We start from the raw sequence: 97,488 nt of genomic DNA on the forward strand, positions 1-97,488 counted from the left end.
AGGCTTCCAACGATAACAGCTATAAGAGATAGACTAAAGCCTGGAATCATTTCATACAAATGAGCCGATAGTCCAGTAAGAATCCATATAATAACGGTTAAACCACCTACAACCATACCTGATAATGCACCCCACTTAGTCATTCTCTTCCAGTAAAGACTAAGTAAAAGCATTGGCCCAAAAGCAGAACCAAAGCCCGCCCATGCTTGACCTACTATATTAAGAATAGTTTTGTTTGGAACATATGCAAATATTACTGCAAAAGCTGCAATTATAAGGACAGATATTCTTCCAACAAACATTTGAGTTTTCTCTGTTGCTTCTTTATTAAGAAACGTAAGATAAAAATCCTTTGTTATAGAGCTTGAACAAACCAAAAGCTGAGAAGAAATAGTACTCATAATGGCAGCAAGTACTGCTGAAAGTATTATCCCAGTAACAAAGGGATGGAATAGTATATCTCCAAGGCGAAGAAAAACCATTTCAGGATCTTTTAATGGTTGGCTTATAGATGTAAAATATACAAGCCCTATAAGTCCACTCGCCATAGACCCGAGAAGTCCAATGGTCATCCAGCCTATTCCTATCCTTCTTGCTGATTTAAGTTCTTTTGCAGATTTAATAGCCATAAAACGAACTATAATATGAGGCTGACCAAAGTAACCAAGGCCCCATGCTAAAAATCCTACAATTGTAGATAAACTTGTTCCACGAAGTACATCAAATAATGCAGGGTCAATATGTTTTACCTTGTTAACAAAAGTACCAGGATCTATTCCCAGATTTGTATAGGCTGCAATAGGCACGATAACTAGTACAATAAACATAAGACTGCCTTGAAAAAAATCTGTTAAAGTTACAGCTAAAAAGCCTCCAAAATATGTATATATTACAACTATAGATAATGTCACTACTACGCCAGAAGTATATGTGAATCCAAACAAGTCCCTAAATAATTTTCCACCAGCGACAATACCAGAGGAAACGTATAATGTAAAGAAAACAAGTATTATTATGCCTGATACAATCCTTAGCATTTTAGAGTTATCTTTGAATCTATTTTCAAGATAATCTGGTACAGTTAAAGAATCACTAGCAACTTCAGTATATATTCTAAATCTTGGAGCAAGCAAGCGATAATTAAGATAGGCCCCTATAGTTAATCCGACACTAAGCCAAATGCTTGAAATGCCTGTAGCATATACAGCGCCAGGTAGGCCCATAAGCATCCATCCACTCATGTCACTGGCACCAGCAGATAAGGCTGTAACCATAGGCCCTAAACTTCTTCCTCCAATCATATAATCAGAAATATTATTGGTTTTTCTGTAGGAATAGTATCCTATTACAAGTAAGATGATTAAGTATAAAACTATTGCTAAAAGTGAGTAAAATTTCATTCAGATTCTCCTTTATTCTAATTTAGGTTTTATAATGTGCATAAAATGTAGAAATATATAAATATATTATCATATTTATGGAAAAATTGGAACAATAATAGTAAAGTGTAATCAAAAAATCACCTATAAAATATACAGGTGATTTTCTGGTTATATTACTTGCTTCCATTATATTTTATTAAAATATCTGCAATTTTTTTATTTTCACAAAGATCTAATGGAGTGTAGCCTGTGGAATTTGTTGAATTTATGTCAAAGCCTAAATTTATTAGTGAGTTTAAAAATTCTTCGAAATGTTCATCAAAACAGTTGATATAATCATCGTGAAGAAGAGTGTTTTTGTATTTATCACGTATATTTATATCTGCTCCATATTCTACAAGTAAATTCAGAAGTTCCACAGAATAATTAAAGCTACAGTAAAATACAGGAGTTTTACCAGATATGTTGATTTCATTAACTTTAGCACCTTTTTTAAGTAGCATAGTTATTACATCTATGTGAGGTTTTATTCTTGCACAAAGTTTATGAAGAGGGGTTTCTAAGAGATCACTATTATGAGCGTTAATATTGGCACCGTTATCTATTAGAAGTTCAATTGTTTTAAAATAATTATTTTGGCAATTATCAATAGCATAATAAAGTATGTTTTCAAGTTTAAAATCAGGATTTGAATCTTTAGCGTTATTTAAATAATCTCTTATGGCATCTACGTTGCCCTCATCTATAAATCTATAAACTGATTTAGGTTTTGCCGCAAATAAACCTTCGAATATTTTCATGTTGCACCTCCTGTTAATTTTATATCTAATATTATTTTAACATAGCAAGGCTTAAATGAAAATTAATATAATTAGAAAGACACTTTTGCCATAAAAGTCCTAATTATATTAATTTGATAAGTTGATTATCATCTGATTTACGTTTTAATTTTGACGGAGGATAGCCATAATATTTTTTAAAAAGTTTGCTAAAGTGATACATGTCAGGATAACCGACAGATAAAGCTATTTTTTTTATAGATTGGTCTCCAATTTCAAGGGAGTGTTTTGCTTTTGAAAGTCTGAGTTTTATTAAATAATTTATCGGTGAAGTACCAGTACTTTCTTTAAAAAGCTTAGAAATATAAGCGGGACTAAGGTACATGGTTTGCGATATTACTTCTAAAGAAAGACTATGCATAAAATTTTCGTTTATAAATTCTAAAACTGTATTCACTATAGTAATGTTATCATAGTTTTCAAGATTTAATATTCCTTTTTGTTTTAGAGCCGAGCTTTCAAAAGTTGCGTTAAAAAGAATGGAAAGAAGTTTAATACCCAGACCTTTTAGAGATAATTGTAGGGCTGGTTGGTTTTTACTTTGCTCTGAAATAATGTCTGAACAGAGTTTTAGAAGTTCATTTTCATATTTGGATACATTAATAATAGGTGATACATGATTTTCAAGAAAATGATCTGGCAAAAGTCCTTTTATGTGAAGGTTTTCATAACCTACGTGAAATTCATGAATTTCACTACCTCTGGGAAGAACTTTTCCGTGATATGCATGAGGGTTGAAAACAAGCAGGTCCCCCTTTTTGACAATGTGTGGAACACCACTAATATTGTATGTACATGTGCCTGATAAAACATATATTATGGATAGAAAATCATGGCAATGATAGGCAACATCACTTTTATCATTGAATTTTTTTGTAAAAGTATATAACATTTTCGGGTTGAAATCATCTAAATCAATTTTCAAATTGCACATAATCTACCTCTGTAAAATTATTCTATATTTTAATTATATTATAAGTCATTATAAGTAAATAATCAAAGCATAATTAAATCTTTATTCTATAAAATAAGAATTGACATTAAATTAGTATGGATAGTACATTTTATTATATGAGCATACACATGATAATAGTATAGAGAAAAAAATATGGGGTGGTAATTATGGCTTTTAGATGGGTGTGGAAGTATGCAAAAAAATACAATATTAAAATAATAATAGGTTTTATACTAGTTATTATATGTTCTGCTATGAATATGGTGGGACCATATTTATCTGGAACAATTGTAGATAAGGTTATTATGGGAAAAGAAAGTAATATATTAATTCCGTTATTAGGAGTTATTACAGCAGTAATATTGCTTAGGTCTACATTAAGGTATATTTTTTTGATTCTACTCGAAAATATGTCTCAAGATTCTATATTTGATATTAGAAATGATATTTATAGTAATCTTCAGAAACTTGATTTTGACTTTTTTGATAAAACTAGTACTGGAGATATAATGAATAAAATGACAGGTGATATCGATGCAGTAAGGCATTTTCTTGCATGGGTATGCTATAACGTTTTAGAGAATTCATTTATATTTTTGTTTGGAATAGCAATTATGTTTTCAATTAATTATAAACTTACATTGATTTTACTTATGTTTACACCTCCAATAGCTTATTTTGCAAGAAAGCTAGCAATAGATGTAAAACCAACTTTTTTTAATGTAAGGCAGCAGTTCTCAAAACTTAACTCAGTAGCACAAGAGAACATAAGTGGTAATAGAGTAGTAAAAGCTTTTGCTAAGGAAGAATTTGAAATTGGAAAATTTGGAAAAGAAAATGATGAATTTAGAAAAAGAAATATTGATTCTGCAAAAGTCTGGGGAAAATACCTTCCTATTATAGATTCGTTATCTATAAGTCTTAATATAGTAATTATTCTTGTAGGTGGAATTATGGTAATTAACCAAAACATAACCATAGGAAATTTGGTTACTTTTAATGCTATGATATTTACAATAAATAATCCAATGAGAATGGCAGGTTGGTTAATTAATGATATTCAAAGGTTTTCAGCGTCCGGTGAGAAAATAATCGAGCTTATGAATACTAAACCTAAAATTAAAAACTCGGAAAATCAAGTGGAAGAAGATAGAATAAAAGGTAATATAGAGTTTAAAAATGTAAACTTTAATTATGGGGATGAAGAAGTACTTGAGAATATAAATTTGAAAGTAAGCCCTGGGCAAACCATTGCAATAATAGGACATACGGGTTCTGGTAAGTCTACTTTCGTGAGTTTGTTATGTAGATTTTATGAATGCACAAAAGGAGAAATATTAGTTGATGGTTATGATATAAAAGATTTTAATTTAAGGCGTTTACGAAAAAATATAGCGGTAGCTATGCAAGATATATTTCTTTTTTCAGATACTATCGAGGGAAATATAGCATATGGGTTGCCTACAGCATCAATGGATGAAGTTAGATGGGCAGCTGGCATTGCTGGCGCTGATGATTTCATAAACAAGATGGAGGAAGGATATGATACGATTGTTGGTGAGAGAGGAGTGGGACTTTCTGGGGGGCAAAAGCAAAGGATTTCACTTGCGAGAGCTCTACTAAAAAATCCATCCATAATAATACTTGATGATACTACCTCTAGCCTTGATATACAAACAGAAAATAATATAAGACATTCACTGGACAAATATTTTAAGGATAAGACTACATTTATTATTGCACATAGGATATCTTCGGTAAAAAATGCAGATATGATATTAGTACTCAATAATGGAAGAATTGTAGAAAGAGGAACTCATAGTGAATTGCTCGTAAAGAAGGGTGAATATTATAATGTGTATATTAACCAATTTGGTAATTTTGATGATGCAAAGGGGAAGGAGGTAGGTTAAAAGTGGCTAGAAATAAGTATGATGTAGATGAAAAATTAGAATCAGAATTTAATATGGGACACGTTAAAAGACTTATGAGATATGTTATACCTTATAAGAAAAAAATGGTTATAACTATAGTAATTATGCTAATAGCATCAGTTGCAAATCTAATTGGGCCATACCTTATTAAGGTTGCACTGGATAGTAAGATACCAAGTAAAGATGTAACGGGGCTTATAATACTTAGTTTGATATATTTAGTTACAGTAATTATTAATGGAGTTTGTTTAAACATAAAAATAAAGTCTATGACAGATATAGGACAAAGTGTAATTTTAAACATAAGAAAAGATTTATTTGAGCACCTACAAAAACTTCCATTTAGTTATTATGATAGCAGACCGCATGGTAAGATATTAGTAAGGGTAGTTAATTATGTAAATTCATTAAGCGACCTTTTATCAAATGGTATCATTAATTTAATTACAGATAGTTTTAGTTTGATTGTAATTATTGTATTTATGTTTTTAATAGATGTTAGACTTACACTGATTGGTCTTGTGGGACTTCCAATACTCGTAGGAGCTGCTTTTACTATTAAGTCACTTCAAAGAAAAGCATTTCAGGTCTTAAGTAGTAAATCATCAAATGTAAATGCGTATATTCATGAGAGTATATGTGGTATGAAGGTTACTCAATCTTTTTCTAGAGAAAAAGAAAATTTAAAAATATTTAATGAACTTAGTGATAATTACAGGAAAGCTTGGATGCACGCTATAAAAATTCAATTCTTAATGGGACCTTTTGTTGATAACATTGGAAATTTAGTTGTGGTTGCAGTTTACATTATGGGAGTGACATGGATTGCAAATGGGTCTATAACAATAGGTGTACTTATTGCCTTCATAGCATATATAGGCAGGTTCTGGGGACCAATAAATAATATTGCAAACACATATAATGCTATTATAAATAACATGGCTTATTTGGAAAGAATATTTGAAACTATGGATGAGGAGCCTAATGTTAAAGATTTACAAGATGCATATGAAATGCCTAAAATAAAGGGCTTGGTAGAATTTAAAAATGTTAACTTTTGTTACGATGATGGTCAAAGAATCTTAAATGATGTAAACTTCAAAGCAAATAAAGGAGAGTCAATAGCACTAGTAGGTCCTACGGGTGCAGGTAAAACTACTATAATTAATCTTATAAGCAGATTTTATGACCTTGAGAGTGGAGAGGTGCTTATAGATGGAGTGAATGTTCGGGATGTATTACTTAATTCATTAAGAAAACAGATGGGTATTATGCTTCAAGATTCATTTATATTCTCAGGCACTATAATGGACAATATAAGATATGGCAAGCTTGATGCAACGGATAAAGAAGTTGTTGCTGCGGCTAGAGTAGTTAGAGCTCATGAATTTATAACTACATTAAGTGAAGGATACAATACCCAGGTGAATGAAAGAGGGTCAAGACTATCAGCTGGTCAAAGGCAGTTAATATCTTTTGCAAGAGCATTACTTGCAGACCCAAGAATTTTAATTTTAGATGAAGCAACTTCAAGTATAGATACAGAGACAGAAATGTTACTTCAAAAAGGGCTTGAAGAACTTCTAAAAGGAAGAACTTCATTTATAATAGCTCATAGGCTTTCTACTATAAAAAATTCAGATAGAATAATGTATATTGATCATGGAAGCATTGTTGAATCGGGAAGTCATGATGAACTTATGAAATATAAAGGTGAATATTATGATCTTTATATGAGTCAATATAAGATGCTTGAAGCTATATAAAAGGGTTGAAAAGTAAAATGGGATTGAAGTTAACTTCAATCCCATTTTACTTTATATAATACAGTTTAATGACGTATAGGAAAGAGGTAGTATTAAATTTAAATTAGCATATTTAAATGTTTACATTATAATATATTATAAGTAAATATATTATAAAATTCAATTTTATAGTAAATTTTATAGTACTTTAGACGATAGTAGAAAGTGGGCTAAGATATAACTATGAAAAAACAAAGAAACATTGCAAGTTAATTATTTTTAATATCAAAACAAAAGATATATTTAGTTACACCAAGGAGGAATTACATAAATGGAAAATGTAAGAATTTTAAAGGTAGAAATTTATCATCCTGAGAATGAGGTATTTAATAGTTTTTATCTGAAGCATTTTAAATCTCAAGGAAAAGACATTGAAGGCTTGTTAAAAGCTTTTGGGCGAGATAAGAGATATATAATCGATGATGATAATGAAAATACTGTTACTATGGGTATAAAAGTAGCTAATAAAGTATTGAAAAATGCAGGGCTAGAAGGAAAGGATATTGATATGGTTATGTTTTCATCTCAATTTCCTGAATATACATTTCCAAGTCAATCGCTAATAGTACATAATGCAATAGATGGGAAAGAAGATTGTATGTGTATGGATACAAATACAAATTGTGCAGGAATGCTTGTTACTGTTGAGCAGACGATAAGAGCTATGATGGGAAATCCTCATGTAAAACGAGCTTTAGTGATAGGGTCTGATTATACTTCGATACATTGTAGGGACGACGATGAACTAACTTACCCTAATTTTGCAGATGGGGCTGCCGCTATTATTTTAGAAAAGACAGAAGAGGGCGGGTTTATAGATAGTATGTGCAAAAGTGATGGGGCTACATGGGAGGCAGTTAAATATCCAGCTTGTGGTATGTCAAAAGTATATAAAGAAGAATTATCAGTTAGAGATAGAAGATTACAATGGACACCTTTTGAAGGTTTATTTATAATTGACAAAGCAGTAACTTCAATTCATGCCTTACTAAATAGGAATGGTTTAAAAATAGAAGAAATAAATAGCTATTGCTTTTCTCAATATTCAAAAGCATTTTCAAACCTTGGTTCAGAAAAATTAGGTGTAGATATAAACAAGTTTATTTATATAGGCGATGCATATGGATATACAGGAACAAGCAGTCCATTTATATCATTTTATGAGGGAATTAAAACTGGTAGGATAAAAAGAGGAGACATTGTTTGCCTCTGGACAGTTGCAATTAATTGGACTATTTGTACTATGCTTTTAATTATTTTACTGTAGCAGTTGAAAGCCCAGCTTCCTTACAGAGTCTTTGAAGTTGCATTTTTAGTACTATATTTTTTGTACAATCAAATATAATGTTCTTAAAACCCTCTTTTTTATACATTTCTAAACAACCTCTTAACATATTGGTCATATCGACACCTGATTTAGTATCTTTTCCTGAAACTTTTAGCTCTTTGCAATCAAATTGAAGTTCATATTCTTTTGCATTAATAGGTTTAAGAATTGTTGTGTAATCGCGTACAAAGTCATCAGCATCAGCAGGACCGAATGAACCAAAAGCCTTTGCAAATAGTATTTGTTTTGTTTTGTCTAAAGTCAATTCATATTTCTTATCGTTAGCTGTTGTCATATAAAACACATCCTTATTATATAATTATAAACTTAAGTTAGTAATCATTTACTCTATTTATAATAATATTCTATTTTAGTACAATTTTCAACAAAAAAATACATTTTATATTAAATTTTTTTAAAATAAAAGATTATATTAATGTTTAAGGAAAAGATACGTTTTATACTAAACTTATTTCAATAGTTGTAATACATTTTGGGCCTGTTGATTAGATTGCGATAACATAGCTTGGGCTACTTGATATAGAATACTATTTTTTGAGTATTCCATCATTTCTTTTGCAATATCTACGTCTCTTATTCTAGATTCTGCAGACTGTAGATTTTCAGCAGTAATATCATTTATTGAGATTACGTGTTCTAATCTATTTGTGTATGCACCTAACGTTCCTCTAAAAGAAGAAGTTTTTTCAATTGCTTTCTGTACACTTTTTATTGCATTAGAAGCATTTTCTAGAGTTGATATATTAACATCACCTAAATTTAATGCAGTTCCAGTCATAGATTCTAGATTTATAGTCATTGATTGATTAGAATTAGCACCTATTTGTAGTACAAGTTCATTATTATCCTTACCCAATAAAGGGATAGTATTAAATTCAGTTTGCTTCGCACTTCTTGTAATTTCTTCTTTTAGTTGTTCAAACTCTTTATTTAATTGAGATCTATCATCATCAGAGTTTGTTCCTGTAGCTGCTTGAACAGCTAATTCATTCATTCTTTGCAGCATAGAATGCGTTTCATTTAGTGCTCCCTCAGCTGTTTGAAGTAATGAAATACCATCCTCGGCATTTCTGGAGGCTTGCTCTAATCCTCTAATTTGACCTCTCATCTTTTCAGAAATAGCAAGACCAGCTGGATCATCTGCTGCTCTATTTATTCTTAGGCCTGAAGATAATCTTTCCATAGATCTACCCATTTTATTTTGAAGAATAGACATTTGTCTACAGGCAAACATTGCGCTAATATTATGACCAATTATCATAAAGAATTCCTCCGTTAAACTTACTTTTAATACTTTATATATATTTTATTCATAATTATACCATTAATTAATTTATCGTATGATCTTCAAATATCTTTAGGGGGTATAGTTAATATACGTATAAAAATATGTGACATGATTGATATTAAGTCTAGGGTGTAGCTTTAGGCTTCATTCACAGGGTATTTAACATGGGAGATATGTATCTGAAATTTCACTAGTAAGTGCCACCCACATGGCAAGTGGCATCTTTAAAATAAAGCCGTAATGTAAGGCAAAGCCGAATAATGCAAAAGACATTATTCGGTTTTTACTTTTCTAACTTACACCTAAAGATATATACTTTTTCGTTTTTTAGTATTTCTTTCATGTTTTCTGATATGAAATTAAAAGTTGTTGTACTTCCATCATTTTGTATAAATGCAGCTAAATTAATATTTTAGACTTAATTAATATTATATATGGAAAGTAATAAATGTAGTTAATTTAACTTAGCTATTAATAATACTCTATTCATGTTATCATATAATTATAGATGTGGGCAATTATGGCTTAGATTGATTTTATTTATAAAATAAAAAAGTCGGAAATCTGTAAAGCTGTAAAGATGTAAAGTCTCTAAGGGAATATTAGTAATTTTTATTTAATAAAATATAAATATGTTAGTGATAAAGAATTTTCGCTAAATGGGGGATGAGATAAGCTTGAAGAAGTTATCAAAGATATTATCAATACTACTTATGGTGGCATTACTTGTAACAATTAATTTCAATGCATATGCTAAATCAAGGTCTGGTGGATTTAAATCAAGTGGTAGTCATAGTAGTTCAAGTAGTAAAAGTTCGAGTAGTAGCAGTAGTGGAGGATTTAAATCAAGTAATAGTTATACAAAACCTTCAACTGCAACAACAGATAAAACATCACCATCGAGTGATAAATCAACAAGTACAAGTAGTAATAGTGAAACCAAAACACCAATTGTAGGTAGTAATAATAATTATAGTAACAATAATCATAGAAGTTTTATACCAATGATGTTTTTTGGAAATTCATTTGGTAGTTCGATATTTAGGTATGCAGGTTTAATTGTTATTTTATTAATAATGTTCTATGCGTATAGATTTATTAAAAGAAAACGTAAATAAAAGGTAAGGGTGGGTTAAAAAAATAATGGGTAATGAAAAAGAATATTTAAGTAAAATGAGTGATACTTATGTAAAAGCTCATGGTGATTTATTTTTAAAAATATATTCTAATGAATTTCGTGATGATACATTAAAGAATAAAGTTAAAGCGTTAAAATTCGAGAAAATATCTTTGGAGTTTATTGATATAATAAACAAATCTATTAAAGAGTCTAATAAGTTAATGCATTTTGTTGTAGATGATACTAAAGAGGTCAGCGATTATTATAATAAGTATAGAGGTCAATTAGATCAAGTTCAAAATTGTTCTAAGTGTGAATGTATAGATTGCGCATATGAGTGTAACTTTAGTTCTTGTGGCAATTGTTTATCAGGGTGCAGAGTTAAGACTTGTGATAAAAAAGAAAATTGTATAATAGAAAGCACTAAGACACTTGAATTATACGATGATAATAAAGAAAGAAATGTTGAATTTCAGATATTAGCAATAGTAGAAAGCAAATCATATGATAAAAAGTATATACTATTACAAGAAAAGGAAAATGAGGATAATAAACAAATGTATATTATGACCGATGGAATTTCAGATACTGAGTATATAAATATAGAGAATGAGGAAGAACTGGAAAATATAGCTGGACTATTCATGGAGAGTTAGTATACAATGTAGACAATCATTAAAGAGAATAAGGAGGAATATAAACAATGGGAATATTTGATAGATTAGGTAATAGTCTAAAAGCAGGAGTTAACAAAATAATAGATGCAAATGAGGATACAGCAGCGCTTATAGACCAAGCCATAAGAGATAAAGATGCATCTTTAAATGAAGCAAAGACTAAATCAGCTGTAGTTTTTGGAAATGTAAAAAGACTTGAAAGAGAAATGAATTCAGCGAAAGAAGATATGACTAATTGGGAATCTAAAATAAAACTAGCTATAGAAAAAGGTAATGATGAATTAGCTAGCAAAGCAATTGCTAAACAAAAAGAATGTGAAGCTACTAGTGTTTCATTATCAAAATCTTATAATTCAGCTAAAATTACTGCAGATAGTTTGAAGAAAAGTTTGGTAGATTTAGAAGATGACTTAAAAGATTTAAGAGGCAAGAGAGACGGCTTAATAGCTAGACTTAAAACAGCAGAGGCTGCAGAGGAAGTTAATGCAATTACAGCTAATATTAAAACAAAAGGTAATAGTATTGATTTAGATAGATTAGAACGTAAGATAGAGGAAAAAGAATGTTTAGCAGAAGGTTTAGGAGAACTCAAAGTTGATTCTTTAGAGGATGAATTTGAGGCTCTAGAAAAAACATCTGTAAACGATGATTTAGCGGCTTATAAAGCTAAATATGCTAAACAATAATTAACAATAAATAAAGACATGTCAATATTTCTAATAGAAATGTTGACATGTCTTTTTTTTGTTCTTTTATTATCCCATGAAACTCAATTGCTATATAATTACTGAAAAAAGTGATAACACCTATGGTGATGGATAAAAGTTTGAGCATATAGCTATGTACTTATTTAGAACTAACAAACTTTAAAAGAGACTAAAAGTATTTTTCACTTCTCTGTTGGTATTGCATAAAATAAGCATACTAAGCCTCCTATAACAATTAATAAACCTAAAATTGCGGATAGCTTCATACTTTTCACCCCTTTTTATTTTAATCTTATCTACCTATTGATATAAGAAATATTTTAATTGATAATAATCGAAGCAGTATAATGACGAGTTACATAGTAGTTAACAGTATTTTAATTCCAACGAGTGCTAGAACTGGAGTTGTAACACACAGAGAAATTAAGATAGCCTGAATCCATGATATTTCAGGACCGTTTTTGTATTTAGATTCCATGACAAATTGACCCCATTTCTTCATTAAATACTATATTTTTATAACAATTTTATAATGATACAAATTCATCTTACTATATATACCATTTAATATAAAGAATACCATAAAATCAACTCCATTGCAATATATTTGTAAGAAATGTAAATTTATTAAACTATTTTAAGTGTGTTTTTAGGTATTAAAACCTAGAAAACAAGAAATTATTATTAACATAAAATTTATACTTTTGATGTTATACTAGTATCTTTGTATACATTTACAACGCTATGGTATATAGTACTAATTGAAGTAACTTTAATAGTGCTATATAAATTAATAGCGCTTATACAACTTAATTATAGCCTTTTTTGCTGGATATAGTTTTGAAATATATAGGAATAAGATTCTTGATAGAGTTTTAACATTTCATTGCAGGAATGTTAGGTTCTGTTAAAGAATAATATGTATTATAATAAAATATAAAGTGGGAGATGAAATTATGGATTTTAAAATACCAAGTTTAGATTGGCTTTCTGATACTTCAGTTTTTGCTGTTAACAGAATTGAGGCTCACTCAGATCATAAATATTATTTGACAAAAGAAGAAGAAGCAATTGGCGAAATGGATCTTCGTCAAAGTTTGAATGGAAATTGGAAGTTTAGTTTTGCGGTAAATCCAAGCTCTAGAATTAAAAAATTTTATGAACCAGAATTTGATTGTCATTGTTTTAAGGATATAGAAGTTCCTGCACATATACAACTTCAAGGTTATGATAAACTTCAATATATAAATACCATGTACCCTTGGGATGGTCATAGCGAGTTATTACCACCTGAGGTATCTAAAGAATATAATCCTGTTGGAAGTTATGTAAAGTATTTTGATATTGATGAAAATATTAAAGGAGGGCCTGTATATATTTCTTTTCAAGGAGTGGAAAACGCATTTTACCTTTGGTTAAATGGTGAATTTATAGGGTATAGCGAGGATAGCTTTACTCCAGCAGAGTTTGATTTAACTAATTATATTAAAGATGGAGAAAATAAGCTGGCTGTGGAGGTATATAAGAGATCAACTGGAAGCTGGCTAGAAGATCAAGATTTTTGGCGTTTTTCAGGTATATTTAGGGATGTGTATTTATATTCTATTCCAGAAACTCATATTCAAGACTTATTTGTGAAAACAGACCTAGACAAGTCTTATAAAAATGCAGTTTTAAATCTAGATTTAAAAATAAAGGGAGAAATTAATTCTACCATTGATTTAGAACTTATGGATAAAGATGGAATAGTGGTGGCGAAAGATATAGGAACATCTTTAGCAAGTATCATATCATTAGATTTAAATGTTAATAGCGTAGAGCTTTGGAGCGCTGAAAATCCATATCTTTATACCTTATTTGCTTTAATTCGAGGACTTGATGGAAAAATTGTGGAAGTAGTCAGTCAAAAGGTTGGATTTAGAAGTTTTGAAATGATAAATAAGATTATGACCATAAATGGCAAACGTATAGTGTTTAAGGGCATAAATCGTCATGAATTTAACTGTAGAAAAGGTAGAGCTATTACTAAAGAAGATATGTTATGGGATATAAAATTCTTAAAGCAAAATAATATAAATGCTGTGAGAACTTCTCATTATCCTAATCAAACACATTGGTATGAGCTTTGTGATGAATATGGCATATATTTAATAGATGAAACAAACCTCGAAACTCATGGATCTTGGCAAAAGATGGGCAAAATCAAGCCTGATTGGGTTATTCCTGGCAGTAAAAAACAGTGGTTAGACATTGTACTTGATAGGGCAACGTCTATGCTTGAAAGGGATAAAAATCATCCGTCCATTTTAATATGGTCTTGTGGGAATGAATCCTTTGGTGGAGAAAATATATATAAGATGTCAAAGTATTTTAGAGAAAAAGATCCCTCAAGATTAGTTCATTATGAAGGTGTATTCCAGGATAGGAGTTTTAACGAAACTAGCGATATGGAAAGTAGAATGTATGCTAAGGTTTTTGAAATTGAAGAGTATTTAAATAATGCTCCAGAAAAACCATATATAAGCTGTGAATACATGCACGCCATGGGAAATTCATGTGGAGCACTGCATAAATATGTGGAGCTAGAAAGCAAATATCAGCTTTACCAAGGTGGTTTTATTTGGGATTATATAGACCAATTTATAATTAAAAAGGATAAGTTTAATCAGGAAGTTATGGCTTATGGCGGAGATTTTGATGATAGACCTACAGATTATAACTTCTGTGGCGATGGAATAGTTTATGCAGATAGAAAACCTTCTCCAAAGGTGCAAGAAGTAAAAAAACTTTATCAAAATATAAAATTAATTACTGGCAGAGATGGAGTTTTGGTTAAAAATGAAAATCTGTTTATAGATACTTCTGATTATATTTTAGAGTATTGCCTAGATCTTAATGGAAAAGAAATTTACAAAGATGTTATAACAGTTATTGTTAATCCTTGTGAAGAAAAATATGTAAGGCTTAAACTTCCGCAGGTGAAAACTTTTGGGGAATATGTTTTGAATGTTTCATTTAAACTTAAAAATAAAAATATTTGGGCAGAGGCTTTGCATGTTGTAGCATTTGATCAGTATGTATTTGATGTAGAGGGAACTATTGATACTAAAAAGTTAACTAAGATTCAAGTTGTCCATGGAGATGTAAATATTGGAGTTAAAAATGATGATTTTAGTGTCTTATTTTCAAAACAAGAAGGTGGAATGGTATCTCTTAGATATGATGGCATAGAAATGATAACTAGGGCACCAATGCCTATTTATTGGAGAGCTATGACGGATAATGATAAGGGAACTAATCATGGATTTAGGTGTGGACAATGGCTTCAAGCAAGTATGTTCCAAAGTTGCATCGATGTCCAGGTAATTGAAGATGATTATAGCATTATCGTAGAATATACATACGCACTTCTAGCAGGAATACAGGCTGAAGTTAAGATAGCCTATACTGTATATTCTAATGGTGAAATTAAAGTAAGTTGCGATTATAAAGGTATTAAAGGAATGCCTGAACTTCCTATATTTGGAATGGCATTTAAATTATCATCAGATTATGATAATTTCAAGTGGTATGGCAAGGGACCAGAAGAAAATTATGTGGATAGGCTTCATGGAGCAACACTTGGAATTTTCGAAAAATCAGTGAAAGAAAATGTTGCTGGGTATATTGTACCTCAGGAAAGTGGAAATCATACTGGAGTTAGATGGGCTAAGATAAAAGATAAAAATAGATTTGGTATTGAGTTTGAAGCAAGCAAGGTACCATTTGAATTAGGAGTATCTCCATATACAGCATGCGAGCTTCAAAATGCATATCATCACAATGAACTACCCAGAGTTAACTATACAGTAGTTACAATTGCAGCAAAGCAAATGGGAGTAGGTGGAGATGATAGCTGGGGAGCGCCAGTTCACGAAGAATATCTTATAGATTCCTCAAAGGATATTCACTTTGAATTTATAATGAGAAAATGTTTAGAATAGCGAATGTCAATAATGTAGTGACCTAGGAAATGACTTAATTGATTCACTTAAAAACCTTCTATACTGTTAGGCTTTGACACTTAACATTGTATAGGAGGTTTTTTATTGGGTCTTTATTTTTTATAGTATTACAATAAAAATTTTCCGTATATAACAATTTGACTATAATTATAAAACAATTCACATATTATAAAATTTCTTATATTTAAGTTATAAAATTATGTAGTATAATAAGGAACACAAACATATAAAATACATTAAGGGGTGGGAATGATGGAAAATTCAGAAAGTATAATATCAATAAAAAATTTACAAATGAGTTATGGTAACAAGTTAGTGCTTAATGGTATAAATTTGGAGATTCCACGCGGACAAATTATAGGATATATAGGGACTAATGGTGCTGGTAAAAGCACTACTATAAAAATAATGTTAGGTATATTAGAAGGATACTCTGGAACGGTTGAAATACTTGGACAAGATATTAGTAATGGAAGTATAGAGTATAAAAAGAAAATAGGTTATGTACCAGAACTTGCTGATATATATGAAAATTTAACTGCTTATGAGTATATAAGCTTTTTAGGTGGAATATATGGTCTAGAAGAGAAAAAACTTATAGAGAGATCAGAAAAGCTAATGGGACTGTTTGCAATGGACAATGTTATAAATTCTAGAATATCCTCATATTCAAAAGGCATGAAGCAAAAGCTACTTATAATATGCAGTTTAATTCATAACCCTGATATATTATTTTTTGATGAACCTTTAAGTGGACTGGATGCTAATAGTGTTATGGTATTTAAAGAGGTTATGAAAACTCTTGCAAAGGGAGGGAAAACAATATTTTATTCATCGCATATAATGGATGTTGTAGAAAAGGTAAGTGATAGAATAATACTATTAAATGCTGGACGAATAGTTGCTGATGGTAGTTTTGAGGAATTAAATAATAATCAAATGGAGGGTTCACTTGAGGAAATATTTAATCAGTTAACAGGGTTTAATGAGCATACAGCAATTGCTGAAGAATTTGTTTCTTTGGTTGAAGAGGTGTAGGTATGAAAAATTTCACGGTTCTTAAGATATTAGATAAATTCCAATTTATATATGTAAAATTAGGAGTTAACTATAAAGTTATGAGAATGATTCTACAGATAAAATTAACAATGGATGGCAGGCGGGTAAGCAATGTCATGGGAAAAAATAAAAAGAGTGACGAGAGCCGAGATAAAAATAATTATTTAAGTTTGCTTATGTTTAATGCTGTTATAAGTATTTTTATTGGTCTAATAATGAATAGTGATATGCCTGCTATGAAAGCTACAAATATTGTAATAGGTATAAATTTATTTATGATGATTTCACTTATGATATCTGATTTTTCAGCAGTATTATTAGATGTAACAGAGAAAAGTATATTATTACCAAAACCTATAGATAATAAAACTTTTAATGCAGCGAAAACTACCCATATATGTATATATTTATCAGGACTGACCCTGTCATTAAATTTAATACCACTCCTTATTGGCACAATAAAATATGGGGCTTTATTTTTCATAGTATTTTTTATAGAAAATATCCTTTCGGTTTTAATAGTTATAACTTTAACATCTTTATTGTACACCTTAGTTTTAAAGTTTTTTGATGGAGAAAAACTAAAAGATATAATAAACTATTTCCAAATATTATTAGCTTTTGTATTTGCATTTGGATATCAATTAGTTGCTAGAGTTTTTAATGTTTCAAATATGAATAGTGAATATATACCTAAGCTTTGGCATGTAATATTACCATCCATGTGGTTTGCAGCGCCATTTGGAATATTGATAGATGGTAATAAACAACCTATATTAATGTACTTACTAGTACTTGCGGTAGTGGGGCCGATTGTTTTAATTATGCTTTATTTTAAAAAGGTAGTACCATATTTTGAAAAGAACCTTGAAAAATTAAATTCTAAAGGAGGAACAGTAAGCAGAAGGAGTGAAAATAGAAAAGAATTTATAGCTGGACTTGTTTGCAAGGATAATATTGAAAAGAGTATGTTTAAATTTACTCAAAATATGATAGCTACAGAACGAAACCTAAAGCTGAAGGTATATCCAACCCTTGCAATGGCAGTATTTATGCCAGTTCTATTTATGTTCATGGACAGAAATGGTAAATCGCTTTTGGATAATATTCAAAATGGTTTTGGTGGGAAGATTCATTTATTAATATATATAAGTATATTCTTATTATGTTTTTGTACAGCATTTATAAATAATAGTGATAGTTTTAAGGGAGCTTTTATATACAAGGTATTACCGATAGAGAATCCGGGAGTAATATTAAAAGGAGCAGTAAAAGGAACTATATTTAAACTTATAATACCACTATATTTGCTGGATTCTATTGTATTCCTAATACTTAAAGGTCCATCGATAATTATAGACTTAGTGGTAATGTTTTTAGTTCTTTTAATATTATCGTTAGTATATTTTAAATTATCAAATAAGGCAATGCCGTTTAGTGTAAAATTTGCAACAACAGATAGTGGAAAACTTATAATGCCATCGATAATAACTAGCTTGCTACTTGGCATATTTGCTGGAATTCATATAGCTATTAGAAATAATATAATATTTATATGTGTTTACGGAATAGTGCTTTTAATAGTTAATGTAATACTCTGGAAAACTAGTTTTAATGTAAGTTGGAAGGATATAGAAATATAAAATCTAAATAACATACGAGGGGGAATGTAAATGAGAGGTATTGATGATTATCTGAGGCTACAAGAGGAGACAAATAATGAAATTCATCTCATCTTATTAGACTTAGAAACAGTAGAGAAAAAAGAGAAAGAGTTAGTATACTTAGAGAATAAAAAAATATTAGAAAAACTTGAGGCTTATAACCTAGGTGTGACAGATAAAACTAGAAATGAGTTTGTTGCTTTAAAAAATAGAATTGTTGCAATTACTGTGTCAAACGAAACTAAAAAGTTAGGATTGACTACAGAAATATCAAATTTATTCCAAATGGTAAGCAATTTAGAGATGAAGCTAGTTGGACTAGAAACAAAAATTAGTGAGGTTACTACTTTTCAAACACATACTCTTAAGGAACCTACTAATGTTCCACAACATTTAAAAGAAGAAAATATAAATCATACTTCAATTAAAAAGCCAGAAGGAAATAGTCTGAAATTAGGTATAGGAGCATTAAACTTAATTGGTATAATTTTAATCCTTATATCTCTTTCTACATTTGGTAGGGTTGTTTATGTGAATTTTATGTCAAAAGAGATGAAGGGGTTAACCCTATTTGTAATACCTATATTAATTTTATTATTTAGTGAATTATACCTACTCAGGAAGAATTACAAATTTTCAAAAGGTATAACGGCCCTTGGAATATCTGGTTTATATATAGCAGTAATAATAAATTATTTAGAACTTGAAAATATTTCAGGCATAATAACGCTGGTTATCACGGCATTAATAACTGCTGGGGCAATTTATTTAAGTTATAAAAAGGAATCAAATTTACTCAGAATTGTAACTTTAATAGGAGCATATATATGTTTAGTACCTGTAGACAAGATATCATCGGGGCAGTCATATACTTTACTTATAATATTAATATTTATAAATATATTAAATATATATTTTCCGCTACAGGAAATTAAAAGTAAAGAAATAAACGTATCATTTGAATTTTACACATCAATGTTAGCATTAATCTCTACTATAATTATTGGGGTAAATTTTGATAAGTATGTGTTGACACTATTATATATACTAATAACTCTTATATATAGTGTGCAATTTATGATTACTTGTAAAAGAAAAGAAAGTACACTTAACTCGATAGGGATACTAATGTATTTTATAATATATCCTTTCTCATCACTATCAATATATATAGACACGACTATTTGGTATGTACCTTTGCTTGCTTACTGTATTATTGGAATTGCAATATTATTAAGGCTAAAAAACTCATCAAAATGGACGGGTTATGTGGGCGTTGTAATAACTTGCTTAGACATACTTTTTAGATTAAATATAGATTTACACGGCCAATATAGTATCGTCACTATAAGTGTAATATCTGTTTTAGTTTTAAGTACACTTATGGTTTGGTTAAAGGATAAAAACATTTTTTTAAGAGTTACTCTAATAGGATTAGTGGGTTTAAGTATGTTAAATTGTTTAATTAATATAAATAAGTCTATTAGTATAATATATTTAGTATTATATGCAGCTATAATCTATTGTAGTAAAGAGTTTAAAAATAATATAGTGATTATAATGTTTAAATATTTTTATTTGCTAATTATAGCAGGGTGGGTATTTAATGAGATAAATAATATAGATATATTTAATAATCTACAATCATTCATAGTGCTTAGTATATTTGTTATATACACAGTTGTAATAAACAAATTTGATGTATTAAAGCATGATAACATAAAGATAATGAATTTTATAAGTTTATGTTTTATAGTTTTCTTATGCATTATCTCAGGTTTATATGGAAATATACAATTTTATTTAACTACAATGCTTATAATATATATTTTAGTATCTATGTTTACTGATGAATATATAGATAACACTAGATTCAATTTCAATAATGTGTTAATCGGAGCATTGTTATCAACTTATATTGTAGTGAGATTAAGTTTTATAGTTGATGTAGTATATGAATTTAAACAACTAATGCTTAGTATATCACTTATGTTAGTTGCTTTTGGTAGTGTATTTTTAGGGTTTAAAATAAATAATCCTCAGCTTAGAAAATATGGCTTAATATTATCGCTTATAACTTGTGCTAAATTAATGCTCATAGATTTCTATTCATTTAATTTTATAATTAAGACACTAGTATTTATGATCGTTGGGATAATTGCATTGTTAATATCTTACACATTTTCAAAGCTTGAAAAGGAGCATAAAAACAAATAAAAACAAAATATATTTATATGAGTTTGAATGTGGAAAAGAATATCCGCATACATATAATATAATATACGATTTAATAATATGAAGGAAGCAGGGTGAATTATGAGTGCAAATAAAAACTGGAATATATTTTTTGATGATGAGGTTAAGGAATTAACAAAAATGAATCTACCAGACCCAGAAACCTTAGATTATTATGAGAGGACTAGAAATAGAGAAATTTTTTGGAACTTTGATATTGATGATAGTTTGGTTGATTTTTCTTTAATGATTATAAAGTGGAATAAACAGGATAAAGGTAAATCGCCTGAGGAGAGAACTCCAATTAAGATATTTATAAATTCTAATGGAGGTGAATTACCTGCGGTGCTCAATTTCATAAATGTTATACAACTTTCTAAAACACCAGTGTATACAATAGGCCTCGGAAAAACTTACAGTTCGGGTGGATTAATGCTACTTGCTGGTTCAAAAGGCCACAGATATGTATTTCAGGATACAACAGCACTAATCCATTCTGGTAGTACAGGGGCTATGGGTAATACAGATAAGGTTTTAGATAATTTTGAATTTACTCAAAGACAAGAAAAAAGAGTTAAAGATTTTATTGTTGCAAATACAAATATTACAGATAAACTCTATACAAAAAATTATAGAAAAGATTGGTGGTTAATGTCTGATGAAATCATTTCACTAGGACTTGCAGATAAAATTGTGACTGATTTAGAGGAGATATTTTAACTCCATAATATTAGAAATTGTTTATAACTAGGGATACTCAACTATAGAGTATTTCATAGTTATAAATATAATGGGACAAGCAAAAGTGTTAAAAAAACAGGAGGTTTAATAATGAAGTTAAATAAAATTCATCATATAGCTATTATTTGTTCAAATTATGAAAGGTCTAAAAAATTCTATGTTAATATTTTAGGATTACATATAATTAAAGAGGTATACAGAAAAGATAGACAGTCATATAAACTTGACTTGGGCGTTTCTGGAAATTATCAAATAGAATTATTTTCTTTTAAGCAATCACCTAAAAGGCCTAGTTACCCTGAAGCAAGAGGATTAAGGCATCTTGCTTTTGAGGTGGATAGTATTGATGCAGCAATAGCAGAACTTAATGATAAAAATGTTATTACTGAGGATATTAGAATTGATGAGATTACGGGAAAAAGATTTACTTTTTTTAGTGATCCAGATGATTTACCTATAGAATTATATGAAAAATAGAAATAAAACATTAAAATAACTCTTTAGGTTACATGTACAAATAAAAAGATCCCTAAAAATAAAAATTTAGGGGTCTTTTTTAATAACTGATAAACAATAAGTTATTAAACATATTAATTGTCTCTATTAAATAAGGTCATTTTTATTGGTAATGTGCCAATATATATCTAATTTAGTAAAAGTTTATGATATAATAAGATTGTTATAAAATAAGACTATGGTGAGTATTAATTTTTAAATTTCAACTTGCCACTTGCCACGTGGGTGGCACCATGATTAAAGGGGATACCAATGAATGTGTTAATAGTAGAGGATGATATGCTGCAGAGAAAAAGTTTGAAAAAGATGATACAGCAAATAGATAAAGGTATAAATATATATGAATCTGTTGATAAAGATGAGGCTTTAGAAATTACAAGCATCTATAGTATAGATGTTTTTTATGTGGATATATGTTTAAATAGTTCATCTGGAGTAGATTTCGCAATAGAGGTTAGAAAGATACCAAAATATGAGTTTAGTTTTATTATTTTCTTAACAACTCATGTTGAATATTTAACTAAGGCATTTAAAGAAGTGCATTGTTATGATTATATTCTAAAACCATATGATATGGCAGATGTAGTGAATATGACAAAACACTTTAAAGCGCATATTGAAAATATAAATAAGAAGCCCGAAGTAAAAAGATATGTAATAATTGAAGTTAAAAGTGGTGTCAATGTAAAAATATATGTTGATGAGACAATTTTTATAGAGGTATATCTTCGTAAATGTATGATACATACAGTAAATGGTGTTTTTAAAGTTAATAACTTACCGCTTAGTAAAATCCTTAAGATTATAAATTGTAACAATATAGTTCAGTGTCATAAATCTTTTGCGGTTAACGTTAACTATATAAAGAAAATTGAGAATGTAGATAGTAAATTGAGTGAAATTTATTTCGAGAATTATGATGAAAATGCTCCTTTAGGTTATAAATTTAAAAATGCAATAATGGAACAATTTCAGTAATTAAATTGAATTTGTTATGAAAAGGAGCGTGTGGGATGATAGTTGTGCTACAATATGCCTTAGTTAGTTTTATTGAATTGTTTATCTTTATGTTATTATGGTCCAAATTTTGCCTTAAGGATGAAAATAATTGGTTGAAAAATATATTTGTAATACTAATAGAAATAATTATACTAATCATAATAAACAAAACAAATGTTTATGTGGATTTTCTTATTCGATGTGCGAGTATGATTATTTTTATGAAAATTATGTATAAGAGATCATTTATAAGGACAATAGTGGAATTTATAGTATTATCGTGTGTAAATATGATTTTACAAATAATTCTAATTAGTTGCGCAAATTTAGTTGGATTTTCGTATTCTGGTAAATCTGTAATGAGAATTGTTTTTCTTTCGATAGAATTACTTTGTACCATTATTATAACAAGATGCGACTTTAGTAAAATAGCAAAGAAAGTTATCAAATTGGACTCTAAGATACTATATTATTTTGTAATTAATTTAGGGTTATATATTATATTTTCTAAATTTATATGGGAATATAATAAAAATATAATATTAGATAATCTCTTAGTATACATTTTTATTATAGTATCAATGATATCGTTAAATATATTTTTATATTATTATATAATTAAAATAAGTGAGGATAAAAAGGTTTTAGAAGTTCAAAACATGTACAAGCCTATATTACTTGATATAGTAGAAGAGACAAGGCGGAGACAACATGATTTTAAAAATTATTTAAACACTATAAATGCAATAGTACAAGTAAGTAGTGAAAAAGAAGTTAAAAATGAATTGAAAAAGTATATTATGTCACTTAAATATTCAAATGAAATTATAGAAGACATCATATATATAGACAATATTATAATTAAGGCTATAATATACAACAAACTCTGTGAGGCAGATAGATTAAATGTTAAATTCTTATTTAATGTGACTAATAATTCATTGGATAATAGTTTAAATGATTATGAAATTTCAGATATACTAAATAATCTGCTTGATAATGCTTTTCAAGCTGTTAAAAATGGCAAGAAGGATAAGATTGTTATATTAAATATATGTGAAGAAGGAAATGATAATATTGTAGAGGTTAAGAATAGTGGAAGAACAATAAAACCAGACAATATAGAAAACATATTTAAAAGAGGATTTTCAACTAAAAAAGGTGATAATAGAGGATATGGTCTTTTCAATATTAAAGAAATAGCTAAAAAAAGAGGGAGTGATATTCAATTATCATTTGAAGATGGTTATACTGTTTTTAAAATGTCATTTAATCAAATATCTAAAAGAAATAAAAACTTGAAGATAAGTAAAATAAGTTCTTGATTTTCAACTTGCTATTTGGCATGTGGGTAGCACTGATACTTCCGTTTATGATGAAAAATGTACGTTATGGGGATTTTATCTTGTTTTATATAAAAATTAGAGTAAAATCTAACTGTAAAGTTAAGTTACATAAGGAGGCATATTATGACTAATGAAGTATTAAAAATCGATAATCTTAAAAAAATAATTGGTAAGCGTACAATAGTTTCAGATATTTGTTTTGAACTTGAAAAAGGAGAAATATTTGGGTTTCTAGGACCTAATGGAGCTGGAAAATCCACTACTATTAAGATGATAGTTGGATTATCAAAAATTACTGAGGGAAGTATTTACGTGGGTGGATGCTCGGTAAAAGATGATTTTAAAGGAGCAATGCGCAATATTGGGTGCATAGTTGAAAATCCAGACATGTATAAATATATGTCTGGCATTGATAATCTTAAAATATTTGCAAAAATATATGAAGGTGTAGATGAGGCACGAATAAATGAGGTGGTGAAAATTGTTGACCTTGAAAGGGCAATAAAGGATAAGGTAAAAACTTACTCATTAGGTATGAAGCAGCGGTTAGGAATTGCTCAAGCACTACTTCATAGTCCTAAACTTCTTATACTTGATGAACCTACAAATGGGCTTGATCCAGCAGGAATTAAGGCAATGCGAGAGCTGCTTCGAAAGTTAGCATCAGAGACTGGTCTTACAGTACTTGTATCTAGCCATATATTAGGTGAAATGCAGCAGATGTGCGACCGTGTTGGGATAATAAATAAAGGTAAAATTATAACGATAAAATCAGTTGAAGAACTCCTTAACATGACAAAGGTTGATGATAAAACAATTATAGTATTAGAATCGGATGATAATGATAGGGCCGTTTCACTTCTAACAAGCATTAATATAAATAGTAGTCTATTAGGTGATGGAGTACATATTGAAACAACGAAAGAGCGTGTACCTGAAATAGTTACAACATTAACAACTGCTGGTATTGCTATTTTGGGTATGGATAAACAAGAGACACAATCACTTGAAGATGTATTTATGAAGCTTACAGGGGAGGGCAAATAAAATGGGTAGTTTTTTTACACTTGTTTCAGTAGAAAATACAAAATTGTGGAAAAGAGTTTCTGCGAAAGTAATGTTTTTAATAATGATTATACTTATATTGGCAGCAACTGGTATTTATAAATATTACACTGTATCTCAGAAGATTCCAAATGAAGTTAAGGTTTCGCAGAATTGGAAACAAGAATTGCAAGCTAAGGTGGCACTTCAAAAAATTCAGCTAAAACAGGCTGAGGATGGTAAGAGTAATGTGGAAAAAGCATTTACGGGATCACTTAAAAAGGGGATCGCTGAAGGTGAGTACAGACTTAGTAATAATATCAAACCAGAATCACAAAAGAGTGTTTGGACAAGAAGTACAGAGTTTTCTGCTAATGCCAATTATAGTGGACTTATTGCGCTTTTTGTAATAATAGCGTGTTCAGCCTTAGTTGCAGGCGAATTTTCAGAAGGCACAATGAAAATGATGATATCAAGGCCTTATAAACGTTATGAAATCCTTTCTGCAAAATTAGTAGCTACAATAATTTATGGTCTTGAACTTTTGGTAGCAACATTTTTATTGAACTTTATAATGATGGGTGTACTATTTGGGTTTAATGGAATAGGTGCTAAGGAAATGTTATGGACAAGTAGCAGTATAATGTATATCCCAGCAGCATTAAAAACAATTATTGTATTTTTACTTGATTATCTTCAAGTACTTGTATATGTAATAATAGCGTTCGCAATTTCAGCGATATCCCGTTCTCGATCAATGGCTACAGGATTTTCTTTGTTCTTGCTTTTCGTTGGGAGTACTATAATAAATATGGTAGCTATGTATTTCAGTTGGGGTAAATATCTTCCACTTGGAATGTCTAATTTCTCTAGATTTGTTACTTCAGGATCACCCATTGCCGGAACAACACTTGCTTTTGCTTTAGGTTTATCCGCTATATATTCCATAATATTCGCTTTTGTGGGTTATTATGTTTTTGAAAAACGAGATATTTAAATATTTTAAGAAAAATGATTGAATGCTTAAAGATGAAATGATAAGTATAGATATTGTAAAAGATAATAATGGAAAGTGAAATAAGCAGAAAAATTAAACTGGTACCTATAGCTAATATACTTTTTAAAGTGTTTAGTCTGTAGGTGCCATTTTAATTAATTTGCTTATTTTTTATTATAAAGTTTCAGCACCGCAGAGGATGATTTAACAAAAGTTCCTATATATATTAGGAAATGTAATCGTTTTAAAGTAATTGTATGTATTATAATGCAAAACACTTTTAACCATAAATTAGAAATAAATGTAATAAATTATAAAAATAATTATAATTTTGAATATATTTTTTGAATAATTGAATATGATGATGATAAACCATTATAAGAAGTTGTAAACAAATGATGAATTATAAAAGAATTTCGGTTTGGATATATGTTGAAATATGTCAATATCACTATATAATAAGAGTAATAGTAGTTGGTTACAACTAATATGGAGGTATTTTGTGTAGAAATATATACAATAAAAAGGAAAGAAAGAATGCTGAAAGTATAATAAATATTTAGTGAGGGATGGGTTTTATGAAGAAAGTTTTAATTACAGATGATGCAACATTTATGAGGATGTCATTGAAAAGTATGCTTGAAAAGTGTGGATTCGAAATAGTTGGAGAGGCTGAAAATGGATTAGTAGCGATAGAAAAATATAAGATTCTTAAACCGGATATCATAACCCTTGATATTACAATGCCAATAATGGATGGGCTGGCTGCATTAAAAAATATAAAGGCATTTGATAAAAATGCTAAAGTTATTATGATTTCTGCTATGGGGCAAGAGTCGATTGTTAGAGAAGCTATAATTTCAGGTGCAATGGGGTTTGTAATAAAACCATTTACCCAAGAAACAATAACAAAAGCTTTTAATAAATTCTAATAAATTCAAATAGAATTATCAATATTTAAAAGTGAAAAATTTCACAAACATGGATAATTGAGGGGGAACAAATTATGAAATGGTTTTATAATATGAAACTTAGCAAAAAGTTAACGTTTGGATTTATTATTGTTGCAGTATTTGCAGGGGCAATAGGGATAGTTGGTATTTTTAGCCTTAAGGCAACACAAACAAAATCGGAAAATATCATTACTAACTATGGAAATTCACAAGGTGAATTAGGCTTTATATCTGAAGCATTTCAAAAAACTAGAACAGTCGCAAGGGACCTTATAATAGAAACTAAGGATACTAATTATAAAAAATATCAAGATCAAATAGTTGTAAATGACCAAATAATAGTTAAATATATGGCAGAGTTTAAAAAAACTGAAAAAACTCAAGATGAACTTTTGAACTATGCTAAATTAGAAAAATCAATAAGTGATTATAACACTTTTCGTGATAAAGTTATAACATTAGCTATTAATAATAAAAATGCACAAGCTTATATATTATTAAAGAGTGAAGCTGGAACACTCGGGGAAATAGCAGCAAAAAATATTGATGACAATATAGAGCAAAATTTAACAATTGGAAGTCAACTAACTAAGGACGCACAAAATTCATCAAATCGAATAATAGTAATACTTATTATTATCGTTGCATTGTCAGTGATTTTATCGTTATTACTTGGGTATTTTATATCAAGGATAATAGGAAATTCAATTAAAAAATTACTTGTAGCTGCAGATAATATTTCAGAAGGTAACCTAGATGTTGAGGTAGATATAGATACTAAAGATGAAGTTGGGGATTTAGCAAAATCATTTAGTAAAATCATTGTAGCTATAAAATCACTTACAAGTGATGCAAATATGCTAGCAGATGCAGCAGTATTAGGTAATCTAGATACAAGAGCAGACATATCTAAACATAGTGGAGATTACAGGAAAATAGTAGAAGGAGTAAATAGTACTCTTGATACTATTACTGAGCCAATTAATGAATCAAGAAGAGTACTAGCAAAGATGGCATTAAATGACCATACTTTGAGTATGACGGGGTGTTATAAAGGAGCTATGAAGGACTTTGCAGAAGATATTAATTCTGTTCATGCTAGAATTTCAGCTGTAGTAAAATTGTTAGTGGAAATATCTGTTGGCGATATAAAAGGGCTTGAAGGACTTATAAGTGTTGGCAAAAGGTCTGAGAATGATGAATTAATGCCTTCAATGATAGTAATGATGTCAACAATTCAAGATCTTGTAGCAGAAGCAAGTATGATAGCAGACTGCGCAGCAAGAGGTAATCTCGAAACAAGGGGTGATATTTCAAAATTCAAGGGTGGATATCGTGAAGTTATAGAAGGCTTTAACAAGGCACTTGATGCTATGGAGGATCCAATTAACGAATCAGCAGATGTATTAAAGAAAATGGCAAATGGAGACTTAACTATTAGTATGACTGGTAATTATCAAGGTAGTTATTTAGTCATAAAGGATTCTTTGAACCATACTTTAGAGGCATTTAATGAACTATTAGGAAGTATTACTGACGCATCTGATGAGGTTTTATCTGGATCGAACCAAGTATCTGATGGTAGTCAGGCATTATCACAGGGAACCACAGAACAAGCAAGCTCCATAGAAGAATTAACTGCTTCAATAACACAAGTAGCAGCTCAGACTAAGCAAAATGCAGTCAATGCTAGTCAAGCAAATGAACTGGCACTTAATGCTAAGGAAGGAGCAGTGCTTGGAAATTCTCATATGAAAGAGCTGCTTAAATCTATGGGGGATATAAATGAGTCATCATCAAATATATCAAAAATAATTAAAGTTATTGATGATATTGCTTTTCAAACTAATATGTTAGCATTAAACGCTGCAGTTGAAGCAGCAAGAGCAGGACAACATGGTAAAGGGTTTGCGGTTGTTGCCGAGGAAGTAAGAAATCTTGCAGCAAGAAGTACTAATGCAGCTAAGGAAACTGCAGACTTAATTGAAGGGTCTATTAAGAAAGTGGAGGATGGAACAAAAATTGCGAATGATACTGCAGAATCTCTTGATGAAATAGTTGTAGGGGTATCTAAGGCGGCAACTCTAGTTGGGGAAATAGCAGCGGCTTCAAATGAGCAAGCAACTGCGATATATCAGATAAATAAGGGCATAGAGCAAGTTTCAGATGTTGTTCAAACTAATTCGGCAACCGCAGAGGAAAGCGCTGCATCTAGTGAGGAGCTATCAAGCCAAGCTTCATTACTTAAGAGCATGGTAGGAAAATTTAATCTAAAAAGAGGAATGGCTTCAAATTATAATAAAGTATCTTTAGGATCACGAAAGAATCAAACTCGATTGGAAAACAGATCGTTTGCTTATGATGAGGTTACAGTAACTAAAAACAAACCTAAAATATCATTGAGTAATGAGGAATTTGGAAAATATTAAAAGAATATTTGTTAATCAACTATGAAGGATGAAAAATATTAATTCAAGTATTTATACAATATTCTAAACAAAGGAGGAGGTAGCGTTTATGTCAAATGATGGAACAACTAGAGAACCAATGCTTGAAATATATCTATTTGAAGCTACGCAACTGATGGAGCAGCTTGAAGAGATTAGTATCGAATGTGAAAAAAATAAAAGTATGGATACAGAACATATAAATGAAATCTTTAGAATAATGCATACCATAAAGAGTTCATCAGCTATGATGATGTTTAATAATATATCTGTTTTAGCACATTCAATGGAGGATTTATTTTATTTTATTAGAGAAAATAAAGCAGTAAATATAGATTTTGAGAGCTTGTTTGATTTAGTGCTTTTAGGTATTGATTTTATAAAAGGTGAGGTTTCAAAAATTGAAAATGATGAGAAGGCTGACGGATCTAGTGAAGAATTAGTGCTGAAAAGTTCAAAGCTTCTAAGTGCTATGAAAGAAGCTAATATTGTTATAAGCGATATTATAGAAACCCATACAGTGGAAGATAGTAATTATATTATAAGTGCTTATGAAAATCAGGATTTAGAGGCTAGGCAGAAATACACTGTAAGAATTTTTTATGAAGATGGTTGTGAGATGGAAAATGTACGCGCATATACTGTAATTCATAATCTTAAGGATATAGTATCCGAGATGTACTACATTCCTGAAGATATAATAGAGAGTAATGACAGTGTAGAAATTATTCGTAAAAATGGTTTTCTAGTAGGATTTGCTACTTCTATAGATTATGAAAAAGTTGCAGAAAAACTAAATGAAATTATTTTCTTGAAAGATTTGGAACTTCTTCAAGTGGAAGAATATCCAGAAGAAATTAAAAAGGTAAAGGCCAAAAGCATAATTCAACTTGAAGGGCCGCTAGAGAAGATAGAGCCTTTTGGGGATAAAGAACTTATTCAAATAGAATCTATTCAAATTGATCAAGTAGAGAAAGTAGATACAAATAAAGAAGAAGTTGAGCATATTACTAAAGTAGCAAAACAGCAAAGTATAATAAGTGTAAATATTTCTAAATTGGATATGCTTTTAGATTTAGTAGGTGAAATTGTTATATCAGAGGCAATGGTTACAAAAAATCCGGATTTAGAGGGTCTTTCCCTAGATAATTTTAATAAAGCTTCTAGGCAACTTAGAAAACTTACTAATGAATTACAAGATGTTGTAATGTCTATACGAATGGTACCAGTATCTATGACTTTTCACAAAATGAATAGAATAGTAAGGGATATGAGCAAAAAATTAAATAAAGAGGTTGAACTAGAAATTATAGGTGAGGAGACAGAGGTAGATAAAAATATAATTGATCATATATCAGATCCACTTATGCATCTAGTGCGGAATTCATTAGATCATGGTATAGAAGATAAAGAGGAGAGAATAGTTTCCGGCAAACCTCCAATTGGAAAAATTACCTTGGAGGCGAAAAATGCTGGCGGTGATGTATTTATCATTGTCCGCGATGATGGACGTGGTCTTGATAAAAGCAAAATATATGAAAAGGCTAAACTTCAAGGATTAGTTACAAGACCTGAGGAGGAACTAACCGATAAAGAAATTTTTGCGTTTATTCTGTTGCCTGGATTTTCTACTAATGAAAGTGTTACAGAATACTCAGGACGTGGAGTTGGTATGGATGTAGTCAAAAAAAACATTGATAGTATTGGCGGATCAATATCAATCGAAAGTATGATTGGACGTGGAAGTGTAATATCTATTAAAATTCCTTTAACGCTAGCGATAATTGATGGACTTGAGGTAGCTGTTGGAATTTCTAAATACACAATACCTATTACATCAATTAAGGAGTCATTTAAACCAAAAGAGAATGAAGTAATTGCAGATAGTGATGGAAATGAAATGATAATGATAAGGGGAGAAGCATATCCAATATATAGGCTTCATCGATTATTTAATGTAAATACAAAGGTAACCACGCCAACTGATGGGATAATGGTGCTTGTAGAAGACAATACGAAATCTGCATGTTTGTTTGTAGATTCATTAATTGGAGAACAACAGGTTGTTGTTAAGGAACTACCCAACTATATTAAGAAAGCCAAAGGAATTGCTGGATGTACAATCCTTGGAGATGGAAATATAAGTCTCATTATAGATGTGAATGGAATTTTAGATAGATAAAATTTTAAAAAAGGTGGTTAAAAAAATGGCGGAAATTTTAGAAGAAATTATGGAAACAGCTGAGGATACTCAAAGGGGAAAATTTTTAACATTTTCTGTTGGCAAGGAGTCTTATGGTATTGAAATTAAGTTTGTAACAGAAATAATTGGTATACAGGAAATAACAGAAGTACCTGAATTACCTGATTATGTAAAAGGAATTATAAATCTTCGTGGAAAGATTATACCTGTTATTGATGTAAGACTTAGATTTAGAAAAGAGCCGAAAGATTATAATGATAGGACATGCATAGTTGTAATTAATATTAAGGAAACTGTTGTTGGACTTATTGTGGATAATGTAGCAGAAGTAATTAATATAGACGATAGTAATATTGTTCCACCACCACAAATGAAAACAGGTTTTCATAATCGTTATGTTAGGGGAATAGGGAAAGTAGGAAATGAAGTTAAGCTTTTGCTTGATTGTGACAAGTTACTTAATGATGAAGAATTAGATAAAATTATTGAAACAGTATAAAAGGGGGAATAATAAATGAAGTTATTTAACAATTTTAAAATAGGTGCAAAAATATTATGTGGATTTTTTATGGTTGCAATCATCGCTATAATAATTGGAATAACAGGGATTATTAATTTAAATACTATATCGAACAAGGACACTGAAATGTATGAAAAAATGACAGTTCCCATGAGTAATCTTTATAATATGAATCATGTTTTTCAAAATACTAGGTCAAATTTGAGAGATATGATTATGTCGTCTAATGCAAAAGAGATGCTGGAGTTTGAGAGACAAATAAACGACAATAATGCAAGTTTCACTAAAGATTCTAATGAATTTAAAACAACTACCATAAGTGTAGCAGGTAAAGAACTTATAAAAAACACTGATGATTCTGTACTCGCTTATGAGAAAGTAGCCGCTGATATAATATCACTTGCAAAACAAAACAAGGATGCACAAGCAATAGTTTTGATGAATAGTGAAGGTGTAAAAACAAATGATTTACTTGCACAAAACATGAAAAAGATGTCAGAAGCAAAGATTGCTCTTGCTAAAGCAGCTTCTAATTCAAATGCAGCGACTGCAAGCAGTTCAATAAAGTTAATGTTAATTTTTATAATAATTGGAGCGACACTTGCAATTGGTTTAGGGATAATAATTTCAAAATCAATTACTAAACCAATAAAGAAGTTAGTTGATTATGCGGATAGAATTGCACTTGGGGATGTTGACATAGAAATTACTGAATCGTCAAAGGATGAGACAGGAACTTTAATGGATGCTTTTAAGAAAATGGTTGAGAATATACGTGAAAATGCAGCAGCGGCAGAGAGTATATCTAAAGGAGATTTTAATGTAGTGATAAATCCTAAATCTGATAAGGATGTACTTGCAAAAAGCTTAATTCTAGTTGTTTCCTCGGTTAAAAATCTTGAAAAAGAAACAAATATGTTAATAAAGTCATGTGTTGAAGGGAAATTAGCTACAAGAGGAGATGCTGATAACTTTAACGGAGCGTATAAAAATATAGTGGAAGGTATAAATAATATATTAGATGCCGTTATCGAACCGATTAAAGAAGCATCATCAGTACTTCAGGAAATGGCAAATGGTAACTTAAAGGTAAGTATGAAGGGTGATTACAAAGGGGATCATGCAGATATTAAAAATGCATTAAATGACACTATAAATTCTTTATCCTCTTATGTAACTGAAATTTCAGAGGTTTTAGGTGAAATGTCTAATTCTAATCTTAAATTATCAATAAACAATGAATATAAAGGTGATTTTGCACAAATTAAGGATGCATTAAACCTTATAGTTCAATCTTTTAATGAAGTATTTACGGAAATAAATAATGCTGCAGACCAAGTATCGGCAGGCTCAAACCAAGTTTCAGATGGAAGCCAGGCATTGTCTCAGGGAACAACAGAGCAAGCAAGTTCTATAGAAGAATTAACTGCATCTATAACGCAGGTAGCAGCTCAGACTAAGCAGAATGCAGTAAGTGCTAGCCAAGCAAATGAACTTGCACTTAATGCTAAAGATGGAGCAGTACTTGGAAATTCTCATATGAAAGAGATGCTTAAATCTATGGAGGATATAAATGAGTCATCATCTAATATTTCAAAAATAATTAAGGTTATTGATGATATTGCATTCCAGACCAATATGTTAGCTTTAAACGCTGCAGTGGAAGCTGCAAGAGCAGGGCAACATGGGAAAGGTTTTGCGGTAGTTGCGGAGGAAGTAAGAAATCTTGCAGCAAGAAGTACTAATGCAGCTAAGCAAACTGCAGATTTAATTGAAGGGTCTATTAAGAAAGTTGAGTTTGGAACAAAAATTGCAAACAATACTGCGGAATCTCTTAATGAAATAGTTATAGGGGTATCTAAAGCAGCAACTCTAGTTGGAGAGATTGCGGCAGCTTCAAATGAACAGGCAACTGCAATATACCAAATTAATAAGGGCATAGAACAAGTTTCAGATGTTGTGCAAACTAATTCGGCAACTGCAGAGCAAAGTGCAGCAGCTAGCGAAGAACTTTCAAGTCAGGCATCTATGCTTAAAAATATGGTAGGAAAGTTTAGATTAAAAAGAAGTGACTTGACATCTTATAGTGAAGTAGCTTTAAAATCTCATAAAAATATAAATTCGCCTAAAAACAAATCTATAGCACATTCTGAGGCAGCAGCAACTAAAGATAAACCTAGAATATCTCTTAGCAATAATGATTTTGGTAAATACTAAAAAATATATTAAGGCCATGGTTTGTAGTTCTAATATAGACCATGGTTTTTAATAAAAATAAAGGTGATATGATGATAAAATTAAAGGAAAGCGAATTTAAAGAACTTACAGGTTATATGAAAGCAAATTATGGAATCAATCTTACAGAAAAAAAGTTTCTTATAGAGGGGCGCCTTAGCAATATGATTATAGAAAAAGGATTTGCTAATTTTTCGGATTACCTAAAATTCGTTTTTAATGATCCTTCAGGAAATGAAATTAGTCTACTTATAAACAAGTTAACTACCAATCATACTTATTTTATGAGAGAAGTCGAGCATTTTAATTATTTTAGGGATACTGTTATGCATTACTTAGAGTCAACTTGTAAAAATAAAGATTTAAGAATATGGAGCGCAGGATGTTCTAGTGGTGAGGAGCCATATACCCTAGCCATGATAATAGCAGATTATTTTGGAAATCAAAAGCCTATGTGGAATACTAAAGTACTGGCTACAGATATATCCCAAAAGGTACTAGGAGTAGCGCAAATGGGTGTTTATTCAAGTGAGGCTGTAGATACAATACCTAAATATTGGAGACTTAAATATTTCAGTAAAGTTGATGATGAAAATTATCAGATTGGCCAGGAAATAAAAGATGAAGTAATATATAGAAATTTTAATTTGATGACTGAGGTTTTCCCTTTTAAAAAAAAGTTCCATGTTATATTTTGTAGAAACGTAATGATATATTTTGAGCCAAAAACAAAGATGGAATTAATAAAGAAATTTTATGACATGACCGAAATAGGCGGTTATCTTTTTTTAGGCCATTCTGAGTCCGTAAATAAAAATGAAACTAATTATAAATATATTATGCCAGCTGTTTACAGGAAAGGATAGGTAATAATGAGTATATTAAAAAAAATAAGGGTGTTAGTTGTCGATGATTCGCTACTCTTTAGAGAAACGATAGCTAGAGGAATAGGTGCAGATAGGGGTATAGAAGTAGTTGGAACTGCAGGGGATGCATTCCAGGCAAGGGATAAAATAATAGAGTTTGAGCCGGATGTTATGACTTTAGATGTAGAAATGCCAAAGATGAATGGTATTGAATTTTTGAAAAGGCTTATACCTCAATATCCTATACCAGTTGTGGTAGTAAGTGCCGTAAGTGATAATGTTTTTGATGCTTTGAATGCTGGTGCAGTAGATTTTGTTACAAAAATTAATTCAATAAATGGTAGTAGCAAGGAAGTTTTTATAAATGAATTAATTATAAAAATAAAAATAGCTTCAATGGCTAAGGTAGGAAATATCAAAAAAGACATTATAAATAAAAAACGTACTGATAAAATAAACTCAAGAAGCGGTGATACAATAATTGCTATTGGCGCATCTACCGGTGGAACACAAGCTATTCTTGAAGTAGTTAAGGGATTTCCTATAGATATGCCTGGTATTTTAATAACACAGCATATGCCTCCTGTATTTACAAAAATGTATGCTGATAGGTTAAATAATCTTTGCCTAATGGATGTGAAGGAAGCTGAAACTGGTGATATAGTTCTTCCAGGGAAAATTCTTATTGCACCAGGAGATAGACATATGGAATTAATGCGTCGTGGAAATAATTATTACGTGGAATGCTCTACTGGTGATAAGGTGAATGGACATTGCCCATCAGTAGATGTACTATTTAATTCAGTTGCAGAGAAAGCAGGAAGTGCGGCAATTGGTATTATTCTAACGGGAATGGGCTATGATGGGGCAAAAGGTCTTATGAAAATGAAGCAAAGAGGGGCTTATACTATAGGTCAAGATGAAAAGTCAAGTGTTGTCTACGGAATGCCAAAGGTAGCTTTTGACATTGGAGGGGTTATTAAGCAGGCATCTTTAAAAAATATACCTCAGTTAATTTATTCAATTATAGAAAATGGAAGGTAATAGAGTAAATGGAACATATAGAGATGATTGTTTACATAAACTTTAGAATACTTTAAAAAAAATATTGACAAAAAAAAGGTCATAAAGTATACTAATCTAAAACATGGAAATAAATTTGAATATTGTGAAAACTGTGATAGGGAAAGTAGACATTCTTCATATTCTTAGAGAGTGGGGACGGTGTAAACCCATAAATGGTTAATGTTGAAACTCACCCTTGAGTTGTAAGCTGAAATTATATGGTTTATATATTATATATAAACCATATAGGGTAAGCCGTGCCGGTGTATATAATTATACACCGTTATAAAACGAAGATATAAAAATGGGTGGTACCGCGATAGACTTTTCGCCCCAATGGGATGAGGTCTTTTTTTTATACTCAAAATTCTAATTTATATAAAATTGAAGGAGGTACAAAAATGAAAGCTGCGGTCGCAATAATTCAATGTTTACAAGAAGAAAAGGTGAAAATAGTGTTTGGTTATCCAGGAGTTCCAGTTGGTCCGTTATATGAGGCATTAAGGAAATCAGATATAGAACATATATTGGTAAGACATGAACAGGCGGCAGGACATAGTGCTAGTGGGTATGCTAGGGCAACAAGGTCTATAGGCGTATGTATTGCAACTTCAGGACCTGGTGCTATTAATCTTATAACGGGCATTGCAACTGCATATGCAGACTCTATACCAATGATTGCAATAACTGGGCAAGTTAGAACAGACCTAATTGGAAAAGATGTTTTTCAAGAAGCGGATATAATTGGAGCAACAGACTCTTTCACAAAACATAGTTATTTAGTTAAAGATGCAAAAGATATACCAAGAATTATGAAAGAGGCGTTTTATATAGCAAGAACTGGAAGACCAGGTCCGGTACTTGTTGATATACCATTAGATATTCAAAATACAGAAATAGAATTCGAATATCCAAGTGAAATTAGTATAAGAGGTTACAAACCTACTATTAATGGGAATAAAAGGCAAATAAAAAAAGCATTAGAAAAGATTAAAAATAGCTGTAAACCTCTTATTTGTGTGGGAGGGGGAGTCATGTCCGCCAAGGCTGAAAAGGAGTTAATAAAATTTATAGAAAAATCTAAGATTCCCATGGTACACACATTAATGGGTAAGGATGGAATTCCATCAAAATATCTTTATAATGTTGGATTAATTGGATCACATGGTTTTAAATATGCAAATAAAGCAGTAGCTGAGGCAGATGTTCTAATTCTTGTTGGTACAAGAGTTGCAGATAGAGCAACAGGTGGATCTAAGAGTTTTGGAAAAATGGCAGACATTATCCATATTGATGTTGACCCGGCAGAGATAGGTAAAAATCTTAGTGCTCTTATTCCAGTAGTTGGGGATTGTAAAAAAATATTACAAGAACTTACTGATGGAGTAACGCAAATCGATACAAAAATGTGGATGGATCAAATTACAACGTGGAAAAAAGAATATGTTAAAATTAGGAAAACTGGCGCAAAAGTAAATCCGCAATATGCTTTAGAGCTTTTATCACAAATGATAGAAGAAGATGCCTTGATTACTGCAGACGTAGGGCAAAATCAAATTTGGACCTCACATTATCTTGATATGGTTGGTAACAGAAGATTTTTAACTAGTGGGGGACTTGGAACAATGGGATATTCCATACCGGCCTCAGTTGGATGTAAGTTTGCTTTTCCAAAGAGACGTGTTGTTGCAGTAATGGGAGATGGAAGTTTTCAAATGAGTATGTCTGAGCTTGGAACTATAAAACAAAATCATTTGAATATAATATTCTTATTATTTAACAATTCAAATCTTGGTATGGTTCGGGAGTATCAAAGCAATGTATATAAAAATACTTACGGTGTGAGTTTATGTGAAAATCCTGATTTTGTGAAACTTGTAGAATCTTATGGACTTTGTGGAAAAAGAGTTAACTCTAATTCAGAATTAAAAGGAGTTCTTGAAGAAGCGATGTCAAGTAATAAAACTTTTTTGATAGAATGTATTGTAAGCGAAGAAGAGAGTACCTTATAGAAGGGAGTGTAAATTATGAATAAATACATTTTATCTATTTTAGTTGAAAATCATTCAGGGGTTTTAAGCAAAATGGCCGGTTTATTCACACGTAGAGGTTATAATATTGATAGTTTAACTGTTAGTATTACAGATGATCCTACTATTTCGCGTATGACAATTGTAGTAAGCGGAGATGAACAAATTACTGAACAGATTGTAAAACAATTGAATAAACTTATAGATGTAATAAAAATATTAGAGTTAAGTCCTGAAAAATCCGTTTCTAGAGAAGTGGCACTTATAAAAGTGGCGCTTGACCAAAGTACTAGATCTTTTATTATAGAAACGGTAAATATATTTAAATGTAATATTGTAGAGATGAATGCAAAGAGTATTATAATTGAGATAACTGGAAATGAAGAGAAGGTATCTTCATTCATTGAGTTAATGAGGCCTTATGGAATTAAGGAAGTTGTCCGTACAGGACTTGCAGTGTTGCAAAGACGATCAGAAACAGATTAGTAATAATTTATAAAAAACGTGTAATCGCTCCATTCTCATGATAACCTAATCTGAAATTTCTCGCATTTTACGTATTAAGATCTAATGTGGTGTAATATAGTATAGAGTGTTATCGAATAATTTTCAATTGAAAATAAAATTTAAAAAATATAGTAGAAAGTTTTAGTAACTACTTTGTGAGAGGTGATATTTTGGATAATAAAAAATTGATTCAGTTTAAAAAAACAATTCCTAAAAAATTAAGCAGTTTTATAGACCCAGAGCTATTTGTTAAATTTGAAGTTAAGCGAGGGCTTAGAGATATTGATGGGCGTGGAGTACTTGTGGGTTTAACGGAAATTAGTCAAGTAAATTCTTCTATAGTTAAGAATAATAAGACAATTCCAACTCCCGGTGTTTTAAAATATAGAGGCATAAATATTGAAAGTTTAGTGGATGGCTTTCTAAAAGACGGTCGTTTGGGATTTGAAGAGACTTGTTATTTATTACTTTTTAGTGATCTTCCGAGTAAAGGAGAACTTAAAAATTTTACGGATTTGCTTTCTAAATATCGAAATCTCCCTGATGATTTTGTACGAGATATGATACTGAAAATGCCGAGTAAAAATATAATGAACTCACTAGCAAGAAGTATATTAGCACTTTATAGTATAGACGATAAAGCAGAAGATACTTCTCCAAGTAATGTTTTGGAGCAGTGCATGAGGCTTATTGCATGTTTCCCACTTATGGTGGTTTATGGTTATCAGGCGTTATCACATTATCATAACAATAATAATTTAATTATTCGTAGTCCACTTGATGATTTAAGTACTGCTGAGAATATTTTGTACATGCTTCGTGATGATAGTAAATACACAAAACTTGAAGCTACAATACTTGACCTTGCATTAGTGCTTCACGCAGAGCATGGTGGTGGGAATAACTCCACATTTGTTACACATGTAATAACATCATCAGGCTCTGATACTTATTCAGTAATAGCTGCTGCACTTGGTTCTTTAAAAGGGCCAAGACATGGTGGTGCGAACATAAAAGTTGTTCAAATGTTTGAAGATATGAAAGAAAAAGTAAGCGATTGGAAAGATGATGCAGAGATTGAAAAATATCTATTAAAGATATTAACTAAAGAGGCTTTTGATAAATCAGGACTAATTTATGGAATGGGTCATGCTGTTTATTCTATATCTGATCCAAGGGCTGTTATTTTTAAAAAATACGTTGGAAGACTTGCAAAGGCAAAAGGTTTAGAGGATGAATATAACCTTTATGCAAGGGTAGAAGAACTAGCACCTATTGTAATTGCAAGTGTTCGAAAGATTTATAAAGGTGTAAGTGCTAACGTAGATTTTTACTCAGGATTTGTATACAGAATGCTTGGTATACCAGATGAAATGTTCACCCCTATTTTTGCTGTAGCAAGAATAGCTGGCTGGAGTGCTCATAGGCTTGAGGAAATAATAAACAATGGTAAAATTATTAGACCTGCATATAAATGCGTTGCGGGAAGTAGTACTTATGTTCCATTAAACGATAGATAATAATACTTCTTAACTATCTAAACAATAAAAAGAAGGACAACCAAACTGTCATAGCGGCAGAGGAGTTATCCTTCTTTTATTGAGTAAGACTATTACTACCTAATGTTTTAACGAGACTTAAATATAGAATTCTAAGGGAGAAAATTTATGACTAATATATTTAATATTTTAATAGGATTATTTGTTTTTTTTATATTGTGGGCTTTAATTGAAGCTCAAGTTTATAGAGTACGAAGAATTAAAATTAAAAATAGTAAGATACCAAAAGGATTTAACAATTTTAAAATAATTTTTATATCTGATATGCACTATGGAAGAGGCTTTAGCAGCAAAAGATTAATAAATATAGTTAATAAAATCAATAAAATAGAGCCAGATATTATAATAATAGGAGGCGATTATTTAGATATTTCAGTGAAAAGTAAGAGGGATGTAAGCAGGTATTTAGATAAGGAGCTACAAGTACTAAAAAAATTAAAAGCTAAGTTAGGGATTTTTACTGTCCTCGGAAATCATGACTATTTTAAGGGGAAAGATTATTTACTGAAGAAACTTAATTCCAATTCATTTAAGATACTTAAAAATGGGAAAGACTTGATAAGTAAAGAAGGCGACACTATAGAACTAATAGGCGTGGATGATTTACTTGAAGGAAATCCAGAAGCTAATTTATTAAAACAAACGAGCGATAATTTTACTATTGCTATATCACATAACCCAGATTTTTTCAGTGATTATAAAGATGTTATTAATTATGACTTGGGTTTTGCAGGGCATACTCATGGAGGGCAAGTAACTATTTTTGGATTATATGCGCCGTATACAGCTTCTAAATATGGTCAAATGTATTGCAAGAAGATAATTCATGAGGAAAATAGAGATATATTATTAACTAATGGCATAGGTAATGGAATGTTACCTATAAGATTTTTCGCTATTCCAGAAATTGTAGAAATTGATTTAGAAGTCTAGGATATTAGAAAGTGTGTAAAAAAAAACTATAGTATAAACATTTTTTCAAATGATTATACTATAGGTAACAGTTTGAATATTTATATTCATTAATAAATTTAAACATGTATTTCTTTGACTATGCTACTATTTCTTTAAGCAATTTTGAAAAGTATGCTGCATGTGATTTTTCTTCTTCAAGTATAGTGGATAATATTCCTGTAACATCATTTTGAGATACTTTCTCGTACATTTGTGTATAAATACTTATTGTAAGTTGTTCTGTTTTAAGTGAATAAGTAAGTGCTGCTTTTAAATCTTTGAAAGCATCCTTTGGTTGATCTTTTTTATTAAAGACTTGATTTTCAATTAAATTTTTCAAGTATTTTGTTACTTCGATATCAAAGAGATAGGTAGAATCCATTTCATTACCAGTACTTAAATCATTAAAAAGTTTTGTAAACCTTTCTTTATGAATAAATTCTTGACCGGCAGCAGCCAATAAAAATTCCTTAGTTTTTCCTTTAGTATAATTAGCTCCATTGATGTAAAAATCATACCCTTCTTCCTCCATTAATATGGCAATTTTCAACATTTCAAGACCGCTAAAAGTAGTATTTGTCATAATATCGCTCCTTTCTATTTTGCTTAATAGTATGTTGAACATAAAGTTCTTTAGATTAATATTAACTCTCATCTAATATTAACTTTCTTATAATAAATATTCAAGACTATTTTGTAAATTTATTTTTAATTTATCGTTTTAGGTTAAAATAAAATGATAGTTATATTTGTACATTTTTCTTATGTATTTTTATAGGCATATATAATTTATAAAAATCAGCCGCCGTAAGGATTAAAGGTGGCCAATAATAGTTAATTATATCAATTATAATAAAAACCCCCTCATATAGATTTTACTTTATTATTAATATAGTATTATTAGTGCAGTAGTGTGTTACTATAAGCGAAATTTAATTAAATCATCTCCTGGGTCGCTGCAATAGCTTTGAAAAAGATGCATTGAAGACTTCAGTAGGAGACTTTCCTTCTGAAATGTCGTTAAATGCAAGTTGAACTCCTTAATTTTTATGATATACTTGAAGCTGTAACTTTATGAGGCTCAAAAGCAAGAAGTAAAAAGTCTAAGTTGAATTTATTAATAAACTAAAAAGATAGTTATACTTATTATAATGGAGGAATTATTATGAAAACGAATGAATTGCCAAAGTATTTTAAAGAAATTGATGACGAACTGTGGTTTGAAGAAGTTGAAGTTGAGAAAAAAGATTTGAAAATTAGTTATAAGGTCAATAAATGTTTTTCTTATTCAAAATCCCCTTATCAAGAGGTAGCATTAATTGATACCAATGCATTTGGTCCTTGCCTTGTGCTTGATGGTGTAATGCAGACTACATCTGCTGATGGATTTATATATAATGAAATGATTACACATATTCCAGTACTTACTCATAAAAACCCAAAAAATGTTTTGGTAATTGGTGGAGGCGACTGTGGAGCGGTAAGAGAACTATCAAAGTATGAGGAGCTTGAGACAATTGATATGGTGGAGCTTGATGAATTGGTAACAGAGGAATGCATAAAATTTCTTCCAGAAATAAGTGGAGGTCCAAGTTTCGATAAAAGAATCAATTTTAAGTTCGGAGATGGAGTTGAATATGTAAAGAAGACTGATATTAAATATGATATAGTAATGGTTGACTCACCAGATCCTGAGGGCCCTGCTAAAGATTTGTTTGGAGAAGAATTTTATAAAAATGTAAAAAGAACATTAAAAACGGATGGAGTAATGGTATGTCAGAGTGAATCTCCAATGATTCATCGTAACATAATAGAGAATACAAGAAAAATATTAAAAAACAATTTTAAAATAGTAAAAACATATATTGCTTTTGTTCCAACTTATCCAGGTGGTATATGGAGTTTTACAATGGCATCAGATGTGTATGATCCTAGTAATATGGACGCAAATAGATTACCACTAGAAACTCGTTATTTAACAAAAAAAATTGTAAAATCTTGTTTTGATCTTCCAAATTTCATAAGTGATCTTAAATAAATCACTTAGCATGTTATTGCATTAAGTATATAGGGGTTAAAATGACAACATTAAGGACGGAATACAAAAGTCTGGTTTAAAGAAAGATCTTACAGCAAAAGATATAGCGGATTTAGGTATAGGTGCTGTTAGTAGAGTAGGAATAATATTAAGAGTAATGGCATATCATCTAATATAAAATGGTATGTTATTATTTGTTTTTTTAGCTCTAACGAATTTTAAAAATTAAATATATTATAAATACTTACAATTATAGAAAAAGATTGCTTTTTTCTATAATTTGATGTAATATAATCTCATAAAAAGAAATCGATTTCATTATTTTGTGTACCGGTTTCGTTAATTGGTTTATATAAAGGGAGCAGGGAGTATTATGAAAAAAGAAACGAATTTGATAACAATAAGCGATGTAGCAAAAGCTTCTGGAGTTTCTAAAACTACTGTTTCAAGATATTTAAATGGTAAGTTTGAGTATATGTCTGAGGACACAGGAAAACGGATACAAGGTGTTATAGAAGAATACCAGTATAGACCGAGTAATGTTGCAAAAACTTTAAAATCTAACAAAAGTGGACTTGTTGGTGTAATAATTGCAGATATTGCCAGTCAGTCGTCTTCTATATTACTTAAAGGAATAGGTGATGTTTGCACTTCTCATGGATATCAAGTGCTTATATCAAATGTTGACAATGATCCAGCAAAGGAAAGAGAATATATACATTCTTTAATGGATAATAGAGTAGAAGGAATCATAGTAAATACTACTGGTTATAATGAAGATTTTTTAGTTAATATTAATGAAACAAGAGTCCCTATTGTACTTGCAGATAGAACTATGGATGAATTAAAAATAGATTCAGTTACTACAAATAACCATAAAATGACATTCGATACAATAAAGTTTCTAGTGGAAAAAGGTTATGAAAATATTGCTTTCTTTACCGAAAATCCTATAAATAATAGCGTTAGGTTAAATCGTAGGCAGGGGTATCTAGATGCAATGAAAGAATTACTTAATATAGATGCTGAAAAATTAATATATACAATTAATCCTGCTGATAAAAAAAGCTGTGCTAAAGCAATTGAGGATTTTAATAGCTTATATAAAAATAATATGAAGGCAATATTTACGGTAAATGGAGTTATTCTCTTAAGTGTTCTTAAAGGAATACAACAATGTAACTATAAAATACCAGAAGATTTTTATGTTTGTGGTTATGAAGACTGGGGATGGGCAACGCTTGTTTATTCACAAATGCCAGTTATAGCACAGGATACTTATAAAATCGGTGTTGAATCAGCTAAGATGCTTATAAAAAGAATTAATGGTAAGGCAGATCCAAAGCCAAGGTATAAAGAATTAGACGATGTACTAATAATAAAATCTAGATAACTTATGTAATATGATAAGTTATCTAGATTTGGTTCTCTGTTAATCGGTTTCCAAAGGTTTTAACTATTTAAAATTATTTTATTTATCAATGAGTATTAAAAAATAAATATTATAGAGGGGGGTTTGAATATGTTACAAACAGTAATTGGTATTCTTTTATTATTGAGTTATGTTATATTTGCTATATATGCTGCAAAAGGCGGAAATCTTATGATAGGGTTCTTTGTAATGGCAGTTTTATGGTGTGTTCTTGGTTCAATAGCTGGGGTTGTTAATTGGGATACAATTAACGCAAAAGTATTCCAAGGAGGACCAGAAGGATATGGCGGTACTGTCGTTATCATTATATTTGGTAGTTGGTTTGGTCGCGTTATGCTTGAGACTGGTATAGCTAAAACAATTATCACAAAGGCAGTTGAATTAGGTGGTGACAATCCTGCAGTAGCAACAATACTACTTGTATTAGTTACATCTATTATATTTACAAGCTCATATGGAGCAGGTGCTGTTATTGCAATAGGAGTTATTGTTTTTCCTATAATGTTGTCACTTGGTATTCCAAAACCTGTAGCAGTAAGTGCCTTTGTTATGGCTGTTGGTGCAGGTATGTACCTAAATATGGCACAATTATCACAAATGGTTGTTCTAGTTCCAGGTTACAAACTAACAGATGGTTACTATACTTTTGGGTTTATGGCATTTGGCGTACAACTTGTAGTAATAATAATTATGATTTTGATTAGTACTCGTAAATCTAAACTTAATCATGCATGGGCAGCACAGTCAAATGTAAATGGTGATTCGGGAAATGGATCAAATTTATTATCACTTTTGACTCCATTAATTCCAGTTGTATTATCTATATTCTTTGGATGGAAGTCGATACCATCACTTATTCTTGCCATATTATTTGCGTTTGTAACTACTGGGAAGATTAAAAATTTCACAAAATTTACATCAGTTGTACAAAAAACTTTTTATGATGGAGTTTGTGATGTTGCAATGGTGTTTGCATTCCTATTTTTCTTGCAAATGTTTGTAAAATCAGCAGGTGCATGTTCAGTTTTATTAAAACCAATAATATCGCCACTTGTTCCTCATAATTCATTTATACTCTTTCTAGGGTTTGGTGTATTTTCAATACTTGGATTATTCCGTGGGCCATTAACAGCATGGGGCGCAGGAACGGCAACACTCGCAATGATGCAAAGTACTGGAATGTATTCAGCAGCAGTATTATTCCCACTATTTTATATACCATCAGTATCCATGAATATATCATGTTGCCCAACACAATCATGGAACCTATGGTCAATTAATTTTGTTAAAATTAATGTTAAGCAGTTTATGAGGTCTATAACATTCTGGGGGTGGCTTGTATGTTTAATAAATTCAATGCTTGCTTACTTTATATTGGTATAAATGTAAAATTTAAAAAATTAACAATAATTTTTATATTATAATAGGAGGAATTTTATGGGAAAGAGACTTGTAAGGGTAGGAATAGATGTTGGTGGAACACATACAAAAGCAGTTGCTATTGATAATGCAACCCATGAGATTATAGGTGAAGCAATAGTAATGACATCCCATGAAGATAAGATGGGGGTTGCTGCAGGTGTTATTGAATGTTTTGAGAGCTGTCTTAAAAAGAATGATATCGCACCGGAGGATGTTGTTTTTATAGCTCACAGCACAACACAAGCGACTAATGCATTACTTGAAGGTGATGTTGCAGAGGTAGGAATTATTGGAATGGGGAAAGGTGGTCTTGAAGGAATTCTCGCAAAACGTCAAACTAATATTAAAGATATAGATTTAGGAACAGGTGGAGTTATAAAAATACATCAAAACTATATAAAAGAAAAGGATGTTAACACAGAGAATATTGAAAAAAGTATAAATGAACTTATAAAGCAAGGAGCCTCAGTAATAGTTGCATCTAAGGCTTTTGGTGTTGATAGTATGAGGGAAGAGCAAATAGTTAAGGAGGTAGCTGAAAAACACAATTTTTTAGTTAGTGTGGCCTCAGAAATAAGTAAGTTATATGGTCTTACAAGAAGAACAAGAACTGCTGCTATAAACTCCAGTATACTGCCCAAAATGCTTAACACAGCAATTAGCACGGAGGAGAGTGTTCGAAAGACTGGAATAAAAGTTCCGCTTATGATCATGCGTGGTGATGGTGGAGTTATGAATATAAAAGAAATGAAGAAACGTCCAGTACTTACAATGTTATCAGGACCAGCCGCAAGTGTTATCGGCGCATTAATGTACCTAAGAGCTTCTAATGGAATATATTTTGAAGTAGGTGGTACAAGTACTAATATTGGTGTAATTAAAAATGGACGCCCGGCTGTAGATTATTCAATAGTAGGTGGCCATAGAACATATATTAGTTCACTTGATGTTAGGGTCCTTGGAGTTGCAGGTGGAAGTATGGTACGTGCAAGTAATAATTTATTAGTTGATATAGGTCCAAGAAGTGCTCATATAGGTGGACTTTCTTATTCAGTATTTACACCAGAGGACGTGATCGTGGATCCAAAGCTTGAGTTTTTTGCTCCAAAAGAAGGAGATCCAGAAGATTACATAGCTATAAAGCTTAAAAATGGTAAACGCGTCGCAATTACTAATAGTTGTGCTGCCAACGTACTTGGACTTATACCTAAAGATGATTATGCTCACGGAAATGTTAACTCTGCGCGTAAAGCTATGGAGCCATTAGCAAAATACTGTAATATTTCTGTTGAAGAGCTTGCAACGCAAATACTTCAGAAAGCTTATGAGAAGATTGATCCTGTTATAAAGGAATTTGTAGAAAAATATAAACTAGAAGGTGATCAAGTTTCACTTGTTGGTGTTGGTGGTGGAGCTGCATCCTTAATTCCATTTTGTGCAGACAAAATGAAAATAAAATATAATATTCCAGAACATGCAGAGGTTATATCGTCAATAGGTGTTGCATTATCAATGGTTCGAGACGTTGTCGAAAGAGTTATTCCAACGCCAACTACAGAAGATATAATTGCCATTAAAAGAGAAGCAACAAATCTTGCAATAAAGAGTGGAGCGTTGGCCGAGAGTATTGAGGTTCATATAGAAATTGATACTCAAAGCTCAAAAGTTACTGCAATAGCACTTGGTTCAACAGAAGTTAAAACAACAGATCTTCTTGCCACTTGTAGTGAAGAGAAAATAAGAGAACTTGCATCGGAGTCAATGAGTGTAACCCCAAAAGACTTAAAACTTGAAGCAAAATCGGATGTGTTTTATGCTTTAACATGTGAAAAAAACGGAAAGAATATGATTCGCCTTATAGATAAAAAAGGTTTTATAAAAATACAAAGAGGTAATGCTCATGTACTAACTTGTAATATAACAAATGTTAAGGAAAATGTTGAAAAGCTTTGGGATTCAGAAATTACGTTCAAAAGCCAAATGGCATTTACTCCAGATATCTATATGTGCATAGGGGGAAAAGTTTTAGATTATGCAGGTGTACAGAGTATTGAACAGTTATTTATGATTATGGACACAGAACTTATAGGAATAAGTCCAGAAGAAAAGATAATTATTGTGGCGGCAAAGTATGATTAAAGATATGGTTCATGAATTACTTAAATTTGATGAAAGTAAATGGGAGACATATGCATATTCTCGTGAACCTCTAAAAGGTAAGCTTAATCAAATCCAAAAGAGTGAATATAAAAAAGGCGCAGAAACTTGTGGACGCGATATAGCTATTGAACTTATAGATAAATATGGAATATTAACTCCTAGAGAGTATGCTAAAAAATTAGGAGTAACAGTAATTAGTTCCATAGGGCAGGAGCATGGCGAATATACTATGTTTGCGAAGTTTAATGAGCCAAGTACCATAACTGTTTTTAAGCAGGTAGTAGATAAGGCTAATGAACTTATAAGGGCAGAAGGTTTAGAAAAATGTTTAGGAAATGTTAATGTTTATGATGTGCTAGTTGCACATGAATTATTTCACAATTTCGAATGCAGCCAGCCAGAAATATATACAAACCAGGTTAAAATAAAACTTTGGTCACTGGGCCCATATAAGCATATGTCAAAGCTTGCATGCCTTCCAGAGCTCGGAGCTATGGCACTTGTAAAGAAACTTCTAAATACAGAGTATTCACCATATATATTTGATGTGGTTTTTTTATATACTTATAATAAAAGAAAATCTAAGGAATTATTTGAATCTATATGTAAGCTAAACTAGCATATAACATGCCTTGGGGGTAGATATCATGAATTTAATTAAAATATTAAGTTGTGCTATATTAGTGGCTTCAATAATATTTGTTATTAATATTATTAAGTCTAAAAAGGATGAGCCGGAAACCTCAGAATTAGCACGCTTAAAGGAAACACCAGTTACGGCTGGAGGTGCTGTAATTGCTTATATTTTGAGCATTATACTCCTTATATTCCAATTTGTTAACCCAAATATTTCAGGAGCCTCAAGTACAGCACATTTATATGGTTTTGGACTTTATGTATCATGTACTCTCCTTGGTAGTTACATAATACTATACACTTTTGTAAAAGAGGAGATTGCAACTAAGGACAAGTTAATAATGGTATCTGTTTTTAACAATACCAAAATCATAAAATGGGATGATGTTTCAAAAGTTGAGTCCACTTTCCCTAAAAAATTAAAAATAAGCTGTAAAAATGGTCATAAAGTAACAATAAGCGGAGAAAAAAATGAGATGAAAAAGTTATTAAAAGTTGCTGTTAAAAAGATAGAGCCAGAGATAGGGGAAGATATACTATTAGCTTCAATAAATAAAATCAAATAAAGGGTTAGTAAAGAGGCCTTCAGTTAAACAACTGAAGGCCTCTTTAGCTAAAGATAATTAATATTTTCATTTTGAATATTAACTATTTCCGCATCAGTATTATTTTCTATAAAAGTTATAATATGTTCCATTGTGGAATCTAATTGTGAGGAGCTTCCACATATTGCAGCAATACCTATAACTATTGTTTGATGAATATCTTGTTCATCTACTTCTGATACTGATATATTAAATTTATTTTTTAGTTTTTGAATTATACTTTTTACAACCATTCTCTTTTCTTTTAAGGAGTGTGACCATGATGCTCTTAGGGTGACTTTCATAGATAAGATTTTCATATACTTCTCACCGCCAATTTTATTATAAGTATAATTTAGTATCAATTCGTCTATCGTAGTCTGACCAATTACCAGGTTCTGTTTTATCCTTCATTTGAGAAATTTTATTCATAGTAGCATCTGTGGAATCAGCAAAATTAACTATAAATGATTCTTCCATTTTCATTCCTCTTGGAGAACCAAATTCAGGCTTTCCGTGATGCTGAACTAAACATCCCTTTATCCTAGTAATAAAATCTTCAGAATAAAGTGATTCATTCTCTCGAATAGCTCTATCTAATAACTCTACTCCAATAACAATATGACCTTCCATTTCTCCTCTAAGGGTATATTTAAAAGGACCATCATAATATAATTCATAAATCTTCCCGATATCATGAAGTTTTGCTGCAAGTACCGCTATCTCAGTTCGTTTACATTCATATCTTTCACAAAGTGTAGCAGTTAAATACATAACATTTAATGTATGTTCTGCAAGACCACCTATATAATTATGATGCATAGATACTCCACCTATTCCTCTTTGAAATTTATCTAAGAATAGTTCATTCTTAAAGAAATAGTCATTTAAGGCTTTACCTTCATTTGAAATAATGTACTTATTTGTAAGAGTGTCCATTTCATTCATAATATCTTCAATAGGTCTCTTTACAGTTGGTAGATAATCTGATAAATTATAATCTAAAATAAATTTATATTTTTTGACATCTAAGTTTTTATCTTTAAATCCTTCAACTTCTATGACGCTTCCTTCTGTAATATCACCATTTTTGCTAGGTATATTAGCTTTTACTTCTCCACTCTTATCTACCAATATGCAGACAAATTTAGAAGCATCTTTGAACATTATTTTCATTACCATTAATGAAATTTTTATATTAGTTCCACTTTTTATATCGTTTAAAAAATTCTCTTTTGTAATCATATGATCCTCCAAATTAAATTTATTTTTCTAATTAAGTAAGTGTTAAAATCTATTTGCGCTTATTACTGTACCATATTTAATTCTATCTGACTAATTTTAATTAAGTAATTATAATCTTTATAGAGAGATTACGATAATAACTATAGGAAAAAGGTATTAATTTCATAATTCATGGCAAAATAAAGGAAAAAAATATTGTTAATATAAATAAGGAGAGGATTTAATGCAGAACCAGAAAAGTCTAAAGGTTATTCCTTTAGGAGGACTAGGAGAAATAGGGAAGAATATAACGGCTATTGAATACGCGGATGAAATCATTGTTATAGACTGTGGTGTGTCATTTCCGGATGAGGAAATGTATGGTGTAGATTTAGTAATTCCGGATATAACTTATTTGAAAAATAATGAGAAAAAGGTAAAAGGATTTTTCCTAACTCATGGTCATGAAGATCATATAGGCTCGTTGCCATTCATTCTAAAACAATTGAATGTACCTATTTATGGTACTAAGCTAACATTAGGATTAATTGAAAATAAACTAAGGGAACACAATATATTGCAATATTGCGAGCTTCATATTGTAAATGCTGGGGAAACAATAGAACTACAAAATTTTAAAATTGAGTTTATAAGAGTTACCCACAGCATAGCTGATTCTTGTGCTATTGCTATCCATTCGCCAATAGGCGTTATATTACATACTGGTGATTTTAAAATCGATTATACCCCAATTGATGGACTCGTAATGGACTTAGAACGAATCTCTAATCTAGGTAAAGATGGCGTTCTGCTTCTTATGGCTGACAGCACAAATGTTGAGCGCGAAGGGCACTCAATTTCTGAAAAAACTATCGGAAAAACTCTAACTAGAATATTTTCTAGTGCAAAGGGTAGAGTTATTGTAGCCACATTTGCTTCAAATATTCATAGGATTCAACAGATTGCAGACGCGTCTGTGAAATATAATAGAAAAATTGTTTTTAGTGGAAGGAGTATGGACAATATATCACAGGTAGCTATAGATCTTGGATATCTTCATATACCAGAAGATTACCTTATTGACATAGATGAAATGTGTAATTACGAAAATAAAGATATTACAATAATAACTACGGGAAGTCAAGGAGAACCTATGGCAGGACTTGCTAGGATGGCTTTTTCTACTCATAGAAAAATAACTATAGAACCAGAGGACTTATTTATTATTTCAGCATCTCCAATTCCAGGTAATGAAAAACTTATTTCTAGGGTGATAAATGAGTTATTCAAAAGGGGAGCAGAGGTGATTTATGAGGATTTAGAAGAAGTACATGTATCCGGGCATGCATATCAGGAAGAATTGAAATTAATTCATGCATTAGTTCATCCTAAATATTTTATGCCAGTCCATGGTGAATTTAGACATTTAAAAAAACATGGGAATTTAGCACAAAAATTAGGTATGAAAGGTAAAGATATATTTACTATGGAGACAGGGCAAGTTTTAGAAATTACAAAAGATGAAGCGAAGATTACAGGGAGGGTACATACTGGATCCGTATTTGTTGATGGACTTGGGGTGGGAGACGTTGGAAGCATAGTAATTAGAGATAGGAAACACTTAGCGGAAGATGGGATGCTCACAGTAGTGGTTACCTTAGAGAGGGAAACTTATAGTATTATTGCAGGACCTGATATAATCACTCGGGGATTTGTATATGCAAAAGAGTCAGATGAATTGATTAGTGAAGTAAAAGAGATTGTTAGGATTGAACTTAATAAGTGCTTAGAGAATAAAGTTATTGAATGGAATGTATTAAAATTTAATATGAAAAAATCTGTAGAGCGATATTTATATGAAAAAACAAATCGTAGGCCAATTATTCTTCCGATTATCATGGAGGTATAATATTATCACAGGTGCTTTTGTTTCACTAGTATATTAAGGTTTTAAATAGTTAAAACTAGCTAAGTGAAAATATTAGAGTTTGTTTATTACTATTTTTAACATTAAAATAAGGAGGATTTTTAATGAACAAATTTCAAAAAAAAATTGAAGATGTAATGGAATCAATAGAAGAATCAAATTTCTATAAGTGTCAAACAAGAAGAGATTTAAAAAAAGTAGCAAAAGCATTAGTTGAAACAAATGGAACTGTACCTGATTTTTCAAAGTATAATTTAGATACAAAACATTGGAAGAGTGCTGAAAAATATATTTAAATACTCTAATTAAGAGCCACTATAAAATTTATAGTGGCTCTTAATTTAAAATTAATACTTCTTGTTTAGAATAAATGGTCAAACTAGGTAAATATACTTGAAATTTTAGTCATAAAAGTATAAAATGAATGACATAATAATAAATACTGTCGGATTAGGGGGCAACTATATGAATTTTTTTTATGTAATAGGTAAAGAAACAGTTGTAAATAGTTATGTTTGAAATTAAAATACCTGCCACAAGTGCAAATATGGGGCCAGGACTTGATACTCTCGGGGTTGCGTTTAAACTTTATAATAGGTTTATAGTTGAAGAGATAGAATCTGGACTTGAAATTTTTGGTTGTAATAAGGAATTTGCAAACAATAATAACTTAGTTTATACTTCAATGTTAAAAACCTTTAAAAAACTCCAAAAGGATCCCAAAAGTGTTAGATTAACTTTTAAAACGGAAATACCTGTTAGTGGAGGGCTTGGAAGTAGTGCTACATGTATATTGGCAGGGATTACGGCTGCTAATAGGTTATGTGGAGATATTTTAACAAAACAAGAGGTTTTAAATTATGCTTGTGAAATTGAAGGACATCCGGATAATATTACTCCTGCAATGATTGGTGGCATGACTGTTTCAATTATGAATGAGGGAGTTAACCATTATAATAAAATTCCGATTAATGGGAGTATAAAATTTTGCGCACTAATCCCTAAGCTACAGTTATCAACTAAGTCTTCAAGAGCAGTGCTACCAGAAACAATACCGTTTAAAGATGCTGTGTATAATGTAGGTATGGTTTCGATGCTTATTGTATCACTTGTTAATGGTGATTATGAAGGTGTAAAGCTTGCTTGCAAAGATAAACTTCATCAGCCATATAGAATGGGGTTAATAAAAAATTACTCGCAAATTTCAAGTTTTGTTAAAGAAAGTGAAGCTTTAGGCGTATTTCTTAGTGGTGCTGGACCAACAATTATGGTAATGCTTAAAAAAGATGATAGTAATACTGAAGGAAAACTAAAAGAATTTTTAAAGGGTTTATCAGGAAGTTGGGAAACTCTAAATTTAGAAATTGATGAGGATGGTTTGAATATAGAAAATATTTAAATAATAATTTTATTACATAATAATTCACTTGCAACTTACGTTACGTAATGATGTATATTTACCTTATACAATTTATATTTATAAAATGTACAAAAAGTAGGAGGTTTTTATAATGATACCTTTATGTATACCAGAAATTAGAGGCAATGAGTTAAAATACGTTAAAGACTGTATAGATACTAATTGGGTATCTTCAGTAGGAAGTTATGTTAATTTATTTGAAGAAAAATTTAGTGAATATGTAGGCAGCAAAAGTGCTGTAGTTACAATGAATGGTACGGCTGCGCTTCAACTTGCATTGTTAACCCTTGGAATAGGAGAGGGAGACGAGGTTATAGTCCCATCGCTTACATTTATATCTCCGGTTAATACAATAAAATATGTAGGTGCAGAACCAGTATTTGTAGATGTATGCCGTGACACATTTGTTATGGATGCTTCTAAAATAGAAGAGTTAATAACACCTAAAACAAAGGCTATAATGCCAGTGCATATTTATGGTCATCCTGTAGATATGGTTAAAGTAATGCAAATAGCGAAAAAACATAATTTATTTGTTATAGAAGATGCAACGGAATCGCTAGGGTCTACTTGCAATGGCAAAATGGCAGGAACTATAGGTGATATAGGTTGTTTTAGTTTTAATGGTAATAAGCTTATAACTACTGGAGCAGGTGGAATGCTTGTAACTAACAATTTAGAGTACGGCAAGCGGGCAAAATTTTTGTCTACTCAAGCAAAAGTAGTTACGCAAAATAAAGCGTTTTACCATTCAGAAATAGGATACAATATGAGAATGCCAAATCTTTTAGCTGCATTTGGAGTAGCTCAACTTGAAAATGTTAAAGAATATTTAAAAATTAAAAGAGAAAATGCAGTGTATTATAACCAGCTTCTAGGTGAAATTAAAGGAATTACATTGCCAGTTGAAAGAGAAAATGTTGAAAACTGCTACTGGTTATATTCAATCCTAGTTGAAGATGAATATGGTATAACTCGTGATGAGCTTATACAAAAATTAAATGCAGGTAAAATAGAGGCAAGACCTTTCTTTATGCCTATCCATGATATGCCTCCATATAAGGGGAGTAAACACGGTGATTTAACTGTTACAAATGAACTTTACGCACGAGGAATAAATCTTCCAAGTTCTGTAGGGCTTACAAAAGAAGAGATTAGCAAGGTATGTGAAACAATAAAAAATAGTGTAGATTAAATTAGGGTTTAGAAAATAAGGGAGCAACAACATTATGGATAATAAATTCATGGTGTTGTTGCTCCCTTTATGTATGGTTTAATTTAAATTGTAGTTGTAATGAAAATGAAGATTTTATACCTAGCGCTTTTGTTGTTAAATACATTTTAAGTTTTTATTGTGATCTTCGTTATAATAATTTTTTTGTAAACCGTTTATTGACTTAATTAAGGCAAGGTGTAATAATTAAAGTAACGTTTACAATAGGTAGGGTATTATAAGTAAACGGTATAATAAAATATTATAGTTTATTAAAGACTATATAAAATAACCATATATAAATACACCAAGGGGGAATTATATATGACAAAAGTTATGAAAACAATGGATGGAAATGAAGCTTGTGCCTATGTATCATACGCTTTTACAGAGGTAGCAACAATTTATCCAATAACACCATCTTCACCAATGGCTGAGCATGTAGACGAATGGTCGGCTTATGGAAAGAAAAACATTTTTGGTCAAACAGTAAAATTAGTAGAGATGGAATCAGAAGCAGGGGCTATAGGCGCAGTTCATGGGTCTCTTGAGGCAGGAGCTTTAACTACATCGTATACGGCATCACAAGGGTTGCTTTTAATGGTTCCTACAATGTATAGAATTGCAGGACAATTAAAGCCCGGAGTTTTACATGTTAGTGCTCGTACAGTAGGTACTCACGCACTTTCAATTTTTGGGGATCATTCAGACGTAATGTCTTGCCGCCAAACAGGTTTTGCAATGATGTCTACAGCAAGTGTACAAGAAGTTATGGATTTATCTGGTGTTGCACATTTAAGTGCAATTAAAGGACGTGTACCATTTTTACACTTCTTTGATGGTTTTAGAACTTCTCATGAAATTCAAAAAATTGAATGCCTTGAATATGATGATTTAGCTAAACTTATAGATCAAGATGCTCTTAAGGCATTTAGGAAAAATTCTTTGAATCCTGAAAGACCTATTCAACGTAGCACAGTACAAAATCCTGATATCTTCTTCCAGGCACGTGAGGCAAGTAATAGGTTTTATGATGCTATTCCTGGTATTGTAGAAAATTATATGAATGATATTAATAAAATTACAAATAGAAATTACAAACTATTTAATTACTATGGTGCAACTGATGCTGACCGAGTAATTATCGCTATGGGTTCTGTATGTGGAGCAATAGAGGAAACAATAGATTATTTAAATGCAAATGGTCAAAAAGTCGGTCTTGTTAAAGTGCATCTATTCAGACCATTTTCAGTGGAGCATTTGTTAAAGGCAATTCCTGAAACAGTTAAAAACATTGCTGTTTTAGATAGGACTAAAGAACCAGGAGCAGCAGGTGAACCACTATTTGAAGATGTGTGTACTGCTTACGTAAACAAGGAAGTTCGTCCAAAACTTTATGGAGGACGTTATGGATTATCATCTAAAGATACAACACCTGCTCAAATAGTTGCGGTATACGAAAATCTTAAACAAAGTACACCTAAAAATCACTTTACTGTTGGAATTAATGATGATGTAACACATCATTCAATCCTTGTTGGTGAAGAACTTAATGTGTTATCAAAAGGAACAATTAGTTGCAAGTTTTGGGGACTTGGTTCAGATGGTACAGTAGGAGCAAACAAAAACTCAATAAAGATTATTGGTGATCATACGGATATGTTTGTTCAAGCTTATTTCGTTTTTGATACAAAAAAGTCAGGAGGAGTAACACAATCGCACTTGCGTTTTGGAAAAGAGCCTATACGATCAAGTTATCTTGTAAAAGGAGCAGATTTTATTGCATGTCATAATTTTTCATATTTAGAGAAGTATGATATAATTTCTGATTTAAAATATGGAAAAACATTTTTATTGAATTGTTGTTGGAAGGGTGAAGAATTAGAAAAATATCTTCCAAGTAAAGTAAAACAATATATTGCTAAAAATAACATAGAGTTTTATACAATTGATGCTTCGCGTATTGCTAAAGAACTCGGTTTAGGTAGACGTTCCAATACTGTGCTTCAAGCTGCTTTCTTCAAATTAGCGAACATTATACCAATAGATGATGCAGTGGAGTATATGAAGAAATCTATATACAAAAGTTATAGTAAAAAAGGTGATATTATTGTTAATATGAACTATGGGGCAGTAGACAAAGGCATTGAAGGTTTAGTAAAAGTAGAAGTTCCGAGTATCTGGGTTAATGAGGTCGAGGAAGATTCAGAAGGTACTGTAGATGTTCCTGATTTTATTAAAAATATTCTTATACCTGTTAATGCTCAAAAGGGAGATAGTATTCCAGTAAGTGCTTTTATAGGAATGGAGGATGGTACGGCACCACTAGGTACATCAGCCTTCGAGAAGAGAGGCATAGCTACAGAGGTTCCATCATGGAATGTAGATAATTGTATTCAGTGTAATCAATGTTCATTTGTGTGTCCACATGCTGCAATAAGACCATTTTTGCTAAGTAGTGATGAAGTAGAAAATGCACCAAATGGATTTAAATTAAAGAAAGCCATGGGAAAAGGCCTTGAAGATTATAAATATAGAATACAAGTTGACACATTAGATTGTACAGGTTGTGGAATTTGTTCTAATGTTTGTCCTGCTAAAGAAAAAGCTCTTACAATGGAACCTATCGAGAAGGAGCAAAAGGAGATGGATAACTGGTATTATGCATTATCATTATCTAAGAAAGAAAATTGTGGTGACATTACTACTGTAAAAGGAAGTCAGTTTGAGAAGCCGTTACTTGAGTTTTCTGGGGCTTGTGCAGGATGTGGCGAAACCCCTTATGCTAAGGTAATTACACAATTGTATGGAGATAGGATGTATCTTGCTAGTGCAACAGGTTGTTGCCAGGCTTGGGGTGCGGCATCACCATGCGTGCCATATACAACAAATTCAGAAGGTCACGGACCAGCTTGGTCGAACTCATTATTTGAAAACAATGCAGAATTTAGTCTTGGTATGTGCTTAGCAGTGAACCAACAAAGGGAGCTATTAAAGTCAAAAGTAGAGAAAATTATTAATTTAACAAATGATTCAAATGTAAAGTCATCACTTAAGGATTGGATTGACAATTATAGTAATGGAAAAACATCAAAAGTTATAAGTAAGAAGGTAATTGAAGTATTAGAAAAAGCAAACTTAAGTAAAGAACTTAGGGAACTAGCAAATGAAATACTTGTAAGTAAAGAACACCTTGCTAAAAAGTCAATGTGGATGTATGGAGGAGATGGTTGGGCATATGATATTGGGTTTGGTGGTCTAGATCATGTTCTATCAAGGGGGGAGGACGTAAATATAATTGTATTTGATACAGAAGTTTATTCAAATACTGGTGGTCAATCATCGAAAGCAACCCCAATAGGTGCTGTTGCTCAATTTGCAGCATCTGGCAAAAAGTTTAATAAGAAAGATTTAGGCATGATGGCAATGAGTTACGGTAATGTTTACGTAGCACAAGTAGCTATGGGAGGAAGTAAAAGTCAATTCCTTAAAGCAGTTGTTGAGGCTGAAAATTATCCTGGTTCATCACTTATTATCGCTTATGCTCCATGTATAAGTCATGGGTTAAAAGGAGGTATGAGTACTACTCAGGCAAATACCAAACGTGCTGTTGAAGTAGGATATTGGCACCTTTATAGGTGCAATCCAGCTCTTGAGAAGGAAGGAAAGAATCCATTTATTTTAGATTCAAAGGAGCCAACAGGGAGTTTTCGCGAGTTCTTACTTGGTGAAGTACGTTATTCATCGTTGCTAAGAACTTTCCCTGAGAATGCTGAGGAGTTATTCGCAGCTGCAGAAAAAGCATCAAACAAAAGGTACCAGAATTATAGAAGACTTGCCAGTAACTAATGTATTTAAGTCTTCAGGTAAAACAATATATGAATAACAAAAATAAACCTTACTCATTTTATGAGTAAAGTTTATTTTTGTTATGCTAAATTATATTAACTATTAACCGCAATTTTATTGATTTCTTCTATATATTTATTAGCTTTTATAGGGTTATATTGACCCTCCCATTTGGATATAACTACGCAAGCAAGTGAATTGCCAACTACATTAACTGCAGTTCTTGCCATATCTAAGATACGATCTATACCTGCTATGAATGCTAGTCCCTCTATTGGAATACCGACAGAACCTAATGTAGCTAGGAGTACTACAAAAGATACCCCTGGAACTCCGGCTATACCTTTTGAAGTAACCATTAATACAACCATTAGATTAATCTGCGTAAGGAGGGGTAAGTGGATACCATATAATTGAACAATAAAAAGTGCGGCTATATAGTTTTAAAGCTTTTGTATTTTTCGCCTTAGTGTATATTATAAAGATGTACTATGTCTATACAATTAGTATTTTATCTTGGTGTTTTAGGTTTCGCTCCCCAGCATTTGTCACAATTTAGGCAACAATGAGAGGCAAAGTTATTACAGTGCCCATTCTTAATTTGATTAGGTAAGCCTGTAACTTTTTTTGACTTTTTCATCCACTTGAACATATTTTTTATTTCATTTTTTCCTTGCTTATCTAAAAGTATATTAGAGTCTATGATGTACCACCCCTTAATATTTTTTAATTTAATTACTATGCTATACAGTATAATACTTTTACTTATAAGATGCAGTAACAATTGATACCGAGGTTAATAATGAGATTTGTAGAAAAATAAAGTAATGAGTAGTATAATACTAATAATTAGTCTAATTTTAAAATTATATTAAAAATATTGACATATAACAGTATAATGCTATAAAAAAACAATTAGGAGGAACCATATGATTGAACTTGCTACTTTTCTTGTTGATGATCATGATGTGCCAGCGCTTCGCAATGTCATTTTACATCTTGCTAGCATTGGATACTGCGAAAGAAAAATTTGTGAGCGTCTAGGCCTCTCAGATTTAACTGAAATTATATGGCGTGCTCTGCCAATTTATCGTGAAGAACAACTGGCTACGCGTGATGCACTAAATTCAGCTATAGATTTTTTTTTCTTGCAGGGTATAATTTCGATAGATGAACTTAACCAAGTATTTGATAATAAGGAACGGGATATCCTCATTAAGGTGGGACTCATTTTAGTCCATAATAAAAAGTGTTATGCACGTGCTTCACTATATCCTGTTGGGAATTGTTTAGTTTTTTCGGACCATGCTTGGCCCCAATTACCACATCCTGGATTCCTAAATGTCCCATATGATCAAGTAATGTATGTTGGCATCGACAGCCGTTGGTTAGCGCGAACTACTGTACGTCACACTGCGAGTTCGACTCTAGATCTTTGTACTGGATCTGGTGTTCATGCTCTTTTAGCAAGTTCGCACTCCAAGAGAGTGGTTGCTGTGGATATTAATCCTCGTGCCGCTCGATGTACTTATTTTAACTCAAAAGCATTAGGTTTAACTAATATTGAAGTTGTGGTTGGGGATCTCTTTGAACCTGTTTATGATGAGAAATTCGATCTTATTACAGCTAATCCACCATTTGTTCCATCTCCAGTAGACACGCTCAGGTATCGTGATGGTGGAAACTCAGGTGAAGATATTTTACAAAGAATTGTAGTTGGATTACCGAATCATCTAGCTCATGGTGGGAGTGCGCAGATCATTACTGAACTTGGCGAATGTATGAACGAACCGCTGTCTAGCAGATTACGTGTATGGCTAGGTGGTGCCAAGATGGACATTTTAATTCTTCGTCTTAGTGTTCATTCTGCTGCAAGCTACTCAATAGGACATGCTAATGGTGATGAGGACTACGATGCTTTTTTTAATTCGGTGCACGATTGGTCCAGCAATTTAAGAAAGCAGGGTTATACTCAAGTAGTTTCGGTTCTTATTACAATTAAGTGGAGTGATACTACACTAGGTGAACCTTGGACCCGTGTTGAGGAATTGCAACCACCACATAATAACGCTGGCAAAGAGGTAGAGGCATTATTTATTCAAGAAAGGTTATCGCGAAAACTAAATTTATATGAGATACTTAAGCAAAGTAAGATGCGTCGTGCGGGGCCAATAGGGCTAACTGAGGCTCGATTGCTTGGAAGTGAATTACGAGCGAATTCTCAGGCTAATTTATTAGGAAGTGAGTTACCAATTTTTAAATGGCTTAATCATGTTGAAGAAGAAATCTTAGTTCTTATGGAGAAACCATTGACACTTACTGAAATTATTGTGATTACACAAGAACTTAACTTTCAGGAGGAAGATGTAATCTTGGCAATTAGATCACTCATAAGAAATGGATTCATTATAATGACTTAGGTCGAAAACAACCTATCAAATAATATAGTGTGTTGGTTTGAGTTTAGTGAAATCGATTGTAGAATTGCATGGTGGTAGTATATATGTGCAGAGTAAATTTGGGGAAGGTAGCACATTTACAATAAGACTCCCGGCAGGCAAGGTGCTTGATGAAAATATAATATATAGTAATATTGCGAAAAATGGAAATGAAATTATACGAGTGGAGTTTTCAGACATTTATTCGTAAATCATATTATTGATTAAAGGCAGTTAAGATATAATTCTTAACTGCCTGGTATGGAGCTACTTTGTAATAACTTCATGAATTAATGTTGGCTTAGTTGCATGATCACTAATAGAAATATTTTCATATATTTTTTTTCTTACATCTTCTATATTTTCACGGTTTGCGTAGATAGTTACAAGAGTTTCACCCTTTTCTACCTTGTCACCAACTTTTTTGCGTAACATTAATCCTACTGCTAAATCAATTTTGTCCTCTTTTGTTGCCCTACCTGCACCAAGTAACATTGCTGCAATACCAATCTCATCAGCTACCATATTAGATACAAAACCACTAGTTAAAGCAGGGACATCAATTTTATATTTAGCTTGTGGTAATTTTTCTGGGTTATCCACAATTGATTCGTCTCCACCTTGATTTTTAATGAATACTTTAAATTTGTCTATTGCTTTACCATTTTCTATTACTTCAAGAAGCGTTTTTCTAGCTTCCTCTAATGTTTTTGCTTTTTTAGCAAGTACTACCATTTGACTTCCAAGTGTTAGGACAAGTTCTGTAAGATCTTCTGGACCTTCTCCTCTTAATGTATCAATGGCTTCTTTTACCTCAAGTGCATTACCAATTGCAAATCCTAAAGGTTGTGACATGTCAGAGATTATCGCCATAGTATTTCTTCCTACATTATTACCAATTTGCACCATTGCATGTGCTAAATTTTCTGCATCTTTATCTGTTTTCATGAAAGCTCCTGCGCCTGTTTTAACATCAAGGACTATTGCATTAGCTCCTGATGCAATTTTTTTGCTCATAATAGAACTAGCTATTAGTGGAATTGAGTTAACAGTTCCAGTTACATCACGAAGTGCGTATAATTTTTTGTCTGCAGGAGTTAAGTTCCCTGTTTGACCAATAACAGCAACTTTGTCACGGTTAACTAATTCAATAAATTTATCATTTGTAATCTCTACATGGAAACCACTAATAGATTCTAATTTATCAATAGTTCCACCAGTATGTCCAAGTCCTCGTCCAGACATTTTAGCAACAGGTATATCTAAAGCAGCAACAAGGGGAGCGAGTACTAGTGTTGTTGTATCGCCTACACCACCTGTTGAGTGTTTATCTACTTTTATACCTTCGATTTTTGATAAATCAATAGTTTCTCCGGAATTAACCATAGCCATAGTCAAATCTGCTCTCTCACGATCATTCATATCTTGAAAATAAATAGCCATTGCAAGCGAACTTGCTTGGTAATCAGGAATAGTTCCTTTAGTATAACCTTCTATAAAAAAATTAATTTCTTTTGTTGTTAGTTCTTTACCATCACGTTTTTTTGAAATTACATCTACCATTCTCATTTTATTACCATCCTTTTTATTTTGATTTTATAACATTAATATTATTATATGGTTATATTATACAATTAAACCAACAACAGTTGCTGTTAATACACTAACTAAGGTTGCACCAAATAGCAGTTTTAAACCAAACCGAGCAACAACATTCCCTTGTTTTTCATTGAGTCCTTTTACTGCTCCAGAAATAATTCCAATCGATGAAAAATTAGCGAAAGAAACTAAAAATACAGAAACAATAGCGGTTGTCCGCGTTGTTAAATGTATAGTACTAGTTGCCAAACTAGTCATTGCAACAAATTCATTTGATACTAATTTCGTTGCCATTATACTTGCGGCAGGTATTGCTTCCCTTAAAGGTACACCCATTAAAATCGCAAATGGTGAGAATACATAGCCAAGTAAATTTTGAAAAGAAATACCGAAAATACCCTTGAAAATCATATTAATCATAGCAATTATGGCTACAAATCCAATAAGCATTGCTCCAACTATGATAGCTACTTTGAAACCATCCATAATGTATTCACCAAGCATTTCAAAGAAGGATTGTTTTTTTTCTTCTTGAACTATTAATATATCTTCCTCTGTGGTTACTGTATATGGATTTATAATTGAAGATATAATAAATCCACCAAATAAGTTTAAAACAAGTGCAGTTACAACATATCTAGGTTTAATAAGAACCATATAAGAGCCAACTATCGACATAGATACCGTAGACATTGCTGATGCACAAAGTGTATAAAGTCTATGCTCTGGTAATAGACCAAGTTCTTTTTTTACAGAAATAAATACCTCTGATTGACCAAGAATAGCAGCGGCTACTCCGTTATAAGATTCTAGTTTACCCATACCGTTAATTTTACTTAAGCCGAGGCCTATATATTTAATTATAAAAGGAAGTATTTTAAAGTGTTGTAGAATTCCGATTAAAGCAGAAATAAATACTATTGGTAAAAGCACACCTATAAAAAATGTAAATTGATTTGCGTTAACTAATCCACCAAATACAAAATTTACGCCCTCACCAGCACATTTAAGTAATAGTTGAAAACCATTTGCTATTCCACCCACTAGGAAATTACCAACACCAGTATTTAGCAATATAAATCCAAGTATGAATTGTAAAATAACCATTACAACGATAGGTCGGTATTTTACCTTTTTTTTATCAGTACTAGTAAACCATGCAAGTCCTAAGACAACAATTAATCCGAGAATTCCAATAATATATTTCATTTTAATGTTACACCCCTTAAATATCATAGTTTAATATAATAAAATCATACAACGATTACATTAAAGATAATGCAAAAATGAAATAATTTTATTGAATTTTAAAATAATTTGAAAATGTAGTCCTTATCTATAGTTAGTAAAATCATAAATATAAAACTACATGGTTTTTAGCAATATTCATTTTAAACCTCCTCTTATGCCTTATCAATAATAAAGCTTATTTGCACATTTGTAAAGTTGTGGGTGAAATTATGCAATATATATATAATATATTCTGTATTTTTTATTAATTTAAGAAGTTGTAAAAAAACTCATAAACACGTGTTAATAGAATATAATGTAAGAATTAGAGGTAATTGACGCTTATATGATTATTGATATATTTAAATATTTTATATAAAATAGAATTGTACAAACATAGGGGGGATGAACAATGAAATTTGGTTATTTTGATGATGAAAAAAAAGAGTATGTTATTACTACACCTAAGACTCCGTATCCATGGATTAATTATCTTGGAACAGATGATTTTTTCTCGCTAATTTCAAATACTAGTGGTGGCTACTGCTTTTATAAGGATGCGAGGCTTCGAAGGTTAACTAGATATAGATATAATAGTGCACCAGTTGATAGTGGGGGAAGATATTATTATATAAATGATGGTGGCGACGTTTGGACACCAGGATATATGCCAGTGAAAACTGAATTAGATTCTTATGAATGTAGGCATGGACTTGGTTATACTAAAATTAAAAGCGCAAGAAATGGCATTGAAGTAGAGCAATTAATGTTTGTCCCTTTAAAGTATCATGGAGAAGTTAACCAACTTAAAATAAAAAATACATCAAATGATATTAAGGAAATTAAGATTTTTTCATTCATAGAGTTTTGTTTATGGAATGCTTATGACGATATGACTAATTTCCAGAGAAATTTTAGTACTGGTGAAGTTGAAATAGATAATTCTGTAATTTATCATAAAACAGAATATAGAGAAAGACGTAATCATTATTCATTTTACGGCGTTAATACAGATATAGATGGGTTTGATAGTGACAGAGAGTCATTCCTTGGATTATATAATGGATTTGATTCACCACAAACAGTTATGAAAGGTAAATCTAATAATTCTGTAGCGAGTGGATGGTCACCTGTAGCATCACATAGTAAAACATTAAGACTTAAACCTGGAGAAGAAACAAGTTTGATCTTTATAATTGGATATGTAGAAAATGAGGAAGAAGACAAGTGGGAAAGCCCTGGAGTTATTAATAAGAGTATTGCTAAAGAGATGATAGCAAGGTTTAGTACGGATATTCAAGTAGAAGAGGGATTAGAAGCTTTAAGTAAATATTGGCTTAATTTATTATCAAAATATAGTATAAAAACGGATGATGATAAGCTAAATCGTATGGTTAATATATGGAATCCCTATCAATGCATGGTAACGTTTAATATGTCTAGAAGTGCGTCATATTTTGAATCTGGAATCGGAAGAGGCATGGGATTTAGAGATTCTAATCAGGATTTACTTGGATTTGTGCATCAGATTCCAGGTAGGGCGAGAGAAAGAATACTGGATATAGCCGCAACACAATTTGAGGATGGTGGAGCTTATCACCAATATCAACCATTAACTAAAAAGGGTAACTATGAAGTTGGCGGAGGATTTAATGATGATCCGTTATGGTTAATATTAGGCACTGCAGCCTATATAAAAGAAACAGGAGATTTTAATATACTGAATGAACTTGTGGCTTTCAATTGTGATGATAGCATAAAAGATACACTAATGGAACATTTAAAACGTTCTTTCTATCATGTTGTAAATAATCTTGGACCTAATGGACTTCCTCTAATTGGAAGAGCTGATTGGAATGATTGTTTGAATTTAAATTGTTTTTCCACAGAACCAGATGAATCATTTCAAACATTTGGAGATCCAGATGGAAGGGTTGCTGAATCTGTTCTAATAGCTGGAATGTTTGTGTTTATAGGACCGGAATATGTAGAATTATGCAAAAGATTTGACCTGATTTCAGAAGCTACAATAGCGCAGAATCACATTGATAAAATGAGGAAAACAGTTATAGAAAAAGGCTTTGACGGTGAATGGTTTTTAAGGGCATATGATGCTTTTGGAAATAAGGTGGGTAGCAAGGATAACGATGAGGGACAGATATATATCGAATCACAAGGGTTCTGTGTAATGGCAGGCATTGGGGTAGAAGAAGGTTTAGCTTTAAAAGCATTAGATTCTGTTAAGGAAAAATTAGATACTAAGTATGGAACAATGCTTTTGACACCAGCTTATACAAAGTACGATTTAAACATTGGTGAAATTACATCTTATCCAGCAGGTTACAAAGAAAATGCTGGGATATTCTGTCACAACAATCCATGGATAATGATTGCTGAAACAGTTTTAGGTAGAGGGGATAGGGCATATGATGTATATAAGAAAATAGCTCCAGCCTTTATTGAAGACATAAGTGAGATTCATAGAACTGAGCCATATGTTTATTCACAAATGATAGCAGGGAAGGATGCATCAAGGCAAGGTGAAGCTAAGAATTCTTGGCTTACAGGAACTGCTGCATGGAACTATTTTGCAATTACTCAATTTATTCTAGGGGTGAAGCCAGAGTATGATGGGCTTCGTGTAAATCCATGCATTCCAAAAGAGTGGAGTGGTTTTGAGATTGAGAGAACGTACAGAGGAGATATATATAATATTAAAATTAATAATAAGGAACATATTTGTAAGGGTGTTAAATTAATTACAGTGGATGGAAAAGCGATACAAGGAGATATATTACCTGTATTTGGTGATGGATGCGCACATAAAATAGAAATAGAAATGGGCAATTAACAATTTAAGGAGGGGTTCTCTCCTCATTCTTTTGAAATAGAAGGGCTAAGTGCTAGTTATCTAAATAGTGCGTTAACTGATTCTAAAACAGATAAAAATGGATATATATTATAGAGGGACCAATTAATAGCGTAATGTAAATATCAGATAATGTTAAGTTTGAAAGACTTAAAGACATATTAGATAGTTTTAAATTCTAAAAAAATGTAAACGATTCTGCAAGAAAATGAGCAATTCGGATGTAAATGGAGTAAATTATGTTAAAACATGGTTATTTGAGGAAATGTAGACATATTATAATTTGAAAAGCATGAAAAATTATAGTACTATTACATTATAAACACGCGTTTAAATTCTAAAAAGAGGTGCGGAATGAATAGTATAGATATTGCAAAAATAGCAGGAGTTTCAAGAAGCACCGTTTCAAGGGTAATTAACAATTATGATAATGTTCCAGACGAAACTAGAAAAAAGATTCAGCAGATAATAAAGGAAAATAATTATGTACCACATGCATCTGCTAGAATGCTTGCTGGGGTTAAAAACAGAATAATTGGTCTTTTTATAATTGATATGAAGGCGGATACTAATGGTAAGCAGGTTACTAGTAGTTCTTACTTTACACCATTTACCGGATCGGTTATCGAAAATGCAAGCAAAATGGGTTATAACGTACTTGTTTCTATAGTAAGTAAACAAAAGGATTATAAAAAAGTGAAAGAAATTTTCTATAATAAGACGGTGTCTGGTGGAATATTTATAGGAGAAAAAAATGGAGAGCCAGAAATAAAAGAAATTATAAATTCTGGCTGTAGGGTTGCATTATTAGATCAAGCGGTGAAATCAGATGAAGAAGTTTATAAGAAATGTATAATTGTAAATGCTGATAACTACTACGGTGCATATAAAGCTACTAATTATTTAATTGGACTTGGGCATTCGAGTATTGCACATATAGTAGGAATATCTGAAAACTTATCAGGTATAGAAAGATTTAATGCTTATAAAAACGCATTAACAGATGCGGGGATTTCTGTAAAAAGTAATTTAATTGTTAAAGGTGATTTTACAATCAATGGAGGATATAATGCTACAAAAAAACTTCTCCAAAAGGAAATACCTACTGCAATATTTTGTGGAAATGATATGATGGCAATAGGAGCTATGCAGGCTATTGAAGAAGCGAATCTAAATGTTCCAGAAGATATATCTATAGTTGGATTTGACGATATAGAGGTTGCAAGATATATAAATCCAGCGCTTACAACTGTAAGGATGAAACTGCTTGAAATGGCATCGATTGCAACAAATACTCTAATAACATCAATCGAGAGTAATTCAAATTTTTCAGCGAATTATACGTTACCTATTGACTTGATTGAAAGAAATTCGTGTAAGGCTCTAAAATAAATTAGTTTACATGCAGCGACCCAGGAGATGATTAATCCATATTAAACGCGAGTTTATTAGAAGTCGGTTGATATTATAATATTCTTTTTATGAATGTTATTTATTAATAGATAGAAGATTTAAGGGGGGACAATAATGAAAAAAAATTATTTGAAGAAATTTGCATTGTTAACTTTATCAACAATAATGGCTACTTCAATGTTAGCTGGTTGTGGATCAAGTACGGCTACAAAAACAGATTCAGGCTCAAAAACAGCAACTACAGGGGCTGCTAAAGCACCAGCGGACTATACGGGAACTATAAAGATATGGTCATGGAATACTGAACTTAAAGATTTAGGTATTATAGCTAAGTTTAACAAAGTTTATCCAAACCTTAAAGTTCAACTTGTTTCAATACCAAATGATAATAGTGCATATGTAACTAAAATATCTTCTACAATGAGTGCTGGCGTTGGTGGACCGGATGTTTTTTTAGCAGAATCTGCTTATGTGAAGAAATTTACAAACCTAGACTTTTATGAGGATTTGACAAAGTCGCCTTATAATGCAGAGACACTTACAAGTAAAATGGTACCGTATACTGTAGAGCTAGGACGTAATGAAGGAGATAAGTCTATTAGAGCTTTAACTTGGCAGGCAACACCTGGTGGATTCTTCTATAAGAGAAGTATAGCTAAACAGTATCTTGGAACAGATGACCCTGCTGCTATTCAAAAAATGATGGCAACAACAGAGGACTTTATCAAATTAGGTGAGACTCTTAAAACGAAGAGTAATGGATCGGTTAAGTTATTAGCTGGATATAATGAATTAGTAAATGTAGCTATTGGTAGCCGTACGCAAGGGTGGGTAAAGGATGGTAAGTTAGTTATTGATACTAAAATGATGGATTATATCGATCAAGCAACTAAAATTAGAAAAGATGGTTTAGATGCTAAGTTTACTCAATGGACACCAGCATGGACTGGATCTATGTCAGATAAAACAACATTTGGATATATGCTTCCAACCTGGGGACTTCCTTTTACTTTAGGAATAAATGCTCCAAAAGAAACAGGCAATTATGCATTTGTAAAAGCTCCAACACCATACTATTGGGGTGGAACTTGGCTTGGAGTATCTAGTAAGAGTACACAAAAAGATAATGCTTGGCAGTTTGTTAAGTATATAACTACAAATACAGATTTTATGGAAGCACAGGCAAAAGATAAAGGTGACTTCATGAATAACGTAGATGTTCAAGCTAAATTATCAAGTACAGATGCAGGAAACAATTCATACTTAAAAGGTGAAAACGTTTATAAAGTATACACGGAACTTGTTAAAGGCATTGATGGTAAATTGTTTACACAATATGATGATACAATTAACAATGCTTGGAATAAACAAATTGACTTATTAATAATAGGTAAAACAGCTTCAAAAGAGGATTTCCTTAAAAAATTTAAAGCTGATGTAGTAAATGCATATCCGGATATTAAAGTAGATTAGTTAGATGACATGTAAAAGTAAATAGTAGTTAGCCTTATTAACTGTTTTTAGTAAATAAGGCTAATTTAAAAATAGGGGGTGTCACTTTGGTTAAAGGTAAAATTAATAGAGAAAAGTATGGATTATTATTTATTGCTCCATTTTTTATAACATTTCTTATTTTTCAATTGTATCCTATGATTTATTCATTATATGTTAGTTTTATTAAATGGGATGGCATGTCAAAAAACATTAAATTTGTAGGTCTTGCAAATTATTCAAGATTATTTGCAGATCCTGTTTTTTTAAAGTCCATAGCTAATACCTGGATTATGTGGTTATGTGGGGGTATTCCTCAATTGATTTTAGCGTTAATTTTAGCCGTAGTATTAAATGAAGCAAGATTAAAAGGAAAAGATATTTTTAGAGCAGTATATTTCTTTCCCAATCTAGTTACTGCAACCTCGATTGGTATATTATTTGCATTTTTATTTGATTGGCAGGCAGGGTCAGTAAATAAAATATTGATGAATATTCATTTAATAAAAGAACCAATAAACTTTCTTATGAGTGAAAATTACTCTAGAGGCATAGTGTCACTTACTTCCTTTTGGATGTGGTTTGGATATAGCATGATAATATTTATGGCTGGAATTAAGAATATTCCCGAAGAACTTTATGAAGCTGCAACTGTTGATGGTGCATCTAAAAGACAAAGGTTTTGGTCAATAACAATTCCTTTATTAAGGCCAACGATATTATTTTCTGTTATAACATCATTAATTGGAGGAATGCAATCTTTTGATATACCATATGCTTTATCACAAGGAGCTGGAGATCCTAATAATGCAACTACGACAATGGTAATGTATCTTTATAGAACTGCATTTGTAAACAATAACTATGGATATGGTGCTGCTGTAGGGTATGCATTATTTGTAATAATACTTGTATTTGCAATATTATCATTCAAATTTATAAATAGAAATGCTGATAATTACGAATAAAGGGGGTAGAGATGGAACATAATAATGTGTTAAAAAATGATAGTAAAGAAATAGGCGAAATCATTAGTAAAACGGTTTTGTATATAGCGCTTATAGCGCTTGCCATATTATGTTTTTTACCATTTTTTATAATGATAATTAATGCTACTCATACTAATGGTGAAATCGCTACAACCTTGTCTTTAAGACCAGGCACTGCATTAATTGCAAATTATCATAGATTACTAGAAAGTCAACCTATATGGAATGGTCTACTAAATAGTATAGTTATAGCAATTGCAGTTACAGCAGTAAGTGGTTATTTTAGTGCATTAACTGCCTATGGTTTTTCGAAATTTAGATTTAAAGGGAATAAAATTCTCTTTTGGGTACTACTTGGTACAATGATGATACCTACACAATTAGGTATGATAGGATTATTTCAATTGGTAAAAAAGCTTGGCTTACTCGATTCATATTGGCCTTTAATAATACCAGCTATAGCAACTCCGGCATCGGTATTCTTTATTAAAGGATATACAGATGGTGCAATAAGCAGGTCACTTATAGAAGCTGCTAGAATAGATGGGTGCACTGAGCTTAAAATATTTAATAGGATAGTATTACCTTTAATATTCCCAAGTGTTGCTACAATGTCTATATTCACATTTATTCAAACTTGGAATAATTTCTTAATACCTCTTATATTGTTATTTGATCCTAATAAGTTTACACTTCCGATAATGGTAATGCTTGCTAGAGGAACATATAAGACAGAATATGGTGCGGTTTTCACAGGTGTTGCGATTTCTATTGTACCTATAATGATAGCATTTATTTTCTTATCAAAGAAAATAGTAGGAGGACTAACAGTAGGTGGAGTAAAAGGATAATGATTTTATTGAAAATGGAAACTAAAAAATGAACTACTGAAATATATTTATATATATTTCAGTAGCTTTTTTTTCGTAAAAAGTTTTAGAAAAATTCAAAAATAACACAAAAATAACATAATCATTTGATAGTTGATACATAATTATTTGTTATTATAAATACATAGTAAATAATTAAATTTATTTCTTAATTGGAAGGGAACTTTAATCAAATTTTAATCTAAATTTAACATTCATGATATATTATGGATATCGTAAGGTTAATTAAGTTTGAAATTAAGATATTATAAGGAGGGCTAATAGGATGCTTATTATTGACAACATCTTAATTATAATAATAGCGTTAATATTTATTATTTTAATTCTAATATTTATAACTGGAAATAATAAAAAATCTTATATTGTTAGAGAATTTTATTCACTTGGTACCTCTAACCATTTAAAAGCATATGGGAAGAAAGCAACAAAAGCTATTGAAGAATCTATTATAAAGGTGTGCGAGATAGATAATAAGATGTCAGTATTCAAAAATGATAGCGAAATTTCAAAAATAAGTATAAATGCTGGAAATAAGCCACAAATAGTTAGTAATGATACTTATTATGTTATTCAAAAGGCGATAAAGTATTGTACGCTATCGGAAGGAGCTTTTGATATAACAATAAAACCTATAGTTGCATTATGGGGTATTGGAAAAGAAGGGCAACAGATCCCGAGTAGTAATGAAGTTAAGGAGAAGCTTAAAATTGTAAACTACAAGGACATAGTAATAGATAAAAACGATAGATCTATTTTTCTAAAAAATAAGAAACAAGAAATTGATGTTGGAGGTATTGCGAAAGGATATGCTGCAGACGAAGTTAAAAATGTAATGATTAAAAATGGCATTAAGAGTGCACTTATAAATCTTGGAGGAAACATATTAACTATTGGTAAAAAAATTGATGGAACACCATGGAGTGTTGGTATTCAAGATCCATTTAAAACTCGTGGTGAATTTGCTTTAATAATTAGTGTTATTAATAAATCAGTAGTTACTTCAGGAAATTATGAAAGGTATTTCGAAGTAGAAGGTAAAAGATTTCACCATATAATAAATCCAAGTACAGGGTATCCATCAGAAAGTGATATTGTAGGTGCTACGATAATCTCTGATAACTCTATTGATGGTGATGGGCTATCTACAGGTGTGTATATTATGGGTGTGCAAAAGGCTATTAAGTTAATAGAAGAGATAGAGGGCGTAGATGCCATATTAATAACTAAAAGTAAGGAGATCTATGTTACATCAGGCATGGAAGGGAAATTTACAATTACGTGTGATGGGTTTGTATATAAAAATAGGATTTAAAAGGGGATATAAAATGCTAAAAAAGATAAAGAAAATACAAATATTTAGACATATAATACAACTTATTATGTTTGTTTTATCACCGGGTTTATTTATATTAGCTTTTTCAGAACTAAAAAGTATTTATACTATGATTATTAAAGGCAATTTCAATTTTATAACAGCTTTTCCTAGTTTAATTGAGTTCACAACAGTTATAATTGTAACTATTTTCCTTGGCAGATTCTTTTGTGGCTGGGTTTGTGCATTTGGAACGTATAATGATTTCCTTTATTTATTATCAAAAAAAGTATTTAAGATTAATTTTAAAGTAAATGAAGAAGTAGATAAAGTTTTAAAATACGTGAAATACGTAGTTCTATTATTACTTGTAATTGTTGTTTGGACTATGGGAAGTAAAGTTCTTGATACAACTAGTCCTTGGGATGCTTTTGCACAAATAACAAATTTTCCTCAGGTATTATCTGATTATACTATTGGAGTGGCGCTTTTACTTTTAATAACAATAGGTGCTCTCTTTGTAGAAAGATTTTTCTGTAGATATTTATGTCCTTTAGGAGCTGTTTTTAATATATTCTCAAGAATAGGAATACTTAAAATTAAAAAGCCTACTGATAAATGTGGAAAGTGTAGATTGTGCAGCAATAATTGTTCAATGGGATTATCACTTTACAAAGCTCAGAGTGTATGTGGTGGAGATTGTATTAACTGTTTTAAATGCATCGAAGCATGTCCAAGAAGTAATACTAAGGTAAATGTTCTTGGTGAGAATGTAAATCCGCAGCTTGCAAGTAGTGTATCAATAGCCGCAATGGTAGGACTTTATGCTGTTAATAATTTAGGAGCAGCTACATTAAAAAATAGTGGATTGGCTACAGTGAGTAATACTACAACAACTACTGATTCAAGTTCAACAACAGCTAGTACTGATGATAAAAGTACAAATACAGCAAGCACAGCGACTACTTCAAATACTTATAAAGATGGGACTTATACAGGATCGGGTAGTGGGTTTCATGGTGGTACAACGCAGATGTCAGTTACAATAAAAGACAATAAAATAACTAAAGTTGAAACAGTATCAAATGGAGACACTCCTGATTTTTACGCAAGAGCAGAAAGTACGATAATTTCTCAAATAATATCGACCCAATCAACAACAGTAGATACAGTTTCTGGTGCTACTTATAGTAGTGAAGGTATTATTAGCGCAACACAGGAGGCTTTAAGTAAGGCTAAAGCATAGGATAAGAATATGGCAAAATCAAAATTGGTATATCGTAAATAAAATAGAAAAGTTAAAGGCTCTAGCAAAATTGCTAGAGCCTTTAATTATTAGCATGTAGAAAAGAATTGGTCACCTTTTTATTAACTTATCTGGGAAATATCAATATAAAATTTGACAAAAGAAATGTAATATGTAAAAATAAAGTATAGAATTGGCAGTAATGAGGAAGTCATACAAATATTCAATAGATAAAACAAAGGAGCGAGAATATGGAAGTTGTGCAACAAACCAATCGAACCATGTTATTTGAAGAAATAAATCCACAGAAATTAGATATAATTACTGTAATAGGTGACACAAAAGGTTTAAATAGTTTAAATGACGATAAAATAAAAGAAATAAATGAATGTTTTTTAGTGAAAAGTTTTGACGAGTTCTTAGACAAGTTTTCACCTGTAATATATTCGTTTTACAATGCTAGTAATCAGAAAGTTATGTATACTCTCAAAAAACCTGAAAATCTTTCTAAAGAGTATATTACTGAGATTCCAATAAACCAATCAAATGATTTTTTGAAGATGCTTTTTACTCTAATTGATGCTAAAAGTGCTCAAGGAGTTGCTAATGTTGATTTCAAATTCGAGAACTTATTAGATATGATATCTCCTAAAAAAGTAATGGATGATATAAAGCAATCAAGAAAAGAAATACAGTATATTTATAGTAAATATGAGGGGTTAGAAGAGGGTGACCCTAGTAAATTAGATTTAGCGGACAAGCTTAACTATATGTTTGAGGAAGCAAGTTGTAATTATAACAATATTATGGCTATGTTGCCACTAGCCATTGAAGATATAAAGACTAGACTGCTCCTTGGTGAAGAAGATAATAAAGCAGATAATTCAAAGTTTATAATAGGGGCTTTGAGTATGGGCGAAAATGGAGAATTAAAGGTTTTAGAAGCACCTAAAAACGAAGAAACAGCGCTTGTTACTTTAGATGACAATGCTAATATAGGACTTATAAAGGCGTTCGAAGATGATTACGATGTTGTAAATGATACAAAGACAGGTTATGTAAAGGATCTAGTTATAAGAACATTTTGTCCACTAGTATCAACTATGGAAAGTAGGGTGAATTTAGAATTAGAAGTTACAAACTACAACACATATTTGGAATTTTACAAAAATGCTAAAGATGATTTTGTGAAAACAGTTAAACCATTAGTTGAAAAGCTAGTAGGGGTGAAGATGTTTTTTAATCAATATAAAACAAAAAATAAAGGTATGCAACCAACTTTATTAGTTAGTAATACAACTGTAAATAGATTGGTAAATTCCAAGAATATATCAAGACTTATTACATACTTAAATACAGTAAATGATAAAAATGATTTCACTAATACTATTTGGTTTGGAATTGCTCCATCCATAGAACTAGAAAGCCATAGTAAGAGCAAAGTTAAAAGGCAAAGATTCAAAGGGAATGAGCAAGTCGAAAAATCAGACACAACTTCAATGGAAGATTTAGCATTACTTTTATCTACTATTAGAAATTATAGGATACAAACATTCTTTAGCTTTCAAACTGGTGAGGATACTACATTTAACCACGTAGCTACTGAGGGTATAGATAGATTTATGGATAAATGTGCACCTTTGATGCGCAATGATTTTAGCGAGTTCGCAATACCTTGCGTACCTAACTTTACAATTATACCTAAGGATAAGTCTGGAGTTATTATTGATAAAAAGATGCTTATTACAGATGGTGGAACGGCTCAATTATCAAAAGAAAAGGAAGACATTTTAAAACTTTGGATAGAAGGGGTATATATAGGGAGTTCTTATATTGCTGCTGGAATTGTAGCATCATATCAATGTCCAGAATTTTTACGCGAATCGTACAAAAATGTCTCTTATGAATATCCAGGCATTAGGTTTGATATAGAAGCAGCAGATAATTCCTTAAGAGTTACAACAACTTTAGCAAAAGAGATATCAGGTTTCACAAACGAAATAAAAAATTCCATAAACAGAAAGAACTTTGGATTTATTTTTTCTTCTGAAAATGCTCAAGTAAATGGGAAAGATGTAAAACACATTACCGTATATAAAGCAAGAAGTTTACTAGCAAATGGAAATGATTTTGAATCAATTTACAAGACAACAGTAACAACTTATATCGAAAGAATGTTAAGGTTTCATACTAATGATTTTAAAGAAGATAACATTGTTAAATTCTTTAGTAATAATCCTAGTAGCATAAAAAGCAAGTGGGTTACAAACAAAGGATATATAAATTCTATTATTCAAGAGGGCGATGACATTAGCTTTTTAATAGATGAAAAAAGTGGTACTTGCAATATTAATATAGTATTTAATGGCAATGTTAAAAACCTAGAGGTTGAGATAACAAGAAATTCAATAATTGGATAAGATATTGTTGCATTAAATATTTAATTAAGAATTTTATGTGGTAGTTTGAAATGGCAGTATTACTGCTATTTCTAAATTATAAATATTACGAAAAACAGGGGGAAAAAAAATGGGATTTAAATTAAAAGTTGAAGGTGCTGAAACAATTGATTTAGGCATCGAAAACATACTAACAGTCGAATTCAACACAGATACTCCAGATGATTCTAATGCACGTTCTACGGACCTTGGAACATCACTATCAATCAAAGGAAAAATATTAACACCAGTTGATGGAGAGGCAGCTGACAGTACTATTAAGTTAGCAAAATGGTCACTTGTTCCATCCGAAAAAGCAGATTGTTATAGAAAAGTAACAGTGGATGTTATTTCTGCATCACAAGTGGTAAGACAAATTAATTTGCCAAATGCTTTTGTTGTAAGTTATGCAGAAAGCTATGGTGATGAAGAAGGCGTAGGAACATTTATCCTAGAACTAAAACAGAAAAAAGATAAGACAACAATGGTGAAATTCCAAGGTGGATTCGGAGAGTAATAACTGATTGAAAGGCGAATAATTATGTATGAACTTATTAAGTATGGCTCAGTAGTAGTAAGCTTTTTTAGTATTATTTATTTGATTGTATATTCAATAAAGAGTAAAAAAGCAAAATCATAAAAGGGAGTGTGTAAATTATGGGCTTTAAAGTAGTAATTGAAGGCGCAGAAAAGATAGAACTCGGAGTTGAAAGCGTAAAAAAAATAGTTTTAAAAACTGATACACCAAAAGATTCAAATGCACGTTCAAAAGATGTAGGAAGCACTATGGTGATTAGTGGTAAAATATTAACTGCATTAGATGGAGAAGGATTTGATAGTACAAGACAAATGGGAGTTTGGTCATTAGTACCAGCAGAAAAAGCAGATTGTTATAGAAAAATTACTGTTGATGTACTCTCAGCAGATCAAATTATAAGAAAAATATTTTTCCCAAATGCCTTTGTAGTAGATTATAAAGAACATTACGGAGATACAGAGGGTGTAGGAACATTTGAACTTGTTATAAAACAGAAAAAGGACAAGCTAGATAAGATAACATTAGCTGGGGGATTTAGCGCTTAAAACACAAAAAACTATTAACTTATACATGTTGTAATGGTCAGATTAACACGACCATTGCACCTGTATAAGTTAAATTTTAATAAAGACTTCTCTATGAGATTTTAATAAGGTGAGGAAATACATGAAGAATTTTTATGAAATATTACAGGTTTCACCTAAGGCAACTAAGGATGAAATTAAAAAGGTATATAGAAGTTTGGTTAAGAAGTACCATCCAGATACTAATATTAATGATAATACTTTAGGTGCAAAGTTCCAAGAAATTAATGAAGCTTATAGCATTTTAAGTGATGAAAAGTTAAAAAAGCAGTATGATGAAAAATTGTATAACATTAAACAGAATACTAGTAAACAAAATAAGAATACTGAAAGTAAAGGCAACAAAAAAGATAATAGAAATGTAGACAATAATATGGAGAATATTCATAATAAATTCGAAGAATTTTTTGGGTTTAGTGCTAATACTGATAATGTAAAAAAAGACTTTCTTCATGAGAAAGAAAAAAATCCTATTGATACAAGCCAATTATTCAACAACTTTTTCAAAAATAAATAGAAGTAACGGAGTGAATTACTTTGAATAATTTAAATTTAAATAATAAAAAAGAGAATAAAATGTTGTTAGCAAGTATGGGGATAATAAATTTATCTATAGGTGTAATTCTTTCGCTAGTTTGTGTTTTACTTTTTATAACAATAAAGTCAATGTTGATAAAAAGTATTCTTGCTACTGTAGGAGTAGTAATTGCACTTATAGGTTTTATAAGGTTATTTCAAAAACATTATAAAAAAGATTTAACAAATGTATATTCAATTAATGAAATAGCGTTAGTGAATGAAGAAAATGAAATTATTAAGAGATGGGAAACTTCAAAAAAAACAGGAATAATTATAGGTAGAAATACTAATCAAAAGAGAGTAGATATTGATTTGAGTGAATCGATATATTCAAATTTCATTGAAGAAGAACATGCAGTAATAAATTTCGCAGGAGGAGTATGGTATTTAGAAGATATATATTCTGATAGTGGCGTAAGCATAAAAAGGATAGAAGATGGCAAGTTATATAGATTAGTAAATAATAGTCCCTGCAAGGTAAGAAAAGGGGATATATTATTTATTGGGAAAACAAAGCTTTTACTCAGATGAAATGGGGGATATAAATGGGCCTTACAAGATGTAAAAATGGACATATGTTTAGTGAAAGACGATATGGAACAGTATGCCCATATTGCAATATAGAAACCGCATCAAAAGCAAATAATGAGTCTAAATTGGCAGAAAAATTTGATGTTGAAACTGATCTTTTATATCAGGAAATTGAACCACTTTGTGGGTGGCTTGTATGCATTGAAGGAGCAAGAGTTGGAAAAGATTATAAGATAAAAACTGGAAAGAACTTTATTGGAAGAGCAGATGATATGGACATACAGATATTGGGTGATAACAATGTATGTAGAAGGAATCATGCAATAGTTGTATATGATCCAAAGAAAAAAAACTATGTGTTATTACCAGGAGAATCTTCCGGAATAGCATATCTCAACGGAGAAGCAATTTATATACCAGTTCAATTATCAGGGTATGATGTTATCGAGCTTGGTAAAAGTAAATTTATTTTTGTTCCCTTCTGTGGAGATAACTTTGAGTGGGAAGATAATGGTTAGAGGTAGCTTATCATGATAGAATTTGCTGAAAAAAATTATTATATGGTTGTTTTTATTTTATTAATTATAATATTAGTTCTAGTAGGCCTAAAAAATATACTTATAAAAATAATAGATAAATCTTATATAAAAATAGAAAGCGCAGCAACAATTGGAAACGAAGAAATTTATGAGGATCATATGGAAACTATATGTTCGCCACAGGGAACTCTAGCTGTTTTAGCAGATGGGCTAGGCAAAAATGAAGCAGGTAGGATATCAAGTATAACTACCATAAACACATTCAGAAGACTATTTTTGGAACAGTGGAATGGAGAAAAAACAGAATATTTTTTTAACAGAGCATTTAATGAAGCAAATAGTGAAATTTTAAGAAGAGTAGATAACAATCAAGGTGGAGCTAGTGTAGTAAGTGCAATAATAGTAAACAATTTACTTCATTATGGACTTGTAGGAAACGCAATGGTAGCAGTCTATAGAAAAGGTGAGTTATTTAAATTAAGTGAGGGACATACTGTTAATGTACTTGCAAAAAATGAATTTTATAAAGGTAAACTTACAAAAGAGAAAGCATTGTTAGGATTAAAAGAAAAAGGGCTATTAAATTATCTTGGACAAGATGATTTTAAGGATATTGAAATGTTAGAAAAACCAGTAGTACTTAAAAAAAAGGATATTATAATTCTTATGAATAAAGGAGTATATAATTCATTAACTTGGATTCAAATAGAAGAAATCTTAAAAAATAATAAAAAATTAAAAAACATGGCAAATGGGATAATACAGGTTGTTAAGAGTAAAGAAAAAATCAATAAGGAAAACGGCAGTATTATACTAATGAAATATATATATAATTAATTAGTTTAGGGCGTGAAAATATGAGAAAATTAAATTCAGACTTTAAAACAAATTTTATATCAGAAGCAGGTACACTATTACAAAATAAAGATTATTTCGCTTTTGTAGAATTAGACAATTATGCATGTTATGTTATAGCAGATGGTATAGATGATGACTTAGAGTTAGAAAGTGCAAAAATAGCAGTTGAAAGTATTATAAGAAATTTTACTGAAAAACCTACAATTAGAAGAAGAGATATAACCAGGTTTTTTAAGCAGGCAAATGATGAACTGATTAGTCAAAGCAATAATGTGAGACTGAAAGCTTCTGTTACAGTTGTGATTACAGATTATACGAAGGTTGTTTACGGCGTTGCCGGTAATTCAAGATTTTACTTATATAGAGATGGGGTTATAAGATATAAAAGCGAAGATCAATCTTTAACTCAAATGCTCACAGCGAAAGAAGATATACCTCTAGATAAAATAGCAAAGCATAATGAAAGAAATAATTTATATTGTTATTTGGGGCAAGAAAAATTATATTCACCATACATATCTAAAAAAATTAAATTAATTAATGGTGATATTATATCGCTATCAACAAGAGGTATTTGGGAAAACATTGACGAGCAAGAATTGGTGGATGCGGCTTCAGAGTCAAAAGATCCAAAAGAACTAGCTGATAATGTTGAAGATATGCTGTTGTCAAAGCAACTTGAACATATTGAAAACTATACAATATCATTAACATTTGTTGATAAAGTATTTATAAATCCTAAAGACAAGAAAAGGCTTAAAAAAATTCTTATGGTGGCGATCCCAATTATTATAATTTTAATAGTAATAGGTGTAATGTTAGGAATAAGTAGAAATAAAAAAATAGATAGCATAAGCGAAATGAACGCGCACAAGAGTAGTGGGATACAATACACCACTTATGGGAATATAAAAAAAGCAAATGAAGAATACAAAGCTGCTTTTGATATAGCAAATAAATATAAACTTAAGCCGGAGAAAGATACTTTGGATAAATATTGTAAACTTACAGAGACAATTATGGATGCTGATGATAAGTTAAAGTCAAGCAAATATGATGAGGCATTAGATAAATATATGATTGCTTTAGGACAATCGCATGATATAGATAACAGTGGAACAAAATATATTTTGGAGAAGATAGGAATAGCAAGAAATTCAATTAAAGTAACAGATTTTCTAACTTTAGGTGATAAAAACGCAGATCTTGGAAATATTAAAGACGCAGAAAGTTATTATAAACAGGCGAAGGATTTAGCTATAGATAATAACATGAAAGATGAGAAGAAAGAAGCAATGGATAAGTTAGATAAACTTTATGCTAAAAAAGCTGTAGTACAAGATAAAGCCGCAGTAGCACAGGCAGCAACGCAAAAGAAAGATGATGATCAAAAGAAAGATGATGCAACTACTGAAACTAAGGCTATAGAAAATATTAAAAATGGTGATTTAAGCTACAGCACTGGCGATTATGTAAGTGCCAAAATGTACTATGTTATGGCAAAAGAAATGTATGATCAAATTAAGGGAGTAAGTTATTCCAAAGAATTAGCACAGAAAATATATCTTATGGATCAAAAGATAACTGAGCTCGCAACGCAGAGAGCTAAAGCAGATAAATATGTAAAAGATGGAGATCAAAAGTATATAAGTGGGGATTTAAGTGCTGCGAAGGTACTATACATCTTAGCTAAGAACATATATGACAAAGAAGGGATAGAAGCTGAGGCTAAGAGTGTACAAGCAAAAATAACTATAATAGACACTGCCAAAACTTCAAAGTAAGGTGAAAAAATGAATGATAAAATATACCAAAAACTAAATAGTATTGATAATTTAAACGATAGGTTATTGTTAAAGAAGGTTTTAAATGGTGTGTTCATTTCACTAGAGGAATATTCTAAGTCAAGATATGATGACTTAGAAAAGAGAGTATTTAGTGAGATAGAGTGTTCCAAGGGAAACTATAATATCTATAGTAACATACAAAAAAGGCAAGAAATAGATCCGACAAATCAATTTCTATGCCCCATTTTACCTGAAGATATGGAAGAAAAAGTATATGATCCAAAAATTATTTTAAAGTATCTAACCAAAAACAAAGAAGTGTTGATGTTTAAGGTATTTCTAGAATGTGATTACTTAATATATAGAGATATTATTCGGGAAGAAAAAATATTTAAAGGAACTATCGAAACTGAAGAAAGAAGTTATGAAGCAAATTTCACTTTGAAAAAGAACACAGAGTATTTAGCGAAAGTAACTCAGTTGTATAAAAACTTTATTGATAATAATGTACCTTGGTCAACATTGAATATACCATATATTTCAAAAATAGCTGATGTAGTTTTATTAAGTTGCGAAGAGGAAATTAAGGAACCTATAAATAAGATATATGTAGATTTTGGAGAATATACTAAATTCGTTATATACGATATGATTCCACTTTGGAATGTGAAAAAGCTGTTATTGAAAAGTACGGGGTTTCCAATGCCGTGTGAAGATACTATTAATTATGAACATGTTATCTCTTTAGAAAAATATGGAGCGCAGCATGGATACTTGGTTCAAAATAGTATGTGTCAAATGAGGTATGGGATTCATACTAGAGACTCTCTAATAATATCTTCAGCGGATGCAGAATCTAAGATTTGGAATGTATGTCAAGTAATTTCGCCATGTAGTGCAAGGATGGAAAAATATAATTATGATATAATGTCAAACGCTAGGAATTCAAGCTTTATAAATAGTTTCGCTGCCAAAAATTTCAGTAATATAAAAACAAAAGCGGAGTTAATTAGAATTATTAATTCTTTTGAAGTATCCAACCATTTAGAATTTCATTATTTAAAATTAGTGAATAAATCAATAAAAATGGATGCTGAAACCTATGATATGAATTATTTTATAATTGATGAAATACGCGAGGATAACATTAAAAAAGTATTAAAACTATATTTTAAGGCAAAAGACAAAAATTACTATTTAACGCGGGATATTCTAAGTTTCTTAGTGTCGGAAGTTCAACTGCTATACCCAGAATACAAATGTATGGGAATATTAATATGAATTATATTTGGGATATACTCTTAAAAGCTGATAAACAAAATATATTAAGGGAAAATATAAAGTTTGTACCGGCAAAAGTATATAGTCCCTATATGGAAATTGCCTTTGAAGACCTTAATGCAAATTCACTTCCTAGTGATAATACTATTGAAATAAATGCATATTATAGATTTCAACACATTTTTGGTGAGTTGCTTGATGTTAATTTTGATGAAAGCAAAGAGTTAATAGAAACATTTTTTGATATAGTAATACACTTTTTGGCTGAAATAGATCTCATGCAAGGATTATGTAAAAATGAGTATTACAAAAAAATTATCATGAAAGATATACGTAATGGTTCTTTTGGTTATGAATTATCTGAGAATATAAATGAATTTAATAAAAAAGAAATAGATTATTTATTGAGTGGGCTAATTACTTTATATGTTACTGGAGAATCATTACATTTATTTAATAAGATAATACGAAAAACATTTACAAATAATATAGTATACATAAGTAATGATCATAATAAAAAGCTGCTAATTTATTTAGCAAAATCAAAAACACAAAAATTAAAAAGAAAAATAGATGTAATAATAAATCTATTTCTACCTATAAACATGGATGTTACTATATATTGGGATAAACATTTTGGTATTGTTGGCATTGATAAAACTATGAAATTAGATGGAATAGTAATAAATTAATCTAAAGTTAAGGATGATGATATGAGTACACTTTCATATAAGTTGCATAAAGACAATTCAAGGGGTCAATTTCAAAATAATAAATATAAAGAAAAAGAGCTTAGACTTATGACCACATTTCAATTAAGAGAGATATGTTATAAAGAAAAGTTGGTAAAAAGCATTATTAATCCTTTAGATAAGGACGAGCTAATAAGGCTTATTATGAGGTATAGAGGTATAGAAGAGAGCCTTTTTATTAGAAAATATGATAAAGATGGTATGCAAAGAGTGCAAGATTTTTTAAAAAGAGCACAAAAGCTTATATTAGATGAGAAAAACGTACAATGTCCAGCTAAAATCACTATTTATGACTCTCTAAATACTGAGGTTTTTGATGATTATAGAGTGAATTGCAATAACAAATTGGATGAGTCAAATATGATTTTAGTAGATAACAAGTTCGAGGTATGTACTATTTTTAATCTTGTAGCAGTTAGGGAAGAAAACGAAAAAAAATACTATATTGTGAAAGATGGAGAGATTCCTGGTATGGAGTCAAAAAACAAGCATTACAGTCTTTTATATTTCGAAAAAGCTGAGTCCGAACTACTCTATAATATTTATTATGGAATTGAAGAACTTAACCCAAAACATGTTAAGTTTTATTCTATGTCTATATTACAATTTGAAATTCAGAAAATGAAGGATACAGATATACCACTTGCTATAGATTTTGGTACATCTAGCACAACAGCGGGCACCTATATAGATAATGAAGCAAGTTTCGTTAAAGTCATAGATGTTGCTAAGGAAAATTTGCAAGTTACCTTTTTAATTCCAAGTATAGTAGGAATTAAAGCTATAGAGGATCATAACATTGAATATATCTTTGGATATGATGCTGTGAAAACATCTAAGATAAGCTATATAGATGATGGACTTAGCATATTTTATGATATTAAAAGATGGGTAAATGACTTTGAAAAAATGGAAAAAGTCATAGATATCCATGGCAAATGGGCATTTGTTAAGAGAAAAGATATTATAAAAGCGTACTTAGAATATGTTATAAATCTAGCAAAACAACAATACAAATATAATTTTAAAAATATTCATATATCATCACCCGCAAAGCAAAAGTACAAGTTTTACATGTTATTTAAAGAGATATTACAAGATTATGTAGTAGAAAATGAAGACACCTTAGAAGAAGGTGCAGCAGTATTATTTAATACAATATCAGAGCTTATTGAAAGTAAAAAGTACGTTGATGGTGAAAAATATAAGGCTCTTATTATAGATTGTGGAGGGGGAACTACAGATTTAACATCTTGTAACTTCACAATATATAACAATCGAGTATCCTATCAGATAGATATAGAAACTGCTTATGAAAATGGTGATACAGATTTTGGTGGAAACAATTTGACCTTTAGAATAATGCAATTTATAAAAATACTAATGGCGAGAGAACTTATGAAAGATAATGGAGATATTAGAAACGTTATTTTAGAAGAATTTGATGTAGATGTTTTTAGATTTGTTGATGAGAATGGAGTATTAAAAATATATGAAAAACTCAGCCAGGAGTATGAAAATGTGGAGTCAATAATACCCACAAAATTCAAAGAATATGAAGATAAAAGCCGTGAGGATTATTATAAGGTAAAAAGCAATTACTATTTTCTTTTTGATCTTGCTGAGCGCGTTAAAAAAGAATTTTTTAATAATCCAAGCCTCCTAAAAGTACTTCTAACATCGCAGCAAAAGCATAATATAGAAGGAACGGTTATTGGCTTTGATAAATGGAAATTATCATATATGAACAGCGGTTTATTAGAAACTGTAAAGGAACCACCAGAAATTGAGCTAAACATATATGAGGTTACGGTACTCTTAAAGGCAGATATATATAATATAATAAAAAAGTTTTTAGGAAAATTATATGACGAGGATAGATTATTTGATTATTCGATAATAAAATTAACGGGACAATCATGCAAGGTTGAAATCTTTAAAGAAGCATTAAAAGAATTCATACCTGGGAAAATAATTCAATTTAAAAGAAATAAAAAAGATGGGAAAGAAAATTATGACTTAAAACTTTCATGTCTCAGAGGATCACTTAAATATCTGCAGGCAAAAAAATATGGATATGCAAATATTATGCTTTCCAGTAAAATGCCTACATTGCCTTATGTCATAAGTGCATTCACTCACACTGGAGAAGAAAAAATATTAATTCACAGTGTAGATAGAAATAGGGCAAAGGGTACTATATCACGGTTTATGGAAAGAATAATCCTTAAACTATACCTTAAAGACACAAATGATTGTACAAGGTATGAATATAGTTATGAGGTGAACCCTGAAGACTTTGAGAGCATTGTTCCTGAGGAAGTAGTTAAAATGTACCCTGATGTAATTACGCAGCAAGATACAGACAACATCGTAAATGATGAAGTGAAATTCTTCGTATGGGCAAGAGAAGAAGAGTGGGGCTTTTCTGTACTGTCTGTGTTAAGAAAAGATGAAGGGCTACTTATGGGAAAAGAAGCGTTTTTCTCCTTTGAAAATGATGAATGGGAGACGAATTTCTTCGATGGTCTAAAATAGAGGTGAGGAGGGGATAACTTGTTTTTCAATACATATCCTTTATTTAACAAAGGTAGAATATTAAAAATAGAAATGTTAGAGCAGTTAAGAGATCTCCCAAGGGAGTTTATGGATATACGACTTGCACAGTATTCTAGTGGGATACTGTCTGGATGTAGCATAAAAGCAAACAAGGATTATATTATTGTGGACAAGGGGATAGTTAAGCATAATGATATGATCTACATGCTAAAGGAAGAGTGTATTATTCCATATTACCGTACAAATAATACAGTAATATTAAAAATTAAGTTTTCAGATGAGACAAGGGATAAGGATTTTATTAAGTGGGAAGCTCAAATATATATAGATGACAATTTAGATAATCAGTGCGATGAAATTGAATTATGCAGATTTAACGCAAAAACAGGAGCTATTCTTAGAACTGATTATGTCAGTTTTAAAGATATGTCAACGCAGTATGACACTATAAACATTATAAATAGTCCCTTTGCAGCATATGAGAAAAGCAGTCTATCTCCAATTATTCTAAGATATTTTGCAAAAAAAGCTTTTCAATATAATCTAACCAATGCCTTAGATATATGTTTTTGTATGCAATGTATGCAATCACAACAGGTAGTAGATCGGGACTTGTTATTAAATTATATAGCAGGCCGTCTAAAGCTAGAATTAAGGGATTATTCAAATGAGCAGATTTATGAGAATTTATTGATAATACTAGATGAAATAGAGGGCGGGAGAAAAAACGCTAGTAATAAAGGTAGGATGGGTTATAAAAAAATAGTAGTTGATGTATAAATAAATTAAAGAATTAATAACTTTATAAGAATGGAGGGGTATTATGGCTACTAATGTCATTGCTTATGATAATTTAGAAATAAGTGCATTTGAACTTAAGTATCTAAAGGAATTAAAAATAACTAATTCTATTAATAATCATTCAAAGTTAGAGTTAGTTGGACTATTACCAGAAGATAAAGGAGAGACTTATATATATTCTACAGAAGAAAATACTCCTATAGAAGTGCATTACAAAGATGATAAAGGAAATAAAAACTCTATATTTAACGGAATTATTTCAAGTGTAAAGGTAAAGGCCAATAAGGATGTATATTATTTGTATGTTGAAGCTTATAGTTTCACATATTTAATGGATGTAGTTAAGAAAAGCTGTTCTTTTCAAAATGTAAATATGACTTCTCATGAGCTTGTAAAAAGTGTTATAGGTTTATATAGCAATGCAGATGTAGTAATGAATATCCCAAATGTTCCTATTGGAGAATTTATACTTCAATATAAGGAAACAGACTGGGAATTTATTAGAAGAATTATATCAAAATACAATCAAGGATTGTTCTCAGAAATACAGACTCCTAATATAAAGTTATTTTGTGGTGTTCCAGAAAATTTAGAACAGCAAGATTTAGAAATAAATAGTTATAATGTATACAAAGAAATTGATACCTATGAAGAAATGAAAAAAAATTATCTTTTAGATGCAAACGAAACAGATTATATAATATATGAAGTTCAAAGTCATAAAATATTAAAACTAGGCAGTAGTATTAACTTTAAGAATTCATCATTTTATGTGAGCTCTTTGTGTAATGAATTAAAGCAAGGTATTTTATGTAATAAATACAAACTTCAAAATAAACGTGGATTGAGACAAAATAGATTATTTAATCAAGAAGTTATTGGTATTTCATTGGATGGACAAATAATTGGGGTTAAAAGAGATAAGGTACAGGTAAGTCTTAAAATAGATGAAGGCCGAGATCCTGGGAATGCTTATTGGTTTCCATACTCTACAATAGCAGGATCACCAGATGGTGGAGGATGGTATTGTATGCCTGAAATAAGTGAGAAAATAAGAGTGAATTGTCCAACTAAAGATGAAAAACGTGCATTTGTAATTAATGCGATAGCTACACATAGTGCGGATAAACCAGATGAAAATGATAGAATGTCAAATCCTGATAATAAATCTTTGAAGACTGATTCAGGGCAAGAGGTTAAATTTACTCCAAATGGGGTACTGATCGAATGTAATGGAGGACAAGCTAGAGTTAATTTAAATAATGATGGAACAATTGACGTTATAGGACAAAAAAATATTAACTTAGCATGTGCTAAAGGTCTATCTTTGAGAGCAGAAAATCAGCTCTCTATTAGTGCAGTAAATGGTATTGATATTCTATGTGAATCAGGAAGTAACATGATAATGACAGAAGGCGATGAAATTTTATTGAATGGAACTAGAGTTCACAATAATGGATAAGAAATATATAATATGAGGTCAAAAGGTATAAAAGGAGTGCAATTTTAAATGAGTAATATAGATGAGAAAATAGCAAAACTAAGGTTAGAACAAAGAATGCAAAATGAAAGAGAAGAGCATGAAAAAGTAGCACAAGGTACAAAACAGGATACTGAGGAAAGCATTAATGAGATTACTCTTGAAGACGTAATAACGCAAATAGAGGCTGGGAAAGTAACTCTAGAAGGAGAAACATTCAATTTTAAAAGAGAGCTATTTCTAAATGGTAAAATAAACATTCCTATGCCTGTAGAATGGTTTGTTGAGCAAGTTAACACGCAAGAAGGAGTTACATTAGTAAATGAATCTTATGGTGTGAGTTTTACTGGAAGTTATATTAGTAAAGGGGCAGAAAAAAAAACCTTTGCTCAATTTAAAAAAGGAATGGAAAAAGGATTTAAAGATATGGAGCTTTATTTAGAATGGCTAGAAGAGGGTGAATGTGGAGAAGGAACTTCTAAAATATCTTATGGAACTTACAAGACGCCAACAGGTAAAGGTGAGCTTTATAATTTGATTTTTTATAGAGAAAAGAAAGGATCGGTATTAGTTGGCAATTACAATTGTTTTTATAAAGATATTAATATCTGGGAGCTTCTTATAAAAGCTAGTATAAAGTTGATGAAAGTTAATTAGGAGGGGGAGGAAATGGGAGATGATAAGGTGGAAGTAATTGTTTATGAAAACCTTAGGGTTAATGGATACAATATAGAATCAATTAAGAACCTTAAGATAACAACAACTATTAATAATCATGCAACTTTAGAGTTGACTGGAGTTTTAAAAAATGAGGAAAAAGATAAAGATATTAATTTAACTACTGAAAACAAAACTATTGAAGTCTATTGTACTGGAGATAAAGATTTAACTTTATTTTATGGCGTGGTGACTAATATAAAAATAAACGTAGATAATGAAGTTTACAGTATTAATTTGCAAGCAAAGAGTATGTCTTATCTAATGGATATAAAAATAGAATCTAGATCATTTCAAGATGTAGGTATGACAACACAGATGTTAATAAATCAAATAATGGGTGACTATGCGTCGGCAAAGTATATTGTAAATATACCAAATGAACCAATGAAAGAATTATTAATTCAATATGAAGAAACAGACTGGCAGTTTATAAAGAGAATAGCTTCCAAGTATAATCAAGGAATATTGCCCACAAAAGATTACAAAGGCATTCAATATTATATAGGTGCTCAAGAACAAAAAAAAGAGTTAAAGACACAAAATATAAGTTATGAAGTTTTTAAGGAAATAATAGATTATCAATATATGTTACAAAATCACCTCCAAGATGCAAAGGAAATAGATTATATATCTTATAAAATACAAAATCATGAAATATTGAATTTGGGAGATAACATACAATTACAAAATCAAAGTTTTTATGTATATGAAGGTATTTATGAAATGAAGGATGGTATCTTAGAAAATACCTATAAACTAAGAATAAAAAATGGAATAAGACAAAAGAAATTATATAACACAAAAATAATAGGAACTTCCATTGAGGGGAAGATTATTGGCGTTCAAAACGACCTAGTAAAAGTACATTTGGAGATAGATAAATCTCAAGACGAAGGAAAAGCTTATTGGTTTAAATATTCTACAATGTCTGCCTCAAAGGATGGAAGTGGATGGTATTGTATGCCTGAAAAAGGCGATAGTGTAAAAGTGTATTTCCCAACAAAAGATGAAGATGAGGCCTTTGTCATTAGTTCGGTAAGTGGATATGAGGTTGGCCCAAGTGGTGGGGAAGATAGAATGGGGAATCCAGATGATAAATATTTAAGAACAGCGCAGGATAAGGAAGTAAAACTCACACCAGAAGGCATTTTTATCTCATGTAATAGTGGACAGGCAGAAATGAGCCTTAAAAGTGACGGAACATTGAGTGTTGTGAGTCAAAACAATTTAAATGTACAAGCGAGTGAGAATATAAAAATTGAAGCTAAGAAAAGTTTTTTAATAAGTGCAAAAGAATCAATCGCCATTGCTTGTGACAAAAATGGGGGACTAGATTTTGATAAAGAAGGTCAAATACGCGAAAAAGGTACAAAAGTAAATAATAATTAAACTCCGCAGGAGATGATTTAATCTTATGATATTAGGAGGGGTTAAGGTGAATAGAGAAGAATCTATAAAGGATTTTAAAGAACACTTTGTTAAAGGATTAATGGAGGAGTACAAGACTGAATTTCAAGAAAATTTAGACAATAATCAAGAAAAATTACGAGGACTTCTAATAGAAGGCATGATAGATATAAATGACAAGGCAAAAAAATACCAAGGGAAAAATGAGAATTATAAATTAGCGGTACTACAATTCGAACTCCTCAGGATTAATATATTAAATGAAAGCTATAAAATATTGATCCATGGATACAGTAGTTTGTGGTACCTTGATAAGAACTCCATTTATCAAGAAATTGATTTGAAATTTTTATTCGAACCATTTATAAAATTTAAGGGAAAATTAATTCAAGCGAAAAATATTTATATGGGAAAGGTAAATTTCTATGATATTCAAGAAATAATCTTCGAGCTAGTAGTAGAGTGTTACAACAGCATGTCAGAACTTGCAAGAATATGGTTATGGAACTTAGATGAGGAAGTATGGGTGAAAAACGGGTCATTTTCAGATATGTACACAGTAAAATGGAGTGAATATCAAGGCCAAAGTGAAACAATATTTGCTATGGATAATAGAGAGAAGATAATGAAAGACCTTTTAGAATTAAAGAAAGTATCTGAGGAAAAATTGCCATTAGTTTATTCTGTATGGAGCAACAGCAATTTAGAAAATGGTGATTTAACAAAACAAAACATGTTATTTATAAATTTCAAGGCAAGTAAATTAAATAACATAGACTTTTCAGAAAGTAACATAACTACAGCTCAATTTAAGGATACCAATATAAAAAAGTGTGAATTTAAAAGGTCAAAATTAATAGGAACATCTTTTGAGTATGCAAAGATCGAGGGTTGTAATTTTGAAAATGCAGATCTTAGAGCAGTAGATTTTAGAAAGTCAATTTTAAAAGATATAACCTTTAAAAATGTAGACCTTAGAGGTTCAGACTTTACTGGAGCAATCTTTAATAATGTATCTTTTGAAGATGCCAGTGTAGAAGAGGTGGTTTTTAGTGAACAGGATGTGCCATTTTTATATTTAACTCCGGAGCAACTTCAAACTATATATATAACTGGAGGAATAGAAGAATGAAGTACTATATTTTAAAACAAGATAGAAATCTTGAAAATGCAATTAAATTAGTAGACTTTAATAATAGTCAAAAGATGATGTTACTAAAAGATAATGAAAATGATTTTAAAGATATTACAAATATGCCTGTGAGTGGAAAAGAATTTAGTGTTTATCCAGAATTTTTACAAGCGCCGGTATTACTTGTTTCAGATGAACTTCATGAAATCTTTAAATGGTATGAAAATACAATAATATATAAAACAGTAGTATTTACCAATATGCAACTAAAAACTCAGAAGATTTATAAGTTAGTGTTATCAGATTTATTAGATGTATTAAGTGATAAGACAACCTATCTTAAGAATGGTGATATAGACAAAATAGTATTAGATAGTAATAAAATAGGAGTTTATAATATATTTTCAATAAAAGCAGGGTTAGGAGATTATTTTATAGTTTCATTAGATGTAGTAGAAAGTATATTAAAAAGAGCGTCTACTGGTATTAAGTTTGAAGAAGTGGAGGTGATATAAGTGGCAAATGAAAATGAAGAAAAATATGGAACCGTTTTAGGAACAGCTAAATATGAAGCAGAAAAAAGCGTAACAGATACTGTTGAAACAGTAAAGGGTACGGGTACCTTAGTAAGCAATTTAGGGGGATTTCTAAAAAGAGATGTTGGAAATGCATGGGATTCTCTTAATGAATCACCAGCAGAAAAAGCAGCAATAAAGGAAAAAAAGGATGCAGAGGATGCGAAAGTATCAGCTGAAGCAAAAGCTGCAGTTGATGCAGAAGCAGCTAGAATAAAAAAACTTCAAGATAGTTATATTACACATACAGCAGTTATTCTTTGTAGTTATGCAGCACGTGAGAGTTATCTTGTTGTTCCTACAAGTCATGGAGAACTTATTCATGGTATTCCGCAGTTAAATGTAGGGGATAGTAAACCTAACATTAATGTGCGAAGTTTTGGAGTGTGTATGAGCCCACAGAACCCCAGTGTACAAGCAGCTGCTAAAAAGATAGTAGCCGACATAAAAGATAAACCAAAAACTTTTACGGAGAAGGTTATGGATTTCTTTTCCAAACCTCCAAAAGTGGAAATAGGTAAAGAGTTAGTGGAAATGTGTGCAGGTGTATGCAAGGCTCAAATATTTACAGATTGGATTGACGGTAAAAAAGATGTCCTTATTGACGGTAAACCAGCATTACTTGGAAGATGTAAGCTCCAATGTGGTTATGGTGGAAAAATTAAATTTTATACAAGTGGACAAAGAGAAGAGTAAAAGGAAGGAGGAATTATATGATACTTACATATAAGGAACTTAAAATAGATATACCTTATGATGCGGTGCAGGTGGAGAATATAGAGGTCAAACAGGCTATTAATGATCATGGCTATTTAAAATTAAGTTTATTAATAGAAGAAGGTAAAATCTTTGAATATATAAATAAAAATATCACAGATGAAAAAGTAATTGTAGAAATAGATTCACAAAATATGAAAAAAACATTGTTTATAGGGAAAATAAGTGAAGTTCATATGAGTTATGAAAGTAATCTTCACATAATGGAGATTAAATGTATTTCTTATACTAATGATTTTGACATTAAGAAAAACAGTAGAACTTTTTGTAATTTAGGAATGACTTACAAAGATGTGATAACAAAAGTTTTAGAAAGTTACCCAGGAGCAAGCTTTAAAGATGAAGTTACACAAGGAGCTTTAATTGAAGATTTTCTACTACAATATGAAGAAACAGATTGGCAATTTTTAAAACGTCTTGCATCTCATTTTAATGCTGTTTTGATTTCAGAGTGTACAATAGATTATGGAAGATTCTATTTTGGACTACCAATGATTAATAAAAGTGAAAAAATAATTTTAGAAGAATATGAAGTTACAAAAGATATTGATACTTATAATAAACGAGATGCATTAGGTCTTAAGGAAAATTTCCTACAAGAATATATAGCTTGGGATATTATAAGCGATAAAGACTTTGAGTTAGGTGAACAAGTAGTATTAAATAATGTTGCATGTAAAGTAGCCCAAATTCATACGGAAGTTTCTAAAGAAGAAATAAAAAATATTTACACAATGGTACTTGAAAGAGGAATTAGAACTGTTTATAAAACTAACCATAAAATATTTGGAATGAGCATACCAGCTATTATAAAAGAAGTTAAAGGAAATAATGTTAAGGTACATTTCACAATAGACCCTGTATACGAGGAGTTTTCAAATCAGAAATATTTCACTTATGCTATTGAGAGTAGTAGCTGGTATTGCATGCCGGAAAAAGAGAGTGAAGTCCATATATATTTTCCAACAAATGATGAAAAGGAAGCAATTGCAATCCATGCAGTAAGAAGTAATGGGGAAAATGCACAATATGCTAGCAAAATACAAGACCCAGATATTAAATCATTTTCAAATCCAAGTGGAAGTGAAATGAAGCTAACCCCAAGTGATATGAATTTTAAAGCAGATGATAGTGGGAGCGTAGCTTTGAATTTAGCACAGTCAGGAGATGTATCTCTTACTGGTAAAAATATAAATTTTACAGCAACAGAAAATTTAGAACTAGGAATGAGAAATGGAGATGGAGATACACCTGCTCTTAGACCTGAAACTATTCAAATTTCGGCTAAAAGCAAAATAGAGGTGTCAAAGGGTGGAACTTTGGGGCTTCAAATAACTGATCAAACTTTCTTGCAAGGACCTAAAATTATATGTGAAGGAAGCATTAAAGATGTAGTGCCATTGCCAGCTGAAATAGCCAATAGAGGTAAAGATGATGCAGATTTAATAAATAAAATTAATGCACAAGCTAAATATGCAACAGAGCAAAAGATTCAAGAAGCTAAAAGTAAGATGGGATTTGGATTAGTTGCAGCAGTAATCGGAGTGGTAGCAATAGCTGTAGCAGCGGTAGTTATAGTAGGAACAGGGGGATTAGCACTTGGTCCTATAGTAGCATTAGTAGGTGGAGCTACAGCAGTGCTTGCAGGTGTATCCGAAATGGCGCAAGGCAGCACAAGTTATAGTAAAGCCCAGAGCGGAGACTTCTCAGATACCGGTAACTTTTTGCTGGATACAGTTTGTAGAGGGAATAAAACCCTATATAACATAGTGAAATATGGATCAGTTATGGTAGCGGCAATATCAATTGCTGTTTTAACAGGGGGAGCAGGGTCTTTTCTAGTGAAAAAGCTTGCAGTTGATATGGGTGGCGATGTGGCTATTAATGCAATAATGGACTATGCACAAGATGGTGTACTTAATAACAGCTTAACTAGTTATGCAGATTCAGCTATAATGTCTGGAGGATTATCTTGCGTAAATATGGGTATGATGAATAAACTTGAAAAATTCGAAATTGGATGTAAGAATTTAGGCAGAATTAGAAATGTGTCAGATGTGGCATTCAATGTAGCGGGAGAGATAGCTACAACAGGAGATGCAAATATAACAGGTATCATTTTGAAAAAATATGTTGGTAATAAACTATGTTTCTCTGACCCCGTTGATGGAGCTACAGGAAGTTTATACATTCCAGCTACAGATATTGTACTTCCCGATATCCACGAAGAGTTTAAAATTGAGAGAAAATATGAATCTGTAAACAGTAGAACTGGTAACCTTGGACGAGGATGGACCACAAACTTTGAAAGTTATCTGTATTTAGAGAATGAGCTTGTAAATGTACTTTGCACAGATGGCCATGTTGAAACCTTTACTGAAGTAGATGGAATCTTTATTAATGATAAAGGTGGAGCAACTGTCTATACATTAAAATGTCATGATGATTCATGGATCTTCAAGTCCTATGCAGACAAAAAAACTTACAAATATAATAATTTAGGAAAACTTATAAGTATAACTGACAAGCATAATAATGAACTTTCTATAACCTATATAGGACAGAATATAGATGTACTTACAACTTTTTCAAACTATAAACTTTTCTTCACATATAAAGAAGGAAAAGTTATTCAAATTAAAGATGAACTAAATAGAACAGTTCAATATAAGTACGAGGGACAATATTTAACAGAAGTAGTTCACGTTGATCGTGGAATAACAAGGTATACCTATAATGAGGACGGATTTATAAACAGCATTACAGATC

76 protein-coding genes, 1 pseudogene and 1 other annotated feature (1 of these 78 running past the window's edge) are annotated in these 97,488 nt (G+C 30.9%); of the genes and pseudogenes, 66 read left to right on the forward strand and 11 right to left on the reverse strand.

Annotated features, from left to right (window positions below):
* From putP to KPL54_RS08340, 3 genes are all read right to left on the reverse strand, one after another.
* On the reverse strand, nucleotides 1-1,400 hold the 5' portion of the coding sequence (gene putP / locus KPL54_RS08330; protein WP_216106128.1) for a sodium/proline symporter PutP. 85 nt of this gene lie to the left of the window's left edge; 1,400 of the gene's 1,485 nt are visible here — the first part of the coding sequence; its start codon is at nucleotides 1,398-1,400; its stop codon lies off the left edge, out of view.
* Nucleotides 1,401-1,555: 155 nt separating this feature from the next.
* Nucleotides 1,556-2,182, reverse strand: a complete 627-nt coding sequence (locus KPL54_RS08335) for an ankyrin repeat domain-containing protein (RefSeq protein WP_216106129.1) — start codon at nucleotides 2,180-2,182, stop codon at nucleotides 1,556-1,558.
* Nucleotides 2,183-2,285: 103 nt separating this feature from the next.
* Nucleotides 2,286-3,155: an AraC family transcriptional regulator gene (locus KPL54_RS08340; protein WP_216106130.1), complete on the reverse strand. Its 870-nt coding sequence runs from the start codon at nucleotides 3,153-3,155 to the stop codon at nucleotides 2,286-2,288.
* A gap of 188 nt (nucleotides 3,156-3,343) precedes the next feature.
* Between KPL54_RS08340 and KPL54_RS08345 the strand changes: the two genes are divergently transcribed.
* From KPL54_RS08345 to KPL54_RS08355, 3 genes are all read left to right on the forward strand, one after another.
* The gene (locus tag KPL54_RS08345; protein ID WP_253203396.1) at nucleotides 3,344-5,089 is read left to right on the forward strand and encodes an ABC transporter ATP-binding protein; all 1,746 of its coding nucleotides are present in this window, start codon (nucleotides 3,344-3,346) and stop codon (nucleotides 5,087-5,089) included.
* Between the two features lie 2 nt (nucleotides 5,090-5,091).
* Nucleotides 5,092-6,876: an ABC transporter ATP-binding protein gene (locus KPL54_RS08350; protein WP_216106131.1), complete on the forward strand. Its 1,785-nt coding sequence runs from the start codon at nucleotides 5,092-5,094 to the stop codon at nucleotides 6,874-6,876.
* 310 nt (nucleotides 6,877-7,186) lie between these two features.
* On the forward strand, nucleotides 7,187-8,182 hold the full coding sequence (locus KPL54_RS08355) for a 3-oxoacyl-[acyl-carrier-protein] synthase III C-terminal domain-containing protein (protein WP_216106132.1): 996 nt from the start codon (nucleotides 7,187-7,189) through the stop codon (nucleotides 8,180-8,182).
* Here the strand turns inward: KPL54_RS08355 and KPL54_RS08360 are convergent.
* Together KPL54_RS08360 and KPL54_RS08365 are read right to left on the reverse strand one after the other, a co-directional pair.
* Nucleotides 8,169-8,537 (reverse strand): hypothetical protein, encoded by a 369-nt coding sequence (locus KPL54_RS08360; RefSeq protein WP_152752066.1) that lies wholly within the window; start codon nucleotides 8,535-8,537, stop codon nucleotides 8,169-8,171. The two genes, KPL54_RS08355 and KPL54_RS08360, sit on opposite strands and share 14 nt — an antisense overlap.
* A 174-nt stretch (nucleotides 8,538-8,711) precedes the next feature.
* Entirely contained in the window at nucleotides 8,712-9,524 is an 813-nt protein-coding gene (locus KPL54_RS08365; protein ID WP_152752067.1) for a flagellin N-terminal helical domain-containing protein, read from the reverse strand.
* A gap of 704 nt (nucleotides 9,525-10,228) precedes the next feature.
* Between KPL54_RS08365 and KPL54_RS08370 the strand changes: the two genes are divergently transcribed.
* From KPL54_RS08370 to KPL54_RS08485, 24 genes are all read left to right on the forward strand, one after another.
* Nucleotides 10,229-10,669 carry a hypothetical protein gene (locus KPL54_RS08370; RefSeq protein WP_216106133.1) on the forward strand — a complete coding sequence of 147 codons (441 nt, stop codon included), beginning with the start codon at nucleotides 10,229-10,231 and terminating at the stop codon, nucleotides 10,667-10,669.
* Between the two features lie 25 nt (nucleotides 10,670-10,694).
* Nucleotides 10,695-11,327, forward strand: coding sequence for a DUF1292 domain-containing protein (locus KPL54_RS08375; protein WP_216106134.1), 633 nt, complete (start codon nucleotides 10,695-10,697; stop codon nucleotides 11,325-11,327).
* A gap of 47 nt (nucleotides 11,328-11,374) precedes the next feature.
* Nucleotides 11,375-12,034 (forward strand): PspA/IM30 family protein, encoded by a 660-nt coding sequence (locus KPL54_RS08380; RefSeq protein WP_216106135.1) that lies wholly within the window; start codon nucleotides 11,375-11,377, stop codon nucleotides 12,032-12,034.
* A 977-nt stretch (nucleotides 12,035-13,011) separates the two neighbouring features.
* Nucleotides 13,012-16,038 carry a glycoside hydrolase family 2 TIM barrel-domain containing protein gene (locus KPL54_RS08385; protein WP_216106136.1) on the forward strand — a complete coding sequence of 1,009 codons (3,027 nt, stop codon included), beginning with the start codon at nucleotides 13,012-13,014 and terminating at the stop codon, nucleotides 16,036-16,038.
* A 273-nt stretch (nucleotides 16,039-16,311) separates the two neighbouring features.
* The gene (locus KPL54_RS08390) at nucleotides 16,312-17,097 is read left to right on the forward strand and encodes an ABC transporter ATP-binding protein (RefSeq protein WP_369700355.1); all 786 of its coding nucleotides are present in this window, start codon (nucleotides 16,312-16,314) and stop codon (nucleotides 17,095-17,097) included.
* Nucleotides 17,098-17,099: 2 nt separating this feature from the next.
* Nucleotides 17,100-18,761 (forward strand): ABC transporter permease, encoded by a 1,662-nt coding sequence (locus KPL54_RS08395; protein ID WP_216106138.1) that lies wholly within the window; start codon nucleotides 17,100-17,102, stop codon nucleotides 18,759-18,761.
* A gap of 30 nt (nucleotides 18,762-18,791) precedes the next feature.
* Nucleotides 18,792-20,999, forward strand: a complete 2,208-nt coding sequence (locus KPL54_RS08400) for a DUF2339 domain-containing protein (RefSeq protein WP_216106139.1) — start codon at nucleotides 18,792-18,794, stop codon at nucleotides 20,997-20,999.
* Between the two features lie 99 nt (nucleotides 21,000-21,098).
* On the forward strand, nucleotides 21,099-21,737 hold the full coding sequence (locus KPL54_RS08405; protein WP_216106140.1) for an ATP-dependent Clp protease proteolytic subunit: 639 nt from the start codon (nucleotides 21,099-21,101) through the stop codon (nucleotides 21,735-21,737).
* A gap of 111 nt (nucleotides 21,738-21,848) precedes the next feature.
* Complete coding sequence (gloA2, locus tag KPL54_RS08410) at nucleotides 21,849-22,235, forward strand: SMU1112c/YaeR family gloxylase I-like metalloprotein (RefSeq protein WP_216106141.1); 387 nt, start codon at nucleotides 21,849-21,851, stop codon at nucleotides 22,233-22,235.
* A 291-nt stretch (nucleotides 22,236-22,526) separates the two neighbouring features.
* Nucleotides 22,527-23,252: a LytR/AlgR family response regulator transcription factor gene (locus tag KPL54_RS08415; RefSeq protein WP_216106142.1), complete on the forward strand. Its 726-nt coding sequence runs from the start codon at nucleotides 22,527-22,529 to the stop codon at nucleotides 23,250-23,252.
* A 35-nt stretch (nucleotides 23,253-23,287) separates the two neighbouring features.
* Nucleotides 23,288-24,598, forward strand: a complete 1,311-nt coding sequence (locus KPL54_RS08420) for a sensor histidine kinase (protein ID WP_216106143.1) — start codon at nucleotides 23,288-23,290, stop codon at nucleotides 24,596-24,598.
* A 144-nt stretch (nucleotides 24,599-24,742) separates the two neighbouring features.
* Nucleotides 24,743-25,666, forward strand: a complete 924-nt coding sequence (locus KPL54_RS08425) for an ABC transporter ATP-binding protein (RefSeq protein ID WP_216106144.1) — start codon at nucleotides 24,743-24,745, stop codon at nucleotides 25,664-25,666.
* Nucleotide 25,667: 1 nt separating this feature from the next.
* A complete protein-coding gene (locus KPL54_RS08430; RefSeq protein WP_216106145.1) occupies nucleotides 25,668-26,660 on the forward strand; it encodes an ABC transporter permease subunit in 993 nt (330 codons plus the stop codon).
* A 578-nt stretch (nucleotides 26,661-27,238) separates the two neighbouring features.
* Nucleotides 27,239-27,592 carry a response regulator gene (locus KPL54_RS08435; RefSeq protein WP_216106146.1) on the forward strand — a complete coding sequence of 118 codons (354 nt, stop codon included), beginning with the start codon at nucleotides 27,239-27,241 and terminating at the stop codon, nucleotides 27,590-27,592.
* Nucleotides 27,593-27,666: 74 nt separating this feature from the next.
* Nucleotides 27,667-30,042 carry a methyl-accepting chemotaxis protein gene (locus tag KPL54_RS08440; RefSeq protein WP_216106147.1) on the forward strand — a complete coding sequence of 792 codons (2,376 nt, stop codon included), beginning with the start codon at nucleotides 27,667-27,669 and terminating at the stop codon, nucleotides 30,040-30,042.
* 88 nt (nucleotides 30,043-30,130) lie between these two features.
* Entirely contained in the window at nucleotides 30,131-32,242 is a 2,112-nt protein-coding gene (locus tag KPL54_RS08445; protein WP_253203397.1) for a chemotaxis protein CheA, read from the forward strand.
* A gap of 25 nt (nucleotides 32,243-32,267) precedes the next feature.
* Nucleotides 32,268-32,762, forward strand: a complete 495-nt coding sequence (locus KPL54_RS08450; protein ID WP_216106148.1) for a chemotaxis protein CheW — start codon at nucleotides 32,268-32,270, stop codon at nucleotides 32,760-32,762.
* A gap of 15 nt (nucleotides 32,763-32,777) precedes the next feature.
* Nucleotides 32,778-35,000, forward strand: a complete 2,223-nt coding sequence (locus tag KPL54_RS08455; RefSeq protein ID WP_216106149.1) for a HAMP domain-containing methyl-accepting chemotaxis protein — start codon at nucleotides 32,778-32,780, stop codon at nucleotides 34,998-35,000.
* A gap of 71 nt (nucleotides 35,001-35,071) precedes the next feature.
* Nucleotides 35,072-35,884: a CheR family methyltransferase gene (locus KPL54_RS08460; RefSeq protein ID WP_216106150.1), complete on the forward strand. Its 813-nt coding sequence runs from the start codon at nucleotides 35,072-35,074 to the stop codon at nucleotides 35,882-35,884.
* A gap of 6 nt (nucleotides 35,885-35,890) precedes the next feature.
* On the forward strand, nucleotides 35,891-36,928 hold the full coding sequence (locus tag KPL54_RS08465; RefSeq protein ID WP_216106151.1) for a protein-glutamate methylesterase/protein-glutamine glutaminase: 1,038 nt from the start codon (nucleotides 35,891-35,893) through the stop codon (nucleotides 36,926-36,928).
* 124 nt (nucleotides 36,929-37,052) lie between these two features.
* Nucleotides 37,053-37,288 (forward strand) — a binding site (T-box leader).
* Nucleotides 37,289-37,350: 62 nt separating this feature from the next.
* A complete protein-coding gene (gene ilvB, locus KPL54_RS08470) occupies nucleotides 37,351-38,961 on the forward strand; it encodes a biosynthetic-type acetolactate synthase large subunit (protein ID WP_216106152.1) in 1,611 nt (536 codons plus the stop codon).
* 15 nt (nucleotides 38,962-38,976) lie between these two features.
* A complete protein-coding gene (gene ilvN, locus KPL54_RS08475) occupies nucleotides 38,977-39,465 on the forward strand; it encodes an acetolactate synthase small subunit (protein WP_216106153.1) in 489 nt (162 codons plus the stop codon).
* A 191-nt stretch (nucleotides 39,466-39,656) separates the two neighbouring features.
* The gene (locus KPL54_RS08480) at nucleotides 39,657-41,006 is read left to right on the forward strand and encodes a citrate/2-methylcitrate synthase (protein WP_216106154.1); all 1,350 of its coding nucleotides are present in this window, start codon (nucleotides 39,657-39,659) and stop codon (nucleotides 41,004-41,006) included.
* Between the two features lie 147 nt (nucleotides 41,007-41,153).
* Complete coding sequence (locus KPL54_RS08485) at nucleotides 41,154-41,978, forward strand: metallophosphoesterase (RefSeq protein WP_216106155.1); 825 nt, start codon at nucleotides 41,154-41,156, stop codon at nucleotides 41,976-41,978.
* A 118-nt stretch (nucleotides 41,979-42,096) separates the two neighbouring features.
* Here the strand turns inward: KPL54_RS08485 and KPL54_RS08490 are convergent, their stop codons facing one another.
* The gene (locus KPL54_RS08490; RefSeq protein WP_216106156.1) at nucleotides 42,097-42,582 is read right to left on the reverse strand and encodes a ferritin family protein; all 486 of its coding nucleotides are present in this window, start codon (nucleotides 42,580-42,582) and stop codon (nucleotides 42,097-42,099) included.
* 582 nt (nucleotides 42,583-43,164) lie between these two features.
* On the opposite strand from KPL54_RS08490, the gene speE reads away from it, so the two are divergent.
* The 6 genes from speE (at nucleotide 43,165) to KPL54_RS08520 (ending at nucleotide 50,253) form a co-directional block, all read left to right on the forward strand.
* Nucleotides 43,165-44,037, forward strand: a complete 873-nt coding sequence (speE, locus tag KPL54_RS08495; RefSeq protein WP_216106157.1) for a polyamine aminopropyltransferase — start codon at nucleotides 43,165-43,167, stop codon at nucleotides 44,035-44,037.
* A 373-nt stretch (nucleotides 44,038-44,410) separates the two neighbouring features.
* Nucleotides 44,411-45,430: a LacI family DNA-binding transcriptional regulator gene (locus tag KPL54_RS08500; protein ID WP_216106158.1), complete on the forward strand. Its 1,020-nt coding sequence runs from the start codon at nucleotides 44,411-44,413 to the stop codon at nucleotides 45,428-45,430.
* Nucleotides 45,431-45,559: 129 nt separating this feature from the next.
* Nucleotides 45,560-46,852: a citrate transporter gene (locus KPL54_RS08505; protein WP_216106159.1), complete on the forward strand. Its 1,293-nt coding sequence runs from the start codon at nucleotides 45,560-45,562 to the stop codon at nucleotides 46,850-46,852.
* A gap of 54 nt (nucleotides 46,853-46,906) precedes the next feature.
* Nucleotides 46,907-49,030 (forward strand): hydantoinase/oxoprolinase family protein, encoded by a 2,124-nt coding sequence (locus tag KPL54_RS08510; RefSeq protein ID WP_216106160.1) that lies wholly within the window; start codon nucleotides 46,907-46,909, stop codon nucleotides 49,028-49,030.
* Entirely contained in the window at nucleotides 49,023-49,670 is a 648-nt protein-coding gene (locus tag KPL54_RS08515; protein WP_216106161.1) for a hypothetical protein, read from the forward strand. The genes KPL54_RS08510 and KPL54_RS08515 overlap by 8 nt, the downstream gene beginning before the upstream one ends.
* 28 nt (nucleotides 49,671-49,698) lie before the next feature.
* Nucleotides 49,699-50,253 carry a hypothetical protein gene (locus KPL54_RS08520; protein WP_216106162.1) on the forward strand — a complete coding sequence of 185 codons (555 nt, stop codon included), beginning with the start codon at nucleotides 49,699-49,701 and terminating at the stop codon, nucleotides 50,251-50,253.
* Between the two features lie 47 nt (nucleotides 50,254-50,300).
* On the opposite strand, the gene KPL54_RS08525 is transcribed toward KPL54_RS08520, so the two are convergent.
* Nucleotides 50,301-50,591, reverse strand: coding sequence for a DUF503 domain-containing protein (locus KPL54_RS08525; protein WP_216106163.1), 291 nt, complete (start codon nucleotides 50,589-50,591; stop codon nucleotides 50,301-50,303).
* 22 nt (nucleotides 50,592-50,613) lie between these two features.
* On the reverse strand, nucleotides 50,614-51,516 hold the full coding sequence (locus tag KPL54_RS08530; RefSeq protein WP_216106164.1) for a 3'-5' exoribonuclease YhaM family protein: 903 nt from the start codon (nucleotides 51,514-51,516) through the stop codon (nucleotides 50,614-50,616).
* Between the two features lie 223 nt (nucleotides 51,517-51,739).
* Between KPL54_RS08530 and KPL54_RS08535 the strand changes: the two genes are divergently transcribed.
* The 5 genes from KPL54_RS08535 (at nucleotide 51,740) to nifJ (ending at nucleotide 59,904) form a co-directional block, all read left to right on the forward strand.
* Nucleotides 51,740-53,404: a ribonuclease J gene (locus KPL54_RS08535; protein ID WP_216106165.1), complete on the forward strand. Its 1,665-nt coding sequence runs from the start codon at nucleotides 51,740-51,742 to the stop codon at nucleotides 53,402-53,404.
* 122 nt (nucleotides 53,405-53,526) lie between these two features.
* On the forward strand, nucleotides 53,527-53,718 hold the full coding sequence (locus KPL54_RS08540) for a hypothetical protein (protein WP_216106166.1): 192 nt from the start codon (nucleotides 53,527-53,529) through the stop codon (nucleotides 53,716-53,718).
* Between the two features lie 215 nt (nucleotides 53,719-53,933).
* Nucleotides 53,934-54,821 (forward strand): homoserine kinase, encoded by an 888-nt coding sequence (gene thrB, locus KPL54_RS08545; RefSeq protein ID WP_216106167.1) that lies wholly within the window; start codon nucleotides 53,934-53,936, stop codon nucleotides 54,819-54,821.
* Between the two features lie 112 nt (nucleotides 54,822-54,933).
* Nucleotides 54,934-56,037, forward strand: coding sequence for a LegC family aminotransferase (locus tag KPL54_RS08550; RefSeq protein WP_216106168.1), 1,104 nt, complete (start codon nucleotides 54,934-54,936; stop codon nucleotides 56,035-56,037).
* Between the two features lie 342 nt (nucleotides 56,038-56,379).
* Nucleotides 56,380-59,904, forward strand: a complete 3,525-nt coding sequence (nifJ, locus tag KPL54_RS08555; RefSeq protein WP_216106169.1) for a pyruvate:ferredoxin (flavodoxin) oxidoreductase — start codon at nucleotides 56,380-56,382, stop codon at nucleotides 59,902-59,904.
* Between the two features lie 95 nt (nucleotides 59,905-59,999).
* Here the strand turns inward: nifJ and KPL54_RS08560 are convergent.
* Nucleotides 60,000-60,341, reverse strand: a pseudogene (locus KPL54_RS08560) (cation:dicarboxylate symporter family transporter); the annotation flags it as partial.
* Nucleotides 60,342-61,265: 924 nt separating this feature from the next.
* On the opposite strand from KPL54_RS08560, the gene KPL54_RS08565 reads away from it, so the two are divergent.
* Together KPL54_RS08565 and KPL54_RS08570 are read left to right on the forward strand one after the other, a co-directional pair.
* On the forward strand, nucleotides 61,266-62,324 hold the full coding sequence (locus KPL54_RS08565) for a methyltransferase (protein WP_253203404.1): 1,059 nt from the start codon (nucleotides 61,266-61,268) through the stop codon (nucleotides 62,322-62,324).
* 37 nt (nucleotides 62,325-62,361) lie between these two features.
* Entirely contained in the window at nucleotides 62,362-62,553 is a 192-nt protein-coding gene (locus tag KPL54_RS08570; RefSeq protein WP_216106171.1) for an ATP-binding protein, read from the forward strand.
* 56 nt (nucleotides 62,554-62,609) lie between these two features.
* On the opposite strand, the gene KPL54_RS08575 is transcribed toward KPL54_RS08570, so the two are convergent.
* A complete protein-coding gene (locus KPL54_RS08575) occupies nucleotides 62,610-63,911 on the reverse strand; it encodes a pyrimidine-nucleoside phosphorylase (protein WP_216106172.1) in 1,302 nt (433 codons plus the stop codon).
* A gap of 57 nt (nucleotides 63,912-63,968) precedes the next feature.
* Nucleotides 63,969-65,150: a NupC/NupG family nucleoside CNT transporter gene (locus tag KPL54_RS08580; RefSeq protein WP_216106173.1), complete on the reverse strand. Its 1,182-nt coding sequence runs from the start codon at nucleotides 65,148-65,150 to the stop codon at nucleotides 63,969-63,971.
* A 433-nt stretch (nucleotides 65,151-65,583) separates the two neighbouring features.
* Here KPL54_RS08580 and KPL54_RS08585 point away from each other — a divergent pair, with 433 nt between their 5' ends.
* From KPL54_RS08585 to KPL54_RS08710, 26 genes are all read left to right on the forward strand, one after another.
* The gene (locus tag KPL54_RS08585) at nucleotides 65,584-68,022 is read left to right on the forward strand and encodes a GH36-type glycosyl hydrolase domain-containing protein (RefSeq protein ID WP_216106174.1); all 2,439 of its coding nucleotides are present in this window, start codon (nucleotides 65,584-65,586) and stop codon (nucleotides 68,020-68,022) included.
* 372 nt (nucleotides 68,023-68,394) lie between these two features.
* Nucleotides 68,395-69,432: a LacI family DNA-binding transcriptional regulator gene (locus KPL54_RS08590; RefSeq protein WP_216106175.1), complete on the forward strand. Its 1,038-nt coding sequence runs from the start codon at nucleotides 68,395-68,397 to the stop codon at nucleotides 69,430-69,432.
* 135 nt (nucleotides 69,433-69,567) lie between these two features.
* Nucleotides 69,568-70,926, forward strand: coding sequence for an ABC transporter substrate-binding protein (locus KPL54_RS08595; protein WP_216106176.1), 1,359 nt, complete (start codon nucleotides 69,568-69,570; stop codon nucleotides 70,924-70,926).
* 86 nt (nucleotides 70,927-71,012) lie between these two features.
* Nucleotides 71,013-71,912, forward strand: coding sequence for a carbohydrate ABC transporter permease (locus tag KPL54_RS08600; protein ID WP_253203398.1), 900 nt, complete (start codon nucleotides 71,013-71,015; stop codon nucleotides 71,910-71,912).
* 11 nt (nucleotides 71,913-71,923) lie between these two features.
* Nucleotides 71,924-72,784: a carbohydrate ABC transporter permease gene (locus KPL54_RS08605; RefSeq protein WP_216106177.1), complete on the forward strand. Its 861-nt coding sequence runs from the start codon at nucleotides 71,924-71,926 to the stop codon at nucleotides 72,782-72,784.
* 304 nt (nucleotides 72,785-73,088) lie between these two features.
* Nucleotides 73,089-74,135, forward strand: coding sequence for an FAD:protein FMN transferase (locus tag KPL54_RS08610; protein ID WP_216106178.1), 1,047 nt, complete (start codon nucleotides 73,089-73,091; stop codon nucleotides 74,133-74,135).
* Nucleotides 74,136-74,148: 13 nt separating this feature from the next.
* The gene (locus tag KPL54_RS08615) at nucleotides 74,149-75,381 is read left to right on the forward strand and encodes a 4Fe-4S binding protein (RefSeq protein WP_216106179.1); all 1,233 of its coding nucleotides are present in this window, start codon (nucleotides 74,149-74,151) and stop codon (nucleotides 75,379-75,381) included.
* A gap of 251 nt (nucleotides 75,382-75,632) precedes the next feature.
* Entirely contained in the window at nucleotides 75,633-77,801 is a 2,169-nt protein-coding gene (locus KPL54_RS08620; RefSeq protein ID WP_216106180.1) for a transcriptional regulator, read from the forward strand.
* A 109-nt stretch (nucleotides 77,802-77,910) separates the two neighbouring features.
* Complete coding sequence (locus KPL54_RS08625; protein ID WP_216106181.1) at nucleotides 77,911-78,336, forward strand: membrane-associated protease 1; 426 nt, start codon at nucleotides 77,911-77,913, stop codon at nucleotides 78,334-78,336.
* A 140-nt stretch (nucleotides 78,337-78,476) separates the two neighbouring features.
* On the forward strand, nucleotides 78,477-78,902 hold the full coding sequence (locus tag KPL54_RS08630; protein WP_071612582.1) for a membrane-associated protease 1: 426 nt from the start codon (nucleotides 78,477-78,479) through the stop codon (nucleotides 78,900-78,902).
* A gap of 121 nt (nucleotides 78,903-79,023) precedes the next feature.
* Entirely contained in the window at nucleotides 79,024-79,458 is a 435-nt protein-coding gene (locus KPL54_RS08635) for a J domain-containing protein (RefSeq protein ID WP_216106182.1), read from the forward strand.
* A 20-nt stretch (nucleotides 79,459-79,478) separates the two neighbouring features.
* Nucleotides 79,479-80,051: an FHA domain-containing protein gene (locus KPL54_RS08640; RefSeq protein WP_084647421.1), complete on the forward strand. Its 573-nt coding sequence runs from the start codon at nucleotides 79,479-79,481 to the stop codon at nucleotides 80,049-80,051.
* A gap of 14 nt (nucleotides 80,052-80,065) precedes the next feature.
* Nucleotides 80,066-80,569, forward strand: a complete 504-nt coding sequence (locus KPL54_RS08645; protein ID WP_071612584.1) for an FHA domain-containing protein — start codon at nucleotides 80,066-80,068, stop codon at nucleotides 80,567-80,569.
* 12 nt (nucleotides 80,570-80,581) lie between these two features.
* Nucleotides 80,582-81,427 (forward strand): PP2C family protein-serine/threonine phosphatase, encoded by an 846-nt coding sequence (locus KPL54_RS08650; RefSeq protein ID WP_216106183.1) that lies wholly within the window; start codon nucleotides 80,582-80,584, stop codon nucleotides 81,425-81,427.
* Between the two features lie 20 nt (nucleotides 81,428-81,447).
* Nucleotides 81,448-83,232 (forward strand): PP2C family protein-serine/threonine phosphatase, encoded by a 1,785-nt coding sequence (locus KPL54_RS08655; protein WP_216106184.1) that lies wholly within the window; start codon nucleotides 81,448-81,450, stop codon nucleotides 83,230-83,232.
* A 9-nt stretch (nucleotides 83,233-83,241) separates the two neighbouring features.
* Nucleotides 83,242-84,516 carry a normocyte-binding protein gene (locus tag KPL54_RS08660; protein WP_216106185.1) on the forward strand — a complete coding sequence of 425 codons (1,275 nt, stop codon included), beginning with the start codon at nucleotides 83,242-83,244 and terminating at the stop codon, nucleotides 84,514-84,516.
* Nucleotides 84,513-85,208, forward strand: coding sequence for a hypothetical protein (locus tag KPL54_RS08665; protein ID WP_071612588.1), 696 nt, complete (start codon nucleotides 84,513-84,515; stop codon nucleotides 85,206-85,208). Before KPL54_RS08660 ends, KPL54_RS08665 begins: the two co-directional genes overlap by 4 nt.
* A 21-nt stretch (nucleotides 85,209-85,229) precedes the next feature.
* Nucleotides 85,230-87,806, forward strand: a complete 2,577-nt coding sequence (locus KPL54_RS08670; protein ID WP_216106186.1) for a molecular chaperone — start codon at nucleotides 85,230-85,232, stop codon at nucleotides 87,804-87,806.
* An 18-nt stretch (nucleotides 87,807-87,824) separates the two neighbouring features.
* Nucleotides 87,825-88,607, forward strand: coding sequence for a hypothetical protein (locus tag KPL54_RS08675; RefSeq protein WP_216106187.1), 783 nt, complete (start codon nucleotides 87,825-87,827; stop codon nucleotides 88,605-88,607).
* A gap of 43 nt (nucleotides 88,608-88,650) precedes the next feature.
* Nucleotides 88,651-90,090 (forward strand): hypothetical protein, encoded by a 1,440-nt coding sequence (locus KPL54_RS08680; protein WP_216106188.1) that lies wholly within the window; start codon nucleotides 88,651-88,653, stop codon nucleotides 90,088-90,090.
* Between the two features lie 48 nt (nucleotides 90,091-90,138).
* Nucleotides 90,139-90,765 carry a hypothetical protein gene (locus tag KPL54_RS08685; protein WP_216106189.1) on the forward strand — a complete coding sequence of 209 codons (627 nt, stop codon included), beginning with the start codon at nucleotides 90,139-90,141 and terminating at the stop codon, nucleotides 90,763-90,765.
* Nucleotides 90,766-90,777: 12 nt separating this feature from the next.
* Entirely contained in the window at nucleotides 90,778-92,217 is a 1,440-nt protein-coding gene (locus tag KPL54_RS08690) for a phage baseplate assembly protein V (protein WP_216106190.1), read from the forward strand.
* Nucleotides 92,218-92,263: 46 nt separating this feature from the next.
* Nucleotides 92,264-93,367: a pentapeptide repeat-containing protein gene (locus tag KPL54_RS08695; protein ID WP_216106191.1), complete on the forward strand. Its 1,104-nt coding sequence runs from the start codon at nucleotides 92,264-92,266 to the stop codon at nucleotides 93,365-93,367.
* Nucleotides 93,364-93,882, forward strand: coding sequence for a hypothetical protein (locus tag KPL54_RS08700; protein WP_216106192.1), 519 nt, complete (start codon nucleotides 93,364-93,366; stop codon nucleotides 93,880-93,882). The genes KPL54_RS08695 and KPL54_RS08700 overlap by 4 nt, the downstream gene beginning before the upstream one ends.
* Nucleotides 93,883-94,638, forward strand: coding sequence for a DUF4280 domain-containing protein (locus KPL54_RS26730; protein WP_216106193.1), 756 nt, complete (start codon nucleotides 93,883-93,885; stop codon nucleotides 94,636-94,638).
* A gap of 17 nt (nucleotides 94,639-94,655) precedes the next feature.
* Nucleotides 94,656-97,488: DUF6531 domain-containing protein (locus KPL54_RS08710; protein WP_253203399.1), on the forward strand; the 2,833-nt coding region annotated here is incomplete at its 3' end.

Origin of the sequence: Clostridium estertheticum (assembly GCF_018861295.1) — a bacterium.
Classification (GTDB): domain Bacteria; phylum Bacillota; class Clostridia; order Clostridiales; family Clostridiaceae; genus Clostridium_AD; species Clostridium_AD estertheticum_D.

Coding starts and splice junctions, on each gene's coding strand:
- KPL54_RS08335 (WP_216106129.1), bottom strand. CDS start 2,182: ATGAAAATATTCGAAGGTTTATTTGCGGCAAAACCTAAATCAGTTTAT.
- KPL54_RS08340 (WP_216106130.1), bottom strand. CDS start 3,155: ATGTGCAATTTGAAAATTGATTTAGATGATTTCAACCCGAAAATGTTA.
- KPL54_RS08345 (WP_253203396.1), top strand. CDS start 3,344: ATGGCTTTTAGATGGGTGTGGAAGTATGCAAAAAAATACAATATTAAA.
- KPL54_RS08355 (WP_216106132.1), top strand. CDS start 7,187: ATGGAAAATGTAAGAATTTTAAAGGTAGAAATTTATCATCCTGAGAAT.
- KPL54_RS08360 (WP_152752066.1), bottom strand. CDS start 8,537: ATGACAACAGCTAACGATAAGAAATATGAATTGACTTTAGACAAAACA.
- KPL54_RS08365 (WP_152752067.1), bottom strand. CDS start 9,524: ATGATAATTGGTCATAATATTAGCGCAATGTTTGCCTGTAGACAAATG.
- KPL54_RS08375 (WP_216106134.1), top strand. CDS start 10,695: ATGGGTAATGAAAAAGAATATTTAAGTAAAATGAGTGATACTTATGTA.
- KPL54_RS08380 (WP_216106135.1), top strand. CDS start 11,375: ATGGGAATATTTGATAGATTAGGTAATAGTCTAAAAGCAGGAGTTAAC.
- KPL54_RS08385 (WP_216106136.1), top strand. CDS start 13,012: ATGGATTTTAAAATACCAAGTTTAGATTGGCTTTCTGATACTTCAGTT.
- KPL54_RS08390 (WP_369700355.1), top strand. CDS start 16,312: ATGGAAAATTCAGAAAGTATAATATCAATAAAAAATTTACAAATGAGT.
- KPL54_RS08395 (WP_216106138.1), top strand. CDS start 17,100: ATGAAAAATTTCACGGTTCTTAAGATATTAGATAAATTCCAATTTATA.
- KPL54_RS08400 (WP_216106139.1), top strand. CDS start 18,792: ATGAGAGGTATTGATGATTATCTGAGGCTACAAGAGGAGACAAATAAT.
- KPL54_RS08405 (WP_216106140.1), top strand. CDS start 21,099: ATGAGTGCAAATAAAAACTGGAATATATTTTTTGATGATGAGGTTAAG.
- gloA2 (WP_216106141.1), top strand. CDS start 21,849: ATGAAGTTAAATAAAATTCATCATATAGCTATTATTTGTTCAAATTAT.
- KPL54_RS08415 (WP_216106142.1), top strand. CDS start 22,527: ATGAATGTGTTAATAGTAGAGGATGATATGCTGCAGAGAAAAAGTTTG.
- KPL54_RS08420 (WP_216106143.1), top strand. CDS start 23,288: ATGATAGTTGTGCTACAATATGCCTTAGTTAGTTTTATTGAATTGTTT.
- KPL54_RS08425 (WP_216106144.1), top strand. CDS start 24,743: ATGACTAATGAAGTATTAAAAATCGATAATCTTAAAAAAATAATTGGT.
- KPL54_RS08430 (WP_216106145.1), top strand. CDS start 25,668: ATGGGTAGTTTTTTTACACTTGTTTCAGTAGAAAATACAAAATTGTGG.
- KPL54_RS08435 (WP_216106146.1), top strand. CDS start 27,239: ATGAAGAAAGTTTTAATTACAGATGATGCAACATTTATGAGGATGTCA.
- KPL54_RS08440 (WP_216106147.1), top strand. CDS start 27,667: ATGAAATGGTTTTATAATATGAAACTTAGCAAAAAGTTAACGTTTGGA.
- KPL54_RS08445 (WP_253203397.1), top strand. CDS start 30,131: ATGTCAAATGATGGAACAACTAGAGAACCAATGCTTGAAATATATCTA.
- KPL54_RS08450 (WP_216106148.1), top strand. CDS start 32,268: ATGGCGGAAATTTTAGAAGAAATTATGGAAACAGCTGAGGATACTCAA.
- KPL54_RS08455 (WP_216106149.1), top strand. CDS start 32,778: ATGAAGTTATTTAACAATTTTAAAATAGGTGCAAAAATATTATGTGGA.
- KPL54_RS08460 (WP_216106150.1), top strand. CDS start 35,072: ATGATAAAATTAAAGGAAAGCGAATTTAAAGAACTTACAGGTTATATG.
- KPL54_RS08465 (WP_216106151.1), top strand. CDS start 35,891: ATGAGTATATTAAAAAAAATAAGGGTGTTAGTTGTCGATGATTCGCTA.
- ilvB (WP_216106152.1), top strand. CDS start 37,351: ATGAAAGCTGCGGTCGCAATAATTCAATGTTTACAAGAAGAAAAGGTG.
- ilvN (WP_216106153.1), top strand. CDS start 38,977: ATGAATAAATACATTTTATCTATTTTAGTTGAAAATCATTCAGGGGTT.
- KPL54_RS08485 (WP_216106155.1), top strand. CDS start 41,154: ATGACTAATATATTTAATATTTTAATAGGATTATTTGTTTTTTTTATA.
- KPL54_RS08490 (WP_216106156.1), bottom strand. CDS start 42,582: ATGACAAATACTACTTTTAGCGGTCTTGAAATGTTGAAAATTGCCATA.
- speE (WP_216106157.1), top strand. CDS start 43,165: ATGAAAACGAATGAATTGCCAAAGTATTTTAAAGAAATTGATGACGAA.
- KPL54_RS08500 (WP_216106158.1), top strand. CDS start 44,411: ATGAAAAAAGAAACGAATTTGATAACAATAAGCGATGTAGCAAAAGCT.
- KPL54_RS08505 (WP_216106159.1), top strand. CDS start 45,560: ATGTTACAAACAGTAATTGGTATTCTTTTATTATTGAGTTATGTTATA.
- KPL54_RS08510 (WP_216106160.1), top strand. CDS start 46,907: ATGGGAAAGAGACTTGTAAGGGTAGGAATAGATGTTGGTGGAACACAT.
- KPL54_RS08515 (WP_216106161.1), top strand. CDS start 49,023: ATGATTAAAGATATGGTTCATGAATTACTTAAATTTGATGAAAGTAAA.
- KPL54_RS08520 (WP_216106162.1), top strand. CDS start 49,699: ATGAATTTAATTAAAATATTAAGTTGTGCTATATTAGTGGCTTCAATA.
- KPL54_RS08525 (WP_216106163.1), bottom strand. CDS start 50,591: ATGAAAATCTTATCTATGAAAGTCACCCTAAGAGCATCATGGTCACAC.
- KPL54_RS08530 (WP_216106164.1), bottom strand. CDS start 51,516: ATGATTACAAAAGAGAATTTTTTAAACGATATAAAAAGTGGAACTAAT.
- KPL54_RS08535 (WP_216106165.1), top strand. CDS start 51,740: ATGCAGAACCAGAAAAGTCTAAAGGTTATTCCTTTAGGAGGACTAGGA.
- KPL54_RS08540 (WP_216106166.1), top strand. CDS start 53,527: ATGAACAAATTTCAAAAAAAAATTGAAGATGTAATGGAATCAATAGAA.
- thrB (WP_216106167.1), top strand. CDS start 53,934: ATGTTTGAAATTAAAATACCTGCCACAAGTGCAAATATGGGGCCAGGA.
- KPL54_RS08550 (WP_216106168.1), top strand. CDS start 54,934: ATGATACCTTTATGTATACCAGAAATTAGAGGCAATGAGTTAAAATAC.
- nifJ (WP_216106169.1), top strand. CDS start 56,380: ATGACAAAAGTTATGAAAACAATGGATGGAAATGAAGCTTGTGCCTAT.
- KPL54_RS08565 (WP_253203404.1), top strand. CDS start 61,266: ATGTATGTTGGCATCGACAGCCGTTGGTTAGCGCGAACTACTGTACGT.
- KPL54_RS08575 (WP_216106172.1), bottom strand. CDS start 63,911: ATGAGAATGGTAGATGTAATTTCAAAAAAACGTGATGGTAAAGAACTA.
- KPL54_RS08580 (WP_216106173.1), bottom strand. CDS start 65,150: ATGAAATATATTATTGGAATTCTCGGATTAATTGTTGTCTTAGGACTT.
- KPL54_RS08585 (WP_216106174.1), top strand. CDS start 65,584: ATGAAATTTGGTTATTTTGATGATGAAAAAAAAGAGTATGTTATTACT.
- KPL54_RS08590 (WP_216106175.1), top strand. CDS start 68,395: ATGAATAGTATAGATATTGCAAAAATAGCAGGAGTTTCAAGAAGCACC.
- KPL54_RS08595 (WP_216106176.1), top strand. CDS start 69,568: ATGAAAAAAAATTATTTGAAGAAATTTGCATTGTTAACTTTATCAACA.
- KPL54_RS08605 (WP_216106177.1), top strand. CDS start 71,924: ATGGAACATAATAATGTGTTAAAAAATGATAGTAAAGAAATAGGCGAA.
- KPL54_RS08610 (WP_216106178.1), top strand. CDS start 73,089: ATGCTTATTATTGACAACATCTTAATTATAATAATAGCGTTAATATTT.
- KPL54_RS08615 (WP_216106179.1), top strand. CDS start 74,149: ATGCTAAAAAAGATAAAGAAAATACAAATATTTAGACATATAATACAA.
- KPL54_RS08620 (WP_216106180.1), top strand. CDS start 75,633: ATGGAAGTTGTGCAACAAACCAATCGAACCATGTTATTTGAAGAAATA.
- KPL54_RS08625 (WP_216106181.1), top strand. CDS start 77,911: ATGGGATTTAAATTAAAAGTTGAAGGTGCTGAAACAATTGATTTAGGC.
- KPL54_RS08630 (WP_071612582.1), top strand. CDS start 78,477: ATGGGCTTTAAAGTAGTAATTGAAGGCGCAGAAAAGATAGAACTCGGA.
- KPL54_RS08635 (WP_216106182.1), top strand. CDS start 79,024: ATGAAGAATTTTTATGAAATATTACAGGTTTCACCTAAGGCAACTAAG.
- KPL54_RS08645 (WP_071612584.1), top strand. CDS start 80,066: ATGGGCCTTACAAGATGTAAAAATGGACATATGTTTAGTGAAAGACGA.
- KPL54_RS08650 (WP_216106183.1), top strand. CDS start 80,582: ATGATAGAATTTGCTGAAAAAAATTATTATATGGTTGTTTTTATTTTA.
- KPL54_RS08655 (WP_216106184.1), top strand. CDS start 81,448: ATGAGAAAATTAAATTCAGACTTTAAAACAAATTTTATATCAGAAGCA.
- KPL54_RS08660 (WP_216106185.1), top strand. CDS start 83,242: ATGAATGATAAAATATACCAAAAACTAAATAGTATTGATAATTTAAAC.
- KPL54_RS08665 (WP_071612588.1), top strand. CDS start 84,513: ATGAATTATATTTGGGATATACTCTTAAAAGCTGATAAACAAAATATA.
- KPL54_RS08670 (WP_216106186.1), top strand. CDS start 85,230: ATGAGTACACTTTCATATAAGTTGCATAAAGACAATTCAAGGGGTCAA.
- KPL54_RS08680 (WP_216106188.1), top strand. CDS start 88,651: ATGGCTACTAATGTCATTGCTTATGATAATTTAGAAATAAGTGCATTT.
- KPL54_RS08685 (WP_216106189.1), top strand. CDS start 90,139: ATGAGTAATATAGATGAGAAAATAGCAAAACTAAGGTTAGAACAAAGA.
- KPL54_RS08690 (WP_216106190.1), top strand. CDS start 90,778: ATGGGAGATGATAAGGTGGAAGTAATTGTTTATGAAAACCTTAGGGTT.
- KPL54_RS08700 (WP_216106192.1), top strand. CDS start 93,364: ATGAAGTACTATATTTTAAAACAAGATAGAAATCTTGAAAATGCAATT.